At 63.8% G+C, this 111,769-nt stretch carries 119 protein-coding genes and 1 other RNA gene (2 of these 120 running past the window's edge); 59 read left to right on the forward strand and 61 right to left on the reverse strand.

Annotation, left to right across the window (positions count from 1 at the left end; translation table 11 throughout):
* The 4 genes in view from X907_RS11360 to X907_RS11375 are tightly spaced (at most 40 nt apart) and all read right to left on the reverse strand, a layout consistent with a single transcriptional unit that may run on beyond the window.
* Positions 1-120, reverse strand: partial view of a MotE family protein gene (locus X907_RS11360; RefSeq protein WP_127568087.1) — the beginning only. It extends 564 nt beyond the left edge of the window; 120 of the gene's 684 nt are visible here — the first part of the coding sequence; its start codon is at positions 118-120; its stop codon lies beyond the left edge, outside the window.
* A gap of 15 nt (positions 121-135) precedes the next feature.
* Positions 136-534 carry a DUF6468 domain-containing protein gene (locus X907_RS11365; RefSeq protein WP_127568089.1) on the reverse strand — a complete coding sequence of 133 codons (399 nt, stop codon included), beginning with the start codon at positions 532-534 and terminating at the stop codon, positions 136-138.
* Positions 531-1,679 (reverse strand): flagellar motor switch protein FliM, encoded by a 1,149-nt coding sequence (gene fliM, locus X907_RS11370; protein ID WP_127568091.1) that lies wholly within the window; start codon positions 1,677-1,679, stop codon positions 531-533. Before fliM ends, X907_RS11365 begins: the two co-directional genes overlap by 4 nt.
* A gap of 40 nt (positions 1,680-1,719) precedes the next feature.
* Complete coding sequence (locus tag X907_RS11375) at positions 1,720-2,268, reverse strand: flagellar basal body-associated FliL family protein (protein WP_127568093.1); 549 nt, start codon at positions 2,266-2,268, stop codon at positions 1,720-1,722.
* Positions 2,269-2,543: 275 nt separating this feature from the next.
* On the opposite strand from X907_RS11375, the gene flgF reads away from it, so the two are divergent.
* The 6 genes from flgF (at position 2,544) to X907_RS11405 (ending at position 6,780) form a co-directional block, all read left to right on the forward strand.
* Positions 2,544-3,281, forward strand: coding sequence for a flagellar basal-body rod protein FlgF (gene flgF / locus X907_RS11380; RefSeq protein ID WP_127568095.1), 738 nt, complete (start codon positions 2,544-2,546; stop codon positions 3,279-3,281).
* Between the two features lie 27 nt (positions 3,282-3,308).
* Positions 3,309-4,094, forward strand: a complete 786-nt coding sequence (gene flgG / locus X907_RS11385) for a flagellar basal-body rod protein FlgG (protein WP_127568097.1) — start codon at positions 3,309-3,311, stop codon at positions 4,092-4,094.
* 14 nt (positions 4,095-4,108) lie between these two features.
* Positions 4,109-5,047 carry a flagellar basal body P-ring formation chaperone FlgA gene (gene flgA / locus X907_RS11390; RefSeq protein WP_127568099.1) on the forward strand — a complete coding sequence of 313 codons (939 nt, stop codon included), beginning with the start codon at positions 4,109-4,111 and terminating at the stop codon, positions 5,045-5,047.
* 19 nt (positions 5,048-5,066) lie between these two features.
* The gene (gene flgH, locus X907_RS11395; RefSeq protein ID WP_127568101.1) at positions 5,067-5,870 is read left to right on the forward strand and encodes a flagellar basal body L-ring protein FlgH; all 804 of its coding nucleotides are present in this window, start codon (positions 5,067-5,069) and stop codon (positions 5,868-5,870) included.
* A gap of 87 nt (positions 5,871-5,957) precedes the next feature.
* On the forward strand, positions 5,958-6,401 hold the full coding sequence (locus tag X907_RS11400; protein WP_127568103.1) for a hypothetical protein: 444 nt from the start codon (positions 5,958-5,960) through the stop codon (positions 6,399-6,401).
* Entirely contained in the window at positions 6,385-6,780 is a 396-nt protein-coding gene (locus X907_RS11405) for a hypothetical protein (protein ID WP_127568104.1), read from the forward strand. Before X907_RS11400 ends, X907_RS11405 begins: the two co-directional genes overlap by 17 nt.
* Before the next feature lie 3 nt (positions 6,781-6,783).
* Here the strand turns inward: X907_RS11405 and dksA are convergent, their stop codons facing one another.
* Together dksA and X907_RS11415 are read right to left on the reverse strand one after the other, a co-directional pair.
* Positions 6,784-7,215, reverse strand: coding sequence for an RNA polymerase-binding protein DksA (gene dksA / locus X907_RS11410; RefSeq protein WP_127568106.1), 432 nt, complete (start codon positions 7,213-7,215; stop codon positions 6,784-6,786).
* Positions 7,216-7,374: 159 nt separating this feature from the next.
* A complete protein-coding gene (locus X907_RS11415) occupies positions 7,375-7,797 on the reverse strand; it encodes a flagellar assembly protein FliX (protein ID WP_127568108.1) in 423 nt (140 codons plus the stop codon).
* A gap of 237 nt (positions 7,798-8,034) precedes the next feature.
* Here X907_RS11415 and X907_RS11420 point away from each other — a divergent pair, with 237 nt between their 5' ends.
* The 3 genes from X907_RS11420 to X907_RS11430 are packed head-to-tail and all read left to right on the forward strand — an operon-like array spanning position 8,035 to position 9,898.
* Positions 8,035-9,135, forward strand: a complete 1,101-nt coding sequence (locus X907_RS11420) for a flagellar basal body P-ring protein FlgI (protein ID WP_127568110.1) — start codon at positions 8,035-8,037, stop codon at positions 9,133-9,135.
* Complete coding sequence (locus X907_RS11425; protein ID WP_127568112.1) at positions 9,135-9,458, forward strand: rod-binding protein; 324 nt, start codon at positions 9,135-9,137, stop codon at positions 9,456-9,458. The genes X907_RS11420 and X907_RS11425 overlap by 1 nt, the downstream gene beginning before the upstream one ends.
* Entirely contained in the window at positions 9,458-9,898 is a 441-nt protein-coding gene (locus X907_RS11430; RefSeq protein WP_127568114.1) for a flagellar basal-body protein FlbY, read from the forward strand. The genes X907_RS11425 and X907_RS11430 overlap by 1 nt, the downstream gene beginning before the upstream one ends.
* Before the next feature lie 3 nt (positions 9,899-9,901).
* Here X907_RS11430 and X907_RS11435 read toward each other — a convergent pair whose 3' ends face one another.
* Complete coding sequence (locus tag X907_RS11435; RefSeq protein WP_127568116.1) at positions 9,902-10,324, reverse strand: hypothetical protein; 423 nt, start codon at positions 10,322-10,324, stop codon at positions 9,902-9,904.
* A gap of 432 nt (positions 10,325-10,756) precedes the next feature.
* Between X907_RS11435 and X907_RS11440 the strand changes: the two genes are divergently transcribed.
* Positions 10,757-11,233: a hypothetical protein gene (locus X907_RS11440; RefSeq protein ID WP_127568118.1), complete on the forward strand. Its 477-nt coding sequence runs from the start codon at positions 10,757-10,759 to the stop codon at positions 11,231-11,233.
* A gap of 40 nt (positions 11,234-11,273) precedes the next feature.
* Positions 11,274-11,774 (forward strand): hypothetical protein, encoded by a 501-nt coding sequence (locus tag X907_RS11445; RefSeq protein WP_127568120.1) that lies wholly within the window; start codon positions 11,274-11,276, stop codon positions 11,772-11,774.
* On the opposite strand, the gene X907_RS11450 is transcribed toward X907_RS11445, so the two are convergent.
* The 22 genes from X907_RS11450 to X907_RS11560 all read right to left on the reverse strand — a co-directional run bounded on the left by X907_RS11450 (position 11,743) and on the right by X907_RS11560 (position 34,841).
* Positions 11,743-12,045: a DUF167 family protein gene (locus X907_RS11450; protein WP_233352328.1), complete on the reverse strand. Its 303-nt coding sequence runs from the start codon at positions 12,043-12,045 to the stop codon at positions 11,743-11,745. The two genes, X907_RS11445 and X907_RS11450, sit on opposite strands and share 32 nt — an antisense overlap.
* A 41-nt stretch (positions 12,046-12,086) precedes the next feature.
* A complete protein-coding gene (gene ftsH, locus X907_RS11455; protein WP_127568124.1) occupies positions 12,087-14,024 on the reverse strand; it encodes an ATP-dependent zinc metalloprotease FtsH in 1,938 nt (645 codons plus the stop codon).
* A gap of 159 nt (positions 14,025-14,183) precedes the next feature.
* Entirely contained in the window at positions 14,184-15,464 is a 1,281-nt protein-coding gene (gene tilS, locus X907_RS11460; RefSeq protein ID WP_127568126.1) for a tRNA lysidine(34) synthetase TilS, read from the reverse strand.
* Positions 15,455-16,318, reverse strand: coding sequence for a tetratricopeptide repeat protein (locus X907_RS11465; protein WP_127568128.1), 864 nt, complete (start codon positions 16,316-16,318; stop codon positions 15,455-15,457). Before X907_RS11465 ends, tilS begins: the two co-directional genes overlap by 10 nt.
* 246 nt (positions 16,319-16,564) lie before the next feature.
* Positions 16,565-17,077 carry a peptidoglycan-associated lipoprotein Pal gene (pal, locus tag X907_RS11470; protein ID WP_127568130.1) on the reverse strand — a complete coding sequence of 171 codons (513 nt, stop codon included), beginning with the start codon at positions 17,075-17,077 and terminating at the stop codon, positions 16,565-16,567.
* A gap of 114 nt (positions 17,078-17,191) precedes the next feature.
* The gene (gene tolB / locus X907_RS11475) at positions 17,192-18,547 is read right to left on the reverse strand and encodes a Tol-Pal system beta propeller repeat protein TolB (RefSeq protein ID WP_127568132.1); all 1,356 of its coding nucleotides are present in this window, start codon (positions 18,545-18,547) and stop codon (positions 17,192-17,194) included.
* A gap of 305 nt (positions 18,548-18,852) precedes the next feature.
* Complete coding sequence (locus X907_RS14460; protein WP_170175544.1) at positions 18,853-19,689, reverse strand: cell envelope integrity protein TolA; 837 nt, start codon at positions 19,687-19,689, stop codon at positions 18,853-18,855.
* A 22-nt stretch (positions 19,690-19,711) separates the two neighbouring features.
* Positions 19,712-20,143, reverse strand: a complete 432-nt coding sequence (gene tolR / locus X907_RS11490; protein ID WP_127568136.1) for a protein TolR — start codon at positions 20,141-20,143, stop codon at positions 19,712-19,714.
* Complete coding sequence (locus X907_RS11495; RefSeq protein ID WP_127568138.1) at positions 20,144-20,797, reverse strand: MotA/TolQ/ExbB proton channel family protein; 654 nt, start codon at positions 20,795-20,797, stop codon at positions 20,144-20,146.
* 198 nt (positions 20,798-20,995) lie between these two features.
* Positions 20,996-22,237, reverse strand: a complete 1,242-nt coding sequence (locus X907_RS11500; protein WP_127568140.1) for a type II toxin-antitoxin system HipA family toxin — start codon at positions 22,235-22,237, stop codon at positions 20,996-20,998.
* A complete protein-coding gene (locus X907_RS11505) occupies positions 22,230-22,550 on the reverse strand; it encodes a helix-turn-helix domain-containing protein (RefSeq protein ID WP_127568142.1) in 321 nt (106 codons plus the stop codon). The genes X907_RS11500 and X907_RS11505 overlap by 8 nt, the downstream gene beginning before the upstream one ends.
* Positions 22,551-22,680: 130 nt before the next feature.
* On the reverse strand, positions 22,681-23,118 hold the full coding sequence (gene ybgC / locus X907_RS11510; RefSeq protein ID WP_127568144.1) for a tol-pal system-associated acyl-CoA thioesterase: 438 nt from the start codon (positions 23,116-23,118) through the stop codon (positions 22,681-22,683).
* Positions 23,115-24,146 (reverse strand): Holliday junction branch migration DNA helicase RuvB, encoded by a 1,032-nt coding sequence (ruvB, locus tag X907_RS11515; RefSeq protein WP_127568146.1) that lies wholly within the window; start codon positions 24,144-24,146, stop codon positions 23,115-23,117. The genes ybgC and ruvB overlap by 4 nt, the downstream gene beginning before the upstream one ends.
* 145 nt (positions 24,147-24,291) lie before the next feature.
* Positions 24,292-24,951, reverse strand: coding sequence for a Holliday junction branch migration protein RuvA (gene ruvA / locus X907_RS11520; protein ID WP_127568148.1), 660 nt, complete (start codon positions 24,949-24,951; stop codon positions 24,292-24,294).
* On the reverse strand, positions 24,948-25,445 hold the full coding sequence (gene ruvC, locus X907_RS11525) for a crossover junction endodeoxyribonuclease RuvC (RefSeq protein ID WP_127568150.1): 498 nt from the start codon (positions 25,443-25,445) through the stop codon (positions 24,948-24,950). The genes ruvA and ruvC overlap by 4 nt, the downstream gene beginning before the upstream one ends.
* 37 nt (positions 25,446-25,482) lie before the next feature.
* Positions 25,483-27,468, reverse strand: a complete 1,986-nt coding sequence (gene tkt / locus X907_RS11530) for a transketolase (RefSeq protein WP_179951435.1) — start codon at positions 27,466-27,468, stop codon at positions 25,483-25,485.
* A gap of 39 nt (positions 27,469-27,507) precedes the next feature.
* Positions 27,508-29,043 carry a glucose-6-phosphate isomerase gene (gene pgi / locus X907_RS11535; RefSeq protein WP_127568154.1) on the reverse strand — a complete coding sequence of 512 codons (1,536 nt, stop codon included), beginning with the start codon at positions 29,041-29,043 and terminating at the stop codon, positions 27,508-27,510.
* An 11-nt stretch (positions 29,044-29,054) separates the two neighbouring features.
* Positions 29,055-29,996 (reverse strand): ArsR/SmtB family transcription factor, encoded by a 942-nt coding sequence (locus tag X907_RS11540; protein ID WP_127568156.1) that lies wholly within the window; start codon positions 29,994-29,996, stop codon positions 29,055-29,057.
* Positions 29,997-30,064: 68 nt separating this feature from the next.
* Complete coding sequence (locus tag X907_RS11545) at positions 30,065-30,877, reverse strand: aldo/keto reductase (RefSeq protein ID WP_127568158.1); 813 nt, start codon at positions 30,875-30,877, stop codon at positions 30,065-30,067.
* Between the two features lie 33 nt (positions 30,878-30,910).
* Complete coding sequence (locus tag X907_RS11550) at positions 30,911-33,304, reverse strand: hypothetical protein (RefSeq protein WP_127568160.1); 2,394 nt, start codon at positions 33,302-33,304, stop codon at positions 30,911-30,913.
* A gap of 117 nt (positions 33,305-33,421) precedes the next feature.
* Positions 33,422-34,048, reverse strand: coding sequence for a (d)CMP kinase (cmk, locus tag X907_RS11555; protein ID WP_127568162.1), 627 nt, complete (start codon positions 34,046-34,048; stop codon positions 33,422-33,424).
* A gap of 28 nt (positions 34,049-34,076) precedes the next feature.
* Positions 34,077-34,841 carry a YebC/PmpR family DNA-binding transcriptional regulator gene (locus tag X907_RS11560; protein ID WP_127568164.1) on the reverse strand — a complete coding sequence of 255 codons (765 nt, stop codon included), beginning with the start codon at positions 34,839-34,841 and terminating at the stop codon, positions 34,077-34,079.
* Between the two features lie 172 nt (positions 34,842-35,013).
* On the opposite strand from X907_RS11560, the gene X907_RS11565 reads away from it, so the two are divergent.
* The 8 genes from X907_RS11565 (at position 35,014) to glmM (ending at position 42,639) form a co-directional block, all read left to right on the forward strand.
* Positions 35,014-35,742, forward strand: a complete 729-nt coding sequence (locus X907_RS11565; protein WP_170175545.1) for a class I SAM-dependent methyltransferase — start codon at positions 35,014-35,016, stop codon at positions 35,740-35,742.
* Positions 35,739-36,518: a 3-deoxy-manno-octulosonate cytidylyltransferase gene (kdsB, locus tag X907_RS11570; protein WP_127568168.1), complete on the forward strand. Its 780-nt coding sequence runs from the start codon at positions 35,739-35,741 to the stop codon at positions 36,516-36,518. The genes X907_RS11565 and kdsB overlap by 4 nt, the downstream gene beginning before the upstream one ends.
* Positions 36,518-37,162, forward strand: a complete 645-nt coding sequence (locus X907_RS11575) for a histidine phosphatase family protein (protein WP_127568170.1) — start codon at positions 36,518-36,520, stop codon at positions 37,160-37,162. The genes kdsB and X907_RS11575 overlap by 1 nt, the downstream gene beginning before the upstream one ends.
* Positions 37,162-38,397, forward strand: coding sequence for an O-antigen ligase family protein (locus X907_RS11580; protein WP_127568173.1), 1,236 nt, complete (start codon positions 37,162-37,164; stop codon positions 38,395-38,397). Before X907_RS11575 ends, X907_RS11580 begins: the two co-directional genes overlap by 1 nt.
* Before the next feature lie 69 nt (positions 38,398-38,466).
* Positions 38,467-39,903 carry an exopolysaccharide biosynthesis polyprenyl glycosylphosphotransferase gene (locus X907_RS11585; RefSeq protein WP_127568175.1) on the forward strand — a complete coding sequence of 479 codons (1,437 nt, stop codon included), beginning with the start codon at positions 38,467-38,469 and terminating at the stop codon, positions 39,901-39,903.
* 85 nt (positions 39,904-39,988) lie between these two features.
* Positions 39,989-40,600 (forward strand): hypothetical protein, encoded by a 612-nt coding sequence (locus X907_RS11590; RefSeq protein WP_127568177.1) that lies wholly within the window; start codon positions 39,989-39,991, stop codon positions 40,598-40,600.
* A 17-nt stretch (positions 40,601-40,617) separates the two neighbouring features.
* Positions 40,618-41,280, forward strand: a complete 663-nt coding sequence (fsa, locus tag X907_RS11595) for a fructose-6-phosphate aldolase (RefSeq protein ID WP_127568179.1) — start codon at positions 40,618-40,620, stop codon at positions 41,278-41,280.
* 6 nt (positions 41,281-41,286) lie between these two features.
* The gene (gene glmM, locus X907_RS11600; protein ID WP_127568181.1) at positions 41,287-42,639 is read left to right on the forward strand and encodes a phosphoglucosamine mutase; all 1,353 of its coding nucleotides are present in this window, start codon (positions 41,287-41,289) and stop codon (positions 42,637-42,639) included.
* A 186-nt stretch (positions 42,640-42,825) separates the two neighbouring features.
* Here the strand turns inward: glmM and X907_RS11605 are convergent, their stop codons facing one another.
* The 9 genes from X907_RS11605 to X907_RS11640 all read right to left on the reverse strand — a co-directional run bounded on the left by X907_RS11605 (position 42,826) and on the right by X907_RS11640 (position 48,837).
* A complete protein-coding gene (locus X907_RS11605; protein WP_127569490.1) occupies positions 42,826-43,644 on the reverse strand; it encodes a TIGR00282 family metallophosphoesterase in 819 nt (272 codons plus the stop codon).
* Positions 43,645-43,743: 99 nt separating this feature from the next.
* Positions 43,744-44,610: a hypothetical protein gene (locus X907_RS11610; RefSeq protein WP_127568182.1), complete on the reverse strand. Its 867-nt coding sequence runs from the start codon at positions 44,608-44,610 to the stop codon at positions 43,744-43,746.
* A gap of 182 nt (positions 44,611-44,792) precedes the next feature.
* Positions 44,793-46,205, reverse strand: coding sequence for a DUF6895 family protein (locus X907_RS11615; protein ID WP_170175546.1), 1,413 nt, complete (start codon positions 46,203-46,205; stop codon positions 44,793-44,795).
* Complete coding sequence (locus tag X907_RS11620) at positions 46,156-46,401, reverse strand: hypothetical protein (RefSeq protein ID WP_127568184.1); 246 nt, start codon at positions 46,399-46,401, stop codon at positions 46,156-46,158. Before X907_RS11620 ends, X907_RS11615 begins: the two co-directional genes overlap by 50 nt.
* A gap of 172 nt (positions 46,402-46,573) precedes the next feature.
* Positions 46,574-47,338: a ferredoxin--NADP reductase gene (locus tag X907_RS11625; protein ID WP_127568185.1), complete on the reverse strand. Its 765-nt coding sequence runs from the start codon at positions 47,336-47,338 to the stop codon at positions 46,574-46,576.
* A gap of 54 nt (positions 47,339-47,392) precedes the next feature.
* Positions 47,393-48,007 carry a 5-formyltetrahydrofolate cyclo-ligase gene (locus X907_RS11630; RefSeq protein WP_233352330.1) on the reverse strand — a complete coding sequence of 205 codons (615 nt, stop codon included), beginning with the start codon at positions 48,005-48,007 and terminating at the stop codon, positions 47,393-47,395.
* Positions 48,008-48,033: 26 nt separating this feature from the next.
* Positions 48,034-48,193: non-coding RNA, 6S RNA (gene ssrS, locus X907_RS14805), on the reverse strand.
* Positions 48,194-48,229: 36 nt separating this feature from the next.
* Complete coding sequence (locus X907_RS11635; RefSeq protein WP_127568186.1) at positions 48,230-48,592, reverse strand: cell division protein ZapA; 363 nt, start codon at positions 48,590-48,592, stop codon at positions 48,230-48,232.
* On the reverse strand, positions 48,592-48,837 hold the full coding sequence (locus X907_RS11640) for a hypothetical protein (RefSeq protein WP_127568188.1): 246 nt from the start codon (positions 48,835-48,837) through the stop codon (positions 48,592-48,594). Before X907_RS11640 ends, X907_RS11635 begins: the two co-directional genes overlap by 1 nt.
* A gap of 242 nt (positions 48,838-49,079) precedes the next feature.
* Here X907_RS11640 and cysQ point away from each other — a divergent pair, with 242 nt between their 5' ends.
* Positions 49,080-49,874: a 3'(2'),5'-bisphosphate nucleotidase CysQ gene (gene cysQ / locus X907_RS11645; protein ID WP_233352331.1), complete on the forward strand. Its 795-nt coding sequence runs from the start codon at positions 49,080-49,082 to the stop codon at positions 49,872-49,874.
* Here the strand turns inward: cysQ and X907_RS11650 are convergent.
* From X907_RS11650 to ygfZ, 3 genes are all read right to left on the reverse strand, one after another.
* Positions 49,834-50,838 carry a glycosyltransferase family 2 protein gene (locus X907_RS11650; RefSeq protein WP_127568190.1) on the reverse strand — a complete coding sequence of 335 codons (1,005 nt, stop codon included), beginning with the start codon at positions 50,836-50,838 and terminating at the stop codon, positions 49,834-49,836. The two genes, cysQ and X907_RS11650, sit on opposite strands and share 41 nt — an antisense overlap.
* 20 nt (positions 50,839-50,858) lie before the next feature.
* Positions 50,859-52,091, reverse strand: coding sequence for a phosphoglycerate dehydrogenase (serA, locus tag X907_RS11655; RefSeq protein WP_127568192.1), 1,233 nt, complete (start codon positions 52,089-52,091; stop codon positions 50,859-50,861).
* A 90-nt stretch (positions 52,092-52,181) separates the two neighbouring features.
* The gene (gene ygfZ, locus X907_RS11660) at positions 52,182-53,027 is read right to left on the reverse strand and encodes a CAF17-like 4Fe-4S cluster assembly/insertion protein YgfZ (RefSeq protein ID WP_127568194.1); all 846 of its coding nucleotides are present in this window, start codon (positions 53,025-53,027) and stop codon (positions 52,182-52,184) included.
* Positions 53,028-53,120: 93 nt separating this feature from the next.
* Here ygfZ and X907_RS11665 point away from each other — a divergent pair, with 93 nt between their 5' ends.
* The 4 genes from X907_RS11665 (at position 53,121) to X907_RS11680 (ending at position 57,339) form a co-directional block, all read left to right on the forward strand.
* Positions 53,121-53,861 (forward strand): hypothetical protein, encoded by a 741-nt coding sequence (locus X907_RS11665; RefSeq protein ID WP_127568196.1) that lies wholly within the window; start codon positions 53,121-53,123, stop codon positions 53,859-53,861.
* A gap of 56 nt (positions 53,862-53,917) precedes the next feature.
* Positions 53,918-54,877 carry a glycosyltransferase family 9 protein gene (locus X907_RS11670; protein WP_127568198.1) on the forward strand — a complete coding sequence of 320 codons (960 nt, stop codon included), beginning with the start codon at positions 53,918-53,920 and terminating at the stop codon, positions 54,875-54,877.
* Positions 54,874-56,211, forward strand: coding sequence for a dihydroorotase (locus X907_RS11675; protein ID WP_127568200.1), 1,338 nt, complete (start codon positions 54,874-54,876; stop codon positions 56,209-56,211). The genes X907_RS11670 and X907_RS11675 overlap by 4 nt, the downstream gene beginning before the upstream one ends.
* A gap of 279 nt (positions 56,212-56,490) precedes the next feature.
* Positions 56,491-57,339, forward strand: a complete 849-nt coding sequence (locus tag X907_RS11680; protein ID WP_127568202.1) for a hypothetical protein — start codon at positions 56,491-56,493, stop codon at positions 57,337-57,339.
* 125 nt (positions 57,340-57,464) lie between these two features.
* Here the strand turns inward: X907_RS11680 and X907_RS11685 are convergent, their stop codons facing one another.
* From X907_RS11685 to mnmA, 4 genes are all read right to left on the reverse strand, one after another.
* On the reverse strand, positions 57,465-57,926 hold the full coding sequence (locus tag X907_RS11685; RefSeq protein WP_127568204.1) for a RidA family protein: 462 nt from the start codon (positions 57,924-57,926) through the stop codon (positions 57,465-57,467).
* 170 nt (positions 57,927-58,096) lie between these two features.
* Positions 58,097-59,281: a thiolase family protein gene (locus X907_RS11690; protein ID WP_127568206.1), complete on the reverse strand. Its 1,185-nt coding sequence runs from the start codon at positions 59,279-59,281 to the stop codon at positions 58,097-58,099.
* A 105-nt stretch (positions 59,282-59,386) separates the two neighbouring features.
* A complete protein-coding gene (locus X907_RS11695) occupies positions 59,387-59,725 on the reverse strand; it encodes a DUF1801 domain-containing protein (protein ID WP_127568208.1) in 339 nt (112 codons plus the stop codon).
* The gene (gene mnmA / locus X907_RS11700; protein ID WP_127569494.1) at positions 59,722-60,864 is read right to left on the reverse strand and encodes a tRNA 2-thiouridine(34) synthase MnmA; all 1,143 of its coding nucleotides are present in this window, start codon (positions 60,862-60,864) and stop codon (positions 59,722-59,724) included. The genes X907_RS11695 and mnmA overlap by 4 nt, the downstream gene beginning before the upstream one ends.
* A gap of 284 nt (positions 60,865-61,148) precedes the next feature.
* Between mnmA and X907_RS11705 the strand changes: the two genes are divergently transcribed.
* From X907_RS11705 to X907_RS11745, 9 genes are all read left to right on the forward strand, one after another.
* The gene (locus tag X907_RS11705) at positions 61,149-61,463 is read left to right on the forward strand and encodes a hypothetical protein (RefSeq protein WP_127568210.1); all 315 of its coding nucleotides are present in this window, start codon (positions 61,149-61,151) and stop codon (positions 61,461-61,463) included.
* 58 nt (positions 61,464-61,521) lie between these two features.
* Positions 61,522-62,880 carry a dicarboxylate/amino acid:cation symporter gene (locus X907_RS11710; RefSeq protein ID WP_127568212.1) on the forward strand — a complete coding sequence of 453 codons (1,359 nt, stop codon included), beginning with the start codon at positions 61,522-61,524 and terminating at the stop codon, positions 62,878-62,880.
* A gap of 11 nt (positions 62,881-62,891) precedes the next feature.
* Positions 62,892-63,551, forward strand: a complete 660-nt coding sequence (locus X907_RS11715; RefSeq protein WP_127568214.1) for a DsbA family oxidoreductase — start codon at positions 62,892-62,894, stop codon at positions 63,549-63,551.
* On the forward strand, positions 63,548-63,871 hold the full coding sequence (locus X907_RS11720; RefSeq protein ID WP_127568216.1) for a hypothetical protein: 324 nt from the start codon (positions 63,548-63,550) through the stop codon (positions 63,869-63,871). The genes X907_RS11715 and X907_RS11720 overlap by 4 nt, the downstream gene beginning before the upstream one ends.
* Positions 63,872-63,947: 76 nt before the next feature.
* Entirely contained in the window at positions 63,948-64,340 is a 393-nt protein-coding gene (locus X907_RS11725; protein WP_127568219.1) for an MAPEG family protein, read from the forward strand.
* Positions 64,341-64,392: 52 nt separating this feature from the next.
* Positions 64,393-65,778, forward strand: a complete 1,386-nt coding sequence (locus X907_RS11730; RefSeq protein ID WP_127568221.1) for a TldD/PmbA family protein — start codon at positions 64,393-64,395, stop codon at positions 65,776-65,778.
* The gene (locus X907_RS11735) at positions 65,765-66,550 is read left to right on the forward strand and encodes a 3'(2'),5'-bisphosphate nucleotidase CysQ (RefSeq protein ID WP_233352335.1); all 786 of its coding nucleotides are present in this window, start codon (positions 65,765-65,767) and stop codon (positions 66,548-66,550) included. The genes X907_RS11730 and X907_RS11735 overlap by 14 nt, the downstream gene beginning before the upstream one ends.
* Positions 66,547-66,786, forward strand: a complete 240-nt coding sequence (locus X907_RS11740) for a DUF4170 domain-containing protein (RefSeq protein ID WP_127568222.1) — start codon at positions 66,547-66,549, stop codon at positions 66,784-66,786. The genes X907_RS11735 and X907_RS11740 overlap by 4 nt, the downstream gene beginning before the upstream one ends.
* A gap of 12 nt (positions 66,787-66,798) precedes the next feature.
* Positions 66,799-68,586, forward strand: a complete 1,788-nt coding sequence (locus X907_RS11745; RefSeq protein WP_127568224.1) for an ABC transporter ATP-binding protein — start codon at positions 66,799-66,801, stop codon at positions 68,584-68,586.
* Here the strand turns inward: X907_RS11745 and X907_RS11750 are convergent.
* Positions 68,574-68,966, reverse strand: coding sequence for a hypothetical protein (locus tag X907_RS11750; protein ID WP_127568226.1), 393 nt, complete (start codon positions 68,964-68,966; stop codon positions 68,574-68,576). The two genes, X907_RS11745 and X907_RS11750, sit on opposite strands and share 13 nt — an antisense overlap.
* Positions 68,967-69,034: 68 nt before the next feature.
* Positions 69,035-69,697: a protein tyrosine phosphatase family protein gene (locus tag X907_RS11755; protein WP_127568228.1), complete on the reverse strand. Its 663-nt coding sequence runs from the start codon at positions 69,695-69,697 to the stop codon at positions 69,035-69,037.
* 85 nt (positions 69,698-69,782) lie between these two features.
* On the opposite strand from X907_RS11755, the gene X907_RS11760 reads away from it, so the two are divergent.
* From X907_RS11760 to X907_RS11775, 4 genes are read left to right on the forward strand one after another with little or no spacing between them, the layout of a single operon-like run.
* Positions 69,783-70,526, forward strand: coding sequence for a lysophospholipid acyltransferase family protein (locus X907_RS11760; RefSeq protein ID WP_170175547.1), 744 nt, complete (start codon positions 69,783-69,785; stop codon positions 70,524-70,526).
* The gene (locus X907_RS11765; RefSeq protein WP_127568232.1) at positions 70,523-71,812 is read left to right on the forward strand and encodes a 3-deoxy-D-manno-octulosonic acid transferase; all 1,290 of its coding nucleotides are present in this window, start codon (positions 70,523-70,525) and stop codon (positions 71,810-71,812) included. Before X907_RS11760 ends, X907_RS11765 begins: the two co-directional genes overlap by 4 nt.
* Entirely contained in the window at positions 71,812-72,816 is a 1,005-nt protein-coding gene (gene lpxK / locus X907_RS11770) for a tetraacyldisaccharide 4'-kinase (protein ID WP_127568234.1), read from the forward strand. Before X907_RS11765 ends, lpxK begins: the two co-directional genes overlap by 1 nt.
* A gap of 3 nt (positions 72,817-72,819) precedes the next feature.
* Entirely contained in the window at positions 72,820-73,731 is a 912-nt protein-coding gene (locus X907_RS11775; protein ID WP_127568236.1) for a lysophospholipid acyltransferase family protein, read from the forward strand.
* Here X907_RS11775 and X907_RS11780 read toward each other — a convergent pair.
* Entirely contained in the window at positions 73,710-74,519 is an 810-nt protein-coding gene (locus X907_RS11780; protein ID WP_127568238.1) for a M23 family metallopeptidase, read from the reverse strand. The two genes, X907_RS11775 and X907_RS11780, sit on opposite strands and share 22 nt — an antisense overlap.
* Positions 74,516-74,746, reverse strand: a complete 231-nt coding sequence (locus X907_RS11785) for a DUF2093 domain-containing protein (protein ID WP_127568240.1) — start codon at positions 74,744-74,746, stop codon at positions 74,516-74,518. The genes X907_RS11780 and X907_RS11785 overlap by 4 nt, the downstream gene beginning before the upstream one ends.
* 147 nt (positions 74,747-74,893) lie before the next feature.
* Between X907_RS11785 and X907_RS11790 the strand changes: the two genes are divergently transcribed.
* The gene (locus tag X907_RS11790; RefSeq protein ID WP_127568242.1) at positions 74,894-75,994 is read left to right on the forward strand and encodes an NADH:flavin oxidoreductase; all 1,101 of its coding nucleotides are present in this window, start codon (positions 74,894-74,896) and stop codon (positions 75,992-75,994) included.
* Between the two features lie 35 nt (positions 75,995-76,029).
* The gene (locus X907_RS11795; protein WP_127568244.1) at positions 76,030-76,482 is read left to right on the forward strand and encodes a MaoC family dehydratase; all 453 of its coding nucleotides are present in this window, start codon (positions 76,030-76,032) and stop codon (positions 76,480-76,482) included.
* A 10-nt stretch (positions 76,483-76,492) separates the two neighbouring features.
* Here X907_RS11795 and X907_RS11800 read toward each other — a convergent pair whose 3' ends face one another.
* Both X907_RS11800 and flgK read right to left on the reverse strand, forming a co-directional pair.
* Complete coding sequence (locus X907_RS11800) at positions 76,493-77,404, reverse strand: flagellin (protein ID WP_127568246.1); 912 nt, start codon at positions 77,402-77,404, stop codon at positions 76,493-76,495.
* A gap of 17 nt (positions 77,405-77,421) precedes the next feature.
* On the reverse strand, positions 77,422-79,554 hold the full coding sequence (flgK, locus tag X907_RS11805; protein ID WP_127568248.1) for a flagellar hook-associated protein FlgK: 2,133 nt from the start codon (positions 79,552-79,554) through the stop codon (positions 77,422-77,424).
* A 529-nt stretch (positions 79,555-80,083) separates the two neighbouring features.
* On the opposite strand from flgK, the gene X907_RS11810 reads away from it, so the two are divergent.
* The 13 genes from X907_RS11810 (at position 80,084) to X907_RS11870 (ending at position 94,729) form a co-directional block, all read left to right on the forward strand.
* Positions 80,084-81,829, forward strand: a complete 1,746-nt coding sequence (locus X907_RS11810; protein WP_127568250.1) for a flagellar hook-length control protein FliK — start codon at positions 80,084-80,086, stop codon at positions 81,827-81,829.
* A 4-nt stretch (positions 81,830-81,833) separates the two neighbouring features.
* Positions 81,834-82,589, forward strand: a complete 756-nt coding sequence (locus X907_RS11815) for a flagellar hook assembly protein FlgD (protein WP_127568252.1) — start codon at positions 81,834-81,836, stop codon at positions 82,587-82,589.
* A gap of 59 nt (positions 82,590-82,648) precedes the next feature.
* Entirely contained in the window at positions 82,649-84,043 is a 1,395-nt protein-coding gene (locus X907_RS11820) for a flagellar hook protein FlgE (protein ID WP_127568254.1), read from the forward strand.
* A 185-nt stretch (positions 84,044-84,228) separates the two neighbouring features.
* A complete protein-coding gene (gene sciP, locus X907_RS11825; RefSeq protein ID WP_127568256.1) occupies positions 84,229-84,501 on the forward strand; it encodes a CtrA inhibitor SciP in 273 nt (90 codons plus the stop codon).
* 668 nt (positions 84,502-85,169) lie between these two features.
* On the forward strand, positions 85,170-86,795 hold the full coding sequence (gene fliF, locus X907_RS11830; protein ID WP_127568258.1) for a flagellar basal-body MS-ring/collar protein FliF: 1,626 nt from the start codon (positions 85,170-85,172) through the stop codon (positions 86,793-86,795).
* A gap of 3 nt (positions 86,796-86,798) precedes the next feature.
* A complete protein-coding gene (gene fliG / locus X907_RS11835) occupies positions 86,799-87,833 on the forward strand; it encodes a flagellar motor switch protein FliG (RefSeq protein WP_127568260.1) in 1,035 nt (344 codons plus the stop codon).
* 1 nt (position 87,834) lies between these two features.
* Positions 87,835-88,518 (forward strand): FliH/SctL family protein, encoded by a 684-nt coding sequence (locus tag X907_RS11840; protein ID WP_127568262.1) that lies wholly within the window; start codon positions 87,835-87,837, stop codon positions 88,516-88,518.
* Positions 88,511-88,882 carry a flagellar motor switch protein FliN gene (fliN, locus tag X907_RS11845; RefSeq protein WP_127568264.1) on the forward strand — a complete coding sequence of 124 codons (372 nt, stop codon included), beginning with the start codon at positions 88,511-88,513 and terminating at the stop codon, positions 88,880-88,882. The genes X907_RS11840 and fliN overlap by 8 nt, the downstream gene beginning before the upstream one ends.
* Positions 88,883-88,923: 41 nt before the next feature.
* Entirely contained in the window at positions 88,924-90,282 is a 1,359-nt protein-coding gene (gene flbD / locus X907_RS11850) for a sigma-54-dependent transcriptional regulator FlbD (RefSeq protein ID WP_127568266.1), read from the forward strand.
* A gap of 149 nt (positions 90,283-90,431) precedes the next feature.
* On the forward strand, positions 90,432-92,540 hold the full coding sequence (gene flhA / locus X907_RS11855) for a flagellar biosynthesis protein FlhA (RefSeq protein ID WP_127568268.1): 2,109 nt from the start codon (positions 90,432-90,434) through the stop codon (positions 92,538-92,540).
* Between the two features lie 12 nt (positions 92,541-92,552).
* On the forward strand, positions 92,553-93,548 hold the full coding sequence (locus X907_RS11860; protein WP_127568270.1) for a flagellar biosynthesis protein FlhF: 996 nt from the start codon (positions 92,553-92,555) through the stop codon (positions 93,546-93,548).
* Positions 93,545-94,363, forward strand: a complete 819-nt coding sequence (locus tag X907_RS11865) for a nucleotide-binding protein (RefSeq protein WP_127568272.1) — start codon at positions 93,545-93,547, stop codon at positions 94,361-94,363. The genes X907_RS11860 and X907_RS11865 overlap by 4 nt, the downstream gene beginning before the upstream one ends.
* A gap of 39 nt (positions 94,364-94,402) precedes the next feature.
* Positions 94,403-94,729: a hypothetical protein gene (locus tag X907_RS11870; RefSeq protein ID WP_127568274.1), complete on the forward strand. Its 327-nt coding sequence runs from the start codon at positions 94,403-94,405 to the stop codon at positions 94,727-94,729.
* Positions 94,730-95,413: 684 nt separating this feature from the next.
* Here the strand turns inward: X907_RS11870 and X907_RS11875 are convergent.
* The gene (locus X907_RS11875; RefSeq protein WP_179951436.1) at positions 95,414-96,424 is read right to left on the reverse strand and encodes a DUF6607 family protein; all 1,011 of its coding nucleotides are present in this window, start codon (positions 96,422-96,424) and stop codon (positions 95,414-95,416) included.
* Between the two features lie 201 nt (positions 96,425-96,625).
* On the opposite strand from X907_RS11875, the gene X907_RS11880 reads away from it, so the two are divergent.
* Both X907_RS11880 and X907_RS11885 read left to right on the forward strand, forming a co-directional pair.
* Positions 96,626-98,743 (forward strand): TonB-dependent receptor domain-containing protein, encoded by a 2,118-nt coding sequence (locus X907_RS11880; protein WP_233352339.1) that lies wholly within the window; start codon positions 96,626-96,628, stop codon positions 98,741-98,743.
* A 372-nt stretch (positions 98,744-99,115) separates the two neighbouring features.
* Positions 99,116-99,757, forward strand: coding sequence for an OmpW/AlkL family protein (locus X907_RS11885; RefSeq protein ID WP_127568276.1), 642 nt, complete (start codon positions 99,116-99,118; stop codon positions 99,755-99,757).
* Positions 99,758-100,124: 367 nt separating this feature from the next.
* Here X907_RS11885 and X907_RS11890 read toward each other — a convergent pair whose 3' ends face one another.
* Together X907_RS11890 and fliI are read right to left on the reverse strand one after the other, a co-directional pair.
* On the reverse strand, positions 100,125-100,544 hold the full coding sequence (locus tag X907_RS11890) for a flagellar FliJ family protein (RefSeq protein WP_127568279.1): 420 nt from the start codon (positions 100,542-100,544) through the stop codon (positions 100,125-100,127).
* Positions 100,545-100,547: 3 nt separating this feature from the next.
* On the reverse strand, positions 100,548-101,867 hold the full coding sequence (gene fliI / locus X907_RS11895; protein ID WP_127568281.1) for a flagellar protein export ATPase FliI: 1,320 nt from the start codon (positions 101,865-101,867) through the stop codon (positions 100,548-100,550).
* A gap of 340 nt (positions 101,868-102,207) precedes the next feature.
* Here fliI and ctrA point away from each other — a divergent pair, with 340 nt between their 5' ends.
* Together ctrA and X907_RS11905 are read left to right on the forward strand one after the other, a co-directional pair.
* Positions 102,208-102,903: a response regulator transcription factor CtrA gene (gene ctrA, locus X907_RS11900; RefSeq protein WP_127568283.1), complete on the forward strand. Its 696-nt coding sequence runs from the start codon at positions 102,208-102,210 to the stop codon at positions 102,901-102,903.
* Positions 102,904-103,135: 232 nt separating this feature from the next.
* On the forward strand, positions 103,136-103,702 hold the full coding sequence (locus X907_RS11905) for a tetratricopeptide repeat protein (protein ID WP_127568285.1): 567 nt from the start codon (positions 103,136-103,138) through the stop codon (positions 103,700-103,702).
* Positions 103,703-103,707: 5 nt separating this feature from the next.
* Here the strand turns inward: X907_RS11905 and X907_RS11910 are convergent, their stop codons facing one another.
* The 6 genes from X907_RS11910 to chpT all read right to left on the reverse strand — a co-directional run bounded on the left by X907_RS11910 (position 103,708) and on the right by chpT (position 110,050).
* Positions 103,708-104,544, reverse strand: coding sequence for a CheR family methyltransferase (locus X907_RS11910; RefSeq protein WP_373870243.1), 837 nt, complete (start codon positions 104,542-104,544; stop codon positions 103,708-103,710).
* A 2-nt stretch (positions 104,545-104,546) separates the two neighbouring features.
* Positions 104,547-105,671, reverse strand: a complete 1,125-nt coding sequence (locus X907_RS11915; protein WP_233352341.1) for a protein-glutamate methylesterase/protein-glutamine glutaminase — start codon at positions 105,669-105,671, stop codon at positions 104,547-104,549.
* 13 nt (positions 105,672-105,684) lie between these two features.
* Positions 105,685-106,050, reverse strand: a complete 366-nt coding sequence (locus X907_RS11920; protein ID WP_127568289.1) for a response regulator — start codon at positions 106,048-106,050, stop codon at positions 105,685-105,687.
* A gap of 23 nt (positions 106,051-106,073) precedes the next feature.
* Complete coding sequence (locus X907_RS11925; RefSeq protein ID WP_127568291.1) at positions 106,074-106,529, reverse strand: chemotaxis protein CheW; 456 nt, start codon at positions 106,527-106,529, stop codon at positions 106,074-106,076.
* 18 nt (positions 106,530-106,547) lie between these two features.
* Positions 106,548-109,244, reverse strand: a complete 2,697-nt coding sequence (locus X907_RS11930) for a chemotaxis protein CheA (RefSeq protein WP_127568293.1) — start codon at positions 109,242-109,244, stop codon at positions 106,548-106,550.
* Positions 109,245-109,378: 134 nt separating this feature from the next.
* Positions 109,379-110,050, reverse strand: a complete 672-nt coding sequence (chpT, locus tag X907_RS11935) for a histidine phosphotransferase ChpT (protein WP_127568295.1) — start codon at positions 110,048-110,050, stop codon at positions 109,379-109,381.
* Between the two features lie 153 nt (positions 110,051-110,203).
* On the opposite strand from chpT, the gene X907_RS11940 reads away from it, so the two are divergent.
* Complete coding sequence (locus X907_RS11940) at positions 110,204-110,503, forward strand: type II toxin-antitoxin system MqsR family toxin (protein WP_127568297.1); 300 nt, start codon at positions 110,204-110,206, stop codon at positions 110,501-110,503.
* Between the two features lies 1 nt (position 110,504).
* Entirely contained in the window at positions 110,505-110,924 is a 420-nt protein-coding gene (locus X907_RS11945) for a type II toxin-antitoxin system MqsA family antitoxin (RefSeq protein WP_127568299.1), read from the forward strand.
* Positions 110,925-110,928: 4 nt separating this feature from the next.
* On the opposite strand, the gene X907_RS11950 is transcribed toward X907_RS11945, so the two are convergent.
* Positions 110,929-111,150, reverse strand: coding sequence for a hypothetical protein (locus tag X907_RS11950; RefSeq protein WP_127568302.1), 222 nt, complete (start codon positions 111,148-111,150; stop codon positions 110,929-110,931).
* 243 nt (positions 111,151-111,393) lie between these two features.
* Between X907_RS11950 and X907_RS11955 the strand changes: the two genes are divergently transcribed.
* Positions 111,394-111,769, forward strand: partial view of a M23 family metallopeptidase gene (locus X907_RS11955; RefSeq protein WP_127568304.1) — the start only. Its footprint extends 1,103 nt past the window's final position; the window shows 376 of its 1,479 coding nt (coding positions 1-376); its start codon is at positions 111,394-111,396; the stop codon falls past the right edge of the window.

A 111,769-nucleotide genomic window follows, 5' to 3' on the forward strand; every position in this document is an offset into this window, starting at 1 on the left:
CTCGTCACCGCCTTGCGTGTTCATCAGCGCCACGGCGCTATCGGCCAGCGACACCGATTTGAGCGCGAACATGGCCGCCAGCAGAATGGCGATAACGGCAAGGGGACGAAGGCCGGGCATGGGAAGTGACCTTTCCTAGCGCAACGTCTTGAGGTGTTCGCGCTCACGCGGGTGCTGCGCACCCTCGCGTTCACGGGGCAGTTCACTGGCCGCTTGCGGGCGGCGCGCACGGTCGAAACGGTCAAGGCGCGTCTCGCCCGCACTGGTCAGAAGGCGCAGCTCATCGGCCAGCGCGCGCGCTTCGTGCGTGCGCTGCTCCAGCACCTCGCCTGTCTCTTTCGAGGCCCGGTCCAGCGCGGCGAGGCCGGCACGCGCGCGGTCCACCGCGTCGTTAAGGGCGGACACGGTCTCTTTCAACCCGTCCTGCCCGTCGCGCAGGGCTTTCAGCCGGCGGTCGACGCGCCAGCACATCACCGCCGCGCCCACCAGAAGGACACCGATCAGGGCTTCAAACAGGAAGGCCGCCATACTCATGAGAACCTCGTCAGCGTGCGCCGTGCGGCGGGGGTGAGCGGTGAATCGAGCCGGACGGCCACATTATGGTTCAGCCTGCCCATGCGCCCGCGCGTCAGCGGAATGGTGCCGCAGCGCAGCTCAACGGCGCTATCTGGCCCGGCATCGAGCATGATCGTATCGCCGACCTGAAGTTTCATGATCTCGCCCAGTGGCCGCTGCAATTCGTCAACGACGGCGTGAACCTCCATCTGCGTCGACCACAGCTCGGTTGCGAGGTGGCTTTCCCAGATATTGTCCCGTCCGAACTTCTCCCCCATGAATTGCTGGAGGAGCATTTTGCGGATGGGCTCAAGCGTCGCATAGGGCAGAAGAAGCTCGATTCGCCCTCCCCGGTCCTCCATATCAATGCGCAGCTTGACGAGAATGGCCGCATTGGCAGGCCGGGCGATAGCGGCAAAGCGCGGATTGGTCTCCACCCGGTCCAGGGTGAAGTCCACATCTGTCAGTGGCGCAAACGCCTGTTTGGCGTCAGCCAGCACCACTTCGATCATGCGCTGGACCAGCGTACGCTCGATCGTGGTGTAGGGACGCCCCTCGATACGCATGGCACTGGTGCCGCGCCGCCCGCCCAGCAGCACGTCCACCACCGAGTAGATGAGATTGGAATCGACCGTCAGCAGGCCGTAATTGTCCAGTTGTTGCGCGCGGAACACCGACAGGATGGCAGGCAGCGGGATGGAGTTGAGATAATCGCCAAAGCGGATGGAGGAGATGTTATCAAGGCTCACCTCCACGTTGTCGGAGGTGAAATTACGCAAGCTCGTCGTCATCAGCCGCACAAGGCGGTCAAAGACGATCTCCAGCATGGGCAGACGCTCATAGGAGACGAGCGCGGAATTGATGATAGCGCGGATGCCCGAGCGCTCGGCCCCGTCCTCGTCCGACACCGAGAAGCCCAGAAGGCTGTCGATCTCGTCCTGGTTGAGGATACGCTCAGGCCCCTGCGCGCCTTGCTGGGGCAGGAAGGTTTCGCCATCGGCGCCCACCATGGCTTCCCATTCAGACGCAAGCGCATCCGAACCGGCGCCGTCAAAGTCGGGCTGTTCCGCACTGGCGGCGGCTTCCCATTCGGCGGCCAAGGCATCCTGATCTACATCACTCATGGGGCAATCCGGTCATTGTCTCGCGCAAAGGGCACCATCATCACGACTGGCTGATTAGGATTTCGGTCAGGAGCACCCGGTCCACCTGGGCGGGTGCAATCGCCAGATTGGTCCGGCGCAGCAGCTCCAGCCGCAGGCGGTGCTGACCCGCAGACCCGGCCAGATCGTCCGGTGTCAGCTCGCGCAGGAAGCCCTGATACTGGTCCAGAATACGCTGCATGCCCGCCTCCAGCGCGGGCTCCACGGCCGGATCGGTAAACTCGAAACTCACCTTGAGCGTGAGGATCGGGCGCACATTGCCCGAACCGGAAATCTGTACCACCAGCGGCTCGCCGATCTCGAAGCTGAGGATCTCCGGCCCCGCCTCGGCCAATGCCTGCTCGGCGGCCTCTGCTTCGGCCATCGCCTCCTCATCGTCCCCGCCCCCGCCAAACAGGAACAGCCCGCCTGCCACCAGCGCGAGCACGAGGATGATGGCCGGCAAGCCGATAAACAGCGCCAGCTTCTTGATATCAGGCTTGGACTTGCCTTCGCCTTCGGCATTCTCGCCGCCGGCGCCGTCTTCGTTTTCGTCGTTTTCTTCGGCCATGATGATCCCGCCAGATCGCACTGATTCACGCTTCAGCAAGGATTAGGGGGCGTCCCGGTTAACGATCCGTTGGGAAAGTTTCCCGATAGGCAGTTTTTTCCGCATCAAGCTGCATTGCCTGCCGGGCGGAACGGGCCGGAAGCACAGGCCGAAAACCCAACCCTTTGTAATTAATCAGCATTAACCATGGCACGCCCCTTGCGATGGCTGGGCGGCGTGGCTGGCAAAAGTCCGGCCGCACGCGGCACACGGCCAGAAAGGGCGAGGAGGGCGCGATGGACAACATGATGATGATAGGCCTGAGCCAGCAGCAGGTGCTGCGCCGGGCCATGGACATCACTGCCAACAATATTGCGAACGTCTCCACTGCGGGCTTCAAGGCCGAGCAGCTTCTGGTCGAGGCCGAACCCTATACCCGTGCGCGCGCAGAAGACGGCCCTGCCCGCCTGAACTATGTCGCCGAGTGGGGTATGGGCCGCGATTTCAGCCAGGGCACGCTGGAGCAGACCGGGCGTCCTCTGGACGTGGCCATCACTGGCGAAGGCTTCTTCACGATTGATACCCCGCAAGGCGAGCGCTTCACGCGCGACGGCCGCTTTTCCATGGATGCCGCCGGCACGCTCACATCGGCCAATGGCGCCCCTGTACTGGGCGAGGACGGTGCGCCGATAACCATCGACCCGGACGCCGGGCCCGTCACCATCCTGGCCAATGGCGAGGTCAACCAGAACGGGCTTGTTGCGGGCCGCATTGCCGTTACCCGCTTCGAGAATCAGGGCGTCCTCTCCAAGATCGGCGACAATCTCTATACCGCCCCTGACGACGCCGAGCGCGAACTCGCGCTCGAACCCGTGATCCGCCAGGGATTTGTCGAAAGCTCCAACGTGCGCCCCATCATGGAGATCACCTCCATGATGGAAGTGTCGCGCGCCTATTCCTCCGTTACCCGCATGCTCCAGCAGGCCGACGAACTCAGCCGCAAGGCGATCGAGCGTCTTGGCCGGCCGGGCTAGTGAATTCTTGATAAGGAAACCCAACTGATGCGCGCACTGTCTACCGCCGCCACGGGAATGGAAGCCCAGCAGCTCAATGTCGAGGTGATCGCCCACAACCTCGCCAACATGAACACGACCGCGTTCAAGCGTCAGCGTGCCGAGTTTCAGGATCTGCTCTATCAGAATCTGGGCCAGGTCGGCGCTGCCAGCTCGGACGCGGGCACCATCGTGCCGACCGGCCTGCAGATCGGTCTGGGCGTGCAGGCAGGCTCGGTCTACCGCATCACCGAGCAGGGCAGCCTCTCCCAGACCAATAATGAGCTGGATCTCGCCATTTCAGGCCGGGGCTATTTCCGCATCGAACTGCCCAATGGCGGCGAGGCCTATACCCGCGCCGGCAGCTTCTCGCGCAGCCCGGAAGGCCAGCTGGTCACCTCTGACGGCTACCTCGTCATGCCGGGCATCGCGATCCCCGAAGAGGCGCGCCGCGTGGAAGTGAACCAGCAAGGACAGGTACAGGTGCAGCTTGATGGCGACGCCGAGGCGCAGATCCTCGGCCAGCTCGAACTCATCACCTTTGCCAACGAGGCGGGTCTCGAGGCGGCAGGCGACAATCTCTACCTGGAGACCGCAGCGTCGGGCGCGGCCAATGTCGGCGTACCGGGCCAGCCCGGCTTCGGCATCATCCGGCAGGGCTTTGTGGAAACCTCCAACGTGGATGCCGTCACCGAGATAACCGCGCTGATCCGCGCCCAGCGGGCCTATGAGATGAATGCCCGTGTCATCAGCGCTGCCGACGAAATGCTCGCTGCTTCTGCAAACCTGCGCTGATAGGGGTAATTATCATGCTGCGCGTCATAGCCACTGCCACGCTTCTCGCCATCGCCGGGACCGCCTTCGCCGCCGCACAGCAAAGCGTGCTTCTGCGCGAGCGCGTGGTGGTCGAGGGCGCAACCGTGACGCTCGGCGACCTGTTTGAAGGGGTTGAAGGCGAGGCCGCTTCGGTGACGCTGGCGCGCGCACCGCAGCCCGGCTCACGCACCTTCCTTGACCCTGTCTGGGTCAGCCGCCAGGCCAGCCGCAACGGGCTGGAATGGGCGAACGCCACCGGCATTGAGCGCGTGGCGGTTGAACGCGCTTCGCAGAGCCTGTCAGCGGGCGAGATCGCCGACATGATCGCGGCGCATATGTACCGCGAAACCGGCCGCAGCCATGAAGTCACGCTCTCCAACCGCATGCTCTCTATCCATGCGCCAGTCGATGCGCCCGGCACGCCGGAAATCGTGCGGCTGGAGCTGGATGGCCGCACCGGACCGTTCCGCGCCGAGATCCGCACCCATGATGGCGGCGATGCCGTGACCATTACCGGCCGCGCCGACCCGGTCATGGATGTGCCGGTTCTGGGCCGCCCGGTGGCGCGCGGCGAAGTCATTGAAGCGGGCGACATCGAGTGGGTGCGCATGCGCTCTGACCGCATCCGCGCCGATGCCATCACCAGCGAGACCGCCCTTGTCGGCCAGGAAGCGCGCCGCGCCCTGCGCGCCGGTGAAGCGCTGCGTGGCTATGATCTGCGCGAGCCTGCCGCCATCACGCGCGGCGAAACCGTGGCGCTGGTTTTCCAGTCCGGTCCGCTGACCCTGACCGCACGTGCCCGCGCCCTTGAAAACGCGGCGCTCGGCCAGACGATCCGCTTTGTGAACCTTCAGTCCAACCGCACCGTCGAAGGTGTGGTCGAGGGCCCGGGCCGCGCGCGCGTGACCGGCGCCACCAGCAATATCTTCTAGCCGTCAGGAGACGACGATCATGCCCAGCACCCACCTGACGCGCCTTGCCCGCCTCGGCGTCTGCGCGCTCGCCCTTACTGCCATGAGCGCCTGCGCCGTACGCGACCGCGCCAGCTATATCGGCCAGCCGCCACCCCTGTCGCCCATCTCTGCCGATGCGGCCATTCGCGGGGTGGGCATCACCGAGCAGCACGGCGCATCCGGCCAGCGTCAGATGGAAGCCCTGCAGGCCGCCATCGCCGCCCGCCAGAACGATAGCGGCAATCTGAACTCGCTGTGGCGGTCCAACTCCTCGACCTTCTTTGGCGATCCGCGTGCGGCACGTGTGGGCGACATTCTCACCGTCAACATCAACATTGCCGACCGTGCCCAGCTGAACAACCAGACCAACCGCTCACGCGTTACGGCAACCAATTCGGGTATCTCGAACTTCTTTGGCGGCGAAGCGGCGCTCGACGGCTTCTTCAACGACGCGATTGACCCGGCCAACCTGGTCAATATGGGATCCAACACCTCCACGCGCGGCAATGGCTCGGTGAACCGTTCAGAGACCATCCGCCTGACGGCCGCCGCCATCGTGGTGGACGTGTTGTGGAACGGGAACATGATCGTGCATGGCCGTCAGGAAGTGCGGATCAATAACGAGGTGCGCGAGCTTCTGATCTCCGGCATTGTGCGCCCGCAGGACATCGCATCGGACAACACGATCGACCACTCCAAGATCGCCGAGGCACGCATTTCCTACGGTGGTCGCGGTCATATCTCCGAGATGCAGCGCCCGCCCGTTGGCCAGGAAATATACAACCTGCTCTGGCCCTTCTAGACCGCCCGTTAACCGCAAAATGCTAACACTTTGCTCACCATTCGGCCCCTAGGATAGTCTCCGGGCGCAAGCTCGAAGGGGGGCTGAATGACCGGGCGTTTCTCATACATTACGCGTATTCTGGAGCCTGAAGGGCTGATGTATGTGCGCATATTCGGTGTCAGCCGGCCAGATCTGAGCCGTGACCGGGGCGGCATGCTGCTCGACCGGGTCGCAAAGGGCGGCATAAATGCGGTGATCTTCGATTACCGGCGCATGGTCTACACCCATGACACTTTCCAGATCGGCACGCTGGCCGGACGGGTGGCGAGCCGCCTGCCAGCCGGCTTTCCGGTTGCCTATGTGCTGGCCCGCCAGCACGCCGGCTTCGTCGTCACGCTGATGCGCACACTGACCCGCAAGGGGATCATTACCGAACCCTTCGCCACCCACCGGCCTGCCATTGCCTGGGCACGCCAGCAGATTGCCATGGCCCAGCTAGCCGCCGATGCCCGGCGCGCAGGCCTGAATATTCATGCCCGAAGCGCCTGACAGTTCTGACCTCAGCATCGAACGCTTCGAGCTGGAAGGCGCAAATGTCTTCTGCGCCCGGCTGATCGGTACCCACCGCTTGAAAGACAGCCTCGTCAACGCGCAGCGCCTGGCAGAGCGCGTCGTGCGCGAGAACCGCGATGCCGTCATACTCGATTACAGCCAGTGCCAGCTGGAACATAAGCTGGAAGAATTCATCAGGGTCGGGGATCTGTTCGTCCGGCACATGCCCGCCCATGTGCGCTTCAGCTACGTGTACCACGCATCAAACATGATGCACGCCGCCTATATGACGAAAATACTCCACAAAGCCGGCTTCAAGGCCCGTGCCTTCGGCAACTGGGCCGATGCAGAGCGCTTCGCGCGCGGGATCGACTGAATATCAGTCGTCGCGGTGGACACGCTCGGAGCGCTCATGGCGTTCCTGGGCTTCCAGGCTCAGCGTCGCTACCGGGCGCGCATCCAGACGCGCCAGCGAGATCGGTTCACCCGTCTCGTCGCAATACCCGTAAGTGTCTTCCTCGATCCGGCGCAGCGCCGAGTCGATCTTGGAGATCAGCTTGCGCTGACGGTCACGGGCGCGAAGTTCCAGGGAACGGTCGGTTTCAGTCGAAGCGCGGTCAGCCAGATCCGGCAGCGCACCAATATCTTCCTGCAGGGCGTAGAGCGTCGTTTTGCTCTCACGCAGGATTTCGTCTTTCCATGCAAGCAGCTTGCGGCGGAAATACTCTTTCTGCCGCGGGTTCATGAAGTCCTCGTCCTCGCTGGGACGATACCCCTCAGGCAGCTCGATCTTGGATTCAAATGCGCTCATACGCCCGCCTCCATGACGCTCACGCCCCTGCCCATGAGCGCGGCGGAGAATATCGGCGCAACTCATCAAGTCAACGGCGCATAACCGTTAGACCGCAAGTTTGGTGCCAATACGATTAGATGAAGACTTTCAAGGACTAGACGGCCACGCCTTCGTCATTCAAGCGTCATATTTGGCCAGTTCGACCGCCGCGCGCGTCTCAACTTCGTCCAGCATGGCTTCCAGGCGCGGGTCCGACACCGACTCGCGGCGCGCCTTCAGCACGTCCATGAGCCGGACGAGCTTGGAGCGCGGCACACCGCCTTCAAGCAGCGCGATTTTCAGATCATCAAGCACATCCAGCAGGGTGAAGGCGCGCTCGGTAGCACGCTGGCGGGCTCCGGCCTCGTCATGATCGCCCTGCAGCGCCAGCAGCGCCTCGACCGATCCGACCGACGCAACCGGCCCGGTTCCCGCAACGCTGGACGATGCCGGCGCAGATGCCGGCGAGGCAGGCGCGAAGCTGCCCGAACCGCTTTGTGTGCGGCTGGTGCGTTTGGGAGCGCTCGGCCCCTGGGTGCTGCCCGGACCGCTGATTTTCATCGGTCATGCCTCTTCGACAGGAACATATGAGCCAAATTGCTTAAGCTTGCTTAACAGTCCCTTAAACCGCTTCGCGCGCCCGGCAAAATCTTCCCGGCAGCGTCGGCCGTGCGCGTGTTCTGCCGCCGGGCGCCTGCGGCCAAGGCACAATATATCAATGTGTTAGCGGAGACCACCTTGGCACGGAATTCGCATGGTTAATGCGCGAAACACACCCAATGCGGAGAACCGCGCACGATGCTGACCCGGATTTTGATTGCCACTGCCCTCTGCCTGGCGCTGCTCGCGCCGGCGCATGCCAATCCACGCATCAAGGACATCGCCGACATCGAGGGCGTCCGGGAGAACCAGCTTGTGGGCTACGGCCTGGTGGTCGGCCTTGATGGTTCCGGCGACACGCTGCGCAACGCGGCCTTTACCCGCCAGTCGCTGAACTCGCTGATGGAGCGCTTCAACGTCAATATCCGCGATGCCGATTTGCGCACCGGCAATGTCGCCGCCGTACTGGTGACGGCGCATCTGCCGCCGTTTGCCACGCAAGGCTCGCGCATGGATGTCACCGTGTCGGCCATGGGCGATGCCAGCAGCCTGCAGGGCGGCGTTCTGATCGCCACACCGCTGATGGGCGCGGACGGTCAGGTCTACGCCGTGGCGCAGGGCTCCATCGCAGTCGGCGGCTTTGCCGCTCAGGGCGCAGGCGCCAGCATCACGCGCGGCGTGCCGACCAATGGCCGCATCTCCAACGGCGCGATCATCGAGCGCGAGCTTCGTTTTGACCTCGCCAGCCGGGACGAAATCCGTCTCGCCCTGCGCAATCCCGATTTCACAACGGCGCGCCGCATGGCGGACGCCATCAACGCCTATGTGGGCACCGGCACAGCGCATGCCACCGATCCGGCAACGGTCGTGGTCAACCGCCCGGCCAGCTTCCGGGGCGACATGGTCAGCCTGGTCGCCGATGTGGAGCAGCTTCGCGTCGCCGCCGACATGCGCGCCCGCGTGGTGATCGATGAAGGCACCGGCACCATCGTGATGGGCGAGAATGTGCGCGTGTCCACGGTCGCGATCGCACAAGGCAATCTCACCATCACGGTCAGCGAGACCCCGATAGCCAGTCAGCCCGGCGCCTTCTCCGAAGGCGAGACGGTTGTGCTGCCGCGCACCCAGGTCACCGCCGAGGAAGACTCCATGCAGCTCGGCGTGCTGAACGGAACAGTGTCCTTGCGCGAGCTGGTCGATGGCCTGAACGCGCTGGGTGTCTCCCCGCGCGACATGATCACCATCCTGCAGACCATCAAGGCGGCAGGCGCGCTGCAGGCCGAGATCGAGGTGCTGTGATGGATGACTTCCTCGCCAGTCAGGTTCAGGGCGCTTTTCAGACCCGCGAACCCTCCCTGCCAGGCACGGGCGGCATCACCAATGCCGAACAGGCTCGCCGTGTCGCCGAAGAGTTCGAGGCGGTCTTCCTGGCCCAGCTCGTGGAGCAGATGATGGGCGAGAGCACCCAGAGCGAGATGTTTGGCGGCGGTGCCGGCGAGAGCGCCTTCCGGGGCATGCTCAATGAAGAATACGCGAAGGTGATGGCGCGCGCAGGCGGCATTGGTCTCGCCGATGACCTTGCCCGCGAAATTCTGCGCCTTCAGGAAGCAGGAGCCCGCTAATGAGTGAACTGGCTGCAAACACCCCCGCCGAACGCGCTGCCGCGCTGGTGCGCCTGACGGCCCGGCTGACCGAGCTGTTTGACACCGAGACCGCGCATTTCGAGGCGCGCCAGCCGCACAAGGCCTTCGACCTGCAGGACGAGAAGATGCAGCTGGCCAATATCTACCGGCGCGAAACCCAGCTGGCCGCTGGCGATCCGGAGCGCCTCGCAGGACTGGAGCCGTCTCTGAAGGCATCCTTGCGGTCAAATGTGGAAAAGCTGGAAGCTGCCGTGCAGCGCAATGGCCTCGTGGTAGAGGTGCTGAAAGACATCACCGAAGGCCTGGTCAAGTCCATTGCCGACGAAGCCGTCCGCCAGAAATCTGAGAACGCCGGCTACGGCCCGCGATCGGCGCGTTCAGGCCAGATCGGCGCCATCGTGGTCAATCAGAGCGCCTGAGCCCTACCCGCCCAGATGGGCGATAAAGGGGGCGCACAGCGCGAGGCCCATCACCGTTTCAAACCCGATAGCGGCGGCATTATAGCGTGTGCGCGTGCCCTGATCGGCGTCTACAGCCATCGAAATGGCCCGGCCTATCGCCATCCCCAGCCAGTAAAGCCCGACGGCGAAGCTCGCCCCCATGACCGCACCGGACCCGGCCTGAGCGCTCATCGACAGGGTTAGCAGGACCGCGCCATGGGCCAGCACCAGCGCGCCGCCATAGCTGGAGCGGAATTCCGCCCAGCCACCCTTCAGATCGGGTGCCGGGGCCAGACGCACGACGTTCGCGCCCCAGCGCGGCACGGCTAGGCTCATCAATCCCATCAGGGCGCCGATTGCAGAAGCGGTGGCGGCCAGCATCCAGGGCAAGGGCAGATCGGGCATGGGTCATTCCCGGCTATGAAAGGGTGTTGTGGCCATTATACGCGAGCGGCAGGCAAACGGATTTGTGAGGCAAAACTGCATCTCTCCCATTGCGGCAGCCTGCGTATTACCGCGCCCAGCTATCCGACCTCGCCACACTATCAGCCAGCCCGATAGTGTTGTTTCCGAAAAAGCTGCCACGGCGGCCGACGAAAAACACAGATTGTAGGCATCAGTTATGAATCAATCTCTCCCTTAGCTGCAAGCGACCCTTTGAGCCCTCTATTCTCGTTCAGCGTAGGATTCCCACCTCATACAACCGCCTACCAAATTCGCAGCGTTCGGAACTGAGTAAGCACTAAGCCTCACTCTACGATACTGCGACCTGTTCCGTGATTGACGGAGTTTTACAAAAATATTTATATGGCATAGGAAATTGGGAGCATCAAAAAAATGGCCGGAAAAAGCATTTTTGAAGAATTGCAAAAAACCGACAATCTGCTTAATCGCAGATTTGTCGAAATAATTGACCCGTCTGAAAAATTAGACAAGAATCGTCCACACCAATATTTGCAAGAAGACTTAAATAATTATATTGACAAGAGGTCATACGCCATCCACCAAAGCGCGTATTCAAGACGGCAGTGCTATGTTTCATTTAGGTACTTAGCATCAAAGTATAACATTAAAGCAAGCCCAGCAGCGAATAACCGGGTATTAAGGCATATTAGCCAACTCAGCCCAAAAGGCCGCATCAGATTTATGGTGGCAGCTACAATTATATCGAATTACGTCGGCGAACAGCTTTCTCGTTCGATCACCGACATTCACCGAGCAAATGGAACTCAATACGTCGAATTCAATCACATAAAACAAGCAATTCTTGACATGGATAGCTTATACATATATTTTTGCGTAGAAAATCCGTGAGAAAGCCGTTAATTTTCAATAATTAATGGGTGTTAACACAATGGAAACAGCTTCCTTTTCAGAAACAGACGCGAAAAATTTACAGAAATGGTTTGATACTGCGGTTAATTTTGCGAGGGTATCTGGCACAATATCTGCAGTCTATATAGCAATATTAACAATTTTATCGAGCTCGGCAACATCAGCAGATGTTGATGTTCCACTATTTTGGCTTTTAGCATCTATAGTTATTAGCGGCTTGCTTCTGTTGGGCGCCCTATATACAACGGTTCTCTCGTTGAATTTTTATGCAGATCAATATAGAATAGAACGAATAAACAATATGCCCGGTCGCATAATCGGAGATGAAGCAAAGATATACATTGAGTCCATTACTGGAAGAAAAGATGCCAAAGCCAAGGCCGTTGAAGGACTACTTGCAGACATAGAAAAGCGCAAGAATGCAACATCAATGCTTTCAAATATTAGCATTCTAGTTCTTCATCTTTTTCAGATTCTTGTATTATCATCTATATCTGTTTACATTTTTTATTTAAGTTAGAAATAATTTTTACATTTTCACCATACACACAACGCAGGCCCTTAACGCGCACCGCCTTCACCCGCGAGGTCTGCCCTGACACCAGTTCCAGCGCCGATTTCGGCACACCCAGACTCTTCACCAGCAATTTCAGAACGGCGGCATTGGCTGCACCCTTGTCCGGCACGGCGCGCACGCGGACCTTCAGATGAGCCAGCCCGTCGGCGCCGGTTTCCACGCCTTCGACCGCATCCTTTGAGGCCTTGGGCGTAACACGAAGGCGAAGGATCACTCCCTCGCCTTCGTCAGTTATCCAGTCCGCGTTCAAGAGCCTCAGGCCGGGCCGGGCCGGGGCTCCATCCCGCCGGGCGCGGTCACGTCGTCCTCGTCTTCATCCTCGATGACGGGTACGGCGCTGTCGGGCGTGGACGGCCCTTCGCCCTTGGCAGGAACATCGGTATTGCGCACCGGTGGCTTGCCGTTGAGCAGATCGTTGATCTCCTCGCCGGAGAGCGTCTCGTATTCGAGCAGGCCCTGCGCGATGGCTTCCCAGTCCTTGTTATAATCGGTGAGAATGCGGCGGGCTTCGTTGAGGCCGTCCTCGACAAGCCCTTTCACCTCGCGCTCGATCTTGGCCGCCGTCTCGGCAGAGACGGTGCGCGATTGCTGGACCAGTTGCTGGCCGAGGAAGACATCGCCCTGATTGTCGGCGTAGTCGATCGGGCCAAGCTCTTCGGAGAAGCCCCACTGGGTGACCATGGCGCGGGCAAGGCGTGTCGCCTGCTGGATGTCGCTAGCGGCACCGGAGGTTACATTCTCCTTGCCGAATTTCAGCTCCTCGGCAATACGCCCGCCCATCATGATGGCCAGACGGCTGGTCATTTCCTGATGGGTCATGGACAGCTTGTCGCCTTCCGGCAGCTGCATCACCATACCCAGCGCCCGCCCGCGCGGAATGATCGTCGCCTTGTGGACCGGATCAGCCGCAGGCACGCGCAGCGCCACAATGGCGTGACCGGCCTCGTGATAGGCGGTCAGCGTCTTTTCCTTCTCGCTCATGACCATGGAGCGGCGTTCCGGCCCCATCATCACCTTGTCCTTGGCCTCTTCAAACTCGGCCATCGAGACCAGGCGGCGATTGCGGCGCGCTGCCAGCAATGCGGCCTCATTGACCAGATTGGCGAGGTCAGCGCCCGAAAAGCCCGGCGTGCCGCGCGCGATCACCTTGGGATCAACATCCGTTCCCAGCGGCACGTTGCGCATATGGACCTTGAGGATTTTCTCGCGGCCCGTGATGTCCGGGTTCGGCACCACGACCTGACGGTCGAACCGGCCCGGACGCAGCAGCGCCGGATCCAGCACGTCGGGGCGGTTCGTGGCCGCGATCAGAATGATGCCCTCATTGGCCTCAAACCCGTCCATCTCCACGAGGAGCTGATTGAGCGTCTGCTCGCGCTCGTCATTGCCACCGCCCAGGCCCGCACCGCGCGACCGGCCGACCGCATCGATCTCGTCGATGAAGATGATGCAAGGCGCGTTTTTCTTCGCCTGCTCGAACATGTCGCGCACGCGGCTCGCGCCAACGCCCACAAACATCTCCACGAAGTCGGAACCGGAGATGGTGAAGAAGGGCACCCCGGCCTCACCGGCCACGGCGCGCGCAATCAGCGTCTTGCCGGTACCCGGAGGGCCGATCAGCAGCGCGCCTTTGGGGATCTTGCCGCCAAGGCGCTGGAATTTGGAAGGATCTTTCAGGAACTCGACGATCTCGGCGAGCTCTTCCTTGGCTTCATCAATGCCGGCCACATCATCAAAGGTCACGCGGCCGGTCTTTTCGGTCAGGAGCTTGGCTTTCGACTTGCCAAAGCCCATCGCGCCTTTGCCGCCGCCCTGCATCTGGCGCATGAAGAAAATCCACACCCCGATCAGCAGCAGCATGGGGAACCAGCTCAGCAGGATGCCGAACAGATTCATGCCGCCTTCGGACGGGGCGCGCGCGGTGATCTGGACATTATTGGCCCGCAGCGCATCGGTAACGCGCGCATCGGCCGGCACTTCGGTACGGAAAGCCTGACCGCCGCTGAGCTCGCCAGTGACCGACTGGCCTTCAATCGTCACCTCGCGGACGCGGCCCGCCTCCACATTGTCCATGAATTGCGTATAGGTCATCTCGTTGGTCTGCGCGGCCGGGCGCGGACCCTGGAGGATGTTGAACAAGGCAGCCAGCAGAACCAGCAGGATTGCCCAGACCAGAATATTACGCAAATTCATTTACTTATCCTTCCGCCGGGCCCATGCGCCCGCCTCAAGTCCTGTCAGTCCCGGCCAGACACGCGGCAGCAGCCAGCGTGGGACGTCAACATCAATATTGGACGGCGCACACGATTTCGCCAGCCCTGCGCGTCCAGCTGCCGCACATCATACAGTGTTTTAACCTGCCGTGCCGTATGCGGACACACCCAGCAAGGCGTCCAGCCGGTCTGCAATCAACGCGCCAGCCGCGCCATCGCCGGGCGGCGTATCCAGTCCGGCAATCACGCTTTGGCCACCGCCACTGATAACCGCCAGAGATGGCCGCAATCGGGCAGGCACATCGGGGACTGGCCGGTTCTGCGCCCGCAAGGGCTGCACGGTCAGCGGTTCTGATCCTGCGCATACCAGCATCCGGCCATCAAACACGCCGCAATCACCCGGTGCCACATGCAGCGCGGCAGCACCCCCATGGCCGTCCGCGCGGCCTGCGGCAGCGCCGGGATCGCGCCCCATCACGCCCTCACGCGTCAACATGACCCCGCCAGCACTGAACGGGATGCCTGCCAGCAAGGCCTCCAGCAGGCCGGAAACACAATCCGGCCCCGGCAGGGCGCGTTCGCCACTGACTGCCAGCATCAGCGCCTCGCACGCCCGTAAGCTCACCTCTCGCGAGCCTCCGGCAAACTTCGTTGCATTCAGCCCCACCGCGCCCCAAGGCAGGATGTCAGCGCCCGCCCTGATACGGAGATGCGCCAGCTGCCTCAGGCGGCCATCCGTGCGCAGTGCCGCCTCATTAAGCGCAAGCAGGTGCCTGCCCGCCGGGCTTGCAGGCGGCGGTGCGGCGGCGCGCACCCGTACACGCTCAAAGGCCCGGTTGGTGTTGGAGGGATCCTCCACCCATGCCTGTCCCCGTGCGCTCAGCCATTGGCGCAACTCGTCCCGCGCCACGCGCACCAGCGGGCGGGCAAGGCTGACGCCGCGCCCTTCCGGCCAGGCCGGGCTGGTGCTCAGCTCACCCATCACCGCAAGCGCTCGCCAGCTTGCCTCCTTGCGCGACAGGCGCATCAGCAGTGTTTCGATAACGTCGTCCGCCGTGTGGGCGAGGAACAGCCGGTTTGCGCCCAGACCCCGCGTAGCATCGGCCAGCAGGCCATGGCGTGCGCGCCGGGCCGCCGCCTGCCCCGGTGCCGGCGCATTCCAGACCAGAATATGGGCTGTCGCGCCCAGCGCCTCGGCGCGCCGTGCCGTCAACGCCGCTTCGCTGGCGCTTTCGGGCCGCAAGCGGTGGTCTACGGTCAAGGTGTGAAAATCGCGGCCAGCCTGACGGGCCACATCCGCCATCAGGCAGGCGAGCGCCATGGAATCGCCACCGCCCGAGAGCGCAAGCACCAGAGGCCCGGACGGGCACAGGCGCGCGACAGCGCGCGCGCCTGCAGCAAGGTCAGTGTCTAGCGGCACCCGGCACGGCTGCGCTCACGCTCGGCGCGCTGGCGCGCCTCTGCGCTGGCATTGGGATATTCCTGCCCGAAAGAGCCGAGCACATTGCAGGCAGCGCCGCTCTGATCCATCGCATGAAGCGAGGCACCCAGGCGCACCAGAGCGTCCGGCCCGCGTTCACCGCGGCGGTCAGCACGCAAGGACGCCATATAGGCATCGGCGGCGTCCTGATAATTGCCTTGCGCAAAATGGGTTTCGCCAAGCCAGTACCAGGCCTGACCCGTCATCGGGTGACCGTCATGGACCTCGACAAAGCCGGCAAAGCGCTCCTGCGCACCGGCAAAGTCACCATCCAGCAGGCGCGCACGTGCGCTGGCAAACGCCTCGTCCGGATCAGACGGGGCGGAGGAGGCCCGGTCGCGGCTTGAATCTGCGCCGCCGGATGACGCCTGTGCGGCATCGGCGTCTGCCCGCGCGGCCGGCAGATTACTGCCCTGAAGGCTCAGGGGCCGCGTTGCCGCAGCCCGCGCATCCGCATGCGGATCGCCCGGCTCGGTTATCGCCAGCTCGCCGTCCTCGCCAGCCAGCATACGCCGCATGGCGGTGTTGAGCCGGTCAACTTCCTGACGCAGGCGCCGGTTCTCAAAAGTGAGTGTTTCCAGCTCACCTGTCAGGCTGCGCTGCTCGCGCTCCAGCGCCTCAACGCGCATCAGCAGGCTCTCCGCCACAGGATCGCCTGCCAGCGATTGCTGCTGCATTTCGTTCAGACGCGCCTCGATGGCATCCATGCGCATCGTCAGCGCCCGGCTGGACTGGGCGTGGGCGGTCCCGGCAAGGAGACCGAAACCAATCAGGAGAGAAACGAGCCAGCGCATGCCATCACCTCTGAACAACAAAAAATCCGGGTAACCGGGATCGCGCGTTGGCCGCGCAGGGTCAAGTGGGCAGCGTGACGAATGCAAGGGGCGAAATTACGGCACAGCGCATAAACGCGCCCCTGTCATTGGTCCCTGTGACAGACCCGTTACTGGCCCCGGAAAAATAAAAGGCTCGCCAGCACGACCGGGCCGGTCATGCTGGCGAGCCTTCAAGCTCCGCAGTAGCAACGGGCAAGCCGTTGACTAGGACACCGCACCAGACGTTACGACAGTGATGCCATTCCGGTTCTGGGCCCAGCACGACTCGGTCGACTGGGTGCAGGTCGGACGCTCTTTGCCGTAAGAGACGGTGGAGATGCGCGACGCATCGACGCCCTGGCTGACCAGGAAGTCGCGGACCGAGTTGGCGCGGCGGGCGCCAAGCGCGAGGTTGTATTCGCGGGTGCCGCGCTCGTCGGCGTTGCCGGCGATCAGGATGCGCGTGCCCGGGTATTGGGCAAGCCAGGCGGCCTGACGGCGCAGGGTTTCGCGCGAGGCGTTATCCAGATCCGAACGGTCGAGGCCGAAGAAAACACGGTCGCCCGCATTCTGTTCAAAATCCGCGATCGAACCAGGCACCGGACCCGTGGTGCGGGTGTCGGTGGTGGTGCCGCCTGTATTGGTTTCCGGCACGACCGGGGTTTCATCCGGGCGGCTGGCGCAGGCGGTGACGAGAAGGCTGCACGCTGCCAGAGCAGCGAACGGAGCAAGTTTCATTGGAGCAATGTCCCTCAATAGTGTCCGTGCAGCACGCCTGCACGACCGAGTTCTCCATACACCACATTCGACGGTGAATCGATATGGATTAGCGAACTATTTTCCGTCGCTGTTTCAGTCCAGAAGTGGCGACCAGGCAGCGTCGGACGCGGCGCCCTGGGTAGGCAGGCGCCGCAAATTGAACCCGCCCAGATCCACGCTCCAGATCGAATAGCGCGTGCCCGTCGCGGAGTAGTCGCCGCGTGTAAACAGCAACATGCGTCCGTTCGGGGACCAGGCGGGTGTATCTACAAAATACCCGTCATAGAGAATTCGTTCCTCGCCAGTGCCATCGGCACGCATCACGCCCAGCGAGAACATCGAGCCCTGCTGCTTGATGAAGGCGATCAGATCGCCGCGCGGGGACCAGACCGGGCTGGTATAGCGGCCCGGCCCGAAGCTGATCCGGCGCTGGTCGGTGCCATCGGCGTTCATCACATAGATCTGCGGCTGGCCTGAACGGTTGGAGGCAAAGGCGATCTGGCGGCCATCGGGCGAATAGGTCGGCTCGGTATCGTCCGACGGATTGCTGGTCAGCTGACGCAGGGCCCGCGTGCGCAGATCGAACCCGTAAAGATCGTGACGGCCGCGCCGCTCCACCGACATCACCAGCTCGCGGCCATTGGGGTGGAAACGCGCCGAGAGCGACTGGCCGCCGCCCGTGATAGCCGCATTGCTGCTGTCAAACAGCGCTTCCTGACGGCCGGTCTGCAGATCGTAGAGATAGCTGGTCGCCTGCAGGTCACGGAAGGACACATAGGTGATCTGCTGGCTGGTCGGCGAATAGTTCGGCAGCAACGCCATGTAGGAGCGGTCGGTCAGGAAGGACGGGTTCGCTCCGTCCTGATCCATGATGACCAGACGGCGCGTCGGCTCGCCATTGGGCCCGTCACCTTCGGACACATAGACAATGCGGGTGTCAAAAAACCCGCTCTCGCCGGTCAGACGCTCATAGACGGCATCAGACACCTTGTGGGCCAGGCGGCGCCAGTTCTCCGGCACCGATGTGAACTGCATGCCGAGAATCTGCTGCTCGGCAGCCGTATCCCAAAGGCGGAACGCCACCAGAAGCCGGCCCTGCTCGTCAATGCTGACCCGGCCTACCAGAAGGGCGGAGGCGTTGATGATGCGCCAGTCAGCAAAGCGGGGACGCAGATCGATATTGGTGATGTCCTCGATGAAGGCGTCCTGGGACACAGGCGCGAACAGGCCCGAATTGGCCAGGTTATTGGTCACCACCCGCGCAATGTCAGCGCCCGTCTCGGCGCTTTGCGCGTCCTGCGCGATGAAGTCGGTAATCGCGATGGGGAAGGGATCGACATTGCCGTCCGTGACGGTGACCACCAGCGGACTGCCCGACTGGGCAAGCGCAGGCGCCGCAAGCGCTGCAATCATGGCAAACAGGGCGGCTAGCCGGGCCAGAACACGCATTGATTTAGCTCCTGTCGTTCGTACGGGGGTAGAACCTGCACTCATAAAGGTTTCGGGCGTGACGCGTAGCAGATTTCGCGCCTGAAAAGGAGAGACGTCCGCCGTGGAGCACTCCTCCACAAGGACGGCTCGACGTCGTCAGGGGGGAAATCTGCCGCGCCCCGACGGGGTATGGCGAAAATCGTCCACTATTACGTCGCAGCCCCTCGAAAGGGGGAAACCATTCCGTCGGGCCTGCTCCTGATATTGAACGATTTTCACCCATATCACGCTCCAAACCCTTTATGAGTACAGGTCCTATCACACTATCGATTTGACGGCTCGAAATTGACCGTAATGCGGCGCCATTGCTGATATTGGCCCGCAGGCATGGTGTAGGGCGCACATTCGATGACCGCCCGCACCGCCCGCTCGCCGGCAAGACGCATATAGGGGTTGGGCGAGCCCAGCACGCGATTGGCGTCAACAAGGCGCGGCGGCGCACTAAGACTGCCATCACGCTCCAGCTGCACCTCCACCGATACGCGCAAGGAGGCCGGGTCCGGCGCATCGGACGGCTCGCGCCAGCAACGCGAAGTCTGGCTGCGGAACAGGTCCGCCATGGTCGCTGTCATCGCCGTGCCCGCGCCTGCGCCCTGCCGGGTCTCCCCCTGCTCTGCAGGACGGTTCTGCGCGCTCTGCTGGCGCGAACGGTCGACCAGCGTGGACAGCGCATCCAGATCCAGCCCCTGCTGCTGTTGCGGCTGGGGACGTGGCTGCGGACGCTGCGGCTCTGGCCGGGGTTCGGGCTGCGGCGGAACGGGATCAGGCTCGCGCTCGGGCTGCGGTTCGGGTTCCGGCTCGGGTTGCGGCTCTTCGGTGGGCGGCAGCGGAATGGGTTCAGGCTCGGAGACCTGCGGCTCGGGCTCGGGCTCCGGCGCGACCGGCTGCGGGCGCTCGATCACGTCCGGTTCAGGCTCCGGCACCGGATCGGGCGCGGCAGCGCGGATATTGGTGATGTCGGCCAGCGTGACCAGCTCGACCGGAACCAGCACGCTTTCACCGTCGAGCTGGCTGGCCGAGCGCGGGAAATAGATGAACGCACTCGCAAACAGCGAGAGGTGCAGCACCAGCGATAGGATGAAGCTGGCAAACGAGCGCATCGGGCTAAAAAGCGTTTCCCTGCTACTGGTTCAAAGGATCGGTAACAAGACCGATATTGGCGTAGCCAGCCGAGGAGACGCGCGCCATGACGCGCATGACCTCGCCATAGCCCACGGCCTCATCGGCGCGGATATAGACGCGCGCCTGCGACCCCGTCCGCGAGATCGCCTCCAGACGCGGCACCAGCTCTTCAAAGCTGACGCGCGTTTCCTGCAGGAAGATGCTGCCATCGGCTTGTATCGTGATGGTCAGCGGCTCTTCCGACGTGGTCATCGCCCGCGCTTCGGTATCGGGCAGGTTCACGTCCACGCCCACGGTCAGCAGTGGCGCGGCGACCATGAACACGATCAGCAGCACCAGCATCACGTCCACATAGGGGACGATGTTGATCTCTGCCTTGGGTTTCCAGCGGCGGCCGGTCCTGCGGCCGCCCATGTCCACATTGCCGGCCATCTAACTCTCCCGGGCTGCAAGCGCGGAAAGATCGTCCACGAACCCTTCCAGGCGCACCGCATACTTGGCGAGCTGCGAGGAGAGCGCGTTGAAGAAGATCACCGCCGGAATGGCGGCCACCAGGCCCAGACCCGTCGCAAACAGGGCCTCGGCGATACCCGGCGCCACGACGGCCAGATTGGTGTCGCGCGATGCGGCGATGGAGCGGAAGGAGTTCATGATCCCCCACACCGTACCGAACAGGCCGATAAAGGGCGCCGAGGAGCCGACAATGGCGAGAATGCCAAGCCCCTGCTCCATCCGGGTCAGTTCCCGGTTGGCTTCTGCCCCGCCAGAGCGCGAGACGGAGAAGCTGTCCCAGTCACGCAGCGCGGCGGCCAGCACCCGGCTGAACGGGTCCTTGGGATTGCGCGCATAGCGGTTGGCGAGGTCATCAATCGAGCCGCCAGCCCAGAAATCATCCTCGAACCGGGCGGCTTGGGCGGCGGCCTTGCGGAACTGCAGGAATTTCTCGATGGCCACGGCCCACGACCAGACGGACATGAACAGCAAGATGCCCATCACCGCCTTCACGATGATGTCGGCGCGCATGAAAAGGTAGAAGATAGTCAGTTCCTGCGCTGGCTGGGCCAGCTCTACGGCAACGCTGTCCATGACGGCTCCCTCACACTCCCGGCAAACGGATGAGCGCGTTGCTTAGCGGCGAGCAGCACTCTCGCCAAGCCTGACACGCTCAAAACCCGCCCTCATCTGTTCCCGGCAGGCTTTCTCTGATCCGATTGGGGCGATTTGAAGGAGGAAGGGTTAAGGACGCGTTTGGATTTGCAGTGGACGCGCTCCGCAGGAGAGCCCTCACGCCAGCGGCGGAAGAACCGCGAGATGATCGTTGATACCGCCTCTGACGCGCTGGCTGAGCGGCAGATGCGCGCTCTCTTTTGTCCAGACCTCCCGGAAGCGCGCCGCCGTTTCGCGAGCAGTGTCGAGCACCAGCCTTTCAGGCAGTTCAGCTTTGGCGGCCAGATGCGCAAGCTCGTCTGCATCAAATCCGCCAAACCGGCTGGTGCGGCTGAATTTGAGAGCAAAGTTTTCATCGCGGATATAGGCAATCGTCGAGACGAAATCATAGGCTGGTGCGAGCGACGCCGTCTTCTGATCGCGATAGATCAGGGACCAGTTCTTGACGTGCATGTCGGCATTGCCGATCAGCACGTTGAAGGTCAGGCGGCGGATAAACTCGGCCACATCGGCATTGCCCGCCTCGATGCCGATGATCTGGGCGATACGGCGCAGGGAAGCGTTTTTGTATTTGTCTTCCGGATAAAGCCCAAAAACCTGCGCAAAATCCTCGATATGGACACGCGATCCGTCAGCGGCGCGGTCAAACCGCTCAATGGCAAACGCCTTACGCCTGAAAAAGTCAGCGCCCAGGCCGATGCCCTCGGGCAGGTCTTCAATATCGCCGACATCAACCAGCCGGACCGGCGGCACATTGATCCCCACCATCGCGGCAAGGCTCATCATTGAAAACTCGTTCTGAGGGACGTCCTCAAACTCGCGAGAGGGCAGCTTGATGATCCAGTTGCCGCCCTGACCGCTGGCCGGGATGGTGAGACCGCCACGCGCTTCCAGCAGAGCCGAGAATTTGAGCTGAACGCCGGCCAGCGAAAATCGCAATGGCCCGTTAGCCGGCCTGCCTCGCGCCTCTTCATAAGCGTCATCGCCGTCAAACAGCTCGCCGCCTGCCGGCACGATGGTGACGGCGCCGGGAAGGTCCATGCCCAGCGCTTTGAGCAGCGGGAACTCGCGCACCGGATTAACGCGCGCACGCCCTGCCAGATAGGCGCGCATATGTCCTTCGGGCAGGAGGTTGGAAAAGAATGGCAGGGCGCGTGTCTGCGTCGGCACAAAATCGCTGAACACACCGCCGAACGCATCCTTGAAGCCAAGGCTCAGCGTCGGCCGGTTTTCATCCCCGATATAGTTTTCAGTGAAGGCAAAGAGCATCCGGTCGCCGCCCAGATGGGTCAGCGTGCCGATCTCGCGCTCATAAAGCCGGACGCTCAATATGGACGGGAAAGCGCCTGACCTAGTCATCGCCGCCCGCCTCCAGCTGGTATTGCGGGCGCGAGACGGCCCCAGCGCCTGCGTGGGCGGCCTCGTTGCGGCGGGAGCGGAGAATCGCCTGCACGGCGGGAAGAGCCGGTCTCGGCACCAGCTCCAGCTCCAGCTCCAGCGTACGCGCGATCTCGACAAGGCTTGAAAGCCGAATATCGACCGCGCCGCTCTCGATCTTCGAGATATGGCTTTGCGGCACGCCCGTAAGCTGGGCCAGAGCCCGCTGGCTAAGACCTTTTTCCTCGCGCGCCTGTTTCAGGCGGGCAGCGATTTTCTCCAGGAGATACGACATTTGATCTGCTTTCACATATCGATACGCCAATATGATTTATCAAAGCATATCACATGCTGAGCGCTGGCCCCAAGAATTATATGTTTTTATATATCACGACGCATCAGATATATATCTTAGCGTATCAACGCTATCCCGCCGTCTTCTCCAGCGCCTCTTTAAGCCCCGCAGGCAGGCGCTTGGGGCGGCCTTTGAGGTCGATGCAGACCGCTTCCACTTCGGCGCTGGCGAGTAAAACCCCGCCGCGCGTGATTACCTGTTCGATCTGCATGCGCACGCCGGAGAGGCTGGCAAAGCGGGTCTCGACCATCAGCGCATCATCGATGCGGGCAGGCGCGTGGTACTCCACCGTGACCTTGCGCACCGCAAAGCCCAATGGCGGATCGGCCTTGAGCAGGTCTGCATGGCTGATGCCTGCCGTACGCAGCGCGTCGGTACGCCCACGCTCGAAGAATTTGAGATAATTGGCGTAATAGACGATGCCGGTAAAATCCGTGTCCTCGTAATAGACCCGCACGGGCAGATAATGCGCGCCGCCCTGCCAGGCGCCGGCCTCCGGCGCGCTCATTTATCGCCTCCAAAGAGGTCCGGCGAAGAGCGCGGCGGCTCCAGCCCCATATGTGTCCAGGCGCGCGGGGCGGCGATGCGGCCCCTTGGCGTGCGCTGGATGAAGCCCTGCTGGATGAGGAAGGGTTCGACCACTTCTTCGAGCGCATCGCGCGCCTCGGCGCAGGCAGCCGCCAGCGTTTCCACGCCGGCAGGCCCGCCGGCAAAGCCTTCAATGAGGACGCGCAGATATCGACGGTCGAGACTGTCCAAGCCCACCTCATCCACCTCAAGGCGTTTCAGAGCCAGGTCTGCGACCTTGGCGGAAATGCTCGTCTCGCCATCGGCCTCGGCAAAGTCGCGCACCCGGCGCAGCAGGCGGCCTGCCACGCGCGGCGTGCCTCTGGCGCGCCGCGCAATTTCCCGTGCGCCATCGGGTTCAATGGCTGCGCCGAGCTTCCCGGCGGCGCGGGCGACGATGCTGGTCAGTTCCTTCTCGCCATAAAATTCCAGCCGCACGGGCACGCCGAACCGGTCACGCAAGGGCGTCGCCAGAAGGCCCGCCCGCGTGGTTGCGCCAACAAGAGTGAAGGGTGGCAGATCGATGCGCACCGTGCGCGCGCTCGGCCCTTCGCCGATCACGAGATCGAGCGCAAAATCCTCCATGGCGGGGTAGAGGATTTCCTCCACCACCGGCAGCAGGCGGTGGATTTCATCTATGAAAAGCACGTCGCGCTCTTCCAGATTGGTCAGGATCGCAGCCAGATCACCCGCGCGGGCAATCACAGGGCCGGAGGTGGCGCGGAAATTGACGCCGAGCTCACGCGCCACGATCTGCGCCAGCGTGGTCTTGCCCAGCCCCGGCGGACCCGACAGCAGGACGTGATCGAGCGCTTCGCCGCGGCTGGCGGCGGCGCTTACGAAGACCTTGAGGTTGTCGATGGCCGCGCGCTGCCCGACAAACTCGTCAAAGCTCAAGGGCCGCAGCGCCTTGTCGCGTCCGTCCCCCGGCGCGGGTTCGGTTGAGATGATGCGGTCTGCCTCGGTCATGTCAGTGGCCCCTTTCCTCCCCCGTTTACGGGGGAGGTGTCGAGCGTCAGCGAGACGGAGGGGGGAGCTATTCGGAACAATCCCCCCCTCGGCCTTTCAGGCCACTCCCCCCGTGAACGGGGGGAGAAAAACAAAATAACGCCCCTCACCGCGCCAGCTCCTTAAGCGCCGCGCGGATCAGCATGGTCTCGCCGGCTTGGGGGTTGGCGGTGATGGCGAGCGCTACCGCGTGGCGCGCTTCGCTCTCGCCATAGCCCAGATTGGTGAGCGCGCTGATCGCCACTTCGCGGGCGTCATCCTCTTCGGTTTCGGGAGCGGCTGCGGGCGCGCTGGAGGCCGCCGGAGCCTCGCCGTCGGACAAGGCCTCTACAAGGCTCTCAGCGCCCTTTTGGGAGCGCCGGCGCGCGGGCGGGGCCTTGCCCTTCAATTCGACCGCAATGCGCTCAGCGAGCTTTCTACCCACCCCCTTGGCGCGCTCGAAAGCCGATGCATCGCCCAGCGCCGCCGCCGTCTCGATGCCAGAGGCAGAAACCGCATCCAGAAGCGCCAGTGCGTGCTTGGCGCCGACACCCTGCACACCCTGCAGGCGGACGAACCAGGCACGTTCCGCTTCGGTCAGAAAGCCGAACAGGCGCAGCGCATCCTCGCGCACATAGGTCTCGATATGGAGGGTGATGCCGGTGCCGATCTCAAGGCGCGAGCGCGCGCGAGTGCCAAGCGAGACGAGATACCCGACCCCGCCCACATCGATGACGGCATCCTCATCGCCCAGCGCGATCACAACCCCGTTCAGCATCCCGATCATGCGCTAAGCCTTGTTTTGATGCCGCGATGATGCGCGTGACAGACCGCCACCGCCAGCGCGTCAGCGGCGTCCGCCGTGGCGCGGCTGCCCGGCAGGATGACGGCGATCATGGCGGCCACCTGCCCCTTCTCAGCCGCGCCGGTGCCGACGACAGACTTCTTCACCAGACGCGGCGCGTATTCGGAAACACTAAGCCCCGCCCGCGCGGCAGGCAGGATCGCGGCTGCACGCGCCTGACCGAGCTTGAGGGCTGTCCCTGCGTTCGCGCTGACGAACTGGTCCTCTACCGCCGCTTCATGGGGGCAGTACTCGGCTACCAGTGCCTCGACAGCGGCAAAGATCGCTTCGAGACGTTCGGGCAAGGGCGCTTTCACCGGCGCCTTGATGACGCCGTGGGCCACCAGAGACAGGCGCGTACCGGTCTGGTCGATCACGCCCCATCCGGTGGCCGCAAGGCCCGGATCAATGCCAAGAATGCGAATCGTCTGGCTCATCGGGCGAGCATACAGGATTGCCCCCGCCCTTCGAGCGTCAGACCCGCTTCAGCGCTTCCTCGACGACACGCTCCGCCGTGATGCCAAAATGCGCGTAGAGCTGCTCAGCCGGAGCCGATGCGCCAAAGCCTGTCATGCCGACAAATCCGCCCTCGCGGCCAATGATGGCATCCCAGCCCCAGCGTATGGCCGCTTCCACGGCCACGCACGGCACGCCGTCCGGCAGGATCGAGGCGCGATAGGCATCATCCTGTTTGAAGAAACGCTCCAGAGAGGGCGCACTAACCACGCGTGCCTTCACGCCCTTCTCCGCCAGCATGTCACGGGCCTGCACGGCCAGTTCCACTTCGGTGCCGGTGGCGATCAGCACCACTTGCGGCGCACCGCCTTCGGCCTCGCGCAGCACATAGGCGCCGCGCGCGGAGAGGTTTTGCGACCCGTCATCCTCGCGCAAGTGCGGCACACCCTGACGCGACAGGGCAAGGATGGCCGGACCGTCCGTGCGTTCCAGCGCGCAGGCCCAGCTTTCGGCTGTCTCCAGCGCGTCGCAGGGCCGCCAGGTTTCAACGCCCGGAATGGAGCGCAGGGCGGAGAGATGCTCTACCGGCTGGTGGGTTGGCCCGTCTTCGCCCAGCCCGATGGAATCGTGGGTCAGCACATAGATGACGCTCTGGTTCATCAGCGCAGACAGGCGGATGGCCGGGCGGCAATAATCGGAGAAGATCAGGAAGGTGCCGCCATAGGGCGTGATCCCGCCATGCAGGCTCATCCCGTTCATCGCGGCGGCCATGCCGTGCTCGCGCACGCCGTAATGGATATAGCCGCCGGAGAAATCGTCAGACTTGATGATGGCCTGCGAGCTGGCCTTGGTCAGGTTCGAGCCCGTGAGGTCTGCCGAACCGCCAATGAGCGCGGGATAGTCCGCCGCAATCGCTTCGAGCACCTTGCCGGACGCGGCGCGCGTAGCGAGCTTGGGCTTTTCGGCCACCAGCTTGGCGATGTGGTTCTTCAGCGCTTCCTGCGCGGCCTTGGGCACGCCGCCAGTCATGCGCGCCATGAAGGCATCGCGCACATTCGATGCCGCCAGACGTTCATTCCACGCCTTGCGGTCAGCCGCGCTGCGCACAGCCATCTCCCGCCAGTCAGCATAGATGTTTTCCGGCACCTCGAACGGGCCGTGCTCCCAGCCGAGCGCCTTCCTTGCGCCTTCGATCTCTTCCGCGCCCAGCGGCGAGCCGTGCGAACCGGCAGTGCCCGCCTTTTTCGGTGCGCCAAAACCAATCGTGGTGCGGCAGGCGATCAGGACCGGGCGGTCACTGGCCTTTGCGCGGGTCAGGGCCGCGTCGACCGCGGCCGGATCATGGCCATCCACGCTGAGCGTGTCCCAGCCCGCCGCTTCAAAGCGCGTCTTGTGATCGACCGTGTCGGACAGCTCGGTGGAGCCGTCGATGGAGATGGAGTTGTCGTCCCACAGCACGATGAGGCGGTTCAGTTTCAAATGGCCTGCCAGCGAGATCGCTTCCTGGCTGATCCCCTCCTGCAGGTCGCCGTCCGACGCGATCACCCAGGTATGGTGATCGACCAGCGCATCGCCGAAATGCGCATTGAGGATGCGCTCGGCCAGCGCCATGCCGACAGCGGTGGAGATGCCCTGCCCCAGCGGGCCGGTCGTGGTTTCCACGCCGGGCGTATGGCCAAACTCCGGGTGGCCGGGCGTTTTGGAGCCGAACTGACGGAAGTTTTTCAGCTCGTCCATCGTCACGCCCTCCACCCCGATCAGGTGCAGGATGGAGTAGATGAGCATGGAGCCATGGCCCGCCGACAGCACGAAGCGGTCCCGGTCGGGCCATTGCGGATCAGCCGGATCGAACTTGATATGCTTGCCCCAGAGTACCGCCGCCGCGTCGGCCATGCCCATCGGCATGCCCGGATGGCCCGACTTGGCCTTCTCCACTGCGTCCATCGACAGGGCCCGGACCGCATTGGCCATCGGACGGATACGGTCAAGATCGGGAGCGGTCATGGGGATGGGCCTCTGGTGAGAGTCGTGGGTATGGCGGGGTCAAAGCCTGAATAGCCGGGCAAGGTCAAGACTGGCGGCGTCAAACCGGCTGTGATTGCCTTTCAGGAGGTCGTTTGTCAGCAGCTTGCCCAGCTCCACCCCCCACTGGTCGAACGGATTGAGGCCATAGACCAGCCCTTCGCAAAACACTTTGTGCTCATGGAGAGCGATCAGCGCCCCCAGCCCTTCCGGGTCGAGGCGTTCGAGCATGATGACGGAACTCGCGCGCCCGCCCGGCAGCGTCTTGTGCGCGGCCAGCGCGCCCTCGCCTTCATGGCCGTCGAGCAGGGCTGCGCTCTGCGCGACCAGATTGGCCCCCAGCGCTTTTGCCCGCTCGTCATCGCTGGTGTAGAGCGTTTTAACGGCAATGAAGTCTACCGGCACCTCGTCCACGCCCTGATGGAGCCACTGGAAGAAGGAGTGCTGGACGTCAGACCCTTTGCCACCCCAGACCAGCTGACCGCCGGAATGGGCAGGCAGGGCCGAGCCATCAAGGCGCACCGGCTTGCCGAGGCTCTCCATTTCCAGCTGTTGCAGATAGGCGGGCAGAAGCTCCAGACGCGTTGAATAGGCCGCCACGCAGCGCGCCAGCAGGCCGCGCCCGGCCCGGTTCCACACATCGATCAGCGCCTTGGCGAGCGGCAGATTGTCTTTCGCCGGCGCTGTTGCGAAGTGTTCGTCAATCTGGCGCGCACCCTCAAGAATGCGGGCAAACACGTCCGGCCCCAGCGCGATCTCCAGACACAGCCCGGCCGCCGACCAGAAGGAATAGCGCCCGCCCACGCCTTCCTCGAACGGGAAGATGCGCGCCGGCGCGATGCCGAAGCCTTCAGCCTTGCCCGGCGCTGCGGTGGCGGCGGCCATGCGGGCATTGGCCCCGTCTTCGCCAAGGTTTGCCGCAAGCCAGGCCTTGGCGGCGCGCGCATTCATCAGCGTTTCGGAGGTGGTGAAGGATTTTGACGTGACACAGACAAGCGTCGTTTCGGGGTCCGCGCCCTCAACGGCATCCTCAAGGTCTGCCGGGTCCAGATTGGACACAAAACGCAGATCGACACCCTCGCGGCGGAACGCCTTCATGGCGCTGTAGACCAGGCGGGGTCCGAGATCAGACCCGCCAATACCGATATTGATGATGCGTGTGACCGGCTTGCCGCCGGGCGCGTCCGCGCCCTGACAGGCACGGGCAAAGGCCGCCGTGCGCGCCCGTGCTGCCTCGATACGTGCCGCATAATCACGGTCTTTTAGCGCGGAGGCATCCCGCAGCGCCGCATGAAGGGCGGGACGCCCCTCTGTCGGATTGACGACATCCCCCGCAAAGAGAGCCTTGCGGGCATCATCAAAGCCCGCGCCGTCAGCCAGCGCAAAAAGCGCATTCATCGCGTCCGCATCCAGGCGCTGATGGCGGGCATCCAGCGCAATGGGTCCGGCCTGCCATTGCAGGGCAGCATCACGCCCGCCGCCCGCGCGCACCAGAGCGCCGAGCGGTTCGCCTGCAAGGCGCTTCACATGGGGGTCTAGCTGTCGGGCAATATCCATCGGGGCAGCTCTCATTCCTTGGTCGCTGAACAGATCAGCACGGTCAGCCCGCCTTCGGCCTTCGCTGACTGGAGCGGGTCGATACCCAGCGGCTTCAGCCCCGCTGCTTCCAGCCAGGCGCGCAGTTGCCCGCGCTCAAAGCCCAGATGGGCGTGATGGTATTCGGCGCGGAAAACCTCAAAATCGTGTGCCTCGAAGTCCGCCAGCAATAATAGCCCGCCGGGCGCGAGCGCGCGCGCCCACTCGGTCAGGGCGCGCTGCGGCTGCGCGATATAGTGCAGGACCTGATGCACGGTGATGAGGTCTGCGGCCCCTGTCTCCAGTGGCAGGGCCGTCGCATCGGCCTGGCGCACCAGCCGGTTGGCAAGTCCGGCCTCGCTCATCTTGGAGCGGGCGACCGTGAGCATTTCCCGGCTGAGATCGACACCCATGCCGTCCTCGGCCCGGTCGGCGAAAATCTCCAGCATGCGGCCCGTGCCGGTGCCGACATCGAGATGCAGGCGGAACTGACGCTCGCCTGCCGCTTTCAGCATGGCCGCCTCTACCGCCTCTTCGGAGAAGTGGAGGCCCCGGATGCGCGCCCATTGCTCGGCGGCGACCTCGAAATATTTCTGCGCGGTCTCGGCGCGCAGGCGGCGCACTTCGCTCAGACGCGCCAGATCGCGGGCAACTTCCACATCATCGCTGCGCTCCATCTCTTCGAGCAGGGCGGCAAGGCGTTCGCCCACACGTGATCGCGCCAGCCGGTAGAACACCCAGCCGCCTTCGGGATAGCGCTCGCACAGCCCTGCATCTGCAAGCAGCTTGAGATGGCGGCTGACGCGCGGCTGGCTCTGTCCCAGCACCTGCATGATCTCGCTGACCGTCAGCTCGCCGCGCAACAGCAGGGTGACGATCCGCAACCGGGTCGGCTCGCCCAGTGCCTTCAGCTTGGTCAGCAACTCTGCGTGCATCGGCACCCTGTCAGTTGGGAAGACTCATCGTTCCACCGGCCATAGCCAGTCTCGCATGAAAAGTCGATTCAGGCGCTGGCGCCTGTCCCGGTGATCGCATCAGCATTGGCGGCAAGGTGCTCCGGCCGCGTCGTGCTCATCACCACGCAGTCAGCCAGCCCGTCACGGAGCGGATCTGCCAGCGCGCCCGGCATGGCCACGCGCGGTCCGTCCGCGTCGCCCGACCGCAAGCGCCGGGCGAGCGTATAGAAATCAGAGGCCTTTCGCGGCAGGCGCAAGGGCGGCGGACCATCGCCAGCGGCCTCAATCCCCATCACCGCAATGCCTGCGCCCCGTGCCGCCCGCAGGCGCGAACGCGCCGCGTCGCCAACAAAAGGATGGACCGGCGCCATCAGGATCGTGAACGCGCCGGTCTCCAGCGCCGCATCGAGTTCTGCGCCCCTGCCCGCCACGCCCAGATGGCGGAAGGCTCCGGCCGCTCTCATGTCTGACAGACGCGCCAGCAGGGCCGGGGTCAGCTCGGACGGTGCCGGGCCATGCAGGATCAGCCCGTCCACCCCCTCAAGGCCAAGCCGGGACAGGCTGGCGCGGATGGAGCGCTCAACACCTTCGGGTGAAAAATCACGGATGCGCCGGGCAAGACCGGAGGAGGACACCCCGGCCTTTGTGGTCACGAAGACATCGCTGCGCGGCAGGCCGGCCAGCGCGCGTCCCAGCCGCTTTTCCGCCTCGCCCGCGCCATAGGCAGGGGCTGTATCGAAGACGCGCACCCCGGCGGCAAAGGCCTGCCCGACAAGCCCGACCGTACCGCCCGGCGCCATTAGCGGCGTGCCGTGCGCACCGGAAATGCCAAAGCCGAGGCGGGAGGGCAGAATGCTCATGCACACTGCCTTACTTGAACGCCTGCGCCAGCGCTATCCCGGCCCGCCACTGCGCGGCTGTATCTGCACACGGGCATTCGCGCATTGCGGGCCATTGGCGGCACCCGGCGAACAGGTGCCAAGCGTCACCGAGCGCTGCGTGCCCTCATGGCGCGGGAAGGTGAAGTCCTGCTGGATGGTAAGCCCCGGAATATCGAAGGTGTGGCGCAACTCCCAGCGCGCAACCGCAATATCGATAGCCCCGTAGAGATCGATGAACGGCACCAGCGCCATCGTAAAACTGTACACCGGATCGGACAGGGTCAGGCTGGGGTCACGCCCGCCTTCGGCCTGCAGATGGAACTGCATCTGCTCGCCTGATCCGTGTCCGGCCCGGATAAACCGCACCTCGCAGGTCTGAGCGTTCACCAGCCGGTTGCTGGCAGTAGACGAGCCCCGGCCCGCAGCGGCACACGCCCTTGAGCCCTGAGTGGCGAAGGGCGCGCCATTGGCGGCCAGGTTGAACCGCAGGTTTGCATTGCGTGCCTCCACCCGCACGCCCGGCTCCAGACCGGCCTCGCCGATCCAGGCATTGATGCGCAGGCCCGACACGCTCGCCGGAACGGTAAAGCGCGCCAGCTCGGTGCGTCCGCCAGCGATCAGTGGCGTGAAGCGCTGGCAAGCCCAGCCCGGGCAGGTGCCGGCACGCGGTATGTTCACGCTGGGACAGTTGATGCGCACCGTCCCCACCACCGGCGCACGCACCTGAAGCTGGCAACCCGCCCACAAGCGGAAGACAAACTCCTGGTCATCAAAGCGCAGCGAAGGGTCGAGCCCGGAGGCGAGATAGACTGACGGCACGCCGGGTACACGCTCTGCTCCCGATACGCCGCGCGCACTCAGCTGCAGGTTCAGCGATTGCGAATGCCAGACATCGGGCAGGATTTCATTGAACCGCTCGGTCGTGACCGCGCGCACCTCGAAGGGGAAGCGCAGACCCAACCCGAACCCGACAGAATACTGGAAGGCGACGAAATAGTTTTTGCGCCGGTTGAATGTGTGCTTGTAGCGGTCCTCTATCGAGCGCGAGATCGTGAACCCCGTCAGGAAGTAGAAGTCCTCGCTTTCGGTCACGACGGCGTCGCGCGCGTCGAAGTCCGGCAGACGGTGGCGAAGGGTCATTTGCTGCGGCATTGAAAACGCCTGATAGCCGCTATCGGCAGGAGCCGCGGTGTGCGAGCCAGCAGCCCCTTGCAAGGCAGATTGCGGCAGCCGGCTTGCCGTAACCGGCCGGGTTACGCGCATAAGGTCGGCGCGTGTGATGACATGGCTGCGGAACAGCTCTGGAAACACCCGCACGGACGGACCGATTGGCTGGTCCATCAACAGGCCCTGATCAATCCGCGCAGGCGGTGCCGCACCGGGTTCCCGGCGTATGTCGGCTGGTATGCGCAAGCTCTCATCAAGCGGTATCACCGTGACATGCGTGATCTCACGCTCCTCGCCATTGAGCTCCAGCGCAAGCAGCGCATCGTCTGACAGGCGCAGTGCGGCCTCCACCGTCACGTCGAAAGCGTACAGGGCGCGCGGGTTCATTGCGCGCAGCTCATCGCGGATGGCCTCTGCCGCCTCGCGGATGTCGGCCTCGGTGGGCGGCGTGCCCAGAAGATCATCAGGATTGAGCCCGCGGCGCAGGGCATCGGGCCGCACACGGGCAAAGTCCGTGCGCTGGCCCGCAGGCACGAATGTCAGGCAGAAGCTTTCCTGAAAGGCACGCTGTTCGGCCGTGCGCGCAGCCCTCTCGCAACTGTCACGCTCGACCGTGACCGTGACCTGGCGCGACACGATCAGCCTGTCTTCGAGCAGGAAGACCTCATTGCGCTGGACCAGCGGGCGGGTAACGCCAAGAGCGCGCGGATTGGCGATGATCGCCGCGACGTCGGGCTGCGCGGAAAGGTCGGTCTCGCGCAGATAGCGCGGCAGATCGATCTCGGCCCCCGGCGCGACGAGCAATGGCAGGGACTGCGCGTTGCTCAGCCCGCGATAATCCAGCTCCGCCAGAAACAGGGGGGAGCGGCCGACGGCCGCGCGGACCGCATCGGCATTGAGCGCCGCCATGGATGCCTGACTGGAATCAAACGCCAGCGCCGGAGTACCGGCTTGCTGCGCTGTCATGCCTGGCTGGGCCTGTTGGGCAGCAGGACGCCCGGCAAGCCCCTGCATGGGTTCAGGGCGGGTGGTCAGCGTGGCCGGACCTTGCAGGGTTTCACGTGTCCGGGGCTGGTCCTGTTCGGTCTCGGCTTCTGCCGGGCGTGCCGTCATCGCTGGCAGCGGGCGGACCGTCTGCAGCGGCTGGGACCCGCCTTGCTGCTGCGTCAGAGCATGACCCGATGGCAGCGCCAGAACCGCGCCGATAAGGGCGCAGCCGAAGATAACAACACGCAACATGCAAAGCCCTCCCGCTCCGTTACCCGCACATTGGAGCGGTCGCTATCTGAACGGTAAATGAAGGGGATTTGCCAGCGAAAAACATCCGCCGGGGGATAGCAGGCGCGCGGGCCGTGCTCAGCGCGCCGTGCGGCCTTCCACGATGGCGATGGCGGCGCGGATGGCTTCGCCCTCATCCATATCGGTCGTATCCAGCTCGACCGCATCATCCGCCTTCAATAGCGGCGCATCGGGACGCGAGGCATCGCGCCCGTCACGTTCGGCAAGCTGGCTCATGATCTGTTCCAGGCTGACATTCTCGCCCCGGCCGACCAGCTCGCTCCAGCGGCGCGAGGCGCGCACTTCGGCGCTGGCCGTGACGAAGAGTTTCACATCCGCGTCAGGCGCAATCACGGTCCCTATATCGCGCCCGTCCAGCACCGCGCCGCCCGGCTGGCGGGCAAATTCCTGCTGCACTTCTTTGAGGGCCGCACGCACTTTGGGATGGGCCGACACGATGGAAGCCGCCGCGCCAGCACCTGCTGTGCGGATTTTCGCTTCATCAATGCTGGCCGGATCAAGATCGCGTGCAGCCGCCTCGGCGGCGCCAGCGTCGGCCGGGTCATTCCCGGCATCAAGCACTGCCACCGCAACGGCGCGATACAGCGTTCCGGTATCGAGATGGGGAAGACCAAACTTTGCCGAAAGCGCGCGCGCAATCGTGCCCTTGCCCGAGGCCAGCGGTCCATCAACGGCAATCAGCATGGCGCGAGGCCCTTCCCGGCGGCACAATTCACGATGCGAGCTTGCCCATCTCGTCTTCGGAAATGTCAAAATTGGCGTAGACATTCGACACATCGTCGAGGTCTTCGAGCGCTTCCATCAGCTTCATCAGCGTGGCGGCCTTGTCGCCATCAACCTCGATCAGGTTTTGCGGACGCCAGATGATATTGGCCGATTTGGCCTCGCCAAAGCGCCCTTCCAGCGCCTCGCTCACCTCGGCCAGATCCTCGCGGGCACAATAGATGACGTGTTCGCCCTCTTCGTCCTCACCGCCCTCTTCCTGGGTCACATCCTCGGCGCCAGCCTCAATAGCGGCTTCCAGAACGGCCTCCTCGTCACCAATGGAGAGGGGAAAGCGGATCTCGCCGACCTGATCGAACATGAAGGAGACCGAGCCGGTCTCGCCCATATTGCCGCCATTCTTGGAGAAGGCGGAGCGCACGTCCGATGCGGCGCGGTTCTTGTTGTCGGTGGAGGCTTCCACGATCAGGCCGACGCCGGCAGGGCCAAAGCCCTCATAGCGGATCTCGAAATACTCCTCGACATCCCCGCCCTGACCTTTCTTGATCGCGCGCTCGATATTGTCCTTGGGCATGGACTGGCCCTTGGCATTGGCGACGGCGAGGCGCAGGCGCGGGTTCATGTCAGGGTCGGGGCCACCCATTTTCGAGGCAATGGTGATTTCCTTGGACAGCTTGGAAAACAGCTTCGCGCGCGCCTTGTCCTGACGGCCCTTGCGGTGCTGGATATTGGCCCATTTGGAATGCCCGGCCATGGGGAACCTCCTGCAAACGTGTCTGCCCGCCAGAGCGGGGAGCGCGCCTTCTATCGCATAGGCAGGGCGTGAGCAAACCCGCTGCTGGCAGCTTGGCAAAAAAGCGTGGTTTGACTTGCCGGACGCCGCTTTCCCCGGCTATGCGTTTGTCAGGCTCATGAAAGGCTTTCCCATGCGCATCTGGTTGAAGCGCCTGCAATCAAGGCTGCAGGACCCCCGCCAGTTCTCCGTGCCAAAGATGAAGCGCGAATGCCCTATCTGCGGATATGAAGGCGTATTCCTCGCGCTGGGCACGCCGCCGCGCTGGGACGGGCGCTGCCCGAACTGCTCCTCTCGCGAACGCCACCGGCTGATCCATCTGTTTCTTGAGCGCGAGCAGATCGACCTGACCCGGCTGGGCACTATCCTGCACTTCGCGCCTGAAAAGCACGTCAAGCGCATGCTCTCCAGCCATGCAGGCTACAAGGCTGCCGACATCGTGCCCGGCAAGGCCGACCTCACCATGGACATTGCCGACATCACCCTGCCGGAAAGCTCGGTCGACATGGTGGTCGCCAATCACGTGCTGGAGCACGTGCCCGATGACCGCAAGGCGATGGCCGGTATTGGCCGCTGCCTTGCCCCCGGCGGCATGGCGATCATCACCGTGCCGCAGAATTGGGCGCGCGAGGAAACCTTCGAGGCCGCCCCCAATATCAGCGAAGCCGAACGCTTCGCCCATTACGACGATACCGGCCATGTGCGCTATTACGGACGCGATTTCGCGCAGCGCTTTGCCGATGCCAGCGGGCTGGATGTCGAAATCTGGCGTCTGCCGCCGGAGGAGGAACCGCGCTGGGGGCTTTTCCGCGGCGATGTGCTCTATATCGGACGCAAGCCGCAGGCGGCCGCAGCCGCATGAGTGTGATCGCTGTCATTCCGGCGCGCTATGGCTCGACGCGCTTTCCCGGCAAACCCCTGCACAAGATTGCGGGCGTGCCCATGGTGGAGCGTGTGCGCCGGCTGGCACTGGCCGCTGGCAGTGTCGACCGTGTCATCGTCGCTACCGACGACACCCGCATACTGGACGCCGTGACGGCGGCGGGCGGCGAGGCGCTGATGACACCGGAAAGCTGCCGCAATGGCACTGAACGCGCCTATGAGGCGGTAAAAGGCTTTGCCGCCGCGGGCGATGTCATCATCAATTTGCAGGGCGATGCGCCCCTGACACCGCCCTGGGTCATCGAGGCGGCCGCAGCTGAAATGGCGGCAAACCCTCAGCTTGCCATGGCAACACCGGCTGTAGCGCTGTCAGAGGATGCGTACGCGAAAATGGCCGAGGCCAAGGCGAAGGGGGAGGTCGGCGGCACAACGGTCGTCTTCGACCGGCAGATGAACGCGCTCTACTTCTCCAAGGCGGTCATCCCCTTCCAGCGTGAGAAGAGCGCCGGCACGCCGGTCTACAAGCATATCGGCCTTTATGCCTATCGCTTCGACACGCTCTCCCGGCTGGTCGCCATGGAGCCGGCACCGCTTGAGAAAGCCGAAAGCCTGGAGCAGTTGCGCGCGCTGGAAAACGGTATCCCGATCCGCATCGTGTTGACCGATTATCGTGGCCGTACGCCCTGGTCGGTGGACAGTCCGCGCGACGCCGAAATCGCCGCTGACATCATCGCTGCAGAGGGCGAGATCGTCTGATGCGCCTGATCCTCGCACGTCACGGCAATACGTTCGGCCCGGGTGACACTCCGGTCTGGGTCGGCGCGCGCGAGGATCTGCCGCTCACCGACACCGGCCGGGTGCAGTCGATACAGTTCGGTCTGGCGCTCAAAGAGGCCGGCATCGTACCGGCGCGGATCATCGCAGGCCCGTTGCAGCGCACCGCCAATGGCGCCCTGCTTGCCGCCGCCGAATGCGGCTTTGAGGGCGAAATCGAGATCGACACCCGCCTGCGCGAGATCGATTACGGCAGCTGGGGCGGGCGCAGCGATGACGAGATCGCCGCCGAGTGGGGCGGAAAGGCCATCCATGACTGGCGCGAGCGCTCCATAGTGCCCGCAGGAGCAGGCTGGTCGCCCTCGCCGGAGACGATCGCGGCCAACGCTTCGGCGACCCTTCAGGACATCACGGCCACGGCCAGAGCCTCAGACACGGTTCTGCTGATCTCCTCCAACGGCATTCTGCGCTATTTTCATGCCCTGCTGGGCGGCGATCCTCGGCGCCCTGAAGAGTCCAAGATGCGCACCGGTCACTGGAGCATTGCCGCTCGCACTGAGTCCGGCTGGCAGCTTCACGACTGGAACGTGCCACCCCAACCGGCCGCGCTGTCAGGGGTGAGCTGATGCGCCCGGCGATCAGCGCCATTCTGAGCGAGGAGAACCGCGCCCTGTGGGCGTGGTGTGGCGCCATGGCCCTGACAGCGCTGTTTGTCCCGGCAGGCGGGCTGGGGCTGGCGGCATCGGCGGGGCTTTTTGCGCTGTTTGCTGTCCCCGCCCGCACACTCGCCACGCATTTGCGCACGCCGGGGCCAGCAACAATCCTTGCAGTGGCCGCTCTGGGCTGGATAACGCTGAGCTATGCCTGGTCTCCCAACCGGAACCCTGAAGAGGTTCTGAAGCTGGCCCTGCTAACGCCGTTCTTCATCATAGTGCCGGTCGCTGCCGCCCGCCTGAATGGGCACCGTCAACAGCTGGCCCGCACCGTCTTCATTGCCGCCATTGGTTTCATCCTGTGCGTAATGGCGGTGGAGTCTCTGACGGGCGGGGACATGACCCGCAGCTACAAGCTGGCCGTTGAAGGCTATGACGATGGCCGCACCGATCTCGACATCCGCGTCAACACCGTGCTCAGCCGGGCTGCCACGCCCGCCATCATGTTTGCAGGCATTGCCATCATGCTGCTGTGGACCCAGCGCAGCCGGGCCTTGCGGCTTATGGCGGCCGTCGCTGGCGTCATCACGATCGCCATCGCGCTCGATTTCAGTGTGCAGGCCAACATTGTTGCGCTCGTTGCCGCCGTGGCGGCCACCGCTATTGCCTGGCGCTGGCCTGCTGTGACCCTCCGGCTATTGCTGGCCGGGCTGGCCGTCTTCATCCTAGCCGGGCCGATTCTGTTTATCGGGCTTCTCGCCCTTATCAGCCCGGAGACAGCCGCCGCCATGCCCATGTCGTGGGAGTGGCGGCTGGAAATCTGGCGGTTCGCACTGGAAAAGATCGCCGAGGCACCCCTTGCCGGGCACGGTATTGGCGCGGCGCGCGTGCTGGAAGGCACAATGGAGCTGCGCGGATACGAAATCGATCTGCTGCCCCTTCACGCACACAACGCCTCTTTGACCCTGTGGCTGGAGACCGGACTGGCAGGCGCAATTCTGTGCGCGGCCGCTCTGGTGGCTCTTGCCCGCGCGCTACCATCGGCTGAAACGCTCACCCGGCCGGTCATCATGATGATCGTATTCGCCGTGACCGTCTGGACCGTGAATGTCGTCCTCAGCTACGGAGTCTGGCAGGAATGGCATCACGGGGCGCTGGCCCTGGCCATTGCCGCAGCCTTCGTCGCCCGCTCGCGCACCGGCCCCTGAACGGCAGGATTCTTGCGTCCCTCCCCGCCTGATCCGGTCAGAACGCGCCGGACCGCCCGGGAGGCCGTGATGGCGTATCAATATGGATCAGACAGCGCCCTGAATGCGGGCCGCGAGGCAAAGGCCGGCAGGTTTCTGCGGCCTGCCTTGCGGCGCACGAACGTGCTGCGCGCCTTCGGCCTGAGTGACCTGCTGGCATTCACGCTGTGCCTGTGCATCACCATGCCGCTCGCCTCCCCCCAGCATGATGACTTGCAGATGCTGCGCCATGCCGGAGCGAGCCTCGGCCTGTTTGGCGCGGTCATGCTCTGGCTGCGTTCCCGCGGCCATTACCGCGCCCGCCAGGGCCTCGCCAACCAGATCCGCCCCGTCCTGACAGCGTCTTTGCTTGCCCTTCTGGGAGCTGGCACCATCCACATGATGACCGGCGAGCCGGGCCTGAGAATAGCCACGCTCGTACTCTGGGGCGCGCTGCCCGCCATGATGATGCTTCTGCGCTTCGGTACGCGTGCGGCGCTCGAAGCCTCAGGCCAATGGGCGCAGCCTGTCACCCTGCTGACCGCCGCCGCCCAGCGCGCCGAACAGCTCAGCATTCTCGAACGCAATGCCGATCACGGGCTGAACGCCGCTACCGCCGTGCCGCTGGAAAGCCTGCAGCATCTCGATGACGCCGCGCTGGCACGCTGGCTGGACGCGCTGGACGACATGCCGGCCTTCCTTGCGCCCGACGAGGCCACGCAAGGCGTTGCAAACCGCATCGCCAGCATGCTCAGCGCGCGCGGCGAATGCTTCTACTACCAGCCTTCGATCGGGCGTATCCCGACACAGAATATCGACCTGATTGACTACCCGCCTGCCGACGGGTTCGTCTTCCGTATCGGTGACAGCCTGGACCGTCCGCTGGCCCAGCGCGCCAAGCGCGCCTTCGATCTGGCCGCCAGCGCGTTCGCACTGCTGCTCCTCGCCCCCGCCATGCTCGCCTTTGCGTGGGCCATCCGGCGTGATGGCGGACCGGCCCTGTTCGTCCAGCCGCGCGTCGGCAAGGATGGCCAGACATTCGGCTGCCTGAAATTCCGGACCATGTGGGTGGACGCCGAGGACAAGCTCGCCAGCGTACTGGATCAGGATCCTGAACGCGCCGCGCAGTGGAACACCTACAAGAAGCTGGACAATGACCCGCGTATCACTGGCGTCGGACACTGGCTGCGCAAGTTCAGCCTTGATGAGCTGCCCCAGCTCATCAACGTGTTCAGAGGCGATATGAGCCTTGTCGGTCCGCGCCCCATGACGCTGGACCAGCAGGCCGATTACGGACTGTCCCTGAGCGCCTACGTACGCATGCGCCCCGGCATTACCGGCCTGTGGCAGGTCAATGGGCGCAATGCGACGAGCTTTGCCGAGCGCGCCCGGCTGGATGACTGGTATGCGCGCAACTGGTCGCTCTGGCGTGACGCCGTGATCCTGGTGCGGACAGTGCGGGAAATCGTGATCCCGTCAGGGCGGTGACAAGGCGGACCGGCCATGCCAAAAGAGCGCCAGTCGACCCCGCAACACTGAAACCAAGCCCTGCCCGGGAGGCAGTTCCGGCACCATGATGTCCAGGCTCGCCACACTTGGCCGGATCAATATTCCTGACGTGATATTCTATCCGTCAGCCGCCGCCCTGGCGGCCTTGCTGATTGCCTTCGCCCTGATGATGCAGCCGCGCAATGCCAGCGCGGTCGTAACCGAACGCGAGCTGGTGTTTCAGGGCGCTGCTCTTGCTGACCTTGTGAATGGTCCAGGGACGAATGTCCGTTTCGATCCCGGTCACAGCGACGGCCCGGTAGCGCGCGCCTCTTCCGCAGCAAGCTTCGAGATGGCCGGGAATATGTCAGCCGGTGTCGCCGCTTTCGTTCCCGATGAGTTCGAGACGCGTATTTCGGGCCGCCGGATAAGGGTCGAGTTCGAGGTGCGTACCGCCGGATCCAGCGGGCCGGACACGGTGCGGATCGGATATTTCACCACCGGATACGGCGATAGCGGATGGCGCGAACTGCCCGTATCACCGCGATACTCGACAATTTCCTTCGAGTGGGACGCGCCGGTCCATCAGGGTGAAGAGTTCAACGAAGCCATTGGCATCTGGCCCGACCCCCAAGGGGAAAACCGGGAAATCCTGATCCGGCGAATCCGCGTCTTCATTCTTCCTGACAACTCCTAGATTCCGGCACCCATATCATGCAGCTTTTCCTCGACACCGCAGACATTTCGCAAATCACCGCGCGCATGGAAGGCGGGCTGGTTGATGGCATTACGACAAACCCGTCCCTGATCGCCAAATCGGGCGCCGACATTATCGAGCGTATCGCAGAGATCTGCGCCGTAGTGCCAGGGCCTGTCTCGGCAGAAGTCGTCGCTACCGATGTCGATGGCATGCTTGAAGAGGGGCGCCGCCTGCGCGCCATCGCGGACAATGTGGTGGTCAAGCTGCCGCTGACTACCGACGGGCTCAAGGCCTGCCGCACCTTTGCCAATGAAGGCATTCCCACCAATGTCACGCTCTGCTTCTCGCTGAACCAGGCGCTGCTCGCGGCCAAAGCCGGGGCCACATTCGTGTCGCCCTTCGTCGGCAGGATTGACGATATGGGCGGTGACGGGCTCGGCCTGCTCGAAGCCATCCGCGAGGTTTATGACCAGTACGGATACGAAACGGGAATTCTTGCAGCCTCCCTGCGCTCTGTTACACATGTGGAGATGGCAGCCCGGATTGGCTGCGATGCAGCCACGCTGCCGCCGGGGATATTCGACGCATTGGTGACCCATCCGCTGACGGATAGCGGTCTGAAGGCATTTCTTGACGACTGGAAAAAGACTGGGCGCAGCGGGTTGAGCCAGGGGTAGACTTTCATGATCAAACGGTATTTTGGCACAGACGGCGTTCGCGGCACGACCAACCAGTCGGTGATGACCGCCGAAACGGCCCTTCGCCTCGGCATGGCCGCAGCGCACTATTTCAAGCGCGAGAATGGCCGCCGGCATACGGTCGTGATCGGCAAGGACACGCGCCTGTCAGGCTATATGATCGAGTCCGCGCTGGTCGCCGGCTTCACCTCCGCCGGTATGGATGTCTACCAGTTCGGCCCCGTACCCACACCCGCCACCGCCATGCTGACCCGTTCGCTGCGCGCAGACATGGGCGTGATGATTACCGCCTCGCACAATCGCTACGAAGACAACGGGATCAAGCTGTTCGGCCCGGACGGCTACAAGCTGGACGATGCTGCCGAGCTGGAAATCGAACGCATGATGGACGCCGACACGGCCGACCATCTTGTCGCGCCGCGCCATATCGGCCGCGCCAAGCGCATTGATGATGCCGAGGCCCGCTACATGGAAATCGCCAAGGCGACCCTGCCGCGCTCCATGCGCCTTGCCGGGCTTCGTATCGTGGTCGATTGTGCCAATGGCGCAGCCTACAAGGTGGCGCCGAAAGTCCTGTGGGAGCTGGGCGCGGACGTGATCCCGCTGCACAACAACCCCAATGGCTTCAACATCAACGAGGATTGCGGCGCCACCGCGCCTCAGGATCTGGCCGAGAACGTGAAGCGCTACCGCGCCGATCTGGGCATTGCGCTGGACGGCGATGCCGACCGCGTCGTGCTGTGCGACGAAAAGGGCAAGCTGGTCGATGGCGACCAGATCATCGGCCTTCTGGCAACCGCCTGGAAGGCCAGTGGCAAGCTCAACGGGGACACGGTCGTGACCACCCAGATGTCCAATCTGGGTCTCGAACAATATCTCGAAAAGCAGAAGATCAAGCTGCAGCGCACGCAGGTTGGCGACCGCTATGTGGTCGAGGCGATGCGCGCTTCAGGCGCCAATCTGGGCGGCGAACAGTCCGGCCACGTGGTGCTGAGCGACTTTGCCACCACCGGCGACGGGCTGATCGCGGCACTGCAGGTGCTCTCTTTGCTCATCGAGTCCGGCAAGCCTGCCAGCCAGCTCCTCAAAGTCTTCTCACCTGCACCGCAAATCCTGAAAAATGTCCGTTACACCAATGGCGCCCTGCCGCTGGAGAACGCGAAGGTGAAGGACGCGATTGCCGAAGGCGAGACGCGCCTCAACGGCAAGGGCCGCCTGCTGGTGCGCAAATCCGGCACCGAGCCGCTGATCCGCGTCATGGCCGAAGGCGAGCGCAAGGTGATCGAAGCGGTCGTCAGCGATATCTGCAGCGCGCTGGAGAACGCGAAAGGGGCTTGAGGTTTCCGCGCGCCGTCATCTGAACTCCCGGACAGCGAAGCCGATCCGGGGCAGAACCGCTTTCTCCCCCCGTTTACGGGGGGAGTGGCTCGAAGAGCCGAGGGGGGATTGCAAGAAAGCTCCCCCCTCCGTCAGCTTCGCTGACACCTCCCCCGTAAACGGGGGAGGAAAGTGTCGCGATCAAACTCAAACCACCGGCACGGTTTCCGACAACACGCCGCCAAAGCGGATCGGCTCCACGCGCACCGCAAGCCCGGTACGGTCATCGGTTTCCACGAACACACCGCAGGCGGTTGCCGGGCCGCTGGCCGCCTGCATCCGGCCTGAGCGCATATGGGTGGTGAAGCGGCGCAAGGGTTCTTCCTTGTCCATGCCGATGACAGAGTCATAGCTGCCGCACATGCCTGCATCGGTCTGATAGGCCGTTCCGCCCGCGAGGATCTGGTGATCGGCGGTCGGGATATGCGTGTGCGTGCCGACCACAAGGCTCGCCCGCCCGTCGCAGAAATGGCCCATGGCGTGTTTTTCGCTCGTCGCCTCGCCGTGCGCATCGACGATGATGGCATCGGCCACCTGCCCCAGCGGCGAGGCCGACAGCGCTTCGTCCACGCAGGCAAACGGATCGTCCAGCGGCTGCATATAGAGGCGCAGGAGCACGTTCATCACCATGACGCGCGCGCCTGATTTCGTCTCATAGAGTCCGGTGCCCCGCCCCGGCGCGGTGCCGCTGGGATAGTTGGCCGGGCGAAGCAAGCGCGGTTCGCGCTCGATATAGGTCAGCGCCTCTGACTGGTCCCAGGAATGATTGCCAAGAGTGAGCACGTCCGCGCCCGCATCAAACAGCTCGATAGCCGTGCGCTCGGTAATGCCAAAGCCGCCCGCGGCGTTCTCGGCATTGACCACCACGAAATCGAGCTTCAGCCGGTCGCGGAAAGAGTTGAGCTCCTCCACCAGCACATCGCGGCCCGACTTACCGACCACATCTCCAAAAAACGCTAATCGCATCACAGCCCTATAACGCGGTGCTGACGCGATGACCATGCCCGCCATCACCCCGCCCAGAACCGCCCGTGGTTGGGACAAGGCAGCAGGTCAGGACTGCGGCTATCGGTTTAGGGCATCGGCGCGGCAGCGGGCTGAGACGGTCTGCCGGTCGCGTTCCAGCTCTTCGCGTACGACAAGCAGCTCCGAACACGCTGAGAAAAAGCTTCGGCCTAGATAGAGGGTCGGCGCATAGGCGGTCCCCCTGAGATCATGGTGGACTACGATAACCTCGCCCGCCTCATCATTCCGAGGCGCAAACGGATCGTACTCTGGATCGACTTCACCGAGAATTTCGCCGGCAGGCAGACCGGAAACCATTACGGGCGGGCGTACCGAAAACGTCACATGCGGCCTCACATTGTTGAACAGGCGCATGAAGGGTTCGCTCTGCGAAATGGGGACGAGGCGCCCTGCCGCATGAAGATAGAAGACGGCCTTGCGATTGGCGCTGACGGGTTCCTGGTAGAGCGCCAGATCATGACTGAACTCTAGCGCTGCGTAGTTGCGGGACTGCTCCAGCGCTTCCGACCGCCCTTCCAGAACCATGGGGACCCACACCTCCTCCACCCCTGCTGGCGGTGCGTCGTTTAAAAGGATCCGGAACCGGCTTGCCGGGATAGCGCCAAAGGAGATTGCGCCGTCATACCCGGGGTAGATATTTTCCTCCATATCGAGAACCCAGGCACGCTCGTAAGCGCCCGGGGCGATCCGGTAGCGCGCGCGTCTGACCGCCCCGCTCACGCGGTGGTCCCCATCGCGAACGGCAGCCGTCCCCAGGCCCAGCATTGCGCTTTGCAGGCCAAGCGACCCGGCAATATCCCGATTGAGCGCAACCAGCGATTCCCCTCGCGCCAGAAGCACCAGCTCAACATGCCGGCCTTCCACCTCGACAGTCACACCTGCACTCTCCCGGAGGTCGAACGTCAAAACACCCTGTCCAGGCTCCGAGGACAGATCCTGTACCGGGCGGGGCTCAACCCCATCCAGCCGGAGCGTGCAGGCCGCAAGATTCAGCGCAAAGCAGGCTGTAACTGTCGCGCGCCAGCAGACCGAACAAAGGCCAGACATTTACTGCATCCTTCGCTAAGACGTCACGAAAGCCGATCGCATCACCCAATAGCCTCGGAAACCAACTGGTTAACCCGCTGCTGAACACCTCCAAACACTGACCCATGCAGGGCCTTCTCAACATCATAATATCCAAAATCTCCGTTCGCACGAGCTTGGAGACGTAAAAACTGCCGCAAACTATGCTCGACCACACCACCCGGTTTAATAATGCCAATCGGCTGCGAGGCTAGGAGAAGGGATGCCAGCTTCTCCAGATCGTACCTTTCAGCCGCTGCCAGCATTTCACCAACGGCCAATGCAGGGCTCGCCTCTGAAAGCCGTCTAACCCTGACCCCTTCAAGTATGTCCATAACGCCGCAAGCCGGGCTATTCCAAGCGGAATAAAGTATCGAGTTTACATAGGGCAACAGATCATCAACATCTAAATACATTATTATTAATAGAAACAATATCGTCGGATGATAGCATGTGCCAAATGAAAATCGTTCTTTTTCTTCCCGATGGCTGCGCGAATTATTTTCTTTATAATCAAAAATATAGGCCAGCACACTTCCATGCGCATGGACACATTCCAGCGCGATCGATATTATTTGCAGATGTATATTGGATATCGGAAGTTTATACAGTATAGCAACCAGAACGAACTCAAGCGCCAGGTCCAGCTGGCCTTGCAGTAAGAACTTCGCGCTCAAAGCGTCCAGCATCTCTGGCAAGTGGCGGGGAGCCGGTGCCACCGCAACACTATTATCATACAACCCATGAATACGAAATCCGGTATGATAAAATGCTGCATGTGTAATTTTATATCCGTCTAATACACTTAAAAAACATATATTCCGCTCTTTAAACAATTCAGAGCTCTTCAACACACCTTCTATATCGGAAAAATCAACACTGCCACCCAGCAAAGCCTTGCTGAATAAAGTTTCTGCTTTTTCCCAACACTCTATATCGTGGCCCCACAATCCCCCCTCCTCAATAAGCGCGCGAACGTAACGCGCCTCTTCGCGCACATCGACACCCAGTCTCTGGGCCAACGCGACATTGTGGATGCAAGCCCCAAACCGGGCTCGCTCGCGGGTCACCCTATGCATAAATTCCGGCAACTTGAGGGGTTCTACCAAGCGACGGGATATATTCAAAGCAATGCGGTCGCCGAAACTGAAATAATTCAACAACAGAAATAGCATGGAGCATTCCGCCCATACTTTTTCATAGGATATTTTTTTATCTCGAAATGACTTTGGATCAAGCGGGGCAAACGTTTTAAAAAATTCGTCGAACCACATCAGAATATTATTAGCACAGCTGTCCAGATATTGCGGTGAATGCTTATCCATTACGGCAACCTGCAGGAAAGATTCAGCGCTATCGGCATTTGACGATAGCGCTGAAATATTATCAAAATTCCCGATAATACAGGAACAGGATTCTGACAGGAGAATCTTCATCAGGGTTGATGAAGAACCACCACGCGACCGATTTGTCGAACCCCAGATCCGCCAACAAATCGTTAAGTTGAAGGTCTGGCTGTTGCAGGCCGAGTTCGGCGAGGGCGATGTCACCAACGCTCATTCCAGCCACAATAGCAGCGGAAGCGGTCGTGATGGCCAACGCGCCGGCTCCGATATTCGTTAGAACACTCATCTTCCTTCCCCTTCTCTCAATTAGCGCACAAGCATTTCGACTTATGGTGCTGCGTAAGCGCAACACAATTTCAGGTTATCATTATCTCGGTGGTGGTCAAGCTTACTGCATCGACAGGTTGTATTTTTTTGCGGCTTGGAGCCTCTGCCCCAGGATGCTGCGATTGGTTTGACTATCCTACAAACGCCTTCTCGACGACAAAGGCGCCGGGGCGGGCATTGGAGCCTTCCTCCAGCCCGGCCGCTTCAACGCGCGCCTTGCAGTCATTGATCATATTGATGGACCCGCAGATCATCACACGGTCAGTGGCCGGATCGAGCGGCCCGCCCGTCTCATCCCAGAGCTGGCCTGTGTCCATAAGCGCGGTAATGCGGCCCGTGCGCGGATGATCCTCGCGCGTCAACGAGGTGTAGTGGATCAGCTTGTGAGCATGCTCGCCCACCAGCGGATCGTCCTTGAGACCCGTCACCAGCTCCTCGCCATAGGCAAGCTCGGCCGCCTCCCGGCAGGTATGGGTCAGGATCACCTGCTCAAAGCGCTCATAGGTTTCCGGATCGCGGATAATGCTGGCAAAGGGCGCGATGCCGGTGCCGGTCGAAAGCAGGTAAAGCCGCTTGCCCGGCAGCAGCGCATCATGGACCAGCGTACCGACCGATTTCGCGCCCAGCAGGATGTCGTCACCCTCCTTGATGCCTTGCAGGCGCGAGGTGAGCGGGCCATCGGCAACCTTGATCGAGAAGAAATCGAGCCCATCATCCCAGGCTGGGCTGGCGATGGAATAGGCGCGCAGAAGCGGCTTTCCATCGACTTTCAGGCCCAGCATCACGAACTCGCCAGAGCGGAAGCGGAAGCTCGCCGGACGCTCCACCCGGAAGGAGAAAAGACTGCCGGTCCAGTGGCGCACGGAAAGGACGCGCTGTTCGCTGAAAGCTGCCATGGGGGAAGAGGTCTCGTATCTGGGCCGTTGCAAGGTTCGGGCGGGATGTAGCGGCTAAGACCGGCTTCGCCAATGCCTGCCGGTGAGATCAGCGCTGTCAGACTGCCCGGTAACAGCCCGCCTCAGTGACCACATAGTCCAGTGCCACATCATGGCGCCCTGCCGGCACTTGGCGACGCGCTGGCCCTCATAGGCAAGCCCGACGGCCAATACAGGACCAGAGGTGCGCAGCGCTTCAAGCGTGCGGTCATAAAAGCCCGCCCCATAGCCGATGCGGTGGCAGCGCGTGTCGAACGCCACCAGCGGCACCAGGAGGAGGGAGGGTGTGAGTACAGGACGTTTCGGCCCCGGCACATCAATGCCGAAAGCGCCGGCCTCCAGCGTGTCGTCCGGGTGCCAGGCGCGGAACTGCAAGGGCGCGTCCTTGGCCACCACCACCGGCAGGGCGAGCTGTGACTGCTCCAGCATGAAGGTTTCCATCAGGGGGCGCGGATCAATCTCGCCGCGCACCGGCCAGTAACCGGCGACCACCGCGTTTACGGCTGGCCATGCGGCGTCGGGAAAATGGCTGGCAAGAGCGTGACCGGCATCGCCCTGTGCCTTCGCCAGCGCGGTCCGGCGGGCCAGCGCCTTGCGGCGAAGGCGGTTCTTTTGCCAGCCGCTCAGCATGTGGCCCTGCCCGAAGAGAGAAGTGTGGCGGCACCAGACGGGCCGTTGGCTATGTAACAACCCTGATGACCCGGACTACCAGGTGGGTGCCGCGTGATGTAGGCCACGGCCAGCATCAGAGGCAGCTCCCGTTCAGAGATGTAAGGTCGCCGGGATGTGAGAGCCTGACGCGAACTCCAGTCACCGCCACGACGATGAACATGGGCCTTTGCGGGGCTTTGCTCAAGCCTCACTGCCATCTGCCCCGGCAAGGGCTTCGAGGCGCTCTGCAGCCTTGACGATGGTTTCCGCAGCGCGGGCGCGGTCGGCGCGCCGGCGGGCCTCACCCTGCGAGATCGTTCCCTTGGCATCCAGCAGTTGGGCTTCCAGCGCCTCGGCCTTGCCTTGTGCCTCGCGCATCTCGTCAGCGACGATCAGCGACGCCATGAGCAGAAGGCGCAGCTCGCCGATCTGGCCAACCTTCTCGGCGAGATCGCGCACATGGGTGTCGAGATGCCCGGCCAGCTCTTTGAGATAGGCTTGCTGGCCCTCCTCACATCCGATGGTAAAGGGGCGTCCGTTGAGGGAGATGGTGACCTTCGACATTAGCGGCCCTCCTCCCTGAACAGATCATCGGGTCCGCTATCGGCAAGCCCGGCCCCGGAATCGCCGCTTTCAGCTCGCTCATCGCCTCTGCAGCGCGGCGCTGGCTCGCTCGCAGCCTCGGCCAGTTCCGCTTCGCTGGAGCGCGCGGCATCGAGCTGTTCGGCCAGCCGTGAACGGTCCTCGTCGGCATGGCGGGCGGCGCGCGCATCGCCTTCTGCTCGCCATGCGGCTGGACAGCTGACCAAGCCGGGCTTCCACGGCGCCGATGGCGGCCAGCAGCCGGGCCTCGGCCTCGCTCAGAGGGTCGCTATCAGGAGTTTCGGCGGGCGGGGTTGCGGTCATGGGCGTTAAAATCCGCTCTTGCGTGCAAAAGTTCAAGTGTCAGATGAGGTGTGCGCGCGCTTCTATACACCGGGTTTTCAAGCCCGTCCCCATCCACTAGACAGGCGGCGGCGGGGATAAGGCCGGTTATTGAAGGGGTTGGGACGTGGAACGCGAAAATGACAGGCTGGCGCACGCCTTTGCAGACATCTGTCTGAAAGCCGCCATTGAGGTGATGGATGTCTATGACAGCGGCTTTGTCGTTCAGTCCAAGGATGATCGCTCGCCCGTTACAGCCGCCGATACCCGCGCCGAAACGGTCATTCTCGAAGCGCTCAGACACGTAATGCCGGGTGTGCCGGTACTGGCCGAGGAAAGCTTCTCTGCTGGCGTGCGGCCCGACATTAATGGCGATTTCCTGCTGGTCGATCCGGTGGATGGCACCAAGGAATTCATCAACCGCAATGGCGAGTTCACCATCAATATCGCCCTCATCTCCGGGCGGGTGCCGGTAGCGGGCTGTGTCTATGCACCGGCCCTGAAGCGCATCTTCATTGGCGGAAAATCAGGCTTTAGCGGCACTTTTCCACCGGGCGCAAAACTGGACGCAGGCGCGCTGTCGCCGATGCAGGCCCGCGCCATGCCGCAGACGGGCCGTATCGCGGTGATGAGCCGCTCTCACGCCGATGACCAGACCCGCGCCTTTGCCGCCGCCGAAGGGGTGAGCGAGACCGTCAGCGCCGGGTCATCGCTGAAATTCTGCCTGGTCGCAGATGGCAGCGCAGACCTCTATCCGCGCTTTGGCCCCACCATGGAATGGGACACCGCCGCCGGTCATGCTGTGGTGCTGGCAGCGGGCGGCAATGTCACCTGCCCGGACGGATCGCCCTTCCTCTATGGCAAGACAGAGACCGGCTATCTCAATGGCGCGTTTGTCGTGCGCGGGCGTCAACCGGCCTGACCAGAGGCCGCCGGGTCAACAGGTCCAGCGGGCTATAGGCCAGCATGCGGGCGAAATCGGCTGCTGCAACCTTGCGGGCGGACTGCACCGCCTGGCGCTTCTCCCACAGGCCGGGCAGGCCCTTGAATGCATCTTTGAGCGCGCGGCCAAACAGGGCGAAATGCCCGAAGCGCGCCGCCGACGCCCATAGAGCCAGCGTCATCGCCAAGTGTAGCGGCAGGGTCAGGATGAGCAGCGGAAACGGCATGGTCTTCACATAGGTCCACAGCCGGTTGCGCGTGCCGTGATAGGTGGCAAACACCGAGCGCCGCCCGCTGGACCCGTAGCCGACATGATCGACCACCGCGCTCTGCACATGGATGGCGGTATGCCCGGCCAGACGCGCGCGCGCGCCAAGGTCCACATCCTCGACATAGCAGAAATAGTCTTCATCAAAGCCGCCCAAATCCTCAAACACATCGCGGCGGATCATCATGGCGGCGGCGCAGGGCGCGAAAATCTCGCCATCGGGCGGGGAGGCCATCTCGCGTCCATAGGCGCCGCGATAAGGGATGCCTGTGATGTGCCAGACATCGCCTGCCCCATCGAGCACGCCCGCATGCCCCGCCGCGCGCTGGGTGGAACCAAAGAGACTGGCGTGCGGATAACGCTGCGACGCCGCCATCAGCTGTTCCAGCCAGTCCGGCACGGGGAAAGCATCGGGGTTTAAAAGGACCAGCCAGCGCGTATCGGCCATCGCCGCCAGCCGGTTATTGCCGCCCGCAAAGCCCAGATTGGTGTCGGAGACGACCAGCTCGATCCCGTCTGGCATGTCAGCCGGGGTCAGCTTGCCGGTCTGCGAGCCGTTTTCCAGCACCAGTATGCGCGCCGGGCGAAGGGACTGCGCAGCGAGGGCGGCTTTGAGCTGCGCCCAGTGCTGCGCGCTCTCATAGGCGACGATCAGGATCGTGACGTCGGCAACCATCCCGCTCGCCGCCACCGCCACTAGCCTATAGCCGGGCCGGGCAGCAGGCGCGCGCGGATCGTCCCCTCCAGCGCATTGATCCGGTCAAGGAAGTCTGCCGGCAGATCACCTTCCAGATCGGCCAGCGCATAGCCGATCTCGGCATCGGTCTGCAGGAACTGGGCGGCCACGTTCGCGCCCGCCTTTTCGGCTGCATCATTGAGACGGCGCAGGAAGCCGGGCGCGTTGATATGGGGCACGGCCACGCGGGTGCGGCCCGCCTTGATCGGCCCCGGCTCCACTTGCGGGAAGTTCACCGCGTGCCCGGTCGAGCCCAGATAGAGATATTTGGCCAGCTTGATCGCGCTGTCCTGACCGATGGCGGCCTGCGCCTCCAGCGTTGAACCGCCAATATGCGGGGTAAGGATAACGTTCTTGAAGCGCTGCAGGGGCGATTCAAACGTGTCGCCCTTGGCGCTCGGCTCCACCGGGAACACGTCCACCGCCGCACCGGCCAGATGTCCGCTGTCCAGTGCCGCCGCCAGTGCCTCAATGTCCACCAGATCGCCCCGCGCCTGATTGATCAGGAAGCTGCCCGGCTTCATGGCGCGGATGCGCTGCGCATTCATCAGATTGCGTGTCTGCGGGCTGGAAGGGACGTGCAGCGTGACCACATCACACTCGGCCAGCAGGGCCTCAAGGCTCTCCATGGGCCGCGCATTGCCGTGGGCGAGCTTGGGCTCCACATCGTAATAATAGACATGCATGCCCAGCGCCGAGGCCAGCACCGAGAGCTGGGCGCCGATATTGCCGTAGCCGACAATACCGAGCTTCTTCTTGCGTACCTCGTTGCAGCCATCGGCGCTTTTCAGCCAGCCGCCTTCATGGATGGCAAACATCTTTTCCGGCACGCGGCGCATCAGCATGATGATCGAGGCAAGGGTGAGCTCGGCCACCGAGCGCGTATTGGCGAAGGGCGCGTTGAACACCGGAATGCCCCGGCGCGCCGCTTCGGCCAGGTCAACCTGGTTGGTACCGATGCAGAAACACCCCACCGCCTGCAGGTCCGGCGCGGCGTCGAGGATGTCTGCATCGATATGGGTTCGCGAACGGATGCCCAGCACCGACCGTCCCTTGAGCGCGGCCTTCAGCGCCACAGGCTCCGGCGATCCCGAGGCGCGGATTATCTCCATCGGACCATAGCTGGTCAGCGCGCTGTCAGCATCTTCATGAACATTTTCGACAAGGAGGGCGCTGAATGGAGTGTTGCTCACGGTAGGGACGGGCCTTCATTTCTGGAGTTGCTGCACTGCGGCACGGAGCATGCGCCTGCCCGGCGTCCTCTTGCAACACCCTTGCTGGAATCAGGACGGCGCCGAGGGCAGATTTACCGTTACCGGCTGGCCGTCCACCATCACCGGCTGGTCCGCCGCCTCAAGCCGGTCAACACGCAGCAGGGCCAGCGCGAAGCCCTGCCCGCCGGACAGTATTTCGCCGAGCGGTGTTTCGCCTGCCGTGACGGGCGCACCTTGCGCAAAGCCGCCCTGCCCGGTCAGATAGGCTGTCCGCTTCCTGACCCCGCCCTTGCGGTGCATGCGGCTGGCCACTTCCTGTCCGACAAAGCAGCCTTTCTTGTAATCGATCATGTGCAGAAGATCGTGGTTCACATCGGTGGAGAACACCTCCGTCGGGCCATAATCGAGCGGCATTTCGGTCACGTACGCCGCCGCATTGGCCGCGAAATAGCCGGATGTGTCTTCGCCAATTTCCGCCGTAGCAGGCACAATCGCCCGCATGCCCAGCCCCGGCCCGCGCGGGTCCGGCGCCAAGGCCAGTGCGGCCGCTTCCAGTGCCGCCGTCCCGTCACCGCGCGCCGCCGCGACGGCCAGATCATCGCGCAAGACCAGCTCTGCCTTGGCGCGCAGCCTATAGAGCGTGAACCGCTTCAGGAGCGCATCAGCTTCGCTTCGCGGCACGTCGACAAACAGCCCGCCCTCGCCATCATCGAGGAAGATGAAATCGGCCAGCACCTTGCCTTGCGGGGTCAGTAGCGCCGATCCGAGCGCCTTGCCGGGCGTGACGCCTTGCGGACCATTGGTGACGACGCGCTGCAGGAAGTCGCGCGCATCCGTTCCGGTGATATGGATCACGGCGCGGTGGGAAAGACGGGTGAGGAAGCCGGTGTCTGACATGGCTTCGATGTGGCCCATCCATCGCCTGGCTGCAAGGGTGTCACTGGCGTGTCATTTGCCCCTTGCCGCTTTATCGGCAATCATCACCCACCGGCATTGAAGGAGGGGGCGATGTTTGGACGGGGCAAGGACCGCCTGCGCAGTGCCAGAGCCAGCTTTCAGGACGTGCTGACGGCTCTGCCCTACCGGCAGGCCATATCGTTTGATCCCGGCCAGCCAAACCTCATCACCCACCAGCTCAAGCATGGCGACTATCTGGCCGGCGTCGGTACCGACAGTCTCGGCTCTGCCATCGCCATCATGAAAAAATTCCGCGACTGGGCGAGCGTGCGGGCCAGCACGACGCTGCTTCGCAAGGTGGAGGCTGTCTGCCCCGACATATTGTTTGATCTCGAACAGAAGCTCTCCTTCACCAGTAATCTGGTAGAGTACTCGCTGGATTTCATGGACTGGGCGCAAAAAGCCCTGCAGGCCGTGGACGATGCAAGGGCGGCAGGTGACAGGCAGCGCACGGCGGACGCGCTTGTTACGCTCGTCACCGGCTTTGCCGCCTATATCAGCCAGATCGGCAGCTATTATCATGATTTCCAGAGCTATTTCGGCAAGGAAACCTATGACCGCTACCGCGAGAATCTGAACACGCTGGCCAATGATGACCGGCGGGCCATCCACGCCTTCTACGCGCATTTCGAAGTGGCCGTCGCCAGTATGGGGCGCATATACGGCCAGGAAATTCCTGCCATCCGCGCCATGGGCGAGATGCCGCCCGCCTTCATCGTCAAATGGGCGGTCTCGCTCGCAGGCTCGATCCAGAAACTCTATGGCAGCGCGCTCGATCTGCTGCAGCGCTGAAGCGCCGCGGCGGCTTGATCTGGCGGGCAGGCCCGCTCTGCGCTAAGCCACGCGCCATGACGCGAATTCTCTTCATCACAGCGACGCGTATTGGCGACGCCATCCTCTCCAGCGGCCTGCTGGACCATGTGCTGCGCACCCATCCTGATCCGCGCGTGACGATTGCCTGCGGGCCGCTGGCCGCGCCGCTTTTCCGCGCCGTGCCGGGGCTGGAGCGCGTCATCGTGATGACCAAGAAGAAGGGCGGCGGCCACTGGTTCGATCTGTGGCGGCAGACCGTGACACAACGCTGGGACATCGTGATCGATCTGCGCGAGAGCGCGACGAGCTGGTTCCTGCTCGCGGGCAAGCGCCATGTGAAGCGCAACTGGCCGGGCGATGGCGCGCCGGTTCACCGGGTCGAGGAGGCGGCGGCCTTTCTGGGCATATCGCCCGCGCCCTCGCCCGTGCTCTGGCTGGATGATCTGGCGCGCGCGCGTGCTCGCGCCCTGATGCCCGATGCGCCGGTACTGGCGCTGGCACCCGCCGCCGCTGCGCGCTTCAAGGAATGGGCGCCGGAGCGCTTTGCCGGGCTGGCCCTGGCCCTCACGGGTCCCGATGGCGCGCTGGCGGGCGCGCATGTCGCCATTTTCGGTGGACCGGGCGATAAAGCCACCGCGCGCGCCGTCACCTCGCAGCTGGACCCTGAGCGCACGCACGACTTTACCGGCCAGCTTGATGTGCTGGAAGCGGGTGCCTGCCTTTCCCGCGCGGCCTTGTTCGTGGGCAATGATAGCGGGCTGATGCACATGGCAGCCGCAGCGGGAACGCCGACGCTCGGCCTGTTCGGGCCAACCGATGAGCGCGTCTACGGGCCCTGGGGCCGCCAGACCGCGACCGTGCGCGCTGGCGGGCAGGCCGATGAGCGCACGCGCGACCGGCTGAAAACGTCCGAGACCGGCCTGCTGGCCGATCTGGAGCTTGCGCCCGTGCTGGCCGCGGCGGACAATCTGATCAGACAGGAGAGCGCAGCATGAGCGAGACATTCGACACCCTCATCAAGGGCGGCACAATCGTCAGCCATGCCGGGCGCATGAAGGCCGATATAGGCATTCGCGATGGCCGCTTTGCCGCCATTGGTGATCTCTCCGCTGCCAGTGCGGGCGAAGTGATCGACGCCAAGGGGCTGCACGTATTGCCCGGCGTGATCGACACGCAGGTGCATTTCCGCGAGCCGGGCCTTGAGTGGAAGGAAGACCTTGAAAGCGGCAGCCGGGCTGCGGCTCTTGGAGGCGTGGTGTGCGTCTTTGAAATGCCCAACACCAACCCGGCCACCACCACGCCGGAGCTGATGGCCGACAAGGTGAAGCGCGGTACACACCGCATGCATACCGATTTTGCCTTCTATGCGGGCGCAACGAAGGAAAACGTCCACCTGCTTCGCGAGATGGAGCTGATGGCCGGGTGCTGCGGCGTGAAAGTGTTCATGGGCGCGTCCACCGGCGATCTGCTGGTCGATACAGATGAGGGCGTGGCGGCTGTCCTGAACGTGATTGAGCGGCGCGCGGCCTTCCATTCGGAGGATGAATTCCGCCTCGCCGACCGGCGCGCGCTGGCCCGTCATGGCGACTGGACGAGCCATGTGGAGGTGCGTGACGACATCGCTGCCATGCAGAGCACGCAGCGCCTTGTGCGCCTCGCGCGCGAGGCGGGCAAGCGCATCCACGTGCTGCACATCTCCACTGCTGACGAGATCGACTATCTCCAGCACCACAAGGATGTTGCCAGCGTCGAGGTGACGCCCCAGCACCTGACCCTGGCTGCGCCGGAATGCTATGAGCGCCTGGGCGCCTACGCCCAGATGAACCCGCCCGTGCGCAACGCAAAGCATCGCGAAGGGCTGTGGCGCGGCGTCGATCAGGGCATTGCCGATATTCTCGGCTCTGACCACGCGCCGCATACGGTGGAAGAAAAGTCCAAGCCCTACCCGGCCTCGCCGTCGGGCATGCCGGGCGTGCAGACGCTGGTGCCGCTGATGCTGGATCATGTGAGCAAGGGCAGGCTGACGCTGGAGCGCTTTGTCGACCTGACGAGCCACGGGCCGCAGCGCGTGTTCGGGCTCGCCAACAAGGGCCGTATTGCCGCCGGATACGATGCCGATCTGACGCTGGTCGATCTGCACGCGGTGCGCACGATTGAAGAAAGCTGGCTGGCCTCTCGCTGCGGCTGGTCGCCCTTTACTGGCGATACCGTCACCGGCTGGCCGATGGCGACCATTGTGCGCGGCAAGGTCGTGATGCGCGATGACGAGCTTGTCACGCCGTCAACCGGCGAAGCGGCCCGCTTTGTGGAGACGCTGGGGGCGGTTTAGGGGGCTTCCCCTCGCCCTTCGAGACGCGCTTACGCGCTCCTCAGGGTGAGGGGAATGTGCCGTGGCCCTCATGCTGAGGGCGAGCGAAGCGAAGCGTCTCGAAGCACGAGGGCCTCACCCGGCAAATTTGCGCAGCCGTCTAGTCGATCAAAGGGCCTTGCATGCCCATTGGAAAATTTGTCCAGATTATTGATGGTTCCCTTACCACGACACATTGATGTAGGCTTCTGGGTTAAAATTCTAAGTTCTTTATTATACTAGCATGTTGGGAGCTGCCGAGTGCTGGGGGAGCGCATTCAATCCAATGATAGAAGGAAAATCGAGCTGGAAGTCGTTTCGCAACGGGCTCGATTGCGGCTGACGCGGTTCTTTAGAGACCAAACTCAAGCATCAGGCCCGGAGAGTGATACGATCCGGATAGTGCGTATAAACCGTATAATCAATCTCATGAACACGGTCCGGGGAAACAAAATTTATCTCCTCGAAATGTGGGATGACGATTACGCCGTTGGAGAATATGGATGGCATCTCGGCGAACTTGAGCTGATATTTCGCCGGCCATCGACATTGGAGTTAGTCGACGGACTGGCGGACCTTATTTCCGAGGGGCTGATCTCTTCCAAAGACGTAAATTCCATTTTTAAAGATGACGGTGTCGGTATTCAATTCGCCCACAATGATGATGAGTCGCTGATTGTAAAACTCACTCCTGTGGAGGAACTGCCTGACGAAGAGCTGGAACCTTCCGAGCACACCAACATGCGAAAGCTCTTCGATCGCATGGACCGGGCTCTTGAAGCTTCTGACTGGCCGCTCGTCGTTCACACAGCGGCATCAGTTTTTGAGACGCTGGCCAAGTCAATCGTTACAAACCCAACTGTTCAAAACCAGAGTTTAGGGTCATGGTTTGCGCTTTACAGAAAACATTCGACTTTATCAGACAGCATTTTAGATGAAATCAAAAGCATATTCGATAAAAGAAATACAGAGGCCCTCGCCGGGCATGGCTCAACGGTGGACCCGGCAACCACCGAGAAAGAGGCCCGCGTGATGAGGGAATTGACGAGAACTATTGTGAAGCTTGAGCGTGAGCTATCTGTTATTTCACCGCAATTTTCATCGCCATAGCATCTCGAATGGCCTCCGAGCTTTTGCTCTCCACCCGCGCAAGGCAGCACCGTTTAGAGCCTCAGCGACTCGCCGGGTCCCGCCTGCGGCAGGGGCAGGTATAGCGGGTGATGACAAGGCCAGCCTCACCCCAGCTCGATCACCGCATCGACCTCTACCGCTGCGCCGAGCGGCAGGACCGGGCACGCGACAGCAGAGCGGGCGTGGCGGCCCGCATCGCCAAACACTTCCACCATCAGGTCTGAACAGCCATTGATGACTTTGGGAATGTCGGTGAAGGCAGGGTCTGCGGCGACAAAGCCGCCAAGGCGCACTACGCGTTTTATGCGGTCCAGATCACCCTCACAGGCAGCGGCGAACTGGGCGATGAGATTGAGCCCGCACAGGCGCGCAGCGGTTTGTCCTGCGGCCACATCCATGTCCTTGCCAAGCGTACCCTTCACCAGCCCATCCGGCCCGATGGAGACCTGGCCCGACACGAACACGAGATCGCCCGAGCGTACGAAGGGCACATAGTTCGCCACCGGCGCGACGGCCTGCGGCAGGGTGATGGACAGCTCTGCAAGGCGTTTGGCGATCTGGGACATGGGGAACTCCTGGAAGAAAAAGGCCTGTCTTGGCCGGGGCACCAACGGTTTCTCCCCCCGTTTACGGGGGGAGTGGCCCGAAGGGCCGAGGGGGGGGATTGCATGAACAAGTTCCCCCCTCCGCCTTCTTCGAAGGCACCTCCCCCGTGAACGGGGGAGGACAAGTCTGCCTAAAACCGCTCGACAGCCATCGCCGTGGCTTCGCCGCCACCAATGCAGAGCGAGGCTACGCCGCGCTTCTGGTCGTGCTTTTCCAGCGCCGATAACAGCGTGACGAGGATGCGTGCGCCGGAGGCGCCAATCGGGTGGCCGAGCGCGCACGCCCCGCCATGCACGTTGATGACATCGTGGGAGAGCCCCAGATCCTTCATCGCGATCATCGGCACGCTGGCGAAGGCTTCATTGATCTCGAACAGGTCCACGTCTTTCGTGGCCCAGCCCGCACGCTCCATCACCTTGCGCATGGCAGGAACCGGCGCAGTCATGAAATAGGCCGGCTCGTGAGCATGCGCCGCCGTGGCGACGATCTTCGCGATGGGTTTGAGACCCCGGCGTTCAGCCTCGGACAGGCGCATCAGCACCAGAGCCGCCGCGCCATCAGAGATGGCAGAGGCATTGGCCGCCGTCACCGTGCCGTCCTTGGTGAAGGCCGCGCGCAGTTCCGGGATTTTCTCAGGCCGCGCCTTGCCGGGCAGCTCGTCATGTTCAACCGTCACATCGCCCTTGCGGGTGGAGATGGTGACGGGGGCAATCTCGCGCTTGAAAATGCCGTCCTCGGCCGCCTTCTTGGCGCGTGAGAGCGTCTCGATGGCGTAGGCGTCCTGGTCCTCGCGGGTGAACTGGTATTCCTGGGCCACCATGTCGGCATAGACGCCCATCGCCTTGTGCTCATAGGCATCTTCAAGCCCGTCGAGCGCCATGTGGTCTTTCAGCGTGTCATGGCCATATTTGAAGCCGCCGCGATGGGTCGGCAGAAGGTGCGGCGCGTTGGTCATGGATTCCATGCCGCCCGCCACGATCACATCGGCTTCGCCAGAGGCAATCATCGCGCGGGCATAGATCGCCGCCTGCATGCCAGACCCGCACACCTTGTTGAGCGTGGTGGCCTGAGCCGATTTGGGCAGGCCCGCCTTGATGGCGGCCTGACGGGCGGGCGCCTGGCCCTGACCGGCGCTCAGCACATTGCCCATGAAGACCATGTTGACGTCGTCGCCGGCAACACCGGCTTCGGCCAGAGCCGCCTTGATGGCAACAGAGCCGAGCTCGGGCGCGGCAACCGCCGCCAGATCGCCCAGTAGCCCGCCCATGGGGGTGCGCGCCATGCCCACAATGACGATGGGATCGTCTGCGCTCATGATTATCTCTCCTGTTTCAGGATGAAAGGGTTATGCATTTTGAAAACTGGCGCGCATGTGAAGGCCCCGCGCCGCGCTGCGTCAAGGCTTTTCGCAGGTGCAATGTCAGGCGCGGTCCAGCGCCACCGCCTCGGCGAGTATCACCGCCAGCCCCTCATCGAGATCATCAGCCGCGTAGATTTTCACATGGCGCAAGGCCTTGCCGCTGCCCTCGACACGCACATGAGCGGCCAGCTCCGCGCCCCGGCTGAACTGCAGATTGATGTGCGCCTTGTGGGGCACGATAGCGCACACCAGCGCCTCACCCTGATACCAGGGATAGCCCCATTTCATCAGTTCGGTGAGGTGGGGCGCACGCGCCCGGATCCAGCCGCGCACCTCACGCGCCAGCGGGGCAGTGGCCTTTTCGCGGTCCAGCTTGTCGAAATAGGCGTCTGCACTCATGCGGCTTGCACTTCAGACCGGGTAGCGCGAATCCAGCCCCCGCCGAGCACGCGCGATTCTTCGTCCACGCTGTAGAAGACGCACGCCTGACCGGGGGCCACACCTTCCTCGCCCGCCGCCAGCGTCACACTGACAGCGCCGTCTGCACTCACATGCAGGCTGGCCGGGCTCGGCGGGCGCGTGGAGCGGACTTTCACCGCGACCTCCATCCCGTCGGCATCGACCAGCGCGCCATCGCCAATCCAGTTCACATCGGCAAGCTGGATGGTGCGCACGGCGAGCGCCTCGCGCGGGCCGACAATCACCTGCGCGTTGGCGGCATCGAGGCGGATCACGTAGAGCGGCTCGCCGGTCGCCACGCCAAGCCCGCGGCGCTGACCCACCGTGTAGTGGATGACGCCATCATGGAGCCCCAGCACCCGGCCATCGGTGTGGACGATCTCGCCGGGCCGGGCCGCATCCGGGCGCAGGCGTTTGACCACGCTGGCGTAATCGCCATCGGGTACAAAGCAGATGTCCTGACTGTCGGGCTTGGCCGCCACGATCAGGCCCAGCGCCAGAGCCAGCTCGCGCGTCTGGTCCTTGGTCAGATGGCCCAGCGGGAAGCGCAAGTAATCCAGTTGTTCACGCGTGGTCGCGAACAGGAAGTAGGACTGGTCCTTGCCGTGATCCTCGGCGCGCAGGAGCACCGGCCCGCCTTCGCGGTCCTCGCGGCGGATGTAGTGCCCCGTCACCAGCGCAGCCGCGCCCAGTTGCTGCGCGGTGCTCAGCAGATCGGCAAACTTCACAGACTGGTTGCAGCGCACGCACGGGATCGGCGTGGAGCCCGCCAGATAGGTATCGGCGAAGTCTTCCATCACCGCTTCCTTGAAACGGCTTTCATAGTCGAGCACGTAATGGGCAAAACCCATGGCCTCGGCCACGCGGCGTGCATCATGGATGTCCTGCCCGGCGCAGCACGCGCCCTTGCGGTGGATGGCTGCGCCATGATCGTAGAGCTGCAGAGTCATGCCGACGACCTGATAGCCCGCACGGTGCAGGATGGCCCCGACGACGGATGAGTCCACGCCGCCGGACATGGCCGCGACCACGCGGTGATCTTGCGGGTTACCGCCCAGCCCCAGAAACTCGCCCGACAGGCCAAACTCGGCCATCAGCGCGTCCACACGCGCCGTATCGGCAGCCGGGTTGGCAGAAAGCGTGTCGCGCAGGCCCCCTGCGGGGCGCGCTTGGATAAGGGTCGTCATCTTTTTTCCTTTCCCGCCGGTTCAAGGCCGGTGGCAATGGGTGTCAGGCGCGGCATATAGCGCATGGAGGCGGCAAATAGAAGGCACCGCCGCGCAGCCCCCGCCATTAGCACGGCGTTTACGATTATTACGGGTTTCAATGGATTTCCGGCGGCGCGGCGCGCAGACTTCCTCTCATGAACGCTGCCTTCGCATCCGGTGTTTCGGGCTTTGCCTCTGCCACGGCTCTTATGAACCGCGCGGCAGACCGGGTGTCTGGCGTTCGTGACCTGACCATCCCCGACCGCTCTTCCCGCGCGGTCAACACTCCAGGCGCGCCTGCCGGCCCTTCCCCCCAGGACCCCGCACCCGGCGGGCGCGTCACTCCTTCCCCCGACTACGCCGCAGCCGCCGTGGACATGATCCGGGCGCAAAACCTCGCCGCCGCATCGGGCGCCATCGTGCGTGCCGCTGACGACATGGTTGGCGCGCTGCTGGACGTGAAGGCCTGACCCTTCAAATCCTGCGACCGGCCCCTTAACCTTGCGCTGCAGCAGGAAGGGGTGATCCATGACCGAGACGATGCGCCGCCGCGCGCAGTACCGCAGGCTCGCCTTCCGGCTGGAATCCTGGATGCGCACCCGGCTGTGGGCCCAGGTCATGGCCGGGCTCGTGCTGGGCGTACTTACCGGTCTGTTGCTGGGTCCTGAAGCCGGTCTCATCCCCCGCGATACGGCGGAGCTGATTGGCGGCTGGCTTGCCCTGCCCGGCAGCATCTTTCTGTCCCTCATCAAGATGGTGCTGATGCCGCTGGTCCTGTCCTCCATCGTACTGGGGCTGGCCGCGAGCGCGTCCGACCCTGCGGGCCTGCGCGCCTCGGGCACGCGCCTTGCCGGATTCGTAGGTGTCACAACGCTTGCTGCGGCCCTGCTGGGGGCGACGCTGGGCCTGACCATCGCGCCGGGCACGCTGATCGATCCGGCCACAGCCGAGGCCGTGGCGGGCGATGCGCCGCTGGTGTCTGATGCCACAGAAGAGGCCCCGGCCAATAATGACCGGCTGGGCGAGATCATCCAGACCGCGCCGGATCTGATCGTGGGACTGGTGCCGGACAACCCCCTCGCCTCCGCCGTCCAGAACGAGATGCTGGCGATCGTGATTTTCGGCCTGTTCCTCGGCGCAGCCTATGTCAGCTCCACCAACAAGACCCGGCTCGACCCGTTGCTGGGCGTGTTCGAGGGGCTTCTGGAAGTCTCCATGACCGTGGTGCGCTGGGCGATGTATATCACGCCCTACGCGGTGTTCGGCCTGACGGCCCAGCTTCTCGCGCGCCTTGGCCTGGGATCGCTCGCGGCGCTGGGGGCCTATGTCGGCACGGTGCTGATCGGGCTGGCTATCCTCCTGATCCTCTATCTGGCGCTGGTCGCTTTGCTCGGCCGGATGAACCCCTTGAAATTCCAGTCGGCGGTCGGCGAAGCGCAGCTGCTTGCCTTCTCCACCTCCTCATCCGCCGCTGTCATGCCGCTCTCCATCCGCATCGCGGTGGAAAAGCTTGGCGCGCCGCCCTCCATGGCAAGTTTCGTCATCCCGCTGGCCGCCACCGTGAACATGGCCGGCACGGCGCTCTATCAGGCGGTCGCCGTGATCTTCGTCGCGCAAGTGGCCGGCGTCACGCTGGCTCCAGGCGAAATCGCCATTATCGTGCTGACGCTGGTCGCCTCATCCATCGGCGCGCCGGGTGCTCCGGGTGTCTCTATCGCCATTCTCTCCGGGCTCATCGCCAGCTTCGGCATACCCCCCGCCGGGCTGGTCTTTGTTCTGGGCGTGGACAGGTTCCTCGACATGGCGCGCACATCGGTCAATGTAACGGGCGATCTGGCCGCGACGCGGATTCTCGCCGTCAGCACGCATCGCAAAAACGAGGACTGAAGAGCGCACAAATGGCTTCTGTGAATGTAGATCTTGTCCTTGATCCGGTGTGTCCATGGTGCTGGCTTGGCCATCGCTACTGGCAGGCGGCGCAGGCCCTTGTGCCGGAAATCCCGGTGGAGACCGTGCTGCGCCCCTTCCAGCTGGATGCCTCCATCCCCAAGGCTGGCCTGCCCTATCAGGACTATATGAGGAAGCGCGTCGGCGAAGACAGTCAGGGCCGCTTCAAGGCCATGCGCGAGCATCTGGAAGCCGCAGGCCCCGAAGCAGGCATCGTCTTCAATTTCGATGAAATCCCCATGCGCCCGAACACGATGGATGCGCACCGGCTGATCCGCTGGGCGCAAGGCCAGGGCAAGGGGGCAGACGCTGCCGAAGCCCTGTTCAAGGCCTATTTCGAGGAGCGGCGCGATATAGGCGCGGCCTCAGAACTGACCGCGATAGCAGAGAGTATCGGGCTGGATGCAAATGTGGTGGCCGACCTTCTCTCCACCCATCGCGACAAGGATGTGCTGGAGCGCGAGGAGAAATTCTACCGCTCGCTGGGCGTGGCGGGCGTACCCTGCTTCATCTTCAACGGTGCCTTCGCCGTCTCTGGCGCGGAAGCACCGGACGTGCTCGCCGGCGCCATTCGCAAGGCCGCCAGCCTGCCACCGGAAGAAGACGCATGATGCGCGCGCTGGTGCTGGTTTCCGCTACTGCGCTGGCGGCATGCTCGCCTGGCCCGCGCACCCCGCCTGACGGGGCCGAACAGGCCCGTTTCATTGCCGTGTGCAGCGAGCGCTTTGATTATGGCGATGAAGCCTGCACCTGCCTGTCAGAACGCGCCGCGCGCCGCTTTGATGCAGTAGCCTACTCCATCCTGATCGAGTCCATGACCGGCGAGCCAATCCGCGCGCGCATGGACGCCACCGGGCTCAATTCCAGCGTCCAGGGCGCGCTCAGCCGCTTCGTTGCCGAGACCGCCCTATCCTGTTATCCGGAAACCTGATTGCGCGCAGCTGCGGCGCGCCCGATAGTGCGCGGCAAAGGCTGAGCTCAATCAGCCTAGCGGGAGGACTATCACCATGACACCAGTGGCCGTTGCCGGTCTGTATATCGGCATCAATCTGCTCATTCTGCTCGCTCTGGCGTGGAACGTGATCTCTGGCCGCCGGGCCAGCAAGGTCGGCTTTGGCGATGGCGGTGATGAAAGCCTCGCCCGGCGTATCCGGGTGCATGCCAATGCGACTGAATGGGTGCCGGGCATGCTCATCGGCCTGCTGACGCTGGCACTGCTCGACGCGCATATTTACGTGCTGCACGCGCTGGGTATCGCGCTGACGCTGGCGCGCGTGCTGCACGCCTTCGGCCTGACAGGCAGTTCCGGCACCAGCTTTGGCCGGTTCGGCGGCGCGCTGATCACGCTTCTGGTCTATCTGGCGGGCAGTGTTGCCATTCTCTGGTACGCACTGACCTGATTGCGGGGCGGGTGATTGCCCGGCGCGCGGCACACCGCTATAGCCGGTGACCATGACCGATAAAGCCCGAAACACCGCCGCATCGCCCGCCAGCGGGCCGAGCACCGAAACCCTGCTGCCGCTGGCTGAAAGCCTGCTCAAACGCGCCATGGCCGCCGGGGCCGATGCCGCCGAAGTAATCCTGGGCGAAGCGCGCTCGCTGGAAGTCTCGGTACGCGAAGGCGCGCTGGAGGATGTGGAGCGCTCTGAAGGGCGCAGCGCGGGCCTGCGCGTCTTCATCGGCAAGCGCATGGCAGGCACAAGCTTTTCAGACCTTACCGACGAGGGCGCGAGCCTTGCGGTGGAGCGCGCCATCGCCATGGCGCGCGTGGCGCCTGAAGACCCGTATTGCGGCCTTGTCGAGCCTGACCAGCTCGCCCGCACCATCCCCCATATCGATCTTTACGAGAATATGGACTGGGATGCAGGCGCGCTGGAGGCCGAGGCGCTGGAAATGGAAGCCGCCGGACGCGCCGTTGACGGGGTGGCGATGATTGCCAGCTCAGGCGCCAGCCTGTCGGCCAGCGCCGCTGTCATGGTCACCTCCACTGGCTTCACCGGCGCCAAGCTTGGCTCCATGGCATCGCGCGGGATCGCGGCCATCGCAAAATCGGGCGAGCTGATGGAGCGCGATTACGACCAGCATTCCATGCGCCAGCGCGCCGCCTTGCGCAGCGCAGAAGAGCTGGGCCGCTCTGCCGGTGAGCGTGCCGTTGCCCGCCTCGGCGCCGAAAAGATGAAATCCGGCAAAATGCCCGTCGTCTTTGATGAGCGCGTGGCGACCAGCTTCCTCGGCGCGCTGCTGGGCGCGATCTCCGGGCCGTCAATCGCGCGCGGCACATCCTTCCTGCGCGACAAGAATGGCGCGCAGATTTTCGCCGAGGGCATCGACATCGTTGAAGACCCGCTAAAGCCCTGGGGCCATGGCAGCCGCGCCTTTGACGGCGAAGGCGTCGCCACGCGCCCGCGCGCCATCATCGAGGATGGCGTGCTGACCGGCTGGCTTCTGAACGCCGCCAGCGCCCGCCAGCTCGGCCTGCCGCTCACCGGCCATGCCAGCGCCGATCCGGGCGGCCCTCCGGGGGTCAGCGTCTCCAATCTGCACCTCGCGCCGGGCGAGCGCTCGCGCGCCGAACTCATCGCGGATGCGGGCAATGGCCTGCTGGTGACAGAAATGTTTGGCGCCTCGCTCAATTCCAATACCGGCGACTGGTCGGTCGGTGTAGCAGGGCATCGCATCGAGAACGGCAAGATCACCGGCGCAATCAGCGAGAGCACGGTGGCGGGCAATATGCTGGACATTTTCGCCCGGCTGCAGCCCGGCAGCGATCTGGAATTCTCTGGCCGGATCAACGCCCCCAGCGTGCTGGTGGACGCGCTTTCCGTTGGCGGGCGATAGCGCGGATATTGACCTTCTGGTCGGAGCGGCGCGCGACGCTGGCCACCTCGTCATGGACTATTTCGGCGAAGGCTCGCGCCTGAAGCACTGGGAAAAACGCCCCGGCGATCCGGTCAGCGCGGCAGACATGGCCGCCGATGCCTTCCTGAAAGACACGCTGCTGAACGCCCGGCCCGATTATGGCTGGCTGTCAGAGGAAAGCCGGGCAGAACCCGGCTCATCGGGCCGCGTCTTTGTCGTCGATCCGATTGATGGCACCCGCGCCTTCATCAAGGGGCGTACTGACTTTTGCGTCTCGCTGGCCATCGTGGAAAACGGCCAGCCCATAGCCGCTGTGATCTGCGCGCCTGCGCGCGGGGAGTTCTACACCAGTGTCAGCGGCGAGGGCGCGCTGTGTAACGGCGAACGCCTGCAGGTCTCGCAGCAAACCGCCATCGCCGGGGCAAAGCTGCTGGGCGATGCGGGGCGGCTGGGCGATCTGCGCTCCATCGGGGCTGAGACCATCCACATCAATTCTGTGGCGCTGAGGCTCGCCCTCACCGCCAGCGGCCAGGCCGACGGGCTGGTAGCGGTGCGCCCTAAAAACGACTGGGATCTGGCGGCAGGCCACCTCATCGTGACCGAGGCAGGCGGGCGCCTCTCCTCGCCGGACGGCGTGAAGCTCCGCTATGATGAAGGAAGCCACCGCCAGCCAGCGCCCATCGCCGCTGGCCCGGCGCTTCATGCTTTGCTATTGGAGCACCTAGCCCTGCGATCAAAGGAATCACCATGAGCCAGCAGCTTCTCCATCTCGTGATTGGCGGCGAACTGACCGAGGTTCGTCCCGATGTTCACGAGTTCAAGGATTTCGGTGCAGTAGAGTTTGTCGGCGCGTTTCCCGATTATGAGAGCGCACGCATGGCCTGGAAGGCCGCCGCGCAAAACACGGTCGACAATGCCCATATGCGCTTCTTCATCATCCACGCCCACAAGCTGCTGGACCCCGCAAATGGCGGGCCGCAGGGCTAAGAGGCAAGGACGCTGAACGATCCCGCCCTTCCGGTACGCTCCGGCCCGCAATCGGCCGGAACGCTCGCGCTCGCCGCGCGGCTGTTTTCCGGCTGGATCGCGCCCAGATGGCCTTTGCTCCTGCTGGGCCTCTTCCTCTCTGCCGTCACGGCCGCCTCTGTTAGCGGTTATGCGCTGGTGGTTCGCGAGATGACGGTGCTGATGGAGCTGCGCGATGCGCGCGTCATCTGGCTGGCTCCGGCCATCGTGCTGCCGCTGGTACTGATCCGCAGCCTCAGCCTCTACTGGCAGACGCTGGCCACCAACCGGCTGGCCCTGTCGGTGATGCGTGATCTGCAGACCGCCATGTATGCCCGCCTGATGGAGGCCGACTTTGCCCGCCTGCAGGGCGAGGGCGCAGGCTCGCTGGTCTCGCGCTTTACCAATGACATCACCACCTTGCGCGAAAGCCTTGTGCGCGCCGCCAACAACCTCACCCGCGACACGCTGCAGGTCATTGGCGGGGTGGCGGTGATGATCTGGCTGGACTGGGTGCTGGCACTTTTGCTGCTGCTTATCCTGCCTCTGGCTGGCGCGCCGGTGCTGCGCATAGGTGCGGTCATCCGCAAGCGTTCGCTCAGCGTGATGAGCCAGATGGGCAATGTGACGAGCTTTCTGGAAGAAACCCTGAGCGGCACGCGCCTCATCAAGACCTTCTCGCTGGAAAACTACGCCCGCGGGCGCTCACGTACGGCCTTTCAGGAACGCTTCCAGCTCCTGCAGGCCATGGTCCGCGACCGCTCCAAGATCGAACCGCTGATGGAGATCGCCGGCGGTGTCGCGCTGGCGGGCATTTTCGCCGTCGCGGGCTGGCGCATGGCGACAGGCGATAGCGATGTGGGCCGCTTCCTTGGCGTGATCACCGCGCTGCTGATCGTCAGTCCTGCCTTACGCGCGCTCGGCTCGCTGGCCGGTGCCATACAGGAGGGGATGGGCGTGCTGGAGCGCGTCTTCAACCTGCTCGATGAAGACCCGCGCCTTGTCGAGACCGCCGGGGCCAAACCGCTCAAAACCAAAGGCGGCGCGATTGCGCTGAAGGATGTGCAGTTCGCCTACGGACCCGAGGCACCCGCCCTTAACGGCGTCTCGCTGGAGGTGCCTGCCGGCAAGACAGTTGCGCTTGTCGGCCCGTCCGGTTCCGGCAAGACCAGCGTGCTCAATCTCATCGCCCGGCTCTACGACCCGCAATCGGGCCGGTTGGAGATAGACGGGCAGGACATCGCCAATGCGACGCTCGCCAGCGTGCGCGGCTCGCTGGCGCTGGTCAGCCAGGACACGACCCTGTTTGACGACACCATCGCCGCCAATATCGGCTTTGGCGCGCTGGACGCCGGTCAGGACGCCATCGAGGCCGCCGCAAAGGCTGCCGATGCGCACGATTTCATCATGAGCCTGCCCGGCACTTACGAATTCCGGGCCGGGCCGCGCGGCAATCTGCTCTCCGGCGGACAGCGCCAGCGCATCTCCATAGCCCGCGCGCTTCTCAAAGACGCGCCCATCTTGCTGCTGGATGAAGCCACGTCCGCGCTGGATTCACAGTCCGAAGAGCGGGTCCAGGCGGCGCTGGAGCGCCTGAGCGCCGGGCGCACCACGCTCGTCATTGCGCACCGGCTCTTCACCGTACGCAATGCAGACTGGATCTATGTGATGGATCAGGGCCGGGTGGCCGAAGAAGGCCGCCATGACGATCTGGTCGCTGCAGGCGGGCTCTATGCCCAGCTATGCCGTATCCAGTTCCGCGACGGCGATCAGGCGACGTAGAGCGTATCCTCGTCGGCTTCCGAGCGCAGCCAGGCCTCGGCGGCCCCGACATCTTCAAACAGATAGGCTTCATGGCCAGTGATGCTCAGGGCACGCCGCCATATACGTGAAAAGGCGCAATCCATCTCACGCGCCACAATGGCAACCCGGCACGCCGGCATCTGACGGCAGCACGCCTCCGCCAGCTCGATAGCGATGCCACTCTCCAGCGCCGCATGGGCCCCGGAAGCATCAAACAGCACCTTGCGGGCCGGCTGGCTGAGGAAAAAGTTCAGGAAGCTGGCTGTGCCCTCGGCGAAGGCTGCTCTGTCACGCGCGCCAGCAACAGCAACAATCACAATCGAGCGATCAGGGCTCAGTGATAGGTGTTGACGGCCCATATGCCCTCCCAATGGAGAACAATATTGCCATGGGAAAGGTTAATATCCGGTGGTCCCTGATACCGGTATCATTCCCGGCGCAGCAGGCGTTCTGTGAGGATTGAGCCCCACCAGCTGGCCATGAAACCATCATGACAGGCCTGCCGGTCATACTCGGTTCTTACCCAGGTCAGGAAATCGACCGGCTCTTTCGCATTCCGGTCCAGATAGAGCTGGAAGAAATGATCCAGCATGCCGGTCTTGCCCTGCTTCACATGGCCATATTTGAGCGAGAGATGCGAGATCGCCTCTTCCACCGGCTTTCCCTCATGCAGGATGAGGTACATCACGGCGACGATGCCCGCCCTGTCGGAGCCGGACTTGCAGTGCATGAAGGCGGGGTACTCGATGGTGTTGAAGACCTCAATCAGCCGCTCGATACGCTCGACATAGGGCGCCTCGCGTGAACCCCAGCCCAGATCGATCACGGTCATCCCGTGCTTCTTCGCGGCCCAGTGTTCGAGATCGTAATAGGCCCTGCCGGGCTGTACGCCACGCAGATTGAGGATGGTTTTGAAACCCTCCTCTGCCAGCCAGGCAATACGCTCCGGGTCAGGCTGATTGCCCCGCCACATCTGCCCGCCGACATGGCGGTGATTGTGCCAGGCCCGGCGTAGCACGCCATGATCGTCCCACATGAGGCTGTTGCGGGCACGCGCCAGAACGGCCGGATCATCAAAATTCTCGCTCATGGAGGGCGGACTTAAGCGTTAAGCACGATGCGCGCAACAACACTTGATGCTTGACGTAAGGCGGCGCTCTGGCCAGCAACAGGACATGGCAAGGTCCGTCTTGAGCTTTACGCCTGTCCAGATCGCACTTGGCGCGCTGATGGGCGGCTATATGTCCCTCGTCCAGCACACGACGCGCTGGGACGTGCGGCGCAGCGAAGCCATGCGCGAGATCGCCGCGCGCGGCGGCGGCGCCATTGGCGCCTTCTGGCATGGCCGTCTGCTGATGAGCATCGCGCTCTGGCCGCCCCGCACGCAGCAGCCCGCCATCCTGGTCTCGCGCTCGGTCGATGGCGACATTATCGCGCGCGCCGCCGCCCATCATAAGGTCGCCGGTATCCGCGGCTCCACGCGCAAGCGCCGCCGCGACGGCACCCTTGACGACAAGGGCGCGATGAGCGCCTACCGCGCCATGGTGCGCCATATCGAAGAGGGCGGCGTGATGGCCATTACACCGGACGGTCCCAAAGGCCCGCGCATGCGCGTCACGCCCGGAGCCATCCGCCTGGCCGAGGCCACCGGCGCGCCCTTGCTGGCGGTCACCTGGTCGATACGCTGGCGCAAGGTGTTCAATTCCTGGGACCGCTTCGTGTTGCCCTTTCCGTTTTCACGCGGCGTCATCATCTGGAGCGAGCCCTACCATCTGCCCGAAAACCCCACCGCAGACGACCGTGAAGCGGCGCGTATCTGGCTGGAAGAAACCCTGATCGCGCTGACGCGTGAAGCGGATATGGCCTGCGGCGTCGAGCCGGTAGAGCCCGCACCGCCAGCCGGAGCGCGCGGCGCATGACCGCCCTGCCCCCGGCCCTGTCGCTTTACCGTTTGGCATCCGGCCTGGCCGCGCCGCTGGCCCCTGCCCTGCTGTCATCGCGCGCGGCCAAGGGCAAGGAGGATGAAAGCCGCGTGGCCGAGCGTCTGGGCCGTGCCTCCCTGCCCCGGCCCGAAGGCAGTCTTGTCTGGATCCATGGTGCCAGCGTGGGCGAAAGCCGTGTCGCGCTTACCCTTGCCGGTGCGCTGATAGCGGCCCGCCCCGGCCTCAACGTGCTGCTGACCTCCGGCACCGTCACCTCCGCTGCCCTTGTCGGACGCGAAGCACCGCCCGGCGTCATCCATCAGTACATCCCTGCAGACACCCCCGGCGCCGCACGGCGCTTCGCCGCGCACTGGAAGCCGGATGTCGCCGTATTCGTGGAAAGCGAGCTGTGGCCGAACCTCATCCTCGAAACGGCACGCTCCGGTGCGCGTCTGGCGCTGGTCAATGCGCGGATGAACGAGTCCTCCTTGCGCCGCTGGCAACGCTGGCAGCGTTCAGGCAAGGCGCTGGTAGGCCTGTTTGACTGGATCAGCCCCGCAGACGGGCGCACCGCGCGCGGGCTTGGTCAGTTGCTCGGCCGCAAGCTGTCCGTCGCGGGCAATCTGAAGCTGGAAATCCTGCCCCCCATGCCGTCGAGGGACAAGCTGGCCGCGGCCCGTACCATCGTCAATGGCCGTCCTCTATGGGTGGCGGCCAGCACGCATGCGGGCGAGGAAGAGATCGTTCTGGACGCCCATCAGCATCTTCTCGCCCGTCATCGCGATGCCCTGCTCATTCTGGTGCCGCGCCATCCAGACCGTGCCAGCGCAATCGGGAACCTCATGGAGCAGCGCCAGCTGGGGTTTGCCCTGCGGTCGCGGCGTGAAGCCCCCGGCCAGGACACGCCCGTATGGCTGGCGGACACGCTGGGAGAGATGTCCCTCTGGTTTGAACTGGCACCCGTAGCCTTGATCGCCGGCAGCCTGAAACCCGCCATTGGCGGGCATAACCCGATCGAAGCGACACGGCTGGGCTGCCCGGTCATTTCCGGTCCATGGCGTGACAGCTTCTCCGACATTTTCGACGCCTACGAGACCTATGGCGCCGTCACCACGGTGCAGGACGCCGCCGGGCTGGCCGAAGCCGTACGGCGCCACTGGGCCGGTGAGGGCGCAGGCATCAGCGCAGGTCAGGCCGCCCTGTCAGCGCTGACCGGCAATGTACTGGAGACCACCACCCGCAAGCTCCTCGCGCTTGTCGACACGCCCGCGGAGAAAAGCTGATGCGCCCGCCCGCCTTCTGGAATGACAAGGCCGGCCGCTCCTCAGGTGCCGTCACGCGCGCCCTGCTCTCCCCGCTGGGCTGGGCCTATGCGGCGGCAGGCGCGGCGCGCATCGCGCGCACGACGCCCTTCAAGGCGGATGTGCCGGTGATCTGCGTCGGCAATCTGACCCTTGGCGGCACCGGCAAGACGCCGGTAAGCGCGGCTCTCCTGTCCATGCTGCAGGACATGGGCGCGAACCCGTTCGCCCTGTCACGCGGCTGGGGCGGGCGTCTGAAAGGTCCGGTGCGGGTCGATGCGGGCCAACACAGCGCAGACGATGTGGGCGATGAGCCGCTATTGCTGGCGCGCGCCGCGCCAGCAATCATCTCGGCTGACCGCCCCGCAGGGGCGCAGCTCGCCGTCAATGAGGGCGCCAGCATCATCGTCATGGATGACGGCCACCAGAACCCTGCCCTGCACAAGGATTTCTCTTTCGTCGTGGTCGATGGCGAGACCGGCTGGGGGCCGGGCACCATCTTTCCGGCCGGACCTTTGCGTGAGCCGGTCAGCGCCGGACTGGCCCGCGCCGATGCCGTGATCGTGATGATGCCGGACAGCGAGAGCCTGCCGGACCTTGCCCGCCTGCAACTGGACCAGTTGGAAAAGCCGGTTTTCCGTGCATGGCTCGCTCCGTCCGCCTCCGTGCCGGAGGGCAGATTGCTGGCCTTTGCCGGCATTGGCCGCCCGCAGAAATTCTTTGATGGCCTCAAGGCTGCAGGCGGCGACCTGGCCGATGCCATCCAGTTTCCCGACCATCACCGCTTCAGCGCGAGCGATCTCAAACGCCTGGCAGACCTCGCCGAGAGCTGGAATGCCCGGCTTGTCACCACCGAGAAGGATCATGTGCGCCTGCCCGCCGGGTTCCGTGACACGGTGCTGGACTATCCGGTGCAGGCGGCATTTGCCGACGAGGCCCGGATCAGGGATTGTCTGGACGCGGTTCGCAGCGGGGTAAAGACCTAGGCCATGAGTTCGGTTCTCAAACGTGCAGGCTGGCGCACGGAAGCGGCCCTGTTCGACGGATATGAAGCGTCTATGCGCGCGCTCGGCATGGAGCGGGCCAGCGATACCGGCTCGGCCATTGTCTCACGGCTGGGACCGCTCATGCGCCAGCACCAGATCGCCCGGCGCAATATGGAGCTGGTATTTCCGCACGCGAACCCCGGCGAGATCGACGCCCTGCTGGGCGCGATGTGGGACAATATGGGCCGCGTGGCCGGGGAGTTGCCGCTGCTCGGCCGCATGGATCTCAGCGGGCAGGGCGAGCAGGTCCGCATTGAGGGCCTCGACATATTGCGCGAGCTGCAGCGCCAGCAGCGCCCCATCCTGCTTTTCGGCGGACATTTCGCGAACTGGGAAGTGCTGGTGGGCACCGTGGCCACGCAAGTGCCAAATTGCTGCCTGGTCTACCGGCATCTGAACAATCCCTATATCGACGCCCGGCTGCGCGGCCGGCGCGCCTCCATGGGCGGGCATGTCTTTGCGCCCAAGGGTGATGCCGGCGCGCGCATCATCCTCAAATCCATGCAGGAAGCCCGGCCTGTGGCGATGATGGTCGACCAGAAGATGAATGACGGGATCGAGGCCCCGTTCTTCGGTCACCCGGCAATGACGGCCTCAGGCGGGGCGCGCATGGCCCTGCGCCATGACGCGGTGGTGCTGCCCATGTCGATAGCGCGCAGGCATGGCCCGAACTTCATCGTGCGCATTCACGAGCCCCTGACCCGTCCGGTGGCCACCGAGCGCAATGCCGCCGTGCTTGAGCTGGTCACGGCGATGAACCGCTTTATCGAACAGCGCATCCTTGAAACGCCGGCCCAGTGGTTCTGGGTACACCGGCGCTTTCCCAAGGACATCTACCGCAAGGCGGAGGGCTGAACATCCAGCGTGGCGAACGGGTCGACATTGCGCCCGTGCCAGCGGATACGCCAGCACAGGTGCGGGCCGGTGGAGCGCCCGGTGGACCCCACCCGGGCGATCAGCTGGCCCTGCTCGACCACATCCCCCTCTTCGACAAGGACTTCGGACAGGTGCAGATAGGCCGAGTTGAAGCCCTGCCCGTGATCGATGAAGATCAGCCCGCCCTCGAAATACATGTCAGTGTCAGCCAGCCTGACAATGCCGCCAGCCGGTGCCAGCACCTCGGTGCCGGTGGGCGCGGCGATGTCCACACCGTAATGGGGGGTGCGCGGCTCGCCATTATAGATGCGCTGACCGCCGAACCGGCTCGAGATACGCCCCTGTGTGGGCTGGATGAAGCCGGTCATGAACCCGTCACCATCCCAGCGCGAGGCATGGGCCTGGCCTTTGCGCACGCCTTCGGCGCGAATGCGTTCGAGCACTTCCGGCGGCGGGGTGACCATGGCAGGCGGCAGGCCCTCAATGCGCTGGATGTCATACTCCGCTGGCGCCACATCATAGCGCGCATCGAACACCCATTCCCCGTCGATCCGGACACGCAGGCGCGTCTCTTCGGGCGCATCGCGGTCATGGCCGAGAATGACCCAGCCCTCGTCATTGGCGCGGGTCTCGACATCATCGATCATGACGGTGGCGCCGGGCGCGGTACGGCATACCAGCACCCCGCCCTGACGGTGTTCACCGCTGCACGCAATCGCAGGCTCAGGGCTGGCAATCGCCAGCGCAGCGGCAAGAAGCACGCTCATGTCTGCATCCCCGGCTCTGAATGGATTTCCAGCCAGCGCTTCGTCGCGGCCTGCGCGTCCTTGAAGGCTTCCTGCAGCTCCGAGCTCCAGTAGCGCAGCTGGTTGAGCGGGATTTTCTCGCCCGTGACCGCGCACAGCACATAGGCGCCCGGCTCCAGTATCATGAAGTCGGCATCGCCATATTCCAGCTTGGCTTCGCCTGTGAAATCGCGCTCGAAGCGGTTCATGTGAACTCCCGGATAATCCTTGCGCGCATTATCTATCACGTGCGTTGCGCTGCATCAAAGTGCGAGACAGCGCCTTGACCGCACCGGCCGCAACGCCATCTGATAACGGCAACGCCATCCTTCCCATCCTCTTCGCAGGACGATTCCATGACCAATGCTGCTGCCCTGTTCCAGCCCTTCCAGCTGGGTTCGCTCTCCCTTGCCAACCGCATCGTGATGGCGCCGATGACGCGCTCCTTCTCGCCGGGCGGTGTGCCGGGCGAGGACGTGGTGGCCTATTACCGCCGCCGCGCGGAAAACGCGGTGGGCCTGATCATCACCGAAGGCACGACCGTGGACCGTCCGGGCGCGAGCTTCGACCCTGCCATACCTAACTTCCACGCGCCGGAATCGCTGGCCGGCTGGAAAAAGGTTGTCGATGCGGTGCATGCCGCCGGCGGGAAGATCGCGCCCCAGCTCTGGCATGTGGGCCTTGCGCGCCGTCCCGGCACCGGGCCGCATCCCGACGCTCCCTCCGACAGCCCGTCGGGCATATTGCCGAACGGCAAGAGCATTGGCGAGCCGATGAGCGAGGAAGACATTGCCGACACGATCCACGCCTTTGCCAAGGCGGCAAAGGCCGCGGTGGAGACCGGCTTTGACGCGGTCGAGCTGCACGGCGCCCACGGTTATCTGATCGACCAGTTCTTCTGGGAAGGCCTCAACAAGCGCACCGACCGCTTTGGTGGCGACCTGAAAGGCCGTCTCACATTCGGCGAGGAAATCGTCCGGGCCGTGCGTGCGGAAATGCCGGCCGCCATGCCGCTCATCCTGCGCTATTCGCAGTGGAAGCAGCAGGACTACACCGCGCGCCTGGCCGAAACGCCGCAAGCGCTGGAAGCCTTCCTCAGCCCGCTGGCCGATGCCGGTGTCGACATTTTCCACGCCTCCACGCGGCGCTTCTGGATCCCCGAATTTGAGGGCTCCGATCTCAATCTTGCCGGCTGGACGAAAAAGCTCACCGGCAAGCCGGTCATCACTGTCGGCTCGGTCGGCCTCAACTCGGACTTCCTTGGCGCCTTCATGGGCGAAGGTTCTCCGGCGGCCTCTCTCGATGGCCTGCTGAAGCGCTTTGAGGATGGCGAGTTCGATCTCGTCGCCATCGGCCGGGCGCTGCTGTCCGATCCGCAATGGGCCGCCAAGGTGCGCGATGGCCGGTTTGACGAGCTGGCTGATTTTTCGGCTGAAGCGCTCAAGGAGCTGGTGTAGGCATTGGCCGCAACAATAACAGGGGAGAGACGGCCATGAGCCTTCTGGAACAATATGCCGGACGCATCGGTGAAACTGTCACGTCAGACTGGTTTGAAGTGGATCAGGCGCGGGTCAACGCCTTCGCCGACGTGACGCTGGACCACCAGTTCATCCATGTGGACCCGAAACGGGCAGCGAAAGAAACGCCTTTTGGCGGCCCGATTGCCCACGGCTTCCTGACGCTCTCGCTTCTCTCCCATTTTGCCGAATCCACCCTGCCGCCTCTGCCGGGCAAGGTGATTGGCATCAATTACGGCTTCGACAAGGTACGCTTCCTGTCGCCGGTGCGGGTGGGTTCGCGCATCCGGGGCAAGTTCACGCTGGCAAAAGCAGAAGAGCGCAAGCCCGGCCAGATCCAGCTGGTGCAGAGCTGTTCGGTCGAGATTGAAGGCACTGATACCCCTGCGCTCGCCGCAGAATGGCTGAGCCTGATCGTCTACGGCTAGGGCCCGGAGCCTAGCGCAGGAAGGGCAGTAGCGAGACCTGGCTCATGTCGGAAAAGACAAGGGCCGATACCTGCATGGCCATCTGCGCCTGTGTAAGGCGGTTCGCAGCCTCAGCCATGTCGACCTCTTCCATGCCGGCGATCATGGTTTTGAGATAATCGGACCGCTGGGCGTTGCTCTGCTGGGCCGTTTCAAGACGCGCCTGCAACGAACCATTCTTGCCAATGGCGCTGGAAATATTCTCGAACGCCGCGATGACATTGCCAATTTCGGTGGACAGGAATTCCTGCTGAACCGTGGTGACGGTGCCGTCAAACGGTCCGTCCGGGCCGGCATTGAAATCGGCAATGCGGGCAAAAATCGCCATCAGGTCTGCTGCCAGCTCATCGGCCAGAAACCCGGTCTCCACCGTGGTGTTCTCTTCAATCCGGCCGGTCTGGGACTTGCTGGAGTTATGGAACAGATCGGCTATGTCCGCCGCGCCCTGAACCTGCGCAATGGTGTCAGCGGTAAAGGGAACCGCATCGGTGCGCGTGCCGCTGAAAATGAAAGAGCCGTTGAACTGGGTGTTCAGCGCAGCGGAGAAACGGCTGAACGCGGCCTGCACGTCGTTCATCAGGAAAGTGCCGTCATTGGTGGTAAGCGCCAGCCGCAAATCCTGCACGGCATCGGACATCTCGTTCAGCGCCAGATCCTGCACGTCCAGCCGGCTGGCAAGGCGTTTGCTCGCCTCGACAAAATTGTCAGAGCGCGCCAGCGCACCCCGCGCAAAGAGGATGGTCTCGACCTCATTGCCATAGCCTTTCAGGTCCGGCGCTTTCAGGCCGGTTGAGACCTGCTGGCCGGATTCGTAAAGCTGACGCTGCGCGCGCATCAGGTCCATGAGCGCCGACTGGGAGGCAGCCTGTGTTGAAATACGCATGGCGTTAAGCTCCTTTCCTAGCGGCCCATATTCAGAAGCACGTCCGTCATTTCCTTGGACGCCTGGATCATGCGTGCAGCGGCGTTATAGGCCTGCTGGTAGAGGATCATGTTGGCCAGCTCCTCATCCATATTGACGCCTTCGACATCCATGCGCTTGCGGTCGGCAGCTTCCTTTACCGACAGCGCAGAATCTGCGGCCCGTTCCGCGCGGGCGGCACGCGTGCCCACATCGCCGGACAGCCGCGCGCCATATTCCTGCAAGGTCGCCGTGCCCCCGGCAAACGCGCCCGCCCCGTCGAAACGGCGTGTCGCGGAAAACGCGTTATAGAGCGCCTGCCCGCCCCGCCCGTCCCCCGCGGTCAGCACCAGATCGCCGGGCACCGTACCTGCCCCTATATCAAGCTGCGAGAACGAGATGTTCGCGGAATTGCTGCGCAGATCAGAGCGGACCGAAAACGCTTCGGCGCGTGACATGCGCGCCGCGTCGCCAATGCCAAACAGCTGCGACAGGGCAAGCCCTGTATCGCCGCGCGACGTGCTGTCGCTGACAAGGTCGAAATCATAGCTGGCATAGGCACTCGATGGGGTGAAGCTCAATGCGCCTTCGCTATCGAGCGACCAGGTGCCAAACCCGCCCATGCCGGTGGCCGGATTGTTCAGCGCATTGACGAAATCGCCCAGCGTCGCCTGATCGGCCGGAATGGTGATCTCGGTTGTCGAGCGGCCATCGGGTGTCGAGACGCGGAACGTCATCTCCTGTCCGGCACTGGTGCCCAGCGGCGTGCCTGCACCCAGCCCGGTATCAAAGAAGGACGGCCTGGCCGAGGTGATGATGTCATTGAGGCCGAAGAAATGCGCAAATCCGCGCCCGCCGCCGAGATCGGACGGGCTGGACTCGTCCTGCACCGTCGCCAGTCCTGTACCCGGCGCAGTCGCATTGATGACCAGACGCCCGCCGGAGAAGCTGGCCGTACCATCCCCGCCAAGGGCGGCGTTGAGTTCATTTACCAGATCATCAACCGTGGTCCCGGCATTGCCATTGACTGTGAAACCGCCGGCAGTGAATTCCAGATCAATCCGGTTCACCAGCTCGCCGTCATCAGTCACCACCGCGAGCGTGGCAATGCCGCTGCCACTCAGCAGATCATTGGCGATCAGTCCGGTATTGCGCCCGGTCATGGTGGTCTGCGGCGGATAGGAGGCGGAGTTGTTGTGCGCGGCGTTGAGCGCATCGGACGTACCCGCCGTGAACTCGGCTAGCTGTGCCGCGATGGCGGGCAGCTCGATGTCGCGCATGTCCATCAGGGCACGCAGCTCGCCAGACCGGATCGAGCTGGTCAGGTCAACTGTTGCCCCCGAGGACGAGACCACCGCCGTGATGCGCCCGTAATCGGCGCCATAAGCGCCGGTTCCGGACGGCACATAGCTCAGCTGCAGCCGGGCATTGTCCAGCAGGGCCGTGCCGTTCTCGGTGCGCACAAAAAGCCGCCCGTCGGGCTGAACCTCCGCGCGGATGTCCATCAGGCCGGACAGCTCGTCGAGCAGTTCGGCCTGCCTGTTGGTCACGCCGGTTGAGTCCGAGCCCGAGGCATTCAGCGCCTGGGCCTGCGTGTTGAGCGATTGCAGCTCGGCGAGTATCTCATTGACGCGCTCTACCCCGCTGCCAATGCGCCGGTCCGCCTCATCGCGAAGGGCGCGCACCTCGGCAGACAGGCGGCTGGCCTCGTCGAAAAAGGATTGCAGATCGGACGCCGCCGACAGCCGCGCCACGCGCTCGACCGGATCGACCGCCGCCGCGCCTATCGATTCAAAGGCCTTCACCAGGCGCCCATACAGGCCGCCGGCATCCTGCGTGCCGCCAAACTGGCTCTGCAGCCGGTCCAGCAGGGCAGCACTGGTGGTCGCCTTGGCGGCATCGGACCCGGCGCGCAGGGAAGCAGCCTGCAGGAACACATCGGCCACGCGGGTGATCCCCGCCACCTGGACGCCCATGCCGATACCGGCCGCCGAGCGGGCGATCAGGTCTACCTTGGTGCGGGCATAGCCAGGCGTATTGACGTTGGCGATATTGTTGGAGACCGAGCGCATGCCGAGCTGGCTTGCCTGGATACCAGACATCGCATTGCCGAGAATTCCGTTCAGCGCCATGTCCGCCCTCCTTCAACTCCGCTGGCCCTCAAATCAGCCTGCACATAGGCAAAACCCGCCCCTGAGCGGCAATTCCTGCCGGGGGTACGGGCCTTCCTGGTCCAACGCTCTGGCGATATGTTGACTGCGCAAGTCATTGAAAGTGTGAGCCTAAGCCTTCATCTGCCTCCGGTCCGCATGTTTGAACGGACCATTTGCGGGATCCATGCGGCGCAAAAGCCGGGCCAGACGCGCGATCAGAACAGCGACAGGGCCGGGATTACCGGACAGGCCGGGATCACTCCCGATTTACACCCCGACCCGGCAAGACTCGGCCCTGCCACCGGGGATTTTTTGCCGCCCGGCACGTCTCCGCCCACGCGCCACCAACGACAACGCCTTGTTTTTGTTGGATTTATATAAATCCTTTCAGTGGCATGAAGCTTGAAAGCCAGTGCTCGACCGGCTCGTGCCCCTAGGGCAGGAAACGCCGCCCGCCGCAAAACGCGCGCAACATCCCGATACGATTTGTCGAAGGACCGCCGCGCCCATGCTGCCTGGCTATGCCATTGCTGACACCTTGTTTGCTGCCCTGTCTGCGGGCCGTGGCGAGGCTGCGCGCACTGCGGCCGGTGACACAGGCGAAGCTGGCGGGTTCGAGGCTTTGCTCCGCGATGAAGCTGGCGGCAACAACGCGCCCGCCAAATCATCTGCCGGCCAGACAGGCGGGCAGGCAAAGCTTGTGGATGTCAGTGCAGAGATCAACACAGAGGCCAGCGCCGAAATCACCGGTCAGCCCGCACCTGCGCCGTCTGTGGCGCCGGAGCCTGACCCGCTGGAACTGCCGGTCAGCGTTGAAGGCAGTCATGTTGAAGACAGCCTTGATGACGGCCAGGCGCAAGACGGCACGGATCCCGCCATCATCGTCATGCCGCCCGAAACCGGCGCGGCACCGGGCAACGTCGAAAGCATCGCGACTGACGAACCCGAACCGTCCAATATCCGCGCCCACAGCCTGACTGAGGGAGAGTCCCCGGCTGCGGGCATGCAAAACGGCGCAGCTGAAGCAGACATGGCTGACGCTGACACAGCCGAAGACAGCAGGCCTGACGAGGCGCGCGATACAACCGGCAAGGCTGACGCCGGCAAGAGCGCCGGAGCCGAACCTGCCGCCCCGGCCGCCCCGGCCGCGCCGTCCAGTGATGCTGCCCAAGGGACAGGCAAACCCGCAGAAGCCCCGGCCAATCAGGCAGCCCAGCCCAGTCATGCCGAACCCGGCCAGCCTAAAGCGGCGTCCGGTCAACAGGCCCCTGTGCAACCGCAAACACCGGCGCAGGCGCAGGCCGCGGCCCCACAGTCCGCACCGGCCGCAGATCCTGCAGGCGGAACACGCGCGCCTGAAGCGGCCCAGACCGCCTCCACTAACGCCCAGCAGGCAAAGGCAGACCTCATCGCACAGCCGGGCAAAGCCGAGGGCGATGTGCCCAACACCGCCGCCCTGCGCCGTGAGACGGGGCGCGGCATGACGCGCGGGCCTGAAGGTCTTGCGCAGGCACGCGCCGCCGCTGAAAAAGCAGAGACGGGCGCCAAGGACGCGCCCGTGCAAGCGCGCAGCTCAGCCACCCTGCCTGCCAACCCGGCACCGTCACAGGCACCAGCCACACCGCCCCAGCCTGCCGCACCGGCCGTATCAATGGCCGCCATGCTGACAGCCCTGCAATCTGGTATCGCTGCGCCCGAAGCGCTGGAGGCCAGCGAAGCCACGGAGCTCCGTCTGGAAAGCAGCTCGCCGCTTCTGGCTCGCAATGAGAGCGCCAGCGTGGCGGGCACGCGCACCACATCGGCCATGCCGCATCTGCGCATGGCATCGGGCCATGTGGCCGAGCTTGGCCAGATGATCGCCCGGCGCTTTGCCGACGGTTCGCGCAGCTTTGATATTCGCCTTGATCCGCCAGAGCTTGGCCGGGTGCAGGTGCGCCTCGAGATCGGGGCCGACCGCTCCGTCCAGGCCATGCTGACGGCTGAAAAGCCCGAAGCGCTGGCCGAACTGCAGCGCAATGCGCGCGAGCTGGAGAAGGCGCTGGCCGATGCCGGGCTGGATCTCGGTGAAAACGGCATAGGCTTTGCGCTGAGCGAAGGCGGCAGTGACGAACAGGCAGAGCGTGACCCCGAAGAGCGCGGCGCCCAGCCCTCGATCACCAGCAATTTGACTATTTCAGAAGAGTCCATCTCCGCCCCGGTGAGCCGCTACGGCTTTCTGATGACGGGTCGGACCGGCGTGGACATGAGGATTTGATCCGATGACTGACCTGAACCCCATTGCCCAGGCCCAGCAGGCTGCCAGCGGCGTCAACCAGACGACCACGGTATCTTCGGCAAAGAGCCTGACGGACAATTTCGATACCTTCCTGACATTGCTGACCTCCCAGCTGCAGAACCAGGACCCGCTCAGCCCGATGGAGTCACAGGAATTTGTCTCCCAGCTGGTGCAATTCTCCTCCGTTGAGCAGCAGATCCAGTCCACGCAGGCGATTCAGGCGCTGCTTAACGTTCAGGCCGCGCTCGCCCAGCTTTCCAGCGTTGATTATATCGGCAAGTACGCGCTGGTGCAGACCAGCGGTTCGCTGCTGAGCGAAGGGCGTGCGGAGTGGAGCTATCAGCTGCCCCAGGACGCCACCTCTACCCAGCTTGTCATTACCAATGAGCAGGGCGCTACCGTCGGCACTATGAGCGGCCAGACCGGCGCAGGCGAGCACCGTCTCGTCTGGGACGGCAAGGACACCGATGGCAACACACTGCCAGACGGCGTCTATCATCTCGAGGTTATCGCCTTCGACGCGGACGGCCAGCGCATCGAGGATGTCAGCGTTCTCGTTGGCGGCCGCGTGACCGGCGTCGAGCTGAGCGAAGGCCAGGCCATCGTCGAGATCGGCGGCATGCAGGTGCCAGCCTCACGCATTGTCCGCCTGCGCGAGGTACCCCCCGACCCGGTTGAACAACAGCCCGTGACCGACCCTGTCGATGAAGAGGAAGACGAGCCCGAAGCCGTCTCGTAATCCCGCCCGTCCACACCCGATAACGTTCCAGAAAACGAAAAATAAGCAGGAGCAAGACTATGAGCCTCAATTCAGCCCTGGCGGCCGGCGCATCCGGCCTGATCTCCAACTCCTCTGCACTGGCGGGGATTTCAGACAATATCGCCAACGTGAACACGGTCGGCTACAAGCGCGTGAACACGAATTTCTTCCCGAACTACTCGCTGACGTCCGGCGCAGGTGATGTGCGCTATGCGGCGGGGGGCACCTCCACCCTGTCCAAGCTGGATGTGTCCACCAGCGGGCTCTTGAACCCCGCCAGCTCCTCCACCTCGCTGGCCATTGACGGCAATGGCTTCTTCGTGGTGCGCCCCAACTCCCAGAACGCCACCGGCTTTGATCCGGTCCTGTTCACGCGCTCGGGCAATTTCGAGACGGATTCTGCCGGCTTCCTGCGCAATGCGGCAGGCATGTATCTCTATGGCTGGCCGGTACAGGCCGACGGCACGGTCAACGCCAACCCGTCCAATCTGGACCAGCTTGAAGCCATCAACCTGTCCAATATCGGCGGCGCGGCAGAAGCAACCTCATCGGTGCGCATCAACGCCAACCTGCAGGCCAGCCAGGAAGTGTCTCCGGCTGCTGCCACCTATGATGCCACCGACCCGACGCTGAACATGGCGTCCGGCGCGGTCACGGCGGACTTCCAGCGCACCATCCAGATCTATGACAGCCAGGGCGGTGTGCGCTCGGTGACGCTGTCGCTTCTCAAATCTGCCAATGCCAATCAGTGGCACGCCGAGCTTCACATTGACCCGGCAACCGACATCACCACCGGCGCTGGCCTCAATTCCGGCCAGATCGCGACCGGCATTCTCGCCTTCAACACGGACGGCCAGATCGACGTCGCCAACACCACCCTGCCCTCCACGCTGAACTTCCTGGGGTCGGACAATCTAGGAGCGCTGGGCGCCAACGACTTCCAGTGGTCGGCCGGTACGGGCATCGGCGGGCAGACGATCGAGCTCGATCTGGGCGCAGCCGGCACGCCGGGCGGCATCACCCAGTATGACAGCCCGTCGACGCTGAACTCCACGCGTGTCAACGGGGCCATTTTCGGCGCGTTTGCGAGCGTGGATGTGGACACGCAAGGCTTTGTCTCGGCCCGCTTCACCAACGGCGTCGTGCGCAAGATCTACCAGATCCCGGTGGCCACGGTGGCCAACCCGAACGGGCTGGCAACGGCTGGCGGCTCGGCCTTCTACGTCACGCCGGAATCAGGCGCGTTCACGCTGAACATTCCCGGCGCCGGCGCCTCCGGCCAGATCGCCCCCAAGGCGCTGGAAAACTCCAATGTCGATATCGCGACCGAGTTCTCCAATCTCATCATCACCCAGCGTGCCTATTCAGCATCGTCACGCATCATCACGACCGCTGACGAGATGATGGCCGAAGCGATCCAGATGAAGCGGTAAGATTTAAGACCACTTCCGCAGACTGAATATCACCCCGGTGGCATCCACCGGGGTGAATCATTTCTAAACCGCTGATTTATAGAAGATTTACCAATGCGTTTAGGCCGTCGTTAAAACGTCTCACGTATAACGGTCCCATCAAGAGCGCCATTAAGAGCGCCTTCGTGGTGGAAGGACCGGGTTGGATGGAACGTCGTATCAAGAAAGAAAACTATGTGATCGGGCCCGATGGCAGCCCGCTCACCGTGGCCGACCTGCCGTCGGCCAACACCAAGCGCTGGGTGATCCGCCGCAAGGCGGAAGTCGTCGCAGCCGTGCGCGGCGGACTGATCAGCCTGGATGAAGCCTGCGAGCGTTATCGCCTGACCGTGGAGGAATTCCTCGGCTGGCAGCGCGCGATCGAGCGTCATGGCCTTGCCGGCCTGCGCACGACCCGCATCCAGGACTACCGGCACTAGATACCTTATCCTCCCCCACATCCGTGGGGTCGGTTCCGCGAAAAGTCGCGGGCGCGCGTTCGCGCTTTTCAGGCCGCTGTGCGGCCTGCAAGGCCAAGGGCCGTCCGCGCTCGTGCGCGGGACATCGCAGCCCGGATGGGCTGCGGAGCCAAAGACCACGCCCGTTCGCGCTTGCGGCGGCCATAGGCCGCCGAAAAGGGCGACTGCCCGCCCGGCCTCGTGGCCGGAACCGACCCCACGGATGTGGGGGAGGACAGAAGAAAAGATCGGTCTCCCGTCAGTGCGGGAGACCCCGGCTGTACTGCGGGTTCCGCAATATTTCCTCGTCATTCCGGCCGCAGCGAAGCGGAGAGCCGGAACCCAGCTTTTACTAGCTCCGCAACATATTCCCGGCCTGAGCGGCACAGGCAGTCGCGGGCGCGCGTTCGCGCTTGCGGCGCTGCGCGCCTGCTAGGTTCCAGATAGCCCTTCGGGCTTCTGGAATGACGACTGGAAGGCGCCCCGCCCCCCTTGAGAACATCCCGCTGGCAATAGCGGTGCTTTTCCACAGGCATGGGCTGGGATTTGGTAACTCTCGTTAAACACTCGTTTACGCGGGCAGTGGGAAAAACTTGCCTACCAGTCCGGCAAATCGCCGCGCTGGCCAGAGGGGCAGGGCTTTTTCACCCGTGAACGCGCTATTTGAACAACTCGCAAAGTTTGGCGTTGGCCGCCTGACGGCCATACTCGGCCTGACCATCGGGGTGGCCGCAGCGCTGGTCATCTTCACGATGAGCATGAATGGCTCACGCGAGGCGCTGCTCTATTCCGGCCTGCAGCCGCAGGACACGGCCGCCGTCAGCGAACGCCTCGGCCAGGCCAACATCCCCTATTCGCTGCGCGAAGGCGGCACAGCCGTGTTCGTCGACCGCCAGCGCGTGGACGAGGCCCGCCTGCGCGTGGCGCAGGGCGGCGCGCTGGGCTTTGGCTCTGTCGGCTACGAAATTTTTGACGAAACAGATGCGCTGGGCACCACCAGCTTTGTCCAGAACATCAACGCCAAGCGCGCGCTGGAAGGCGAGCTGGCCCGTACCATCAACACGATTGGTGTGGTCAGCGGCGCGCGCGTGCATCTGGTTCTGCCCGAACGCCGGCTGTTTTCCCAGCAGGTGCAGGAGCCGTCCGCCTCGGTCATCCTCAATCTGCGCGGCCAGATCACGCCTGAGCAGATCGCCACCGTGCGCGACCTTGTGGCGACGGCCGTTCCCGGCTTGAGCGCCAGCCGCATCACCATTGCCGATGACCGGGGCCGGCTGCTGGCCAGCCCCTCTGATGACGGCTCGGTAACCAGTGCCGCTCTGGAAGGGCGCCGCTCCAGCCTGGAGTCCCAGCTGCGCGACCGTGTGCGCGATGTGGTGGAGGGCATTGTCGGCCCCGGTGCGGCCCGCGTGGTGGTCACCGCCGATCTCAGCCGCGAAAGCATCACCGAAAGCAGCCAGACCTATGACCCTGAAGGCCAGGTGCGTTCGGGGCGCGAGTCCACCGAAGAATTCACGCGCGAACCGGCCGGGCGCAATACCGGCGCGGTATCTGTGGCCGAAAACCTCCCCGACACCGGGCAGGGCGCGGACGCGGGCGGCGCAGGCATGGCCGAAACCGGCCGCAATTCGCGGGTGGAGAACTTCCTGAACTCCTCCACCACCCGCACGCGCATCATCGAGGCCGGTGCCATCGAGCGCCTGTCTGTGTCGGTTGTCGTCGACGAAGTAATGACGCGCGGCGAGGACGGCTCGCCCGTCTTCACGCCGCGCAGCGAGGAAGAAATCGCCCGCATCCGTCAACTCGCCGGTGTCGCGGCCGGGCTTAATGCCGAACGCGGCGACGTGATCGAAGTGGCTCAGCTGCGCTTCTCGCGGCCCGACCTTGATGTCGGAACACCCGCCAGCTCAGGCTTCTCGCTCAGCCGCGGCGACATCATGCGGATTGCCGAGATCGCCGTTCTGTTCATCACCGCCCTGCTGATCGTGTTCATGGTCGCCCGCCCGCTCATCAAGGGCGCCATTAGCGGTCCGGCCCCGGCACTGGCCTCTGCCGGCGGGCACGCCCTGCCCTCTCAGGCGCGCCAGGCCGCCATAGGCCATTCCGGTGACGGCCAGTTCGCTTTGCCCGACTCCGGTGATCCGGATGAGACCATCGACATCGCCCATATCGATGGCCAGGTGAAAAAATCGTCTGTGAAGAAGGTCTCCACGCTCGTCGAGAAGCACCCTGACGAGTCCATGGCGATCCTGCGCACCTGGATGCATGAGAGCTAGCCGATGATTGCACCGGCCGTAAAACGCAAACTTGTCGACGACCCGTCAGCGCTTGACGGGCCGGAAAAGGCTGCCGTCATCCTGATGGCGCTGGGCGAAGAGCAGGCCGCGCTCTGGGAGATGATGGATGAGGAGGAAATCCGCATCGTCTCGCAGGCCATGGCCTCGCTTGGCAACGTGTCCTCCCAGGCGGTCGAAAAGCTGATCGTGGAATTTGTCGGCTCCATGTCGACGACCGGCTCCATCTCAGGCTCGGTGGAACGCACACAGCGCCTTCTGGCCAGCTTCCTGCCCGAAGAGCGCGTCGAAGCCATCATGGAAGAGCTGCGCGGCCCGGCCGGCCGCACCATGTGGGACAAGCTGGGCAATGTGAACGAGATGGTTCTGGCGAACTATCTCAAGAACGAATACCCGCAGACCGTGGCCGTTATCCTGTCCAAGGTGCATTCCGAGCACGCCGCCCGCGTCCTCTCCGCCCTGCCGGAAGATTTCGCCCTTGAAGTTGTCCAGCGCATGTTGCGCATGGAGCCGGTCCAGCGCGAAATCCTCGACAAGATCGAGATGACCTTGCGCAACGAATTCATGAGCAATCTGGCGCGCACCTCCAAGCAGGACAGCCATGAAATGATGGCTGACATCTTCAACAATTTCGACCGGCAGACCGAGAACCGCTTCCTGGCGGCACTCGAAGAGCGCAACCGGGACAGTGCGGAGAAAATCCGCTCGCTCATGTTTGTCTTTGAGGATCTGGGCAAGCTGGACCCGCAAGGCATCCAGACATTGCTGCGCGCGGTCAACAAGGACCAGCTCGGCCTGGCACTGAAAGGTGCCTCGGACTCGCTGCGCGATCTGTTCTTTTCCAACATGTCAGAGCGCGCCGCGAAAATCCTGCGCGAGGACATGCAGACCATGGGGCCTGTGCGCCTGAAAGACGTCGATCAGGCCCAGCAGGCCATGGTCAACAGCGCCAAGGACCTCGCCGCCAAGGGCGAAATACTCATCGCCGAAGGCGGCGGTGATGATGAGCTGATCTACTAGGATGACCGTTTTGACCACGCGCCACACACCTTTCGGTTTTGACCGGGTCTTCGCATCCGACGGCACGGTGCTGCGCGATGGCGACCGCGTCAAACGCCTGCTCACTCTGTCCGAAGCGCAGGAAAAAGCCGAAGCGGCCGCAGCCCAGGCGCTGAAAGCGGACAATGCCGAAGCGGCCCGCGCCGCAGCCGAGGCGCTCAAAACCCTGACCGGACGGATACAGGCCATCCTTGCGCGCATGGAAGCCGAATCCGAGGCCATGCGGGCAGATGCCGCCCGCCTGGCCGTCGTCGCCGCCCGCCAGATTGCCGGCGCCGCGCTCGCTGCCCATGGTGACGAGACCGTTCTGGAGTGTGCCCGCTCCATCATGGACGATCTGCGCGCCGAACCGCGCATTGCCATCCGTGTCACGCCGGCGCTCGCCGACGCGATCGCCGAGCGTCTCTATGCTGAAGCGGAGAACCGGGGCCTCGAAGGCGCCGTCGTCGTGCGCGCTGACGAGGAAGTGGCTACCGGCGACTGCGTGCTGGAATGGCGCTCGGGCTCTGTCGAGCGCACCGCATCGGACATTGAAGCGCGCATAGCCGAACTGGTCGAGCGCTGGCTGGCCGCGCCGCGTGATGGCGCAAGCGACACACAAAACTCAGACGAAGCCGAGCCGCTCAAGGAGCTCAACCATGGCTGATACAACCGATCTGGACCTGCCCGATCTCAATAATGGCGGCGGCGACACCGGACCGGAGGATTCCGGCCCCGCCGCCCTGCCCTCCCAGTCGCTGGTCGATGAATCTATCCGCACCGCAGTGGATCTCGCGCCCGTCTATGACGTGCCGGTCAATATCTCTGCCGTGCTCGGCAAGACGCATATCGACGTGAGCTCGCTGCTGAAGCTCACCTCCGGTTCGGTGCTGGAGCTCGACCGCAAGGTCGGTGAGGCCATCGACATCTACGTCAATAACCGCCTCGTGGCGCGCGGCGAGGTCGTCGTCGTCGACGACCGGCTGGGTGTGACCATGACCGAGATCATCAAGGACGGGGATTCCGCATGACCCACCCCGCCCCGACACAGTCTGCAAGGAGAAACTGAGCCATGCGTGTACTCATAGTCGGCTCGCTCGCAGGGCAATCAGGAACCGCCACCAAAATGGCGATGGACCGGGGCGCCAAGGTCTCCCAGGTCGACACGCCCGCCCAGGCAACGGCCTATTTGCGCGCCGGGCGCGGGGCCGATCTGGTAATGGTCGATGTCAGTCTTGATATTAGCGCCTTCATTGCCGCCAACGAGGCCGAGCGCATCACGGTGCCGGTCGTCGCCTGCGGCGTGAATGTGCGCCCAGATGCCGCCGCTGCCGCCATCCGCGCCGGGGCCAAGGAATTCATTCCGCTCCCCGCCGATGCCGAACTGATGGCGGCCGTGCTGGAAGCGGTCAGTGATGATGAGCGCCCCATGGTGGCGCGCGACAAGTCCATGCTGGCCGTCGTCGAACTGGCCAACCGGATTGCGGCGTCCGATGCCTCGGTGCTGATCACCGGCGAGAGCGGCGTCGGCAAGGAGGTGATGGCACGCTTCCTTCACCGCAAGTCAAAGCGCGCAGCCAAACCCTTCGTCTCGGTCAACTGCGCGGCCATCCCGGAAAACCTGCTGGAATCCGAACTCTTCGGTCACGAAAAGGGCGCGTTTACCGGCGCCGTGGCGCGCCGGGTCGGCAAGTTTGAAGAGGCCGATGGCGGCACGCTTCTGCTGGACGAAATCTCCGAGATGGATGCCCGCCTGCAGGCCAAACTGCTGCGCGCCCTGCAGGAGCGCGAGATTGACCGGGTGGGCGGCTCCGGCCCGGTAAAGGTCAATATCCGCGTTATCGCCACCTCCAACCGCGACCTGCAAAAGGCCGTGCGCGAGGGCGTGTTCCGCGAAGACCTGCTGTTCCGGCTGAATGTGGTGAACCTTGCCATTCCGCCCTTGCGTGAACGCCCGGAGGATGCGCTGGCGCTGGCCGAGCACTTCCTGAAGAAATACGCCGCCGCCAATGGCCTGCCGCACCGCGCGCTCAACGAAGCAGCCAAGCTGCAGATCACCACGCGCAGCTGGACGGGCAATGTGCGCGAGCTGGAAAACGCCATGCACCGCGCCGTGCTGCTCGCTTCCGGCACCGAGATCGGACCGGATGCCATCCGGGCGCCGGACGGCTCTGCCTTCCATTCCAGCGGCGGGGTGGCCCGGCAGGCGGCCGAAGCGGCTGATGCGGCCCACCACATGGTCGGGCGCACCGTGGCGGAAGTTGAACAGGACCTGATCCTGGACACGCTGGACCATTGCTTCGGCAACCGCACCCATGCCGCGAACATTCTCGGCATCTCGATCCGTACGCTGCGCAACAAGCTCAAACTCTACACCGATCAGGGCATCACGGTGCCCGCACCCGGTGAGAGCCGCGCCGGAGCGGCGTAAGTCGAAGGTTGATGTCCTCCCCCGCCTGCGGGGGAGGTGTCAGCGAAGCTGACGGAGGGGGGAACTTTTCTTTTTACCCCCCTCGGCCCTCCGGGCCACTCCCCCCGTAAACGGGGGGAGACAAGAATGGAAGAAGGACAGAAAGTCCCTTGGCTGACACACCCGCACCCGGTTCCTCACCCGGCCTTGACTGGCAGAAAATCGGCCAGCGTTTTGCGCGTGGTGATGTCGCCATGGCGGTGGGCGTGCTGGCAATCCTCGTCATGCTCATCCTGCCCATGCCGCGCGCGCTGCTGGACATTTCGCTGGCGATCTCGATCTGCTTTTCGGTGCTGATCCTGATGACGGCGCTGTTCATCCGCACGCCGCTGGAATTTACCGCCTTCCCGGCCATTCTGCTGATCGCGACCATGCTGCGGCTGGGCCTGAACGTCGCGTCCACGCGCCTCATCCTGTCGGAAGGTCATGGCGGCACAGCGGCGGCAGGCGACATCATCCAGGCGTTTGGCGCCTTCGTGATGCAGGGCAATTTCGTCATCGGCATCATCGTTTTCATCATTCTGGTGATCGTGAACTTCATCGTCATCACCAAGGGTTCAGGCCGTATCGCGGAAGTCGCCGCCCGCTTCACGCTGGACGCCATGCCCGGCAAGCAGATGGCGATTGATGCTGACCTCTCCGCCGGGCTTATCAGCGAGGACGAGGCGCGCACCCGCCGCAAGGAGCTGGAAGACAAGTCCAACTTCTTCGGCGCCATGGACGGTGCATCGAAATTCGTGCGCGGCGACGCGGTGGCCGGCATTCTCATCACCTCGATCAACCTCATTGGCGGCATGATCATTGGTGTCGCGCAGTCCAACATGGCCTTTGGCGATGCGGCCTCGACCTATTCCACGCTGACGATTGGCGATGGCCTGGTCTCGCAGATACCCGCCCTGATCGTCTCGCTGGCGGCCGGTCTTCTGGTCTCCAAGGCGGGCGTTGAGGGCGAGGCCGACAAGGCCGTGTTCGGCCAGCTTGCTGCCAACCCGACCAGCATGGCGATGGTGGCGGCGGCGGCGATCTCCATCGGGCTTCTGCCCGGCATGCCGCTTTTCCCGTTTGCGGTGCTGGCAGCAGCGGCGGGCGGCACCGCCTTCATCATGAACCGGCGAAAGATACAGACCGCCGAGCGCGAGGCCACGGCGATCCAGACCGAAGCCGCCGCCGCGCAGCAGCCTTCGGAAGCGCCTATCGAGGACTCGCTGCATATTGACGAGCTGAAGATCGAGCTTGGCTATGCACTCCTGCCGCTCATCAATGATGTGGAAGGCCGCCGCCTGACCGACCAGATCAAGGCGCTGCGCCGCAATCTGGCGCAGGATACCGGCTTCATCCTGCCCAGCGTGCGCATTATCGACAACATGCAGCTGACGGCAGAAGACTATGTGATCCGCATCAAGGAGATGGAGGCCGGCGCCGGCCAGCTGAAAATGCGCCATCTCCTCGTCATGGACCCGTCCGGCCAGCAGGTCTCCATGGCCGGCGCTCATGTGAAGGAGCCCGCCTTCGGCCTGCCCGCGACCTGGATCGAGGAAGGCGCGCGCGAGGAAGCCACCTTCCGCGGCTATACAATCGTCGATCCCGCTGCCGTGCTCGTCACGCATCTGACCGAGCTCTTGCGCGAGCATCTGGCCGACCTTCTGTCCTACTCCGAGGTTGAAAAGCTGCTGGACGGCCTCTCCAAGGAGCACAAGAAGCTGGTCGACGACATCACGCCCGGCCAGATCACTCGCGCAGGCATTCAGCGCGTCCTGCAGAATCTGCTGCGCGAGCGTGTCTCTATCCGTGACCTCGCCGGAATTATCGAGGGTATCGCCGAGGCCTCCGGCGCGACGCAGAACCTCGATGCCATCACCGAGCATGTGCGCACGCGCCTGGCCCGCCAGCTGTGCTTTGCCAATCGCGGCCCCGATGGCGCGCTTCCCGTGCTGAGCCTCTCGCCGCAATGGGAGCAGGCTTTTGCAGAAGCGATGATCGGCGATGGCGAACGCCGCCAGCTCGCCCTTGCCCCGACGCGCCTGCGCGAGTTTGTAACCGCCGTGCGCGATGCCTTCGACCGGGCAGGCGCATCAGGCGATGTGCCGGTCCTGCTGACCAGCCCCGCCATCCGCCCCTATGTGCGCTCGCTGACCGAGCGCTTCCGCCCGTCTACAGTGGTAATGAGCCAGAACGAGATCCACCCCAGCGCGCGGCTGAAAACCGTCGGCGCAGTCTAGGAGGACGCCCTGATGCGCCTTCGCACCTTCACTGCCGCATCGATCAGCGAGGCCATGGCACAGGTGCGCCGGGAGCTGGGACCGGACGCCATCATCGTCGCCACGCAGGAACGCGCCGATGGCGGGGTGAGCATACGCGCCGCTGCCGAGGAAGGCGCGGTGCAGCCCTCCAAGGACTCCCCCAAGCTGGCCGCCAAGCGCCGCGAGGCCGAACGCGCGCGCGGGCGCGGCGATAATGCAGACGGCATCACCCGCATCGCCCGCGCGCTCGCCTGGCATGATGTGCCCGACAGCGCTGCCGAAGCCATCATGGACGCGGCGATCAGCCTGGAAGACACAGAGCCGACCGCCACCCTCGCCCACGCGCTGGATGCGCGCTACGCCGTCCACCCGGTCGAGATCATGCCCGCAAGGCCCATCCTCTTTGCCGGCGCGCCGGGGGCTGGCAAATCCTCCGTCATGGCGCGCCTTGCTGCGCGCGCCGTCTCGCAAGGCGTGACCCCGCTACTGGTCTCTTGTGACCAGCGCGCAGGCGCAGCCGCCCAGATGCAGACCTATGCCAAGGCGCTGCAGCTCGATTTCGAGGCCGCGCCGGGCGCACGCGAGCTGGATCTGGTGCTGGACAGCGCCAATGGCCGCCCGGTCTTCATCGATACCGGCGGGGTGAACCCGTTCGAGCTGGACGCGCTGGAAAGCCTCACCTATCTCGCCGCCACCGCCGATGCCGAGATCATCGCGGTCATGGAAGCAGGCCAGATTCCCGCCGACGCCGAAGACGCCGCCGCGCTCTTCACCTCCATCGGGGCGGCGCGCGTGATCTTCACAAGGCTGGATATTGCACGGCGCATGGGCGCGCTGCTGGCCGCCGGAGAGGCGGGGCTTTCCTACGCCCATATCGCCGCCTCGCCCTTTATCGGGTCGGGCCTGGCCCCCGCGACGCCCTTGCGCCTTGCCCGCGCTTTGCTCGAAGACCCTACGGAAGACGGGCCTGAGGAGGCCGCATCATGAAGCAGTATTTCAGCACCACCGCCGATGACCAGCCGCGAAAAGCCGGCTCGCTTCTGGCCATAGCCTCCGGCAAGGGCGGGGTCGGCAAGACCGTGGTGGCAGGCGCGCTCGCCAGCGCCTTTGCCGCCCGCCAGGAGCGCACGCTGCTGGTCGATGGTGATCTGGGCATGGCCAATATCGATGTGCAGCTGGGCCTTGATCCGCGCGGTGATCTCTCCGGCGTCATGTCCGGCCAGATTTCGCTCGCTGAAGCCGTCTCCTGCGTGGCGGGCGGAGCGGACATGACCGGCGGATTTGATGTGATCGCCGGGCGTTCCGGCTCGGCCGCGCTGGCGGGGCTTGATACCGCAGGCGCGGCGCGCCTTGCCGCCGGGATCGCTGCCGCCTCCATGACCTATGACCGTACGCTGATTGATCTGGCCGCCGGGGCCGACCGGGCCACCATACGCCTTGCCGCCGCGGCCGATGATGTGGTGCTGGTCATGTCCGATGAGCCGACCTCGCTCACCGATGCCTATGCGTTCGTGAAGCTGCTGCGCCTGCGCGATGAGGGCGCGGCCCCCTTCATCATCGTCAATAATGCGCCCGACAAGGCGAGCGCGGAGATGGCCTATGCCTCGTTCGCGCGCACCTGCGAGAGCTTCCTCGGCTTCCGCCCGCCGCTCGCCGGCATCATCCGCCGGGACAGCAATGTGCCCAAAGCCATCCGCGCGCAGACAGCGCTGAAAACCCTCGCCCCCGGAACGCCCGCCATGCGCGACATCGAGGCCATTGCCGGACTTCTTGCTGCGGGGGCTGAGAGCGCTTACGCTTGAGCTTTCCGGTGGGGGCCGGTTTGAAAACCGGGGGGAGCCATGATCGAAGAATTCGCCACCCGGCTGATCGCCGGGTTCACACCTGCAACGCTGATCCTGTTGACGCTGGTTTCAATCGTGGCCGCGCTCGTCATGCGCCGCTGGAGCCAGCTCTATGCCGCGGCGCTCTTTGCCTTCGCGGCTGACTGCGTGGCGCGCTATCTGCTGGAGCTGGGGGCCGCCGACGGCGTGCCGGTCAATTTCGCCATGGAACTCGCCATGACGCGCCTCGATGCAGGCGCGATCAGCGCCATGGCCCGCCCCTTCCTCTATCTCGCCGTCATCGCCGCCCTGTTCTGGGTGAAAAAGCGGTATGGGGCGAAGTAGGGGGGTGATGTCCTTGCCGCCGTTGCCGCGCGCTTCAGAACCTAGCCAATAGCTTTTCAAGAAAAAAGCTGAATATGAACAGCGCCACCCCTGCAAAGGGAATTAGCAAACTCACTGCAAAATCACTTAATGCCACCCCATCGCCAACCCAGAAATGGGACATCAGTATTACGATGTAAGCAGCAATAATGATAAAACACGCCACTCTAAATGCGCCTAGAAAAGTTTTGACATACCTATTCATCACCTAATTGCACCCAGACTGTGGCGATGCGATTGTTGCGTTGAGCCCACGCCCCCGAAAACATCGCGAGGGCAATAACACCGATGGCAATACGCATGGTCATTGAGCTGCCTCCCTCCGAGCACCTTCACATCGCCCGATCAGACGCATACTACACCCGCCAGAGGCAGGGTGGATAAGTTTTAAGAGGCCGTGATGGGGAAAGGTGAGGGGTGATGTCCTCCCCCGTTTACGGGGGGTGAGGCGCGGAGCACCGAACGGCAGCGCGAGCGAGACGGAGGGGGAGAAACAAATCCCCCCTCGCCCCTTTCAGGGGCACTCCCCCCGTAAACGGGGGGAGACACCGGCAGGCCAAGAGCACCCCCCAAAAAATCTGCGGCGCGCGTCAGGGCAAACGCGCGCCGCAGCATCTAACCGTCCGATTTAAAGGGAGAATCCCTTCAGGGGAGGATATCGGCCGGTTGTCCGTTCGCCGTCACCCGCGTCTCGATGATCGCGGCCGCATTGGCAAAGGCTTCTTCCGTCTCGCGCGCACCCATGAACACGGCCTGGCCTTCAGACAGGACCGGGCCATAGAGCAGCGTGCCTTCGGCGTCGTCCTCGGCGGTGAAGACATCAGCCAGCATGATCTCGTCCCACGCGGCGCGCACCTCGGCCCAATAGTCGGCGGTAGCGGCCCAGTAGCGGTGGGCGTTCTCCACGCCGGTGAGTTCGGTGCGGCGATAGGTGTTGATGCCGTGTTCGCGCACCAGCTCGCGGGGGGTGCCATCGCGCAAGACCAGCTTTGAATTGTCCTGCTCATGGGTCCAGCCCCAGGCAGTGATGGTGTGGCGGTTCACCGCCGCGATGGTGTCATAGTCATCGCGCGTGGTGGCATCGCGGCGCGGCAGCGGACGCCAGGACACAGCCGGCGTCCAGGTGGAGGCGCCCACACCGTGCTCCCAACGGGCAAGACCCGCATAGCGCGGGGAGTCGTCCACCTGATAGACGGTCTGTGACCATGCGCCCCGCGCATCGTCCGCGCTCACATCTTCCATCTCCCAGCTATTGAAGCCGCGATAGGCCATCAGGCGGGAGGGCTGATACTGCCAGTCCTGACGCCAGTGCTTGATGATCATCGGGTCTTCACGGTCGCCCACCAGCAGGAGGTGCTGCAGCGAGATGAAGTCCGGCTCGTCGGCGATCACGATCACCACTTCGCGCGCCGGCGTCTCGGTAGAGGGGCGCAGCTCATAGCCATCAGCAATCGGCAGGAACTCGGTGAAGGCGAAGGTGACGGTGTATTCGCCCTGCATCGCCAGAATGGCCTGACGGTCGGCTTCTGCGGGCACGCCCGCCTGGTGTTGCGTCTGCACGCCTTCAGCTACCGCCCCGCCCATCGCGGCAGCCTGTCCCGCCAGAATGGCCACGGCCAGGAAACTGCCCGTCAGCCCTGTTACCACGCGTTTCACCGTCACATCTCCATCTGTTGCGTTGCTCAGCCCTGCAAGGGCTACAGCGATCTCTGCCTGCCTCAGGGACCCGTATGTGTGTCCCCCGTGCATGGCCTACTCCGTCAATTACAGTTTTGCAAACAATTCTGACTTGCATTCCGAAATGCGCCTCGACATACATGCCGCAACTGAGACTTATTCGCAATAGGAAGCTGCATCATGTCCTCCCCAATCCACACCCTTTCAGCATCCGCCCGCGCGAGCCTGCTGGCCAGCGCCGCCGCTCTGGCCCTGCTGCCCGCTGCCGCGTTCGCCAATGATTCCGACACCGCGCAGGCGAACGAGGCAAGCGAGACGATCATCGTCACCGCCACGCGCACCCGCCTGCCCAATTTCGATTACCCCGGCATGGCGTCGGTGATTGATCTGGGCTGGCTGGAGTCAGAGCGCCCGTCCGACCTCACCGACCTGCTTCGCGACACGCCGGGCCTTGAGGTTGCGGGCGGTCCGCGCCGCACCGGGCAAACCCTGTCTCTGCGCGGATTTGGCCGTGAGAATATCGCCCTTCTGGTCGATGGCGCGCGGCAGAATTTCTCCTCCGCGCATGACGGCGTGATGTTCATCGATCCGGGCCTTCTGGGCCGTATGGAGACGGTGCGCGGCGCAGCCTCCTCGCTTTATGGTTCGGGCGCTTCGGGCGGCGTGATCGCGTTTGAAACCGCCAATGCCGACACATTCCTGCAGGCCGGAGAAACGCGCGGCGCACGCGCCTCCATCGGCTACCGCTCCGGCAATGAGGAAACGCGCGGTTCAGCCGCCGTGTTCGGACGCAATGATGTTGTCTCCGGCCTCGTCGCCCTGTCGGCGCGTTCCTCTGGCGATATTGCGCTGGGCTCCGGCAATGACCTGCCCGCCGATGACGAGGTGATCTCGCTTCTGGCCAATGGCGAATGGCGTGTCAGCCCCGGCCTTACCCTGTCTGGCGGCATCCTCTCCTTCCGCAACGAGGCGCGCGAGCCCAATAACGGTCAGGGCGCGCAGGAGGTGGCCAGCGGCAATCCGCTGATGGAAAAGGATGTCAGCGCCGACACGTATCGTGTGGGCCTGCGTTATGCGCCTGAAGGCCAGTCGCTCATTGGCCTGGAGATGACGCTCTACCGCACCGAAGGCGGGGTGGATGAGCGTGATCCGCTGACCGGCCGCTTCATCACGCGCGATCTGACCACGAATGGCATCCGCGCCGAGAACCGCTCCGAGTTTCTGCTGGGTACGCTCCCCGTCGCGCTGACCTTTGGCGGCGAATGGTATGAGGATGAGCAGACCGGCACCGATAGCGATGTGCCTTCGGGCCTGCGCGGCGGTGTGCCGAACGGCACGACCACCTTCTACGGCGCCTATGTGCAGGGCGAGACGGCGTTCTCCGTTGGCGCCCTCGGCCGCGTCATCCTGCTGCCGGGCGTGCGCTGGGACCGGTTTGAAAGCGATAGCGATATTGGCGGCGCCAATGAGGACGAGGCCATCTCGGCGCGCTTCGGGGCCACCTGGGCGCCGGTTGAGAGCGCACGCATCTTCGCCAGCTGGTCAGAGGCCTTCCGCGCGCCCTCGCTCAACGAGCTTTACCTCGATGGCACGCACTTCTCCATGCCGCACCCCATCCTTGGCGCGCCGACCTTCATCACCAATGACTTCATCCCCAATCCGGACCTGCGCCCGGAATCCAGCGAAACTTTCGAGATCGGGGCCGGCTATACCCATACCGGCCTGTTCACGGCCTCTGACCGGCTGGAGGTGAAAGGCGCCTGGTTCCGCACACGCGCCGATGACCTCATCAATCTGGCGGTGGATTTCGCGCTTGATCCGACCTGCTTTGCCCCGCCCTTCTTCGCGCCCTGCTCGGCGGGCACCTCCTTCTCCAGCAATGTCGCCAATGCCGAGCTGACCGGGTTCGAGATCGCCGCGCTATACCAGAACGGGCCGCTGACCCTTTCCGGCTCTGTCTATGAGGTTGATGGCGAGGATCGCACCACCGGCGCGCCGCTGGGCTCACTGCAACCCGTTCAGGGCTATGTGCGCGGCGTCTGGAGCTTTGACCGGGCCGATATTGGCGCGCGCCTCAGCTTTGCCGGTGATTTTGACAATACGAGCGCTGGCAGTGAACGCGACGGCTTTGCGGTGCTGGATGTGTTCGGCAGCTGGCAGCCCTTTGAGGATCGCCGGGTACGCATCAATGCCGGTGTCGAGAACGTGTTCGACACCGATTATGAGCGCGTGTTTGCGGGCGTCTCGGAAGCCGGCCGCACCTTCCGCATCGATCTCAGCTGGACCGGAGGGTGGTAAGAGGGGGGACTTTTCCTAGTGCTCCGCGCATCCGCGCGCCGCTGCGGGCAAAAGTGCCCGGCGGCCGGTCGGCCTTGCGGACGGCGAAGCGCCGTCCGAAGAGCGCGAACGCGCGCCCGCGACTGCCTGTGCCCGCGCAGGCGGGTATTCGCGGAACATCGCAACGCGGATGCGTTGCGAAAACTGAGACCGGCCGGTTGAGGGACTGGCCGCATGAGACCCCCGCACCTGTCCAGAGGGTGCGGGGGTTTTTTTGCCTGAAGAAAGACCTCTTGCCTGCGGCAGCACGCCGCGCGGCGGCTTGCCTCATCGCCTGCGGTACATCTTTCCTGCGAAATAACCCTACTTTTTTTACAGGAAAGGTTTTTCCCCATGAAGACGCTGTTGATGGCCTGTGCCGGTGCCGCCGTTCTGGCCGGTTCGATTGCTCCTGCCGCGATGGCCGGGCAGGGCGACTGGATGTTCCGGCTGCGTGCGCTGCACGTCGCTCCGGACGAGGGCGCAACCATCTCTCCCATTGGCGGCTCGGTCGATATCGGCACATCGGTCGTGCCCGAACTCGACATCACCTACTTCTTCACAGACCGGATCGCGGTGGAACTCATTCTGGGCGTCACGCCTCATGATGTCCGCGCGGTAAACACCAGTCTCGGGGATGTCGACTTGGGCGATGTGTGGCTGCTGCCACCGACCCTGACCCTGCAATACCACTTCAACCCGGAAGGCCAGCTGCGCCCCTATGTGGGGGCCGGTGTGAACTTCACCCACTTCTTCAATGCGGACCTGCCCTCCAGCTCACCGCTCACCTCGATCAGCTATGACAACAGCATCGGTTTCGCGCTTCAGGCGGGCGTGGATTATGCGCTCAGCGAGCGCTGGTTCCTGAACTTTGATGTGAAGAAGGTCTGGATCAACACCGACGTCACCATTGATGCCGGCGCGCTCGGCATCGTGAACGCCGATGTTGATATTGATCCCTGGATTGTCGGTATCGGTTTCGGCTGGCGCTACTAGCGCCCGAACACCATCACGGACGCTGCATGGGCTCTGTGATACTCCCCCAGCCTGGCCCTCTTCGCACCTCGCGGAGAGGGCTTTTCTTTGGCGCTGCGCCCCCCCGGCGGAGGGGTCATCGCTGAAACTGGATATATAGCGGTATCGGCAGTACAGCCGGGGTCTCCCGCACCGACGGGAGACCCGGCTTTTCTTGATGCTCCGCACGTCCGTGCGTCGCTGCGGGCAAAAGTGCCCGGCGGCCGGTCGGCCTTGCGGCCCCTGACGGGGCCGGACTGACTCTCCGACGCGCAGCGTCGCAAGCGCGAACGCGCGCCCGAGCTAATGCGAGGAGCGACGGGGCGGATGCCCCGGAGCATCACTAAAACTAGTGCGCAGCCCGGCGCATGCGTCCGGCGATCTCGTCCATCTCGGCCTGTTCGGCGGCGCGTACGGCATCCTCGATACGCGCCACGCGGCGCTCTTCGAGAAGCTCGTACTTTTTCAGCTCCGCAAAAGCCGTCTCCAGCCGCTCGCGCAACTCCCCCGCCTGCGCCTCGACCTCGCGTTCGGAGGCACGCAGATTGTCTTTGCGCTGAATGACAGAGCGCGCATAGGAGCCATAGGCCAGATAGCCTTCCTTGCTCTCTGAGGCGGCGGCCTGTTCGCCCGGAACGCTTAGCTCCAGCCGTTCGATCTGGTCGGCAATCGCCGCGCGGGCGCGGTCGATGTCGGCCATCTGCTTTTGCAGTTCTTCCACCTTGAACCGGGCCAGCCGGATCAGCGGCGCATGAGAGCGTGTGCTCATGGGTTATTCCTTTCCATCCACCACAATCTCCGACAGGGCCGCGAAACTCTCTTCAATCGAGGAGGTGTCGTCTTTTCCCTGTCCGAGGAACGCTTCGAGCGGGCCATTCAGCGCAATAGCGCGGTCGACCTCTGTATTGGACCCGGCGGCATAGGCTCCGAGCCTTATCAGTTCTTCCATGTCGGCATAGGCGCTAAGCACGCGCCGTGCCTCGACAACCAGCTCAGCCTCGCCGGGTCCATAGACCTCCGGCGCAGTACGCGAGATGGATTTGAGCACATCAATGGCCGGGAAGCGGCCGCGCTCGGCAATCGCGCGCGTCATCACCACGTGGCCGTCCAGAATGCCGCGCACCGCATCGGCAATCGGTTCGTTATGATCGTCGCCATCAACCAGAACGGTGAAAAGCGCGGTGATCGACCCGCAGCCGTTCTCGCCTGGACCTGCCCGCTCCAGAAGGCGCGGCAGCTCGGCAAAGACGGATGGCGTATAGCCACGCGTAGTGGGCGGTTCGCCCGCAGCCAGCCCGATCTCGCGCTGGGCAAGGGCAAAGCGCGTTACTGAATCCATCAGGCACAGCACGTTGAGGCCCTGATCCCGGAAATACTCCGCAACGGTGAGCGTCATATAGGCGGCCTGGCGGCGCGACAGGGCAGGCGCATCGGATGTCTCGGTGATGACCACCGAGCGCGCACGGCCCGCCTCGCCCAGCACCTCGTCGACAAACTCGCGCGCTTCGCGTCCCCGCTCGCCAATCAGGCCGATCACGATCACGTCCGCGCTGGTGCCGCGCGTGATCATGCTCATCAGGACAGACTTGCCGACGCCCGAACCGGCGAACACGCCAAGGCGCTGGCCGGTACGCATCGGGGTGAAGGTGTTGAGCGCACGCACACCCAGATCCAGGCGCGGGCCCAGCGCGTCGCGCTGGTGAGCGCACAGCGGCGCACCCTTGACCGGATAGGCGCGATTGCCTTCCGCCAGCGGACCCTTGCCGTCGCGCGGCTCGCCGAACGCATTGATGACCCGGCCAAGCCAGGCAGAATGGGGGCGGATCACCATGCCGTCAGGATCAATCCGGGCGGGCGCACCGGCGCGAATGCCGGACAGATCGCCATGGGCCATCATCAGGGCGGTATCGCCCCGGAAGCCGACCACCTCGCAGCGCTGCGGGTTGTCACCTGCCCCGACATAGGCGCTGGCACCGAGCGTCAGCCCGGCACGCGGACCTTCCGCCTCGATAAGCAGGCCGTTGATCGCCTTCACGCGCCCCTTGAAGGTGCGCGTCTCGATATCCTCGATACGGTCAATCAGGCCTTGCACGGCGGTTCTCGCTTAGCTGTGGTCCGGCTGCTTCTGCGGCCGGTCTTGCAAGCTTTTAACGCAAGTGCGGTTTCAACCGCGTAAACGACTGCGCAACGCCTCGCTCATACTTTCTCCACAGGGTGTTGCAGCAAAAACTCTGCGGCGGGGCCATGCAGCGCAGCGTGCTTTATCAATACGTTAACCAGGAACAGTGCTGGACGGACTCGATTCCGCCCTTTGAGTCAAATCGCTGTTAACTTTCTCGAAGGAATTGTCGCGCCATTGTGCGAACCACGTTAACCATGGGGACGACGCGCAGGGTCAGGTGATTCGCGCGAGCGGCTGCGGAGAGGGACCGATGCGGGTACTGCTCATCGAGGATGATCGCGCGACAGCGCAGGGCATCGAACTGATGCTGAAGTCCGACGGCTTCAACATGTACACAGCCGATCTGGGCGAAGAGGGTGTCGATCTCGGCAAGCTCTACGACTACGACATCATCCTTCTGGACCTGAACCTGCCGGACATGCCGGGTTTTGACGTTCTCAAGACATTGCGCCTTGCCAAGGTTGATACGCCCATCCTCATCCTGTCGGGCAATGCCGACATTGATAACAAGGTGCGCGGCCTGGGCTCGGGCGCCGACGACTACATGACCAAGCCCTTCCACAAGGAAGAGCTGATTGCGCGCATCCACGCCATTGTGCGCCGCTCGAAAGGCCACAGCCAGTCCATCATCCGCACCGGCGATATTGCGGTGAATCTGGACGCCAAGACGGTTGAAGTGAATTCCCAGCGGGTTCACCTGACCGGCAAGGAATACCAGATGCTGGAGCTGCTCTCCCTGCGCAAGGGCACGACGCTCACCAAGGAAATGTTCCTCAACCACCTTTATGGCGGCATGGACGAGCCGGAACTGAAAATCATCGACGTCTTCATCTGCAAGCTTCGTAAGAAGCTGGAAGCGGCGACCGGCTCCAAAGCCCCGATCGAGACCGTCTGGGGCCGCGGCTACGTGCTGCGCGACCCGGTCGAGGAAAAAGGCGCGGCGTAACAGCCGCACGATCACCAGAACATGCAAGAACCCCGGCCTCCGCGCCGGGGTTTTTCTTTGCGCCAGGCCCGCCGCCCGCCAGCCTTCCGATTCCGATTAACCAGCCTGCGTCCGCGTGCTATATTCGCCCCTGTTACAGGGCAGCCCCGGACGGGGGCTTTCCATCCCCTCACCTGCCCCCGGACGGCTGACAGACAAGACACGCTCGCCCCTTGTAACGGGAGGTAGAGACATGCGTTTTCTGATCAGCCTTGCCGCACTCGCCATCATCGCCCCGGCCAGCGCAGCAGCACAATCGACCATCATTCTGGGCACAAGCCAGGCACGCGGCTGCTACGAGGCGGCGCTTGGCGGCGCCAGCGGGGCAGCCAATGGCCTGGCCCGGTGTGAAACTGCCCTGGCCGAAGGCGCCATGTCGCGGCGCGACCGGGCGGCCACGGAAGTGAATATGGGCATATTGCTGATGCAGGCAGGGCGCACGGAGGAGGCACTGGCCGCCTATGACCGCGCACTGGGCATACAGCCACAGCTGGCTGAAGCCTGGCTCAATCGCGGGATCGCATATCTGGGCCAGCGCCAGTATGCGGCGGCCGAGGCCGACTTCACGCGCTCACTGGAGCTCAATGTCCGCGAGGCGCACAAGGCCTATTACAACAGGGCGCTCAGCCTGGACGCGCGCGAACGCTATACGGATGCCTACGCGGACTTCCAGCAGGCCTTGCAGCTCGCTCCGGGCTGGGATCTGCCCTTGCGCGAGCTGGAACGCTATCAGGTTGTGCGCCAGCCGGTGAACGGGTAGCGGCGCTACGCGACCGCGCGTGGAGCCGCCGGACCGGCCTGCGCAGCAGGCTGGTTGCGCATGTACAGGCCACGGTGTCCGGGAACCGGCTTGAAGCTGTCTGTCAGGCCGACAACCGTCTCGGCAGCGCCCAGCACCAAATAGCCATCCGGCGCCAGCTGCTGGGCCAGCCGGTTGAGTATCTTGGCCTTCGATTCCACATCGAAATAGATCAGCACATTGCGGCAGAAGATGATGTCGAGCGTGCCGTAGCGCGAGAAATCTTCCAGCAGATTGCCGGTTTCAAACCGGATCATCTCGCGCAGTTCCGGCTTCACCCGCCAGCTATCGCCGGCCTGCTCGAAATGCTTCACCAGGCGCTGGATGGCGAGGCCACGCTGCACCTCGAACTGGCTGTAAATCCCGGCCTTGGCCTTCTCCATCACATGCGCGCACATATCCGTGGCGAGAATGGACGCGCTGATCCCGTTCATTTCGCGGATCAGCATGGCCAGCGAATAAGGCTCCTGGCCTGTCGAGGCCGCCGCGCACCAGATCTTGAAAGGCCGGCCGGCACGGGCCTGGCGCAGGGCAGGCACCATGACATCGGTGAACATGTCAAACGGGGTCTTGTCGCGGAAGAAGAAGGTCTCGTGCGTCGCCAGCGCTTCCGACGCGGCGGCACACAGGCGCTGATCGCCGCGCATCATCGCATCGACGACCGCTTCCGGCCCGGCGAGCCCTTCGGCTCGCGCCAGCGGCGCCAGACGGCTCTCGATCAGATAACCTTTCTCCGGACCCAGTATGAGGCCGGAGCGCTTCTTCACCTCGGCAGCGAGGAATTTGTATTTGGTTTCGCTCAGCATTAACGCGCTCCTGTCAGCCGGCGGGCGAGTTCCGGTCCGATCTGATTAAGTGGCAGCACAAGGTCTGCGAGGCCCGCTTCAGCCACGGCACCGGGCATCCCCCAGACAACGCTGGAGGCCTGATCCTGCACAATTACGCCCCCGCCTGCCCCGCGCACATGACGCGAGCCATTGCGCCCGTCAGAGCCCATGCCGGTCAGGACAAGCGCCAGCAGGTTCTTGCCCGCCACGCGCGCGCAGCTTTCAAACAGCGGATCAACGGACGGGCGGCAGAAATTGATGGGCGGGTTCTGGTCGAGCCGCGCCCGGAACTGGCCCGGCGCGCCTTCAATGGTCAGGTGGTAGTCGCCCGGCGCTACATAGACATGGCCGGCTTTGAGTGTTTCCCCGTCACTGGCTTCGTGAGCGGGCAATCCCTCGCGGGAGAGGTGCTCGGCCAGAATGGCGGTGAAAACCTTGGGCATGTGCTGGGCGATCACCACCGGCATGCGGATGGATGAGGGGATATTCTGTATCACCTGACGCAGGGCCTGCGGTCCGCCCGTGGACGAACCGATGGCCAGAAGATCGATGCGCGATGGCAGATCACGCCCCGATGCCAGCCCCGCACCCGTGCTGGCCGGGATTTTTACGCTGGCAGCGGCGGCCGTGGCAGCCGGGCCCGCGGCACGCTGCGCCGCATAGCGCGGGGCCAGCGCGGCCAGCTTGTCGAGCAGTTCACGGCGATAGCTTTCCGCCCCGCCCATGCGGCTGGTATCGGGCTTGGGCGCGAAGTCGGCCGCGCCAAGGGAGAGCGCCTGCAGCGTCACTTGCGCACCCTTCTGGGTGAGCGTCGAGGCCATGATGACCCGCGCCTTGGGCGCCGCTTTGAGGATTTGCGGCAGGGCAGTCAGCCCGTCCATGCGCGGCATCTCGATGTCGAGCACGACCAGATCGGGCTGCAATTCGCCGGCACGCTTTACGCCTTGCTCGCCATCTGTACAGGTCGCCGCCAGCGCCAGGCGCGGATCAGCCTCGACCCAGCGGGCAACAAGCCCGCGCACGACGGCGGAATCGTCCACCACCATTACGCGCGGCAGAGCGCCAGGGCTGGCTCCGGGGGGAAGGTTAGCGGCTGTGTTCATCACTATGACCGGCTTACACCAGCCCGGCTTCGGCGAATTTCGAGCCGATAATGTCGCCATCAAACGGCTTCATCACGTACTCGTCCGCGCCTGCCCGAAGGGCCTGGGTGATGTGCGACATATCATTCTCGGTCGTGCAGAACACGACGACCGGCCGTTTGCCGTTCTCCTCGGCGCGCAGCGTGACCAGGAAATCGAGCCCGTTCATCACCGGCATGTTCCAGTCGAGCAGTATCGCGTCCGGCATGGACTTGCGGCACTGGTCGAGCGCCACTTTCCCGTCCGGGGCTTCTTCGCACGCGAAGCCCAAGTCTTCCACAATCCTGCGGGCCACCTTGCGGATGACCCTGCTGTCATCAACTACCAGACAGGTTTTCATTGCCCATTTTGCCTTTTCAACCCTCAGGCCGCCATCGCCACGTCGGCGGCGATCAGCCTGTCAACATCCAGAATGGCCAGAAGCTCGGTTTCCAGCCGGTGTACGCCCGACAGGAGCGCCCGCCAGCGCGGATCGAGATGCGCTGGCACCGGCTCGAACGTATCCTGTCCGAGACGCAGCACCTCGCCGACCTCGTCAACCAGAACACCGAAGAGTTCCGCGCCCCGCTCCAGCCCCAGCGACATGCAAGGCGCATCGGCCTCACGCGCGGGCAGTCCAAGGCGGATACGCGCGTCAATCACCGTCACGATGCGGCCGCGCAGATTGAGAAGACCGGCAATCTGCGGCCGGGCCAGCGGTACCGAAGTGATCGCCTGCGGGGCAAAGACCTCGCGGATTTCCTTTACCGGCGCGCCGCAGAGCTGACCGGCGATACGCACCGTCACATATTCCTGACTGGTCTGATAATCGAGTGTCATGATCGCTTCTCCTAGCCCCTAAGCCGCGCGTGTTTCGCCGGAGCGCGCCGCCCGGTCGAGGGCGGCAATCAGCCCGCCCCTGTCTGCTGGCCGCATGACGGCCACCAGGCCTTCGCCATAGCCCCCATGCGCACGGTCACTGACGCCAAGGCGCGGCACATCGGCCCAGTGGCCTTCGCCAGCCAGCGTGTCGAGCGCGGCCGGATCACCCACCAGGGCGGCGTATTGCGCGCCCATCTGGGCAGCATCGCGTGCCTCGTGCAGACCACCCACCACCGTCACATCATAACCGGCAGCCGCCAGCAGCGGTGCCATCATGCGGCGGGCGAACGCATCGGGCTCGACCAGCAGGATCGAATGACGGCCGGAACGCGCCGGGCGCTGCGGCGAGCCGGACCAGGCCCGCTCCATGTGCCAGGCAATGTCGAGCACTTCGGTCGCCCGGCCCTTGATGATGGCCGAGCCGATAACGCCGGGGCGCTCGGAGCCCATCTGCAGGTCGAGCGTCTCTTCCACCACGTCGAGAATCTCATCGACAGCCACACCGGCCGAACGGCCTTCCTCGGAGAAGACCAGGACCGCCTGGCGGCCGTCGCGCCGGAACTCGTCCACGCCCGAAGCATGGGCAAGCGGCAGAAGGCGTCCACGGTACTGCACGACATGGCGCGCATCGACGACTTCAATCGTGGATCCGTCAAATTCCTCAAGACGCGTGATGAGGCTGACGGGGACGGCTTTCACATCATCCTCGCCCGCACGCACCAGAAGCAGGCGCTGGCGGGAGGGATCGGCAGAGCTCGCCGCCAGCTCTTCAGCGGCCGGCGTTTCCTCGGTGGCATGCGCCAGTTGCTGGGAGAGGCCGTTGGGATCAAGGATGATGATCACCGAGCCATCACCCAGCAGGGTGGCGCCGGAATAGACCTGGATGCCGCGCAGCTGGGCCGAGAGCGGCTTGACCACGATCTCCTCGGTATCGAGCACATCATCGACGACCACGCCGAGCTTGCGCCCCGCCGCCTCGATCACCACCACATAGCCATGGCTGGCATCGCTGGAGGCGTCCGGCAGGCCAAGCACCGTATTCAGGCTGACCACCGGCAGGAGGCGGTTGCGCAGGCGTATCATGCGCGCGCCATGAAGCGATTCAATCGAGTGGGCAGAGCCTTCACCCGCCCGCACCAGCTCGCGTACGGCCAGTTGCGGCAGCGCAAAGCGCGCGTCGCCCGCTTTCACGATCAGCGCCGAAACGATGGCGAGGGTCAGCGGAATCTTGATGGCAAAGCTGGTGCCCTTGCCGACCTCGGAGGTGAGATCGATGGAGCCGCCAATCTGCTCGATATTGGTGCGCACCACGTCCATGCCGACGCCGCGGCCGGACAGGTTCGTCACCTTGGCGGCGGTCGAGAAACCGGCCGCGAAGATGAAGCGCTGGACTTGCGGCTCGCTCATGGAGCTGAGCTCTTCGGCCGTGGCGAGGCCCTTTTCGAGTGCCTTGGCGCGGATTTTCTCCGGGTCGAGACCGGCGCCATCATCGGTGATCTTGATGATGATCGCCCCGCCTTCATGGTAGGCAGACAGGCGGATCGTGCCTTGCGCGGGCTTGCCCTTGGCGGTGCGCACATCGGGCATCTCGATGCCGTGATCGGCAGAGTTGCGCACCATGTGGGTGAGCGGATCCTTGATCAGCTCCAGCACCTGGCGGTCAAGCTCGGTCTCCTCGCCTTCCATGATGAGGCGGATTTTCTTGCCGAGATCCTGCTGGGTATCGCGCACGATGCGCGGCAGCTTGCGCCAGGCATCGCCAACAGGTTGCATGCGCGTCTTCATCACCCCGTCCTGCAGCTCGCCCGTCACGGATGACAGGCGTTGCAGCGGGCCTTTCAGCGCAGAATCTTCGTTTTCGCGGACGATCTGGTGCAGCTGGTTACGGGCCAGCACCAGCTCGGACACCGTCGTCATCAGCGTTTCGAGCACATCCACATTCACCCGGATCGTGGACTGGGCCCGCACGCCTTCAGACTTTGGGCCATCGGTGTCGGCCGGGGGTGTCTGCGCGGCAGGCTTGCCGGCCGCCATGGCGGCTACCGGCACAGGCGCTTCATCGTCGTCCTCAGCCTCGGCCTCGGTCTCGGCCTCCGCCTCATCCTCAGCGGCAGCGCCGGCCAGCTCCGGACCTTCGGTCGCCATGAAGGCCGCTTCCAGATCGGCCAGCGACACTTCGCCCGGACGCAGAGGACGGCCCAGATCGGCGTCGAACGCCTCGCCGCCTTCGGCAACAACTTCAATGACGGGTTCAGGCTCAGGTTCGGGTTCGGGCTCCGGCGCGGCCTCTACAGTCTCGCCCATTGCCAGCGCTTCCAGCTTGGCAATCAGCTCGCTGTCATCGCCCTCAGGCTCGCTGCCTGTCTCTTCCAGGCCGCCCAGCACCAGCTTGATGCGGTCAAGCGATTGCAGGACCAGCGTCACTGCGGCGCTATCGGCGACAAGCGTGCCGTCGCGGAACTTGCCCAGCAGGGTTTCGCCCGCATGGGCCACTGCCTCAAGGCGCGACAGGCCAAGAAAGCCGCACGTGCCCTTGATGGTGTGCAGAAGGCGGAAAATATTGTCGAGCGTCGCCCGGTCCGTCGGATCGGATTCGAACTTCACCAGCTCGACATCTATCGTATCAAGGCTCTCTGCCGTTTCGGCCAGAAACTCGCCAATCAGCTCATCCATCGTGAACCCGTCCCCTATCTGCCCGCCACATGGCGGACTCGCGCGCACGGCGCGCAACTGTGATCAGGTACGAAACTCACACGTCCAGGGTTAACGTATCGTTTGACGAACGGACCGTTTGTCAAAAATCACGGTCAGGCCGCGGCGGCCTTCGCCTGCGGAGCGAGAAGGGCGATGTATTCAACGCGCTCTTCTTCTGCCTGCGCCTCGACGCGGCCGCCATGCTCGCGGGCCACCAGTCCGGCATAGTATGGCTGGATGGAGCGGCCATCATAGCCGTCCTCGCCCGCCCGGCCGGCCAGTGCCTCGACATAGGCCGGGTCAATGCGTGCGCGCGGTCCGGCAGCAACGATACGCAGACGGCTGTCACCGGCCTCGCTGGCTGTTGCCTCCACCGTCACCGTCCCGCCCCGCGGCACATTGTCCACCGCCAGCCAGATAAGGTTCAGCAGCACACGCGCCGCCGGCTTGTCGAGACCGGCCGCCTGCACCTTCCACACCAGCTCCGGCTTGGCAGGGGCAAACATGGCCTCCGCCAGACGCTTCAGCTCGCCCGTATCGATGCTGCCGGGGCGTGAGCCCCCTGCCCCGAAGGCCAGGCGCACATATTCCAGCTTGGCATGGGCCTGATTGGCGCCGGTGCGGATCAGCTCGATCGCATCGTCGCGCATGTCGGCGGCGTTTTCATCGTCCAGCACGGACAGGGCCGCGCCGAGCGCCGATACCGGGCTGACAAGATCATGGCAGAGCCGGGCGCACAAAAGCGCGGCAAGCTCGGTGGCGGAGGGTGTGTGTTGCGTGCTCATGGCGCCAAGCATTATCCGATTCTCGATCGCGAAAGGGTTAACGCGTGTGCCCTCCAGGCGATCACTCCGCACTGGCGTTTCCTGCCCGCACGACTGCCGTAACTCTGACTGTGCTCCTCGCCGATTGAAAGTACACCATTATGGTGCTAATTTATGGACAAAAGAAAACCGAGCTACGATCTTGAGGCCATTCGTTCAGCTGCGGGAACGCACATGACGTTCACTAGCACGGCGGTGGCAGGCGCAGCGATGATGGGTATGACCCGGGCCGATATGGTGAGCGTGATCCGGTCGCTGACACGCGACGAGTTCTTCAAGTCGGTGACAACCTTTCACGATCACCGGGTCTGGATGGACGTCTACCACACACGCGCGGATGGCTATGACATCTACATCAAGTTCGTGCAGGACACGGTGACAGAGTTCACCTGCACATCGTTCAAGGAGCGCTGATATGGGCGGCACTGCATCAACCAGGCTTCATCCCGAGACCGGCGCCGTTCTGACGCGCGGAACACGCACCGTCACACTGACATACAAATCACAGACCGAGACCGTCGAGATGCCAGGCTGGTACCCGGCCGACGATACCGGTGCCGCGAACGGCCTGCACGATCCGCGCGACATGCTGGTGTCCGACCGTGCCATCAACCGGATGAAGGCGCGCGAAGCGGGCGTGATGATGCCTGATGATGTGCGCAAGGTCCGCAAGAAGCTGGGCCTGACCCAGCGTGAAGCGGGACGTATAATCGGCGGCGGCCCGAACGCCTTTCAGAAATACGAGGCCGGGGACGTCGTGCTGAGCAAGCCTGCTGATACAGCCCTGCGCCTGCTAGCCAACAATCCGGCACGCCTTTCCGAACTCACCAGCTGAGCGGCTAAGGCTCGCGGTCATCCTCATCATAGCCGCGCCGCGAGGAGAAGAAGACAAGCGCCATCAGCCCTGCCCCGACCACGAAGGTCAGCACCGCGCCGATGATGAGCGCGGCCCAGCCATGGGCACCGACTGCATTATCCATACTGGTCCATAGCCGCGCCGACAGCGCAATCGCCCCGATGAGCATCGCGCCCAGAACGGCCGCCAGAAGCCAGGTTTTCATGAATGTCCTTCCTGTGCGCTGCACCGGGATGCATAACATGCATTATGGTTAAGGGAGACATTAACCTTGCCTGCGGCACACATGCCCCCTTGGCAAGTCGATTCGTCCTTGTCACTGTGTGTGCCGCTCCGGCACGGTCCGGGAAAGATGACAGCATGTCACGGGGGGTGATGTTGGCCTGCATCTTGCCTTGCTGGACTGGCGGCTGATGACCAACCGCGCGGGAAGAGGGAAATAATACGCATGTCCGGTTTTGACGTCCGCCTCGCTGACGCCCACCGCTCTCGTGCGCTGGTTTTCTTTGCCACACTGACCATGGCGCTGCTGCTTGTAGCCGCCATACTGGTCAGCCGGACCATGGCAGGCACGTCAGCCTCGGCCGCGGCGCCGGAAACCGGCGGACTTGATCCGGCAGGTGCCGCCCTGATGGCTGAGGCGGCTGAAGCCGCCCCCTCGCTCGACGACATGGTGATGGCCGAGCACGCTGCCTTCACCAACTGCATTGACTGCCCCGTGCTGATGGCCACCGAAGTAACGGTGCGTTCCGGCCAGACCTTTGCCAGCGTGCTGGCCGAGGCCGGCGCCAGCCGCATTGATGCGGCCCGCGCCATTGCTGCGC

The organism is Glycocaulis alkaliphilus (assembly GCF_004000605.1).
Classification (GTDB): domain Bacteria; phylum Pseudomonadota; class Alphaproteobacteria; order Caulobacterales; family Maricaulaceae; genus Glycocaulis; species Glycocaulis alkaliphilus.

Excerpts from the sequence above, each read along its gene's own strand:
- X907_RS11800 (WP_127568246.1), bottom strand. The coding sequence starts at position 77,404 with ATGCGTATTTCAACACAGGCTGCCTCCCAGTCGGCGCTCATGGACCTG.
- X907_RS11705 (WP_127568210.1), top strand. The coding sequence starts at position 61,149 with ATGAACGCTGCCTTCGCATCCGGTGTTTCGGGCTTTGCCTCTGCCACG.
- X907_RS11765 (WP_127568232.1), top strand. The coding sequence starts at position 70,523 with ATGACCGCCCTGCCCCCGGCCCTGTCGCTTTACCGTTTGGCATCCGGC.
- X907_RS11670 (WP_127568198.1), top strand. The coding sequence starts at position 53,918 with ATGACGCGAATTCTCTTCATCACAGCGACGCGTATTGGCGACGCCATC.
- X907_RS11560 (WP_127568164.1), bottom strand. The coding sequence starts at position 34,841 with ATGGCCGGGCATTCCAAATGGGCCAATATCCAGCACCGCAAGGGCCGT.
- X907_RS11695 (WP_127568208.1), bottom strand. The coding sequence starts at position 59,725 with ATGAGTGCAGACGCCTATTTCGACAAGCTGGACCGCGAAAAGGCCACT.
- X907_RS11545 (WP_127568158.1), bottom strand. The coding sequence starts at position 30,877 with ATGAGCATTCTGCCCTCCCGCCTCGGCTTTGGCATTTCCGGTGCGCAC.
- X907_RS11780 (WP_127568238.1), bottom strand. The coding sequence starts at position 74,519 with ATGAGCGTGCTTCTTGCCGCTGCGCTGGCGATTGCCAGCCCTGAGCCT.
- X907_RS11580 (WP_127568173.1), top strand. The coding sequence starts at position 37,162 with ATGCGCCCGGCGATCAGCGCCATTCTGAGCGAGGAGAACCGCGCCCTG.
- X907_RS11930 (WP_127568293.1), bottom strand. The coding sequence starts at position 109,244 with ATGGATGAGCTGATTGGCGAGTTTCTGGCCGAAACGGCAGAGAGCCTT.
- X907_RS11730 (WP_127568221.1), top strand. The coding sequence starts at position 64,393 with ATGACCGATAAAGCCCGAAACACCGCCGCATCGCCCGCCAGCGGGCCG.
- X907_RS11905 (WP_127568285.1), top strand. The coding sequence starts at position 103,136 with ATGCGTTTTCTGATCAGCCTTGCCGCACTCGCCATCATCGCCCCGGCC.
- pal (WP_127568130.1), bottom strand. The coding sequence starts at position 17,077 with ATGAAACTTGCTCCGTTCGCTGCTCTGGCAGCGTGCAGCCTTCTCGTC.
- X907_RS11435 (WP_127568116.1), bottom strand. The coding sequence starts at position 10,324 with ATGCCCGATCTGCCCTTGCCCTGGATGCTGGCCGCCACCGCTTCTGCA.
- X907_RS11775 (WP_127568236.1), top strand. The coding sequence starts at position 72,820 with ATGAGTTCGGTTCTCAAACGTGCAGGCTGGCGCACGGAAGCGGCCCTG.
- X907_RS11720 (WP_127568216.1), top strand. The coding sequence starts at position 63,548 with ATGATGCGCGCGCTGGTGCTGGTTTCCGCTACTGCGCTGGCGGCATGC.
- X907_RS11810 (WP_127568250.1), top strand. The coding sequence starts at position 80,084 with ATGCTGCCTGGCTATGCCATTGCTGACACCTTGTTTGCTGCCCTGTCT.
- X907_RS11815 (WP_127568252.1), top strand. The coding sequence starts at position 81,834 with ATGACTGACCTGAACCCCATTGCCCAGGCCCAGCAGGCTGCCAGCGGC.
- fliM (WP_127568091.1), bottom strand. The coding sequence starts at position 1,679 with ATGAGTGATGTAGATCAGGATGCCTTGGCCGCCGAATGGGAAGCCGCC.
- fsa (WP_127568179.1), top strand. The coding sequence starts at position 40,618 with ATGCAGCTTTTCCTCGACACCGCAGACATTTCGCAAATCACCGCGCGC.
- X907_RS11635 (WP_127568186.1), bottom strand. The coding sequence starts at position 48,592 with ATGTCGAAGGTCACCATCTCCCTCAACGGACGCCCCTTTACCATCGGA.
- X907_RS11750 (WP_127568226.1), bottom strand. The coding sequence starts at position 68,966 with ATGGGCCGTCAACACCTATCACTGAGCCCTGATCGCTCGATTGTGATT.
- X907_RS11820 (WP_127568254.1), top strand. The coding sequence starts at position 82,649 with ATGAGCCTCAATTCAGCCCTGGCGGCCGGCGCATCCGGCCTGATCTCC.
- tolR (WP_127568136.1), bottom strand. The coding sequence starts at position 20,143 with ATGGCCGGCAATGTGGACATGGGCGGCCGCAGGACCGGCCGCCGCTGG.
- flgK (WP_127568248.1), bottom strand. The coding sequence starts at position 79,554 with ATGGCGCTGAACGGAATTCTCGGCAATGCGATGTCTGGTATCCAGGCA.
- X907_RS11550 (WP_127568160.1), bottom strand. The coding sequence starts at position 33,304 with ATGTTGCGTGTTGTTATCTTCGGCTGCGCCCTTATCGGCGCGGTTCTG.
- X907_RS11870 (WP_127568274.1), top strand. The coding sequence starts at position 94,403 with ATGATCGAAGAATTCGCCACCCGGCTGATCGCCGGGTTCACACCTGCA.
- X907_RS11665 (WP_127568196.1), top strand. The coding sequence starts at position 53,121 with ATGTTTGGACGGGGCAAGGACCGCCTGCGCAGTGCCAGAGCCAGCTTT.
- X907_RS11785 (WP_127568240.1), bottom strand. The coding sequence starts at position 74,746 with ATGAACCGCTTCGAGCGCGATTTCACAGGCGAAGCCAAGCTGGAATAT.
- X907_RS11630 (WP_233352330.1), bottom strand. The coding sequence starts at position 48,007 with ATGCTGAGCGGCTGGCAAAAGAACCGCCTTCGCCGCAAGGCGCTGGCC.
- lpxK (WP_127568234.1), top strand. The coding sequence starts at position 71,812 with ATGCGCCCGCCCGCCTTCTGGAATGACAAGGCCGGCCGCTCCTCAGGT.
- cmk (WP_127568162.1), bottom strand. The coding sequence starts at position 34,048 with ATGCTGATTGCCGTTGATGGACCGCTGGCCTCGGGCAAGGGCACGATT.
- X907_RS11840 (WP_127568262.1), top strand. The coding sequence starts at position 87,835 with ATGACCGTTTTGACCACGCGCCACACACCTTTCGGTTTTGACCGGGTC.
- X907_RS11430 (WP_127568114.1), top strand. The coding sequence starts at position 9,458 with ATGAGTGAACTGGCTGCAAACACCCCCGCCGAACGCGCTGCCGCGCTG.
- X907_RS11440 (WP_127568118.1), top strand. The coding sequence starts at position 10,757 with ATGGCCGGAAAAAGCATTTTTGAAGAATTGCAAAAAACCGACAATCTG.
- X907_RS11625 (WP_127568185.1), bottom strand. The coding sequence starts at position 47,338 with ATGGCAGCTTTCAGCGAACAGCGCGTCCTTTCCGTGCGCCACTGGACC.
- X907_RS11760 (WP_170175547.1), top strand. The coding sequence starts at position 69,783 with ATGGCAAGGTCCGTCTTGAGCTTTACGCCTGTCCAGATCGCACTTGGC.
- flgA (WP_127568099.1), top strand. The coding sequence starts at position 4,109 with ATGCTGCGCGTCATAGCCACTGCCACGCTTCTCGCCATCGCCGGGACC.
- fliN (WP_127568264.1), top strand. The coding sequence starts at position 88,511 with ATGGCTGATACAACCGATCTGGACCTGCCCGATCTCAATAATGGCGGC.
- ruvB (WP_127568146.1), bottom strand. The coding sequence starts at position 24,146 with ATGACCGAGGCAGACCGCATCATCTCAACCGAACCCGCGCCGGGGGAC.
- X907_RS11465 (WP_127568128.1), bottom strand. The coding sequence starts at position 16,318 with ATGCGCTGGCTCGTTTCTCTCCTGATTGGTTTCGGTCTCCTTGCCGGG.
- X907_RS11415 (WP_127568108.1), bottom strand. The coding sequence starts at position 7,797 with ATGAAAATCAGCGGTCCGGGCAGCACCCAGGGGCCGAGCGCTCCCAAA.
- ctrA (WP_127568283.1), top strand. The coding sequence starts at position 102,208 with ATGCGGGTACTGCTCATCGAGGATGATCGCGCGACAGCGCAGGGCATC.
- X907_RS11540 (WP_127568156.1), bottom strand. The coding sequence starts at position 29,996 with ATGCACGCAGAGTTGCTGACCAAGCTGAAGGCACTGGGCGAGCCGACC.
- ybgC (WP_127568144.1), bottom strand. The coding sequence starts at position 23,118 with ATGAGCGCGCCGGAGGCCGGCGCCTGGCAGGGCGGCGCGCATTATCTG.
- X907_RS11890 (WP_127568279.1), bottom strand. The coding sequence starts at position 100,544 with ATGAGCACACGCTCTCATGCGCCGCTGATCCGGCTGGCCCGGTTCAAG.
- X907_RS14460 (WP_170175544.1), bottom strand. The coding sequence starts at position 19,689 with ATGCGCTCGTTTGCCAGCTTCATCCTATCGCTGGTGCTGCACCTCTCG.
- X907_RS11725 (WP_127568219.1), top strand. The coding sequence starts at position 63,948 with ATGACACCAGTGGCCGTTGCCGGTCTGTATATCGGCATCAATCTGCTC.
- X907_RS11690 (WP_127568206.1), bottom strand. The coding sequence starts at position 59,281 with ATGAGCGCAGACGATCCCATCGTCATTGTGGGCATGGCGCGCACCCCC.
- X907_RS11505 (WP_127568142.1), bottom strand. The coding sequence starts at position 22,550 with ATGTCGTATCTCCTGGAGAAAATCGCTGCCCGCCTGAAACAGGCGCGC.
- X907_RS11425 (WP_127568112.1), top strand. The coding sequence starts at position 9,135 with ATGGATGACTTCCTCGCCAGTCAGGTTCAGGGCGCTTTTCAGACCCGC.
- X907_RS11615 (WP_170175546.1), bottom strand. The coding sequence starts at position 46,205 with ATGAAGATTCTCCTGTCAGAATCCTGTTCCTGTATTATCGGGAATTTT.
- X907_RS11860 (WP_127568270.1), top strand. The coding sequence starts at position 92,553 with ATGCGCCTTCGCACCTTCACTGCCGCATCGATCAGCGAGGCCATGGCA.
- X907_RS11650 (WP_127568190.1), bottom strand. The coding sequence starts at position 50,838 with ATGGTTGCCGACGTCACGATCCTGATCGTCGCCTATGAGAGCGCGCAG.
- flbD (WP_127568266.1), top strand. The coding sequence starts at position 88,924 with ATGCGTGTACTCATAGTCGGCTCGCTCGCAGGGCAATCAGGAACCGCC.
- flgF (WP_127568095.1), top strand. The coding sequence starts at position 2,544 with ATGGACAACATGATGATGATAGGCCTGAGCCAGCAGCAGGTGCTGCGC.
- X907_RS11865 (WP_127568272.1), top strand. The coding sequence starts at position 93,545 with ATGAAGCAGTATTTCAGCACCACCGCCGATGACCAGCCGCGAAAAGCC.
- X907_RS11575 (WP_127568170.1), top strand. The coding sequence starts at position 36,518 with ATGCGCCTGATCCTCGCACGTCACGGCAATACGTTCGGCCCGGGTGAC.
- X907_RS11445 (WP_127568120.1), top strand. The coding sequence starts at position 11,274 with ATGGAAACAGCTTCCTTTTCAGAAACAGACGCGAAAAATTTACAGAAA.
- X907_RS11675 (WP_127568200.1), top strand. The coding sequence starts at position 54,874 with ATGAGCGAGACATTCGACACCCTCATCAAGGGCGGCACAATCGTCAGC.
- X907_RS11420 (WP_127568110.1), top strand. The coding sequence starts at position 8,035 with ATGCTGACCCGGATTTTGATTGCCACTGCCCTCTGCCTGGCGCTGCTC.
- glmM (WP_127568181.1), top strand. The coding sequence starts at position 41,287 with ATGATCAAACGGTATTTTGGCACAGACGGCGTTCGCGGCACGACCAAC.
- ygfZ (WP_127568194.1), bottom strand. The coding sequence starts at position 53,027 with ATGGGCCACATCGAAGCCATGTCAGACACCGGCTTCCTCACCCGTCTT.
- X907_RS11945 (WP_127568299.1), top strand. The coding sequence starts at position 110,505 with ATGGGCGGCACTGCATCAACCAGGCTTCATCCCGAGACCGGCGCCGTT.
- X907_RS11950 (WP_127568302.1), bottom strand. The coding sequence starts at position 111,150 with ATGAAAACCTGGCTTCTGGCGGCCGTTCTGGGCGCGATGCTCATCGGG.
- fliG (WP_127568260.1), top strand. The coding sequence starts at position 86,799 with ATGATTGCACCGGCCGTAAAACGCAAACTTGTCGACGACCCGTCAGCG.
- X907_RS11795 (WP_127568244.1), top strand. The coding sequence starts at position 76,030 with ATGAGCCTTCTGGAACAATATGCCGGACGCATCGGTGAAACTGTCACG.
- X907_RS11495 (WP_127568138.1), bottom strand. The coding sequence starts at position 20,797 with ATGGACAGCGTTGCCGTAGAGCTGGCCCAGCCAGCGCAGGAACTGACT.
- X907_RS11915 (WP_233352341.1), bottom strand. The coding sequence starts at position 105,671 with ATGAACACAGCCGCTAACCTTCCCCCCGGAGCCAGCCCTGGCGCTCTG.
- ftsH (WP_127568124.1), bottom strand. The coding sequence starts at position 14,024 with ATGAATTTGCGTAATATTCTGGTCTGGGCAATCCTGCTGGTTCTGCTG.
- X907_RS11590 (WP_127568177.1), top strand. The coding sequence starts at position 39,989 with ATGATGTCCAGGCTCGCCACACTTGGCCGGATCAATATTCCTGACGTG.
- pgi (WP_127568154.1), bottom strand. The coding sequence starts at position 29,043 with ATGGATATTGCCCGACAGCTAGACCCCCATGTGAAGCGCCTTGCAGGC.
- X907_RS11620 (WP_127568184.1), bottom strand. The coding sequence starts at position 46,401 with ATGAGTGTTCTAACGAATATCGGAGCCGGCGCGTTGGCCATCACGACC.
- X907_RS11375 (WP_127568093.1), bottom strand. The coding sequence starts at position 2,268 with ATGGCCGAAGAAAACGACGAAAACGAAGACGGCGCCGGCGGCGAGAAT.
- sciP (WP_127568256.1), top strand. The coding sequence starts at position 84,229 with ATGGAACGTCGTATCAAGAAAGAAAACTATGTGATCGGGCCCGATGGC.
- X907_RS11400 (WP_127568103.1), top strand. The coding sequence starts at position 5,958 with ATGACCGGGCGTTTCTCATACATTACGCGTATTCTGGAGCCTGAAGGG.
- X907_RS11565 (WP_170175545.1), top strand. The coding sequence starts at position 35,014 with ATGCGCATCTGGTTGAAGCGCCTGCAATCAAGGCTGCAGGACCCCCGC.
- flgH (WP_127568101.1), top strand. The coding sequence starts at position 5,067 with ATGCCCAGCACCCACCTGACGCGCCTTGCCCGCCTCGGCGTCTGCGCG.
- chpT (WP_127568295.1), bottom strand. The coding sequence starts at position 110,050 with ATGAGCACGCAACACACACCCTCCGCCACCGAGCTTGCCGCGCTTTTG.
- X907_RS11685 (WP_127568204.1), bottom strand. The coding sequence starts at position 57,926 with ATGTCCCAGATCGCCAAACGCCTTGCAGAGCTGTCCATCACCCTGCCG.
- X907_RS11880 (WP_233352339.1), top strand. The coding sequence starts at position 96,626 with ATGTCCTCCCCAATCCACACCCTTTCAGCATCCGCCCGCGCGAGCCTG.
- dksA (WP_127568106.1), bottom strand. The coding sequence starts at position 7,215 with ATGAGCGCATTTGAATCCAAGATCGAGCTGCCTGAGGGGTATCGTCCC.
- X907_RS11605 (WP_127569490.1), bottom strand. The coding sequence starts at position 43,644 with ATGCGATTAGCGTTTTTTGGAGATGTGGTCGGTAAGTCGGGCCGCGAT.
- X907_RS11585 (WP_127568175.1), top strand. The coding sequence starts at position 38,467 with ATGGCGTATCAATATGGATCAGACAGCGCCCTGAATGCGGGCCGCGAG.
- X907_RS11920 (WP_127568289.1), bottom strand. The coding sequence starts at position 106,050 with ATGAAAACCTGTCTGGTAGTTGATGACAGCAGGGTCATCCGCAAGGTG.
- X907_RS11740 (WP_127568222.1), top strand. The coding sequence starts at position 66,547 with ATGAGCCAGCAGCTTCTCCATCTCGTGATTGGCGGCGAACTGACCGAG.
- X907_RS11790 (WP_127568242.1), top strand. The coding sequence starts at position 74,894 with ATGACCAATGCTGCTGCCCTGTTCCAGCCCTTCCAGCTGGGTTCGCTC.
- X907_RS11940 (WP_127568297.1), top strand. The coding sequence starts at position 110,204 with ATGGACAAAAGAAAACCGAGCTACGATCTTGAGGCCATTCGTTCAGCT.
- ruvC (WP_127568150.1), bottom strand. The coding sequence starts at position 25,445 with ATGAGCCAGACGATTCGCATTCTTGGCATTGATCCGGGCCTTGCGGCC.
- X907_RS11365 (WP_127568089.1), bottom strand. The coding sequence starts at position 534 with ATGAGTATGGCGGCCTTCCTGTTTGAAGCCCTGATCGGTGTCCTTCTG.
- X907_RS11755 (WP_127568228.1), bottom strand. The coding sequence starts at position 69,697 with ATGAGCGAGAATTTTGATGATCCGGCCGTTCTGGCGCGTGCCCGCAAC.
- X907_RS11885 (WP_127568276.1), top strand. The coding sequence starts at position 99,116 with ATGAAGACGCTGTTGATGGCCTGTGCCGGTGCCGCCGTTCTGGCCGGT.
- X907_RS11405 (WP_127568104.1), top strand. The coding sequence starts at position 6,385 with ATGCCCGAAGCGCCTGACAGTTCTGACCTCAGCATCGAACGCTTCGAG.
- tolB (WP_127568132.1), bottom strand. The coding sequence starts at position 18,547 with ATGCGTGTTCTGGCCCGGCTAGCCGCCCTGTTTGCCATGATTGCAGCG.
- kdsB (WP_127568168.1), top strand. The coding sequence starts at position 35,739 with ATGAGTGTGATCGCTGTCATTCCGGCGCGCTATGGCTCGACGCGCTTT.
- ruvA (WP_127568148.1), bottom strand. The coding sequence starts at position 24,951 with ATGATCGGGATGCTGAACGGGGTTGTGATCGCGCTGGGCGATGAGGAT.
- X907_RS11715 (WP_127568214.1), top strand. The coding sequence starts at position 62,892 with ATGGCTTCTGTGAATGTAGATCTTGTCCTTGATCCGGTGTGTCCATGG.
- X907_RS11500 (WP_127568140.1), bottom strand. The coding sequence starts at position 22,237 with ATGACTAGGTCAGGCGCTTTCCCGTCCATATTGAGCGTCCGGCTTTAT.
- flgG (WP_127568097.1), top strand. The coding sequence starts at position 3,309 with ATGCGCGCACTGTCTACCGCCGCCACGGGAATGGAAGCCCAGCAGCTC.
- X907_RS11925 (WP_127568291.1), bottom strand. The coding sequence starts at position 106,529 with ATGACACTCGATTATCAGACCAGTCAGGAATATGTGACGGTGCGTATC.
- tkt (WP_179951435.1), bottom strand. The coding sequence starts at position 27,468 with ATGACCGCTCCCGATCTTGACCGTATCCGTCCGATGGCCAATGCGGTC.
- X907_RS11710 (WP_127568212.1), top strand. The coding sequence starts at position 61,522 with ATGACCGAGACGATGCGCCGCCGCGCGCAGTACCGCAGGCTCGCCTTC.